Genomic DNA, 112,115 nt, shown 5'->3' with positions numbered 1-112,115 from the left:
GTTTGACGGTTCTTCCATTACCGGCTGGAAAGGCATCAATGATTCAGACATGATTCTGATGCCAGATCCAAACACTGCAGTACTTGATCCGTTTTTTGAAGAAACAACGTTAAACGTAACCTGCGATGTTATTGAACCCAGTACCATGCAGGGCTATGACCGTGACCCACGCTCTATCGCCAAGCGTGCTGAAGAATATTTAAAATCAACCGGTATCGCTGATACGGTGCTGTTTGGTCCTGAACCAGAATTTTTTATGTTCGACGATATTCGCTTTGAAACCACTATGGCCAGCTCATTCTTTAAAATTAACTCTACTGAAGCCGCCTGGAACTCCGGCACCGCTTATGAAGATGGCAATAAAGGCCACCGGCCAGGTGTAAAAGGCGGTTACTTCCCTTTACCGCCGGTAGACTCAGGTCATGACATCCGCAGTGCTATGTGTATGGTACTGGAAGAAATGGGACAAGTTGTTGAAGCCCACCACCACGAAGTCGCCACCGCCGGCCAGAATGAAATTGCCACCCGCTTTAACACCCTGACTAAAAAAGCTGACGAAGTGCAACAGCTGAAGTACGTTATTCATAACGTGGCACATCTGTACGGCAAAACCGCAACCTTTATGCCAAAACCACTGGTTGGCGACAATGGTTCAGGTATGCATTGTCACCAGTCACTGGCTAAAGATGGTGTGAATTTGTTTGCCGGTGATAAATATGCTGGTTTATCAGAACTGGCGTTGTACTATATTGGCGGCATTATTAAGCATGCTAAAGCAATTAATGCCTTTACCAATCCTTCTACTAACTCGTACAAGCGCTTAGTTCCCCACTTTGAAGCACCGGTAATGCTGGCATACTCAGCCCGAAACCGCTCAGCGTCAATACGTATTCCATTAGTGCCAAGTGCCAAAGCGCGCCGGATTGAATGCCGTTTTCCAGACCCGGCTGCGAATCCATACCTGGCATTCACTGCCCAGTTAATGGCGGGCTTAGATGGTATTCAGAATAAGATCCATCCTGGCGATGCCATGGATAAAGATTTATATGACTTACCTGCTGAAGAAGCCGCCAATATTCCACAGGTGTGTACCACGCTGGATGAGGCGATGGACGAGCTGGACAAAAACCGCGCTATCTTTACTAAAGGCGGCGTAATGTCCGATGCGATGATTGATGCCTATATTGCCATAAAACGTGCAGAATCACGTCGGGTAGCAGTAGCTGTGCATCCATTGGAGTTTGAACTGTATTACAGCGTTTAATTTACGCTTCCCTGAAAAAGGCCCACCTTGGTGGGCCTTTTTTTGTAGAATTCTTTTTTAAAGCGCGCTAAAGTGTAGCAATAATAATTAGAATGCAATATCAATGGATTTGACAAGCACATGAATAAGTTACTGTTGTTATTAACTTTACTGACAATCATGCTGCCATTACAGGCGCAGGAAAAGCGTATTTTTGTCACCAAAGATGCAAATGGCGTTTTAATATTTTCTGATAGCCCACAGCCTGGCGCACAAGAAGTTAACTTAACCAGTCGTCCCAATATTATGGAGTCGGTTGACCCTAGCCTGCCTGCCCGAAAACCGATTGAAGTGGAACCCTTTAAGATTGAAATTACTCAACCGGAAAATAATGGCACGGTACGCGATAATACCGGTTCAGTTTATGTATCTGGCCGGATCACCCCGATGTTTCAACGTGGACTGCAAGTCCGGCTGGTTGTCGATGGCACCCCGCTGAGCGAGCCACAGAATAAAGCCACCTTTATCCTGCGTGATATTGACCGCGGTGAACACAAACTACAAATGGAACTATTTGATCAAAGCGGCAAGCTTATTGCAACAAGTCCTGTCACAACCTTCTATCTACACAGAGCGTCGGTAATTAACCCCAATTAGGGCAGCCAAGGCTGTATTTCGGCTAAAAACCGATTACACTGCCAATCACCTGCACTAAATTGGTGCAACAGAGGTGGCAGTGTGACAACCCACAGTGAAAAATCTGATTTTATGGCCCTGGCCGAACAACTCACTACAGCGATAGTGTTGCTCGACCATGATTTGATGCTACGTTATTTTAATACTGCATGCTGTGCTGTCATGGGTTTGGGTGAGAAACGCCTTACGGCCCAATATTTTCCAGGTTTATTTCAGCATTTGGATATCAGGGCAGGCCATTTGACGGCTGCTCTTAATAGTAAACAAGGTTTTAGCGTCAGCGACGTGCAAGCAGTACTGCTTGATGGCCGCCATCTGCTGCTTGATATTTCGCTTACCGTCAGTGAGCAACCGGCCAACCACCTGTTACTTGAACTGCGTCAGGTTGATCAACAGCGGAAAATCAGTATGGAGAGTCTGCAGCAGCATCAGCATCTGGCCGCGCGGGAATTAATACGAGGCTTGGCCCATGAGATTAAAAATCCGTTAGGCGGGCTGCGCGGTGCGGCGCAATTGCTGGAAGAATCGCTTGATGAAGAACAAAAAGAGTATACCCAGCTCATTATTGCTCAGGCCGATCGGCTACGAAACCTGGTTGACCGCTTGCTTGGCCCATATCGTCCACCGCAAAAGCTGATTGCCAATCTGCATCAGGTAATAGAGCAGGTATTACAACTTGCCCAAATGGATAATCCGGACAAAGTGCGTTTTAGCCGCGACTATGATCCCAGTATTCCGGACTTTTGTTTTGACCCTGAATTGATAGAACAAGCATTACTGAACATCGTTCGCAATGCGCAACAAGTGTTATCTGCCAATGGCGCCATTTGTCTGCAGAGCCGGATTTTGCATCAGCACACGTTAAATGGAAAGCGCTATAAGCTGGTCGCGTTTATCAAAGTAATCGACAACGGCCCCGGCATACCCGCTGAAATTAAAGATACCTTGTTTTATCCGATGGTAAGCGGCAAAGCCGGTGGCACCGGATTAGGCTTATCTATTGCCCAAACCCTTATCCATCAGCATGGCGGCTGGATCGACTGTGATAGCTGGCCTGGCCAAACTGAATTCACCTTATATTTGCCTATATCAGACACGGAGGAATAACGCGATGAGTGATACCGTCTGGATTATTGACGACGACAACTCAATACGTTGGGTGTTAGAAAAGGCACTGGCTCGTGCAGACATACAGTGTGAAAGCTTTGCATCAGCCGACCTGATGTTGCAGCGTCTGGAATATGATCAACCCGCCGTGGTGGTATCCGATATCAGAATGCCCGGTACCGATGGTATGGCACTGCTCGCCAGACTGCAGGATCTTGCTCCTGAATTGCCGGTTATCATTATGACAGCCCATTCTGATCTGGATAGCGCCGTGAACGCCTTTAAGCGTGGCGCTTTTGAGTATTTACCGAAACCCTTTGATGTTAACGATGCAGTGGCATTGATTAGCAGAGCGCTGCAGCACAGTCATAGCAGGCTGGCAAAACAAAAACCCATGGCAGTCAGCATTACGCCAGAAATTATTGGCGAAGCACCCGCTATGCAGGAGGTGTTCCGGGCCATCGGTCGGTTGGCACGATCCAGCATCAGTGTGTTAATTAATGGTCAGTCGGGTACGGGTAAAGAACTGGTTGCCCGGGCATTGCATAAACACAGCCCACGGGCTGAACAGCCTTTTATCGCCTTAAATATGGCCGCCATACCAAAAGACTTAATTGAATCTGAACTGTTTGGCCATGAAAAGGGAGCATTTACCGGAGCCAATAACTTGCGCAAAGGCCGCTTTGAGCAAGCCGACGGCGGTACCTTATTTCTGGATGAAATTGGTGATATGCCGCTGGATGTGCAAACCCGGCTGCTGCGGGTACTGGCCGATGGTCAGTTTTACCGGGTAGGGGGTCATCAGGCAGTAAGTGTTGATGTCCGTATTATCGCGGCAACCCATCAGAACCTTGAGCAACTGGCCCAGGAGGGTAAGTTCCGGGAAGATCTATTTCATCGGCTTAACGTGATTAGAGTCCATTTGCCACCGCTGAAAGATCGCAAGCAAGACATCGCCAAGCTAGCTCAGCACTTTTTACAGCAAGCTGCTAAAGAGCTGAATGTTGAGGCAAAAACACTGACAAAAGAAGCAGAGGAATTTCTAAGTAAGCTCGACTGGCCTGGCAATGTGCGTCAGCTGGAGAACAGCTGCCGCTGGCTGACAGTAATGGCCAGCGGCAAGCATATTGTAGTGGCAGATTTACCGCCAGAACTGACCCAGCCGGCGAAATCCAGCCAGAAACTGACGGAGCAACCGACAGGTGACTGGCAAAGCCAACTGGCCAGCTGGGTAGAAGATAAGCTAGCTGCCGGCGAGCAAAATATTCTGGCCGAAGCCAGTCCGGCATTTGAACGGATAGTCCTGGAGCAGGCATTATCTTTTACCCGGGGTCACAAGCAGGAAGCGGCCCGCTGCCTGGGCTGGGGTCGCAATACCTTAACGCGCAAGCTTAAAGAGCTGGACATTGAATAGCCTCAATGTCCTTGCTGCATCTTCCGGTTCTGCTGCCAGTTTTGCTTGCGTTGTTGCTGCTTCTCGGCCAGTTGCTGCCGTTGTTCCGGTGTAAGTAATTGCTGGATTTGATGGCGCAATTTTAACTGCGCTACCCTGGTCGCGAGACGCTGCTGTTGGTGTTGTTGCAGTAACGCAGTCACCGCCACTTCATCAAAATAATCGGCTTGTAGTAGCTGACGCATTTCGTCACGTTCGCTGTTTTCGCGCTGTCTTTTCGGTTTATCGGTACGATGTTCTTTCATCAACTGCTTCAGTTGTTGCTGTTGCTCAGGGGTAAGCTCAATACTGGCCAGCATTTTCTGGTAAGAAAAACCAGTGCGTGCTGACTTGTAAGACTTGTCTGCCTGCTCAGGCTTGCTATGATGCCCTGCAGTAACAGGGCTGGTTGCCAGTAACAGACTGGTTGCTATAACGATTAACGTGGTTGCTTTCATTATTGATACTCCGTGTTTATGACCCTGACAGCATAGCGGCTTAAACGCAAAGTAATGCAAAGCCCAGGTAAAGGTTCGGTAAAGACGCTGGCAGTAGAAGCCGTACGGAATACACTGAACAAAAAGGAAAGGATATGGCCGCTATCTTAATGATTGATGATGATATTGAGTTGTGTCAGCTGGTTGCCGATTATCTGGCGCTGGATGGGTATCAGCTTGATATGGTGCACGATGGTGTCAGTGGTCTGAAGAAAGCACAATCTGGCAATTATCAACTGATATTACTGGACGTGATGCTCCCCTCTCTGGATGGTCTGAGCTTGTTAAAGGCACTGCGCAGCGATAACTATTGCCCGGTACTGATGCTAACTGCCCGCGGCGAAGACATTGACCGGATCATTGGCCTGGAATTGGGCGCAGATGACTACCTGGCTAAGCCTTTCAATCCGCGGGAACTGCAAGCCAGAGTAAAAGCCATCTTACGCAGAGTAGAACTTGCCCACCATGACAGTAATCCGATAAACCCGTTGCTTAACATTAATCAGGTGACACTTAATCCGCAAAATCGTCAGGTGTTCTGCCAGGAGCACAGCGTCAATCTGACAGCCACCGAATTTCAGTTGCTGGAAATGCTGATGCGTCAAGCCGGTCAGCTGGTTAATAAAGAAACCCTGAGCCAACAGGTATTAGGACGACGTCTGCAACTTTACGATCGTAGCCTGGACATGCATATTAGTAATATCCGAAAAAAACTCAGCCAGTTTGCCAATGATGAGAAAATTCAAACCCTGCGCGGCAGTGGTTATTTGTTCCTACGCGGGCACGTCTGAGCATGCTGCGCTGGCTAAACCCGATTAACTCTCTGGCCGGTCGTATTTTTGTCTGGTTTTGGTTGGTGCTGTTACTAACCGTAGTGTTAACCCTGCTCATTTCCCGCAGCCTGAGTGACCCTACCGACATTCGGCGCTTACCCTCATCACTCAACCGGCAACTGCAACACCAGCTGGCACCGCTTGCCCGAAGTATCGACCGGGCCAGCCTGATGCATCAGCTGGCTCAGGACAGACGCAGCCGTTGGTTGGTGGTTAATAGCGCTAATCAACAATTGCTTAATCCGGAGGCATTGCCGGCTCGTCTTGATCCCCATTGGTTAACGGAACTGTCTCAACTAAACCGGCCTCGTTTATTACGTCATCAAAATGTTTATATCGCTGGTCCTTTTGTTATCGAAATTGCAGGCCAGCAACTTGCTCTATATCAGCAAAGACAGCGGCCGCCTCAACCATGGTGGAGCTTGCGGGCGTTATCTGAGCCGCTGCTGGTATTATTGCTGCTGGCCGTATCTGCCACCGCCAGCTTTATTCTGGCGGTGTCTATCTCCAGACCACTTAGGGAGTTGCTTCAGCAAAACTTGGCTTTTGCTTCCGGAAAACTACAAAGCCGGGTCAGCCAGCTGGCAAAACGACGTGATGAACTGGGGCAACTTGGCCGCAGCTTTAATACAATGGCCGAGCGGATAAGTGATTTGCTGCAAAACCAGCAACGTTTATTACGTGACATATCACATGAATTACGTTCTCCCCTGACCCGGGCTCAACTCGCACTTGGGCTGGCTGAGCAGCAGCAGAACCTGCATCAGCTGCCAAGATTAAAACAGGAACTGGAACGGATTGATGCCATGCTGGATGAGCTGCTGACGTTTAGCAGACTTGATGCCGGCCAATACCAGCTGGATATCGGTTCTTGTGACTTAACAGCAATGTTGACCGAACTAATTGAGCTAAACCAGGTGGAGGCGGATAGCAAACTGCAACAGTTACAGCTAAATGCGCCTGACCACGTATGGCTGAATGCCGATGGCCGGTTGCTAAGCCGGGCATTGGAGAATGTATTACGTAACGCGATTAAATACGGTCCGCGGCATAGCGTTATTCACCTTGGAATTCACCTGCAGCCGCAGTCACAGCAAATTATCTTGCAGATTTGCGACGAAGGTCCGGGCCTGCCTGAATCTGAACTGGCCGCTATATTTCAACCATTTTACCGGGTGAGCAACAGCCGCACCCTGCAAACAGGTGGCACAGGGTTGGGACTGGCGATTGTTGCCAAAATTATTCATCAGCATAACGGTACCGTAAATGCCTTTAACCGCAGTCCGGGTTTATGTTTGCAGGTACAATTGCCGCTGCCGGCAACTACAGAGCACAATTAACTAATATGATCCCGCCAATAAAAGCCAGCATGGCAGAAAAAACATTAAGCCAATACTGGCAATCCGAGCTACAGCCTTTATGGCAGCGGTTTGTTCATGCCGATTTGATAAGCAGCGACCAGACCCGTCTGAGTTATAGTTATTATCTGGCAGATAATCGGTCGCAGGCCGTAGTTTTCAGCACCGGCCGCGTTGAAATGGCCGTAAAGTATATTGAATTAATGCACGAATTTATTGCTGCAGGATATAGCGTATTTATTCTTGATCATCGTGGCCAGGGACGATCGGCCCGGCTGCAGCCCGACCCTCATCTTGGATACGTCGCCGATTTTCAGGACTATGTCAGTGACTTTAACCAGTTTGTCACTGACATCGTTCAACCGACTGGGCATCGCCATCATGTGCTGCTGGCTCATTCAATGGGCGCCGCAATTGCATGCTGCTATTTACAACAATATCCACATCCGTTCCTCGCGACAATTTTTGGCTCACCTATGTTTGGTTTGCATGCCGGACATATCCCATCGCCCCTGGCAACACGGCTCGTTGCAGTTATTGGCTGGCTAAGAGCAAAGTTGAAACGGCAAGATGAGCGCTATTTCCCGGGACAAACTTCCTATCTGGCAAAGCCGTTTGCGGAAAATCTGTTAACTCACAGCAACACCAGATATCAATGGCTGCTCCAATTATACCAACAGGATCCCGATAGCCAGTTGGGTGGTGTTAGCTGGACCTGGCTTACTCAGGCAATCAGGGCAATGGCCAGCATACAAGCTAAGGCGCAGGAATTTATGTTGCCGGTATTACTGCTTCAGGCAGCTGAAGATCAGATTGTCAGTAATCAAGCGCAAAATAACTGGTTTGATCGTTTACCTGCCCCTCTTTACAAGCAGAAAATAATATTAACGGGCGCTCATCATGAGATCTGGATGGAGCAGGACACAATTCGTCAGCAAGCCGTTGCTGCCGTTAACCAGTTTCTCGGGGGCTTGCTGTAGCGAGTTTTGACCAAACCGTTGAACGCTAAACACCTCCGGCAAAATCATGTTGCCGCCAGGCTTCATAGCAAACAATCGCCACGGTGTTTGCCAAATTGAGACTACGTGCCCCAGCGTGCATTGGCACGCGGATCCTTTGCTCAGCGGGGATAGTGTCGCGCACAGCGTCTGATAATCCTGCGGTTTCTGAGCCAAAAAGTAACACATCATCGGGTAGAAAGCGTTGCTTGTGATATGGCTGGCTGCCCTTAGTCGTCAGTGCCAGGATCCGCTTATCTGTCATTGCTATCGCAAACGCCTGATAATCAGCGTAACGCGAAACATTGGCAAGATCATGATAATCGAGCCCGGCCCGTCGCAGCTTTTTCTCCTCGAAATCAAACCCCATTGGTTCGATAATGTGCAACCGACACCCCGTATTGGCTGCTAAACGGATAATATTTCCTGTATTAGGTGCAATTTTAGGTTCAAACAATGCAATATGAAACATAATCTCCGGCACCACTTTAACAAATGGGCCTAATTTACACGCTGTGCTGCTTTATTAAAAGGCGTTAATTAGTTGAGGCTGGCGAAAATATCATCATATAATTTGCTTAAAAGCACGTATGCCAGCTATATTTAGGTTGTATTCTAGAGATTACAAGGACGTATTTGCTATGCCACTGTCTGGTTGGCTGTGTTTTTTTGCCCTGTTGCCGGCTTTCTCGGTCCGGGCAAATATTGCTGACGGACTTTCAGCTACCCCTATTCCTCTTCTGTTGTTAAGTTTTATTAGCGGCATTATTATTGCTGGTGCTGCAGGTTTATGGCGGGTTCAGCATTTGCGATCACGGCAAAACGCGCAACAAAAAGTGATACGCCAATTGCTAAACGATACCCGTGCTTTTGTAGCCGTACTAGATCAAGACTGCCAGTTACTTGCCGCCAGTAGTGCGCTGGAAAATATCTCTGAACGACAAAACCTCTGTAACAGCATGTATTTTGATCCGGTCGCCAAAAAGAAAGCGTGGCAGGATATTCAGCAGGTATTGCAGCAACACCGCAGCTGGCAGGGAGAAGTATGGTGGCAGTTACGAAACGATTTACTTGCGGTAAGCCTGACCATTGCTCAAAGCAACAATACAGCGTGGCCAGCGGCCCGCTATCTGCTCGTGGCTCAAGACATCACGGAACGAAAAAGAGCAGATCAGCAACAGCTTAACAATCTGACCCGGGATCCCCTAACCGGTCTGCCTAACCGGATTATGCTGGAAGAGCAGCTCGCCACCAATATCGCCTGCTGCACTAACCAGCACCCCACAACGGCAATACTACTAATAAAGTTTAATCAGTTACTCGGTTCTGAGCCTACCGGTAGCGGACAAAGCAATGCCAGCTTGATAGCTGAAGCGGCGAAGGGTTTGCGCCAGGCAATTGCCCCCCAGTTTACCCTGGGCCGTTATAGTAGTGATAGCTTTGCCATTTTAGCTGCGCCGCACCTGTGCGCTTTGCCGGTTGAACTCCCACTTAACCAACTGGCTTACCAGATACTGATCCAAATCAACCAATTTAATTTTACCCGGAATCAGCATCAGGTATATGCCAGTATTGGTATCAGTCGGTTCCCAGAGGATGGCGCTGATGCAAGCGCACTTATGCACAGCGCAGAACGCGCAGTGCATATTGCTGCTAAAAGTGGCACCAGCCAGTTTTATTTTGCCGACAATCGCTTACAGCAGCATGCTGCCGAATACCTGACGCTGCAAACTGAACTTAGTAAAAGCCTGAATCAGGATGACTTTACCGTGTATTTCCAGCCTCAGCTAAGTATCAGCAGTAATCGGGTGGTTGGTTATGAGGCACTGCTTCGCTGGCATAATCCCAAAAGAGGGATCATGCAACCGCAAAGCTTTCTGGCCCTGGCGGAACAGAGTGGTATGATTGTCGCGTTAGACCGGTTGGTTTTTCGCCAATGTTGCCAGCAAGTAAAACACTGGCTGCAAACAAATCAGCTTCGTGGCCGAATCGCACTGAATATTTCCGTACAACACTTTGAACAGGTTAACTTTGTTGAATTTCTCAGTGAAGCTTTGTTGGAAAGTAAGCTACAGGCCAGCCATTTCACGTTGGAGCTCGACGAACGGATATTTCAACAACAGGTGGCAAACCTGCAGCAGCGACTGAAGGTATTGAGTGATACAGGCTTTCATATCGTGCTGGATAACTTTGGGGATGGTATTTCTTCGCTGACTTCTTTGCGTCAGTTGCCGCTGCAAGGTGTTAAAATTGCCCGCAGCCTGATCCATCAGATGGAACAGAAAGAACAACAACGGAATATTACCGCCAGTTTAATCCGGTTGGCTGGCTATCTGCAGCTAGAAGTGACCGCAAGTGGCATCGACAATGAAATGCAGGCCTATCTGTTGCACGTGATGGGCTGTGATAAATTACAAGGGAATTTGTTTAGTAAAGCAGTGCCGGCCAGTGAAATACCGGCATTGCTGGCAAAAGAAAGTAAACTAATAAAAAAAGCCGCTAGCTAACTTCGTCACGCTTTTCCCGGCCCAGCAAATCTACTGCCGCCAGCTTAACGTCTTTATTCTGGTATAACACCTGATAAATCTGCTCCGAAATAGGCATTTCAATACCGACTCTCTGTGCCAGATTAAAGACCTCTTTAGCGTTACGATAGCCTTCCACTACCTGACCTATTGCTGCCATCGCATCCTCTACCGTTTCCCCCTGGCCTAACAACAAACCAAAGCGGCGGTTTCGCGATTGATTGTCAGTGCAGGTAAGCACTAAGTCACCAAGCCCTGCCATTCCCATAAAGGTATCTTTCTTTGCACCCAGCGCACATCCTAACCGGCTCATTTCTGCCAATCCACGAGTAATAAGCGCTGTCCTGGCATTGGCGCCAAACCCAATTCCGTCTGCCATACCAGCACCAATAGCAATAACGTTTTTAACCGCACCACCAAGTTGGACGCCGATAAAATCAGGGTTAGTGTAAACCCGGAAACTTTTAGCACAGTGCAATAAGTCCGACAACCGGCTGATAAAATCCTGATCTACAGAAGACAAGGTAATCGCCGTTGGCATGCCAGCGGCCATTTCTTTTGCAAAGGTAGGTCCTGACAACACGGCTAGGGCAATCTGCTCGCCAAGAATTTCTCGTGCTACATCTTGTAATAGACGCCCTGTCTCGGGTTCCAGACCCTTCGTGGCCCAGGCCACTCTGGCATTCGCTGGAATTAAAGGCTTTATCTGTTTTAAGGTATCAGCAAACGCATGGCTGGGTACCACAACAAGGATATCGCGGCTACTTTGCACCACTGCCTGTAAATCGGCACTGACCGTCAGACTGTCAGGTAACGCAATACCCGGCAGATATTTCTGGTTGCAGCGTTGCAGTTGCATCTGCTCGATATCATTATGGTTGCGCCCCCATAACGTAATAGCATTACCGTTACGGGCCAGACAAATTGCGAGGGCGGTGCCATAAGAGCCCGCCCCTACCACCGCAATAGCTGCACTGTCCATCGAATTAAGCGTCAGCTTTAACGTCCTGGCCATCGGCTTGACGCTTTTGCAGGTATTGAGCAAACAACGCGTCAAAATTCACCGGTGCCAGGTTCAACTGCGGGAAGGTACCGCGATTAACCAGACTTGATACGGCTTCACGGGCATAAGGAAATAAAATATTGGGGCAAAATGCTGCTAACATATGTGCCAGCTGAGCTTCTTCTAACTCACCGATAGAAAAAATACCCGCTTGTTGCACTTCACACAGAAAAGCCGTTTCTTCACCCACCATGGTGGTTACGGTCAGGGACAAAATGACCTGATAAACACCATCTTCTACTTTCTCGCTACGGGTATCTAAATCAAGCTTAACTTCTGGTTTCCATTCTTTGCGGAAAATCGCCGGTGCGTTAGGCGCTTCAAATGAAATATCTTTCACAAAGATCCGCTGAATAGCAAATTGTAAACCCTGTGCCTGCTGCTCGTTTGCAACACCATTTGCCTGTTGTTCGGCCATGAATAATTCCTAGTTTAAGTTATGCGTTTAACAGTGGTTCGAGCTTGCCGGCTGCATGCAGCGCGAACATTTCATCGCATCCACCAATGTGAGTTGTACCGATAAAAATTTGTGGCACAGTTGAGCGGCCGCCGGCCTTTTCAATCATTTCGACGCGACGCTCGGGCTGCTCATCTATTTTTACTTCGTGATAAGCAACTTGTTTTTCATCAAGTAAAGACTTGGCGCGAACACAGTAAGGGCAATATGCCTTGGTGTAAATAATCACTTCTGCCATGTTTACCTCTTCAATTTAACAACCGGCAGACTGGCGCTGCTCCAGGCTCCCATTCCGCCCTGCAATACAGAGACGTTAGTAAAACCTTGTTTTGACAGCGCCGCAGCACTTTTTGGTGCAGTCATTCCTGCCTGACATACCACAATAATGGGAGCATCTTTTTGTTTTTCAAGCCCGGGAAGTTTTTGCTCACTTATTTGACTGGCTGTTATATTCCGGGCACCGGTGATATGACCTTTTTTAAATTCATCCTCGCCGCGAATATCCACCACTATCCCATCCTGGCGATTAACCAGCATTGTTAGTTCAGTAGGTGACACCTGCCGGATTGCGGAAAATCGTGCTTTTATCCAGCCGCCGACGATTATCAGAAAAATAACAACCCAGGCTAAACTCAGCAAAGGGTGATTCGTTACAAACTCAATAAACTGCGCCATAGCGTTATAATCTTACTCTGAACCAATTAAAGTGGCCCGAGTATAACGATTTTGTTCTAAGAAAGCAGCCCTTAAACGGTCAATCCGGACTGGAGAAAGTTAGAAAAAGCGGTAAGATACTAGCCTTGCTTAAATGTTCAGCTAAAACCAAACCGGAGTCAGTATGAATCACCCCAACACACCCCTGGTATTATTAATTCTTGATGGTTGGGGACACCGCGAACAAACAGATAATAATGCAATAGCTCAAGCCAACACGCCGGTGATGGATAAGTTGTGGCAAGACTATCCCCATAGCCTGATCTCCGGTTCAGGTATTGATGTTGGCCTGCCTGAAGGCCAGATGGGCAACTCAGAGGTGGGCCATGTTAATCTTGGTTCAGGCCGGGTGGTGTATCAGGATTTTACCAGGATCACCAAAGCGATTTCGGATGGCGATTTTTTCCAGAATCCGGTATTAGTTGATGCAGTTAATTCGGCAAAATCCAACAATAAAGCGCTTCACATCATGGGATTACTGTCAGAAGGCGGCGTACACAGCCATCAAGACCATATATTGGCAATGATTAAACTCGCTGAACAGCAAGGTGCAGGCCCAATATATCTGCATGCTTTTTTAGACGGTCGTGATACGCCGCCACGCAGTGCTAAAGCCTCATTAGAAAAAATTGAGCAACACTTTGCCAGCACAGGCAGTGGCCAGATTGCCTCTGTCATCGGCCGTTATTATGCAATGGACCGGGATAAACGCTGGGACAGAGTGCAACAAGCCTATGACTTACTGACTCAGGGTAAGGCTAAATATACAGCTACTAGTGCGGTCAACGCGCTAGAAGACGCGTATCAGCGGGAGGAGAACGATGAGTTTGTTCAGGCCAGTGCCATACTGACAAGTAATAACCAGCCAGTGCACATGGCTGACGGTGACGCCTTAATATTTATGAATTTCCGTGCGGACAGGGCCCGGCAATTCAGCCGTGCCTTTACCGATCCCGACTTCGATGGTTTTCAGCGGGAACAGCAGCCTGATCTCAGTAGTTTTGTCATGCTTACCGAATATGCTGCTGACATTAACGCTCCTTGCGCATATCCGCCAGAACCATTGAACAACGTACTAGGAGAGTGGCTGGCTAAACATAATAAAACTCAACTACGGATTTCTGAAACTGAAAAATATGCGCACGTGACATTTTTTTTCAGTGGCGGTCGCGAGCAGGAGTTTACTGGTGAAAGCAGGATATTGATACCGTCACCTTCGGTCGCGACCTACGATCTGCAACCTGAAATGAACTCAGCTGAACTTACTGATAAACTGGTTGGCGCCATTCATAGTGGCAAATTTGATGTCATTATCTGTAATTACCCCAATGGGGATATGGTTGGGCATACCGGAGTGATGGCCGCCGCCATTAAAGCAGTTGAAGCGGTAGACCATTGTATTGGCCGGGTGGTGGAGGCGCTGCAGCAGGTGGGCGGTGAATGCTTAATTACCGCAGACCACGGCAATGCTGAAATGATGCAAGACCCTGATTCAGGCCAGGCGCATACGGCTCATACCAGTGGCCCCGTTCCTCTGATTTATGTAGGCCGCCCTGCTACAACGGTCGAGGGGGGTATCTTAAGTGATATTGCCCCCACTATGCTGCAACTGCTGGGACTGCCACAACCTGCAGAGATGACCGGTAAAGTATTATTGAAACTCAAGCAACGCTAATCTGGCATCTGATGAATTTACATTTTTCTTCCCCCGCAAGCCAGCAGCCACTTCGGCTGCTGCTGTTGTGCTGTTTAGTATGCACTATGCCGGCAACAGGCCGTCAGCAAGCTGAACAGCAGCAAGAGCTTGAACAGGTTCAACAACAGATAAAGGCCACCGAGCGCCAGCTAAAACAACAGCAAAAACAACTTACTAAAGCGGAGCAACAACTACAACAGTCCGATCGGGCACTGGCTAAAGCATCAGACCAACTGCAGCAAACCGAGCGACAACTGGGCCGCCTTGAACAACGGGGTAGCGAGCTCAACACCCAGCAACAGCAACTTCAAATTGAACTGCAACAGCAACAAAAGCAACTGGCGGCACAATTAAAGAGCGCATACAGCTTAGGTCAGCATGACTACACCCGAATGCTTTTAAATCAGCAGGATGCAGGCAAACTAGAGCGGGCTCTGACTTATTATCAGTACTTCAACAGAGCCAGAGTAGAGCAGCTGGCAAAAATAAATAAAACCGTGCAGGAACTGGAACTGGTAAAAACGCAACTGGCTGAACAGCAACAGCAGTTAGTCATTGTCCGGAACGAACAGCAGCAGCAACAACAACAGTTAGTTGCCGTCAAAGCCGGACAGCAACAAGCGGTCAACCAACTGCAGCAGTTACTAAAAGAGCAAGGAAGCCAGCTAAGCTACCTGCGTCAGAACGAGACCAGCTTACAGAACACCATTGACCAGCTTCGGGCTTTGGCAGAGCGAAGTCTGGAGCTACTGGGATTAACGGCTAATAAAGGCAAGTTGCGCTGGCCACTTAACGGTGATTTATTACAAGGATTTGGTGAGAACCGACAAGGTGGTATGCGCTCCCGCGGTATTTTAATTCAGGGCCAGGAAGGTAAGACCGTCCAGGCAATAGCGGATGGCAGAGTCATTTACGCTGACTGGTTAAAAGGCTATGGCTGGGTTATTGTTCTGGATCATGGCGCAGGTTTTATGAGCCTTTATGGCCATAACCAGAATATTTTGAAGCAGCCTGGCGAACAAATTATCGCCGGCGAAGCAATTGCGTTGGTGGGTATGAGCGGTGGCCAGGCTACTGCAGGCCTCTATTTTGAGATAAGAGAGAAAGGCGATGCAGTTAACCCCTTGTCATGGCTAAGCAAAAACAAGGGTTAAAAAAGTCTTGCCGCCAGTGTAAGCATACGCCAATATATGGGGCAAAAGCAGGATGATCTGACCACTATTTTTCGGCGGCAGAATAGGCAAACAGGAATAATAACCGCGTGCGTATAACATTATTTGGGCTGGCACTGACTGCACTGTTCAGTGCAGAAGTAATGGCAGAAAAGCCGCGAATTGCCATTATCATTGACGACATCGGCTATCAGAAAGCCGACTTAAAGATGGTATCTTTACCCTACTCCCTGACATTATCGGTATTACCTCACACGCCTTATGGTCCTAAATCAGCACAACTTGCTTTTGCTCAGCAAAAAGATGTGATGCTGCATATGCCGATGGAAGCCAATAACAGCAAAAGACTGGGTCCTGGGGCACTCACCCACGATATGAACCGTCAGCAAGTGCGTGACGCTTTGCAACAGGCATTGGCAGATATCCCCTATGCCATTGGCGTAAATAATCATATGGGCAGTTTGTATACCGAACTGGATCAACCAATGGCCTGGACCATGGAATACCTGCGACAACGCCAGCTGTTTTTTGTGGACAGTCTTACCACGCCACAGAGTAAAGCGCGCTTGTATGCCCGCCAGTATGGCGTTGCCAGTTTAAGCCGTCATGTTTTTCTGGATAATGATCTGTCCGAGGCAGCGTTACAACGCCAGTTCCAGCAATTGTTGCAGATAGCACATCGCCATAAGGTCGCCATCGCCATTGGCCACCCCTACCCACAAACTTATGAATTTTTGAAGAAAAACCTGCCATTGCTTAATAAACATGGCATTGAGCTGGTTAGAATATCGGCACTGTTACCGCTGGAGCATGATGTCGTGGCTGCTGGTTTCACCGCACCTGCTATTTCTGCACCACAATAATGTCTTAAAGTATCCAAATAAAAAACCTGCCGCGGCAGGTTTTTTATTTCAGTACCGTTAGCATTACCAGGCTAACGTCTTACGTCTCAACTCAGCGCAGAGTGCAACTTCTTCATCGCATTTTTCTCAAGCTGGCGTACCCGCTCAGCCGACACCTGATAACGCTCAGCCAGCTCTTGCAAGGTGAGTTTGTTATTATCCAGCCAGCGAGCCCGCACAATATCCTGACTGCGGTCGTCTAACGTCCTCATCGCCGCCTGCAACCTGTCCGCTGCTGCAGTGTCCCATTGCTCGTCTTCAACCTGAATGGCTAAATCAGACGCTTTATCCTGTAAATAGTACACCGGTGCAGTAAAGGCAGAATCATCGTCTTCATCCGGCGCATCGTACGGCATATCGTAGTTACTCATCCGGGATTCCATTTCCCGAACTTCGTGTTCTGCCACACCGAGTGACTCCGCAACGTGTTTCACTTCATCCTGATTAAACCAGCCCAAATGTTTTTTTGCTTTGCGCAAATTGAAAAACAATTTCCGTTGCGCTTTAGTCGTAGCAATTTTAACGATGCGCCAGTTTTTCAGCACATACTCGTGTATTTCTGCTTTAATCCAGTGTACCGCAAAAGAGACCAGACGCACCCCTACTGTCGGATCAAAGCGCTTAACTGCCTTCATCAGGCCTATATTCCCTTCTTGCACCAAATCACTAATAGGTAAGCCATAACCTGAATAGCTACGGGCAATATGTACTACAAACCGCAGGTGCGACATAATCAATTGGCGGGCGGCCGTCAAATCACCATCTTGCTGCAGACGCTCAGCTAAATTGCGTTCCTGCTCTGCAGTTAACATCGGTATAGTGCTAACAGCGTGAGTATATGCCTCGAGACTGCCACTGGCTGCGACGGTAAGCGGCATAAATTCTGCTTTATCTGCTTTAGTTGTCATGTTTTGCCAATCCTGTTTCAATCGAATACAACGATATTAGCACTCTTTGCTCAAGAGTGCTAATTGTCGTTTGCAGGTTTTTGAGATCTGGTTATTCTAAAAATTATACTTTAATAATTAATTGTTATTAAGGACCGGTAGGTTCAATGGCACTGATATGCCGGCGCACTGATAGATAAGACCCCGCCAATCCCAGCAATACTGCAATCAGCAGTAAAGTAAGAAACTCAACGAAACTCATCGCTTTCAGGCTAAAATCACTTTGGTACAGCGCGGTCACATTGCTGATTGCACTCTGGAGCCACCACAACATCAGTTCTACTACCAGAAATGCAAGCAAGCCACCAAAAATACCAAACCAGACCCCCGTGTACAGAAAAGGTCGCTGAATAAAGGCATCAGTTGCTCCAACCAGCTTCATCACCTCAATTTCGTCTTTTTTATTCATGATAGACAAGCGGATAGTATTACCGACAATCAGCAGCACAGCGCTTAACAACAGCAAAGCAATAATGGCTACTGCTTGTTGCAACATGCTGACAATCGCATTTAACCGGGTAAGCCAGTCGATATCCAGCTTAGCAAATTCAACCACCCGTTCAGCACTCAATCGTTTGAGCAGTGTTTCTGCTGCCTGAGGGGCGGTGTTCTTAGGTAATACCCGGATAAGATCAGGCAAAGGATTGCTATCCAGATAATTCAGTGCGGCGCCAAAACCAGATATCTGCTGGAATTCAGCCATCGCTTGTTGTTTGCTAACGAAAATCACCTGCGCCACATCACGATCAGCTTGTAATATAGTAACCAGACTTTGCACCTGATTAGCGGGCGTTTGTTCACGAATATACAGGCTTATTTCTGCTGCCTGCGTGAAACTGCTGCTAATTTGCTGCATATTCTTCACCAGCAGGTGCAAGGTAGCAGGCAGCGTTAAGCTAACGCCCAGCACAGCAATGGTTAAAATGGACGCAGACGGTGTTCGCCATAATTCACCCAGACTCGCTACTGCCTGACGCGCATGATTAAGCCAGAACATGATAAAACGACGCAGTAACCCGATTTTCTTTGCTGCCGCCCCGGTTGCCCGTCCGGTAAACAGGATACTCATACTGGCTCCTGATATTGCAACAAGCCATCGTTGATCATTCGACCTTGTTTTAACGTCAGAGTCCGATATTTCATCCGCGCTACCAACCCCAGGTCATGCGTAGCCACTAACACCGAGACGCCCACCTGATTAAACGCCTCAAATACCCGCATGGTGTCTTTTGATAAATCCGGATCAAGGTTACCGGTTGGCTCATCTGCCAGAAGTAATGGCGGCTTATTCACCACCGCCCTGGCAATGCCAACCCGTTGTTGCTCACCACCTGATAAGGTTGCGGGTAAGCAGCGCACTTTATCCAGTAATCCCACTTTATCCAGTGCCGCATGAACCCGTTTTACCATCTCCTTGCCGGTGAATCCCTCTATCACCAGAGGTAAAGCGACATTATCAAAAACAGTATGATTCATTAACAGTCGGTGGTTCTGAAAAATAATCCCGACGTCACGTCTTACATATGGGATCTGGCTGCGTTTAATCCGGCTTAACTCAATATCGTTAATTAACACCCTGCCGGCACTAGGTCGCTCGATCAGGCTAATCAGCTTTAACAAAGTACTTTTGCCCGCACCAGAATGGCCGGTCAAAAAAGCCATTTCACCTTTTTCCAACCGAAAGCTGATTCTGTCCAGCGCCACGAAACCACCCGGATAGCTTTTACTGACCTGATCAAACTGCAACATGGTTAGTATTCCTTACTAAATAAGGCTTTGATAAAATCCTGGCTGTTGAACTGGCGTAAATCGTCGATAGCTTCACCTACCCCAATGTACCGGATGGGTACCGTAAACTGGTTAGCAATAGCAAAAATAACACCACCTTTGGCGGTGCCATCCAGTTTTGTCAGAGTGATCCCTGTCAATGGCACCGCTTCATTAAATAACTTTGCTTGACTCAACGCATTCTGACCAGTACCTGCATCGAGTGTCAGCATGACTTCATGCGGTGCGGCGCCATCAATTTTCTGCAGTACCCGGACAATTTTTTTCAGCTCGTCCATTAGATGGGCTTTGTTTTGCAAGCGACCCGCTGTGTCAGCAATTAAAATATCAACCTTGCGAGCTTTTGCTGCCTGATAAGCATCAAAAATTACTGAGGCGCTGTCAGCTCCTGTATGCTGTGCTATTACCGGAATCGAATTGCGTTCACCCCAGACTTGCAGTTGCTCTACCGCCGCCGCGCGGAAAGTATCACCGGCAGCCAAAATTACAGATTTACCTTGCTGGCGGAACTGCTGAGCCATTTTACCAATGGTTGTGGTTTTACCCACACCATTGACCCCCACCATTAAAATAACAAAGGGCCCCGCAGGATTACTTGCCACCAAAGGTTGTTCAACTTTGGTCAGTAGTGCTGCCATATCCAGTTGCAACTGATTAAACAGTAGGCCTGCATCTTTCAACGCTTTGCGGTTGGCATGCTGGGTAAGTTGCGCGATCAATTGTTGAGTAGTGTCCATGCCAACATCAGCCATCAGCAACTGGGTTTCCAGTTCTTCATACAACTCATCATCAATTTTCTTGCCACTGAACAATCCGGCAAGACCATCGCCAAGATTCTGACTGGTTTTAGCAAGGCCCTGCTTTAACCGGCTAAAAAAACCGGCTTTTTTTGCCGGTGATTCCGACACCGTTTCGTTTCTGGTAACAGGCGGCATCAAGCTATTCTCAGACGCGATGGGAGCATGTTTTTCTGTTGCCGCTTCAGCTGGCTGCGCCGGTGCTTTTGCAGCTTGTTCTGGCGCTGGCTCAGTAGTAATCTGCGCAGAAGAGCTCTCAGCATCCTGGGTAGGTTCAACAGGTTGCTGTGTGGGCTCTGTTTCAGATGGTGTTGTTTTTTTACCCAGGCCAAGCCAGGAGAAAAGATTTTTCTGTTTTGTCATAAGCTTTTGTGTCGAAGGCAGTATTCAGGATAAAATTACTGCTAATACTATCACCTTTAACTCGCAGGCAAAACGGAAACGATGAAACAAGCTAAAACCGCTAAAAGTAAAACCGGCCAGCCCGGTTTTGTCCGGATTATCAGCGGTCAGTGGCGGGGCCGCCGTTTGCCTGTCGCCGACGTTACCGGCCTGCGCCCCACCACCGACCGGGTGAAAGAAACACTATTTAACTGGTTAATGCACGATATCAGCGACAGCATTGTACTTGACTGCTTCAGCGGCTCTGGTGCGCTTGCGTTCGAAGCGTTGTCGCGCTATGCGGGTTTTGCCACCCTGGTCGAAAAAGATTCAGCTCAGGCCAAACGGCTGCAGACGCTACTAACCAGTTTAAATGCCAGCCAGGCTGAAGTGATAAACAACGATTGTTTACGTTATTTGTCACAGCCGGCAAGCCGCCAGTACCAGATAGTATTGGTTGACCCCCCTTTTCGCCAAAACCTGGCTATCCCTTGTTGTCAGCTGTTGGAGCAAGGTGGATGGCTAAGCGCCAATGCTTTGATTTATCTGGAAACTGAAAAAGAGTTACCGCTGACAGAAATTCCCGCCACCTGGCAACTCTTAAAAGAAAAAATTGCCGGGCAACTGGCTTACAGGTTGTGGACAACGTCGTCCTAGGTTAACTCCATCCCAAGATTGGTCAGGCCCTGCTGCTGTACCCAGGCTTTTAATTGCAGCATTTGTTCACGCTCTATCTGCTTCATCGGGCTGACCAACTCGATAAGTTCGGCCAGGCATTCCATTTCATAGGCCATCAGTGGATGGTCCCGGACATGCTTTTTTAGCTCATTCTCACTGGTGATATCTTCATCTTCAGCCTGATGCTCAATCAGGCGTGCCACGGTAGCCTGAGATATTTTGGCTACATTAATAAATTCGCCGCTATCTTGCTGGCTGATACCATTGAACATAGCGTCCAACGCGGTGGCACAATCTACTGCCGGATATACGCCAAACATTGGAAAATGATTAACTTCCGGGATCAATGGCTCAAGTTCTTCTGCCAGCCGGGGAAAATTAATTTTAGCTTTTTTTACCGTTAACCACTCCCAGCTTAAATCCAGCATATGTCTGAGCGCAGCAGCATCGCCAAACTCACTCACTTCGCTAAACAACTGATAATTCGGTAACATGCGTTCAAGCAAACAGGCTGCAATTGCAGCCTGTTGATAAAACCCCAGATCACGCATCAACTGGAAGTTATTTGCTTTTTGTTTCATACCACTCCTGAGCGGATTAAAGGCTGGCGTTAACCCGATACGGCCAGTTGTTTTTGAGCATACTCAAACTTAAGTTTGTATTCCATAATCTTTTGTTCCAGCTCGCTGGTATGCTGCTGGTTCATCTCGTCCTGCTCAGCAAGCTGTGAGCGGAGTTGCCGTATCATTTCACGGCTTTGGTCGGCTTCATACTGTTGCTTTTGCTCGGCCGCTTGCTGGCGGTTTACCGCATGGTCTAACTGACTTTCCAGTTTCTTACCTCGGCTTTGGCTTTGGGTTAACAGCTCGTTGATATTGACAAACTCAGCCTGTAAACGCGTCAACTCTGAGCCAAGCTCAGCGCTACTATCTGCCAGCTCGCTGCGATGTTGTTCAAACTCATTAATCTGATTTTGCAGTGCTTCGCTGTGGGCTTGTAGTTCAGCAAGCTGCGCTTTTAACTCATCATGCTGCTGTTGCTGCTCATCAAGTAGCTGGTTGCGTTCTGCCAGCTGTTGCTCCAAATCACGTACTTGCTGCTGACTTATTGCCAGCGCCTGTAATTTATCCTGCTGTGCCTGCGTTTGTTCTGCGGCGGTTTGTTGCAACGCCTGATAGCTTGCAGTCAGTTCGGTCAGTTGTTGCTCGTTATGCTGCGCCTCATGCTGCTGTTGCTGTAAACTGGTTTTCATTTGCTGTAAAGCCAGCTTGCTCTCATGAGCTTGAGCTCGGGCTTGTTCAAGTTCTGAATGTAATTGGGCAAGTTCTTCCGGATCGGCCGCGCTTTGCTGTGCAGTTTGTAGTGCTTGCTCAGCATGCCGGGTTTTGTGCTGCTCAAACTCCAGTTCTTTGGTCAATTCAGCCAACTGCTGTTCAAGACCGACTTCACGTTCACTTAGCGAGCTATTATGTTGCTGAGCTTTTTTCAGTTCGGCAGCCAACGTTGCTATTTGCCTGGCTGTTTCTGCTGATTTCTGCTGCAAATCAGCCAATTCCTGATTATCAGCGGTAGCAACTGGCGTCGCTAAATCGAGTTGTTGTTTCGTCTGCTGCCAGTCTTTAAACAGTTTCTGGTAAGCCTGTTCCTGTTCGATTAACCGTTGCTGCCACTGGCTTTGAGATTTTGCCAGGATCTGGGCGCTATAGCCTTGCAACAACTGCTGCTGTTCATTCATCAGCTGCTTGCCGAAGTCGGCCAGACTAGCGGCAAGCTGTTGCTGCGCTTGATTTTCCAATTCTGCTGCGAGCTGTTGCTCGTTGTTATTATTATTTTTTTTCACTGCATTCATGTTCTGGTCTCGAATTAAACAGCCGCCCCGGCTGTATACTATCAATGTTGTGCCGAGATCCCTGCCGCACGTTATCAAAGAGTGTAATATGAGTTGAGAATGATAGCTAACGCTATTGTATATTTTGTCCTCAACCCTTTTATCACACTTCGTATGCCTTAATAAATATCAGGATTGGCAAATTAACATCGGCACTGAAAAGTTTACTTACTTTAGCCCGCTAAAACCATACTAAACTCAACGCAACTTAATAACGAACAGCGTGTCTTAGATTGCAAGGTGTACTCAGAGGAACAAATGATGACAAAAAAAATTTCAAGCGTAATGCTTAACCGTAAATTTTTAACTGCTACTGTGCTGACACTTATATTAGCTGCTTGCAGTAGTAAACCTACCGTACGCTCTGACCAAGCCACGGATATTAATTTTAACCAGTATCAAACATTCTCCTTTGTCGAGGAGTTAGCAACCGACCGAGCTGGTTATACCACGCTGGTCACCCAGCATTTTAAAGATGCCATTCGCTCAGAACTGACTGCGCGTGGATTTCGCTACGTGGAGTCAGATCCGCAATTATTGGTTAATTTTAATTCTAATGTAGCAAATCGGTCAGAAACCCGCAGCGTTCCGACGACCAGTTACCATTATGGTTATTATCACTATCGTCGTGGTATTGTTTATGCTGGTTTCCCGGTTTACAGCAATGATGTTAATACAGTTCATTACAAGGTAGGCACGGTAAATATTGATTTGGTTGATGCCTCTGAACGGCGATTAGTGTGGGAAGGCATTGCTGAAGGGACGTTAAAACAAGAAGATTTGGAGCAACCGCGCGAAGCAGCCGCCCGCACTGTTGCTTTGATTTTTGAAAATCTCCCTACTCAGAAAAACTAACCTGCTGCAATTTCAGCAACTTGTTGCTTTAACGCGGCGCAATCGGCCGTTGTATCAAGTTGCTGAATCGATAACGTAAGCTCAGCTACTTTAAAACCAAATTTGTGCAATGTCGTGCGGTTTATCAGGTTTTTTTCATCAACCAGATGCAGCCAGTCTTTCACCGTAACATCCAGAGTATCGCCGTCATAGGGGATCCGCAGCACGTACTGCCAGTATAAACTATTGCCCGCCAGCTGGCCGGTCGCTTCACCTACTACGTCGCCGGCAGTGCCCGTTATTCTGCCGTCAGCACTTTGGGTTAACTGCCAATGCCTTTGCTCTACCCGGCCATCGCTAAAATAAAAAACTTCATATAAATCGCCCTGCTCCTGCTGCCATTCGCCACAAAGATCGGCAACAAAACGGACGCTTTGCTGGCCACGCCAATTATGCATTACCCCGTATGCACGGCCAGAGCCCAGAAAAAATTGGTCAAGTGCAAGCTCTGGTGTCAGTTGTTTGTAATCAGAAATAGACTGGCTGCACCCCGCAAGTGTTGCCAAGCTTGCTGTAAGTAAGGCTTTGCGCCAGAAAAGCTTTTGCATATTGTGCTCCTTGTATTATTCAACTTTAGCAGACATTACGCAGTTAGCTTTGCTTTAGCTCAGTATGGTGATTATCTTGCTAAGCTGAATTACTTATCCTGAAGACAAGTTTTTTTTGTTAGACAGGCGACCAGCAACCCCTTACAACGCACCACTGTGTCACGGGGAGTTTACTATGCCAGATCCAATGGTGTCTTATGATGAAAGAGACCCGACTATTAACGTTATTCATAACGAAGAGATTCTGGGCCAGTTTTACCAACATGGCTGGGTCGTCATGCCGGCGTTTTTACCTGGCAACTTAAATCAGTTATTACTGGATGAAGCACGTTTTGACGCCAATCTGACGCCAGCCGGTGTCGGCCGGGCAAATGATTACATTGTTAACCAGCAGATCCGCCGTGATAAAACACATTGGTTTGACGCCATAAGTGTCGGCCAGCAAGATTACCTGCGTTTAATGCAGCAATTACAGGTACAGCTAAACCGACAGTTTTTTCTGGGCTTATTTGATTTTGAATGTCATTTTTCCCGCTACCAGCACGGTGACTTTTATCAAAAACATGTTGACGCCTTCAGCGGCCGCTCTAATCGGGTGCTGACCACGGTAAGCTATTTAAATAATGTCGGGGTTGGCGGTGAGTTAGTATTGTACGGCCCTGATGACGCCATACTGACCCGTATTACGCCACAAGCGGGTACCCTGGTACTATTTGAAAGTGAACGGTTTGCTCATGAAGTACTACCCGCGATCGACGACCGTTATAGTATTGCGGGCTGGTTCCGCCATAATAATAGTATCAACGGTGTGGTTGACCCCAGCCGCTAAGCTGAAGCCGTTTAGCGGATAAGTGTCAGCGTTTGCCCGACCTCAATATTGCGCTCAGCAAACCAACCTCGTGGCATTTCCAGGGCGGCCAGGGCTGCTGACGGCGCGGATACCGGTGTCTCATCAAGTGGATGAAGTTGCTTTATCGCCATAATTCGCCATTGTGGGTCAATAAACGCCACATCCAGAGCTAAATCAGTATTGCGCATCCACAAGCTGATAAGCCTTGGTTCAGGATAAAGTAACAACATTCCTTTATCGGCACATTGCTGAAACATTAGCCCGCGCTCACGTAACGCAGGAGTATCAGCCAGCTGAACCTGACGTTGCATGCCAGCAATCAGAATGTTGGCTGTTGGAAAAGTCACCTGCGGGATCTGCTGGGGTTCGGCACAGGCATTCACAGCTAACATCGACAATAATAGAGCTAAAATGGGTTTCTTCATCTTAAATACCTGAAATAAGTTAGCAAGCAAATGCGCGATTAACTGCCTGTAATGTAGTAATGCAGGGCGATACCACTGAAAACCAGCAATCCAACATAATGATTATCCAAAAATGCCTGAAAGCATCCGGCACGGCTTTGTCTGGCTAACCGATACTGATATATAAACGCCAGGCTACAACATACCAGCGCCGCATAGTACACCATGCTAAGTTGCGCCAGTACACCAACATACCCCAGTAGCAGCAAGGTTAAAAGTTGCAGCAGCAAAATGGTTACCAGCACGTGCTTACCAAACAATATCGCGGTTGATTTTATCCCTGCTTTTAAATCGTCCGGTTTATCCACCATGGCATAGTAGGTATCGTAAGCCACAGTCCAACATAAATTCGCCAGATACAAATACCAGACCAGCGCTGGCAATTGCAACTGAATGGCCATAAACGCCATTGGCATGCCCCAGCTGAAAGCGGCTCCCAGCACGACTTGCGGAAAATGGGTGTAGCGTTTCATAAACGGATAAATAGCGGCCAGTATTACCGCCACCAGTGACAACAACATCGTCTGCCAGTTTAACCAAAATAATAAGCATGCACTTAACCCAACCAGCAACGTAAATAACTGCAAGGCCTCTGTAGCACTAACGCTACCCTTTGCCAGGGGGCGCATTGCCGTGCGCTCTACCTGGCCGTCAAAGTTACGATCGGCATAATCATTTATTACACAGCCAGCGGAGCGCATCAGTATTACCCCAACACTGAAAACCAACAACAGACCAATATCCGGTACTCCCCGGGCAGCAAGCCAGAGCGCCCACCAGGTGGGCCAGAGTAACAAATAGATCCCTATTGGTTTCTCCAGCCGCATTAATAGTCGATATTCTGGCCAACGCTGCCAGCTAAGTTGCCAGTTCATAACGCCAAAACACCATCGAGAAACACTTCAGCGACCAGTAGTGGCTGCCCCGCCAGGGTAAACACAGAACGTCGGGCCCAGTACTCACCTGAAGCAACAGCTGCCGTCAAAGGATGCGTTAACTTTACCCTCGCCACCTCTATTTCGCTGCGTCTGACATGTGGTTGCTGAAAAATGACTTCTCCCAGGGGCTTTTCACCCAGTTGAGCCAAAGGTTGCAGCGCAGCTAATGTCGGCAAAGGCAGCCAGCTTTGTGCATAGATACAAGGCAGCCGGTTACATGACATTAATACTTCCCGACATTGGGCAAGATTATTACCGGGCAACAACGGCTTGATAAAATCGGGTAACGTCTGCTCTTGCTGCTGCAGCACTTGCAGCTTAAAATCGCAGGCACGACTTTTTAACCGAGCAGTAAGAGAAGCTGGCTCTAGCAACCACTCTTTAAGCACCGCCGGTAACACGACAGTACTGGCCAATTGCCAGTCAGTAGCTAATGAAATAGCGGGGTTGGTCACTGAAATACTCAGATTGCAATAATATGGTCGAATGATAACAAGTTCGGCCAGCCTTTTCAGCTGAAAAAACTTAGGGCGGCAGCTAATTAAACTGGTAAAGCATTAAGTAAAACACTAAGGTTAACAAAGAATTCCCTGAGACAACCCAAGGTAGGGCAACATGAAATTTCTCGTTCTTGTACTTTCAGCTTTGCTCATAATGCAATCACCAGTGAGTGCCCGGCAGCAGGAAGCAGAGTTTGTTTATTATGGCTTTGATCCGGATATCGTTACCAATTACGTATCAGAAAGTCGCCGCAGCCTTGGTTATGTCAGAGTGACCGTTGAGTTAATGGTCACCGACAAACGTTTTCTGAACGCGATAGAGCACCATGAACCTCTTATTCTCGATACCATTATTGGCATTCTGAGCAAACAAACAGAAGACAAAGTGAAATCGTTGACCGGCAGAGAGGAGATCCGCACGACGATTTTGACCCGACTGCAGGAGGTACTGAAAAAAGAAACCGGTGACACGATCATCAAAGACTTACTCTTTACCAAATATCTTTATCAGTGAACTGGCATCGGTTATCTGAGCTCACCTTTTAGGAGTCACTCCCGGCGGTTTAATCAGCAACGCCAGAATTAAACCAGTCAGCATTCCTGCCAGATGTGCCCAGTTTGCCATGCTGATCCATAGCACATCAGCAAATCCGAGCAATAACCACACCACCATAAAAATTGCCAGGGCGTCACTGATCAGTGGCCGCGACATCGGATAACGTTTCTGACTCAACCAGCAAAAACCAAAAAGTGCATACACCACACCCGACAAGCCGCCGAAATTAGTGCCGACCAGAAAAAACTGGGCCGCGTTAGAAATCACGGCAGTTAGCACGGTAAAATTAAGTAACCGGATGCTGCCGAACTGGCGTTCCAGTGCTGCGGCCAGCAACAGCCACCACAGTAAATTAAACACCAGGTGAGTGGCTGTGAAATGTAATAATGCAGGGGTAAACCAACGCCAAAGCTGCGCCGGCGCTGTAAGTTGCAAACTGGCTGTTGCGCCCCGGAAGTCAAGCTGCAGCCAGGCGTAGACCAGCAAGCATAACCCTAAAATCAGCACGGTGACTGGGTTGCTAAGCGCTTTTTGCCAAGGCACGGAAAAGTTGCGCTGCCCGCTTTGGGTAACAGGCTGACTACGTTGCCATGCTGCCGCCTGATAACGCGGATGACCCGGCTCGGCAATAAACTCTTTTAGTAAATCCGTTACCTGCTCTTTGCAATCTTCGTCACAATACAACTGGATGGCGCCATTACCTACCGGCTCAGCGATCACGTGCAGCCCCTTACTCTGGCAATAGTCCGTAAACAATAAGGCTGCTGGCAGATTATTAATTTCAGCCAGTTTATGCATCATTACTGCGCTCAAAGGGCTGCGACTGCTGCCATTGACTAAAGCCTCCATCCATACTGTACACTTTTTCAAAACCCTGCTGAGCCAGATATTGAGCAGCGCCCTGACTGGAGTTGCCATGGTAGCAAACGACGATAACTGGCTGGTCAAATTCAACCTGTTGCATAAATTGGCTCAGACTACCGTTATTCAAATGGTAGGCCCCTGAAATATGGCCATTGGCGAAACTTTGCTCATCGCGAATATCAGCAATGATCACCTTCTGCTGTGACAACATGGCAGCGGTATCTGCAACGGATATATGGTGAAAATCGGTCATTTCTGCTCCCGGTCATAGTGGTATGAACATAGTGGTCTAAAAATAGTGGCGTTATAATAACGCACTGATCAGCAAATAGCAGCCAGTGTCTCAGAGGCAACCTCTGTGCTTTAAGCGTTTTGGCCGTTACTTAGCAAGAAAGGCTGGACATTCAATTAAACTATTGTTAACAATGTTGGCATTAATATATTGTGTCTGGGATCCATCATGAATTTACTTATTTTACTTGTCGTTCTTGCCGTCATTATTTTCTATGTCATCAGTATTTTTAATCAACTTGTTAAACTAAAAAATCGTTTTCAGAACGCTTTTGCTCAAATAGAAGTACAGTTAAAGCGTCGCTATGATTTAATCCCCAATTTAGTTGAAACAGCCAAAGCCTACATGTCTCATGAACGGGAAACCCTGGAAGCGGTGATAAGTGCGCGCAATGCAGCGATGGCCGGGCTGAAAGTAGCGGCCAATAATCCCGGCGACGCAGGGGCTATCAGCCAGCTTGCAGGGGCAGAGGGTGCGTTGCAAAGTGCAATGGGCCGACTGAATATGGTGATGGAAGCGTACCCGGATCTGAAGGCCAATCAAAATATGATGCAATTATCTGAAGAGCTTACCAGTACCGAAAACCGGGTTGCCTTTGCCCGCCAGGCGTTTAACGATGCGGTGACTGAATACAATACTTACAAACAAAGCTTTCCGCCGGTACTGGTTGCTGCCACATTCGGCCACGCTACCGATGCTACCCTGCTAGAGTTTGAAGATAGTAAGTTAATTCAGGCTGCACCAAAAGTCAGTTTCTGATAACGCATGGCCACTGACTTTTTCAGCCAACAAGATTTAGCAAGACGGAACACCCGGATCCTGATATCGCTATTTACCCTTGCAGTTGCGTTGCTACTACTGCTAACCAACGCCCTGGTATTAGTGGGCCTTGGTCTGGTTGACCTGCAACGGATCGACAACCCGGCAACGTTAGCGCAAAACCTGCCATGGTCTGCAGTATTGGTTACCAGCATCAGCGTTATTATCGCTGTCGGTATTGCGGTGCTGTTAAAATGGCAACAGCTTAAAGGCGGCGGTAAAGTAGTTGCAACCAGCCTTGGTGGCCAACGGATTGATACTGCCAGTAGTGACCCGCTGGAACGGCGTCTGTTAAATGTCGTTGAAGAAATGGCTATCGCCGCCAATGTGCCGGTACCACCGGTGTATTTATTACCCGAGAAAGGTATTAACGCGTTTGCTGCAGGTTACAGCCCGGCAGATGCCGTAATCGGGGTAACCCGTGGTTGCGTGGAGCAGCTAAATCGTGACGAGCTGCAAGGGGTGATAGCACACGAGTTCAGCCATATTTTAAATGGTGATATGCGGATGAATATCCGGATGATAGCCATTTTAAACGGTATTTTGTTTTTAGGGCATATAGGCTACTTTATGCTGCGCTCCGGCAGTACATCCAGCAGGCGGATTGGTCGAAGCAGCGGTAGCAGAAAAAATAAAAATGGTGGCGGCCTGCTGGCAATCGCGCTTGGCCTGGTGGTAATAGGTTATTTGGGCTCTTTTTTTGGCAACCTGATAAAAGCTGCCGTAAGCAGGCAACGCGAATATCTGGCCGATGCCTCAGCGGTTCAATTCAGCCGTAACCCCAGGGGAATTGCTGGCGCATTAAAGCGGATTGGTTCACACAGTGCAGGCACCCGTATTAGTAATCGTAATGCCGATGAAAATAGTCATTTATTTTTTGGCGAGGCGATCTCCCGCTGGGCCAGCATTTTTTCGACACATCCCCCTTTGGCTAAGCGGATAAAACGCTTAGAACCGCAATGGAATGGAAAATTTCCCAGTCCGATAAGCCAGGTTGATGCTGCTGCAGAGGTTGACACCTCCCGCCCTGACCACACGGCTGAGCCAGAAAAAGCTCAACCAGATAACCAAAAGATGATGCAGGCCGTTGCGGCTTTACCTTTATTATTAATCCAACATAGCCGCCAACCGCTGCAGGCTCAGGCTATTGTTTGCACTTTGCTGCTTCAGAACCCCGGTGTTGAAGCCGAACAAATCAAACTGATAAAAGAGCAAGGTTCACTGGAACTGCTGCAACATGTTGATCAGCTTATTGATGCGGTACAGCGCTTACGCCTGCCGTTGCAAGTGCAATTATTGCAGCGCACCATCCCGGCATTAAAACAGCTTAGCCACCAGCAGTTTGCTCAGTTTGAGCAACTTATCCAGGCCCTGATTGCTGCAGATCAGCAGTTATCATTGCCAGAGTGGATAGTGACTCAGTTTATTGAACATACGGTAGCCAGTCACTTTACCCCCAAACCGCAGATCAGAGGTTCCAGACAAACAGAGTTTACTGCCGTGCAAATCCCCGTTTTAACGCTGCTAGCTGCTGTGGCGGACGCTGCCGGCGACCCGGTGTCATGTCAGCAAGCCTGGTTGGCAGGATTAACAAGCCTGGGGCTTGCAGAAAATACCCCAAGACCTGTCAGCCAATTGACGACATTAACCACCCATCTTAATGACTTGCTGGGTGCTGCGCCGCTGCTAAAGCAGCAGATCTGGCGGGCTATCCTGGCTGCGGTAGCAGCAGATAAACTGGAAACGGATAATGAGCAGGCCTTGTTGGTCGCGCTTGCCTTATTACTGGAAATGCCCTGGCAGCCCGGTACAGCAACAGACTAAAGGTTGCCGTTTTTGCCTTTTCAGAAAAATCTGTTTTAGGGGTTTAGCCCAGCGACCAGCTAAGGTAAAATAGCTGGTTATTGTTTAAATCTGGAGGCCCTGTGTCCGATAATCTGTCAGATAATCGCTTATTTCTTTTATACGATGCCTCGTTCGACGATATGGATGCAGAAGGCTGCCCTGGCTTTGGCTTCGTACTGTTATTTAGTGAAGCGGATGTTACCCAGTTTACCGCTGGCGAAAACCCGGCTTGCCCGGCGGTTTCTATGCTATTTACCGATCATGCTGATGGTAGTATCAGTGGCGATTTGCTGGGCTGGGCTCACCTGGATGCTGAAATTTTTCAACACTATCCACTGGGGCAGTTTTTAACCCTGATGGAACAGGCAGCGCAGGTTGCGATAAATGCCTATCGGCAGGTTAACCAGGTTCCTGATAAGCTAGTAGCGCTGAGCCTGCCCGATGAAGATCTTATCCAATTTGATGTTCAGTTTAATGATTTACAGCTAAAAGATAAGCAAAGCGAACTTTTACTGGCCCAGCAGCTTATGGTGGGACGACCTTATCTGGATTCTTAGATAAACAGCTGAGTTCTCCCCGTTTTCACGGATTGCATTTTCACTTTATTCTTTTACTATATCGAATATCGGTAAACTAACAGGCCAGCAGACGGAGCCACCGCAATGACTACAGCCCTTGATATGGCCTTAATTGAGCGGGCGTTAAACGGTTTTACGATTCCGCCACGACCTGAAATTTTGCAGCATATTCAGCAGCAGCTTGCGAAAAGCGATCCTAGTATTAGCCGGATAGCCGCGTTAATTAATCTGGATGTGGGTATTGCCGGATTTACGTTAAAAGTGGTTAACTCTGCATTTTTTGGCTTACGTCAGAAAATAACCTCGATTGAACATGCCTGTAAATATCTAGGTCTGAGCCGGGTTGTCGCCTTGGTTCGTAGTATTTTACTGCGCTTTACCCTGGCTGAAGGCCGGCAAGATCCTTTTAATCAGCGGTTATGGAGCAGTGCCCTGCATACCGCTACTATTGCTATGGCGCTGGCGAAGCACTTTAACCTTAGCCAGGCAGCTCAGGACGATTGCTATAGTCTTGGCTTATTTCATAATGCCGGTATTGCCCTGATTAGTGGACAAGCGCCGCTTTACCCAAATTTGATGCAACAAGGACTGCAAGCAGGCCGGGGGCATAGCGAAATTGAAGAACAGCACTTTCAGACATGTCATGAAGTCCTGGGATTTCTTATTGCTCAGTCCTGGGGATTAACGCCAGAATTGTGCAATGTGATTGCCTACCATCATAGCCCGGCGATTATTCTGCAATCAGACAATGACTACGAACAGCAATTATTCGCCCTGCTAAAGCTGGCTGAGTTTTTCAGTGGCGAAAGTAGATTGTTGTATAGCATCAATGTTGATCCCGAGTGGCAAAATTACAGCGGTGCTATTCTGGACGTACTGGAGCTTGACAGCCTGAGCCTGCCAGATTTTGCTGAAATTTTGCACCATCAGGATATTCAAACCGTATACAGTCTCAACTAGCCCAATCTGAGCGCTACCTGTGGTGCATCGTAAGCTTTTTTTGCCAAGTAAAATTTGCCCCGGCTGCCAGCGTCCGTTTAGCTGGCGTAAAAAATGGCAGTATAACTGGCAACAGGTTATTTATTGCTCTGAACGCTGTCGTCGCAGCAAATCAGGCCCCATAGTTACTCCAGCGGTCCTGCCTACTGATAAAAAAAGCGGATAACCTCATATAACAGCGTTATCACCGAGCGTGACGTCTGTTACCTTTAGTAAGGGAGTTACCTGGTAACTCAACATTTCGTGTCACTTTTAGCAGGGCGGTCAGATGCACATTGTGATTTTACCCACCGCAAACTGTGTTGCAGAATATGGGGCAACACTTTTTATCGATCAGCTATCGGCTAAACCGGATTCAGTGCTGGGCTTAGCCACGGGTTCCACCCCCTTAGCACTATACCATTTGCTTATCGCTGCCAATCAGCAGCAGCAAGTGTCATTTGCTTGCGCAAAAACGTTCAATCTGGACGAGTATCTCGGGTTAAATAGTGAGCATCCACAAAGCTACCGCTACTTTATGCAGCAGCATTTATTTAATCATATTGATATTTTGCCAGAAAATACCGCCATACCCGATGGGGCGGCAGCAGATCCGGTAGCAGCATGCGCCCGCTACGAGCAGCAAATTATCGCAGCCGGAGGCATCGATTTGCAGCTTTTGGGCTTAGGCCGAAATGGCCATATTGGTTTTAATGAGCCATCCTCAGGTCTGCGTTCCCGTACCCGCATTAAAACTTTGACAGCTGCAACTATTGCCGATAATGCCCGTTTTTTTCAAACTGGCGACTACCAGCCGCATCTGTCCATCACCATGGGGATAGGAACTATCCTTGACGCCAGAAAAATTGTGCTACTGGCTACCGGCGTCACTAAAGCCAGCGCTGTTAAAGCGATGATAGAAGGTCCGCTGGCTGCTGCATGCCCGGCTTCAGCACTGCAATTACACCAGCAGGCAACAATAGTACTGGATGAAGCAGCAGCATCTGAATTAGCGGATATTGAATTTTATCGTCATATCGAGCGGGAAAATCAGGCGCTGCTTAAACGTTTAAAGCAGCAGTAATATCCAATATGTTTGGTTAAGGCTACAATAGCGCCTTCAATTCTTTCGCCAGCGCCGCTGTAGCTTTTAGTAGGACGGGTTTATGCAAATTGTGTTAGCGCCAATGGAAGGTGTGGTAGATCACCTGATGCGGGAAATGCTAACCCAAATTGGCGGCTATGATTTATGTGTCACCGAGTTTATCCGGGTGGTTGACCAATGTTTGCCAGCACGGGTGTTTCAGCGGATTTGCCCGGAGTTAGCGCAAGGCGGTAAAACGGTTTCCGGCACACCCGTGCGGGTACAGTTACTGGGGCAAGAACCCAACTGGCTGGCAGAAAATGCAGTAAGAGCGGTTGAGCTGGGCTCACCTGGTGTCGACCTTAATTTCGGCTGCCCGGCAAAAGCGGTCAATAAAAGCCGTGGTGGTGCCGTACTGCTAAAACAAACAGAGCAGTTATATCAAATCGTTAAAACAGTACGTGACGCCGTGCCCGCCAAATATCCGGTCAGCGCTAAAATTAGACTCGGTTATGATGATACCAGCCTGACGCTGGCAAACGCCGAGGCTATTTGCGCTGCAGGCGCCAGCAGTCTGGCTGTGCATGCCCGCACCAAAAGCGACGGCTACCGGCCACCGGCTTACTGGCCCTGGATTGCCAAAATAAAACAGCATGTTGCTATCCCACTGATAGCCAATGGCGAGATATGGTCTGCCGCTGATGCCGTACAGTGTCAGCAGCAGAGCAATTGCCAGGATATTATGCTCGGTCGGGGTGCCCTGGCCATGCCCAACCTGGCGCAAACCATTAAGCAACAGCAGCCTGTTATGCCCTGGCCGCAGGTATTGCAACTGCTAATGAATTATTCAGAGTTCGAAATTACCGGCGATAAAGGAAAATACTATGCCAACAGGGTTAAGCAGTGGTTTAGTTATTTAAAACTGCAGTACCCGCAGGCCGCGGGTTTATTTCAACAATTAAGATTACTCAGCAAAAGCGCTGATATTCTGAATTTGTTAAACTCAGCGCTTACCAAAGCAGAAGTTTAAGTTTAACAGGCAAACTCTTGTTGCCTGCTGTCTTTAACTAATCCGCTACGACCAATTCAATATAACTTTACCTGACTGGCCGGAACACATAATGTCAAAGCCTTCCTGAAAGCGCTCCATCGGCATTTCATGGGTTACCATTGGGGTTAAATCGAGGCCGGATTGAATTAAACTGGCCATTTTGTACCAGGTTTCAAACATCTCGCGTCCATAAATGCCTTTAATCATCAGGCCTTTAAAGATTACTTTATTCCAGTCTACTGCCATATCAGACGGCGGAATACCCAGCATAGCAATCTTGCCGCCATGGTTCATAGTATCGAGCATACTGCGAAACGCCGACGGCACACCAGACATCTCCAGTCCAACATCGAACCCTTCGGTCATGCCGAGTTCCTTCATAACCTCTTTTAAATTGTCCTTACTGACATCAACTGCCCGGCTAGCACCCATTTTCAGCGCTAAATCGAGCCGGTATTGATTCACATCAGTAATCACCACATGGCGTGCGCCTACGTGGCGCGCCACCGCGGCGGCCATAATCCCAATAGGGCCAGCTCCGGTTATCAGAACATCTTCACCTACCAAATCAAACGACAACGCGGTGTGAACGGCGTTACCGAACGGGTCGAAAATAGCCGCAATATTATCCGGAATATTATCCGCCAGTTTAAATGCGTTAAATGCCGGGATCACCAGATATTCAGCAAAAGAGCCAGGACGGTTAACACCAACACCAGTAGTATTACGACATAAATGTACCCTGCCCGCGCGACAATTACGGCAATGGCCACAGGTGATATGGCCTTCACCCGATACCCGGTCACCGATCTTAAAACCACGTACCTCTGAGCCCATCCCTTCAATCACGCCCACATACTCATGGCCAACGACCATGCCATGCGGAATGGTGTTCTGCGCCCATTCATCCCATTTATAGATGTGGACGTCGGTACCGCATATCGCGGTTTTCTTAATTTTAATTAATACGTCATTCGGGCCAACTTCTGGTTTAGCTACCTCAGTTTGCCAAATACCCGGTTCTGCTTTTAACTTTGCTAATGCTTTCATTTTACGCCCCGCCCTTATGCGATCACGCCCATGTCTTTACCAATCCGGATAAAGGCAGCAATTGCCTCGTCCAGTTGTGCTTTACTGTGTGCTGCTGAAATTTGAGTTCGGATCCGTGCCTGGCCTTTTGGCACCACCGGAAACGAGAATCCCACCACATAAATACCTTCTGCCAGCATGCGTTTTGCCATTTCTGCGGCTACTTTAGCATCCCCCAACATGACCGGAATAATGGCATGGTCTTTACCGGCCAGAGTAAAACCTGCGGCACTCATTTGTGCACGGAAATAATTTGCGTTATCCCACAATCTGGCACGCAGCGCATCACCCGACGCCAGCATTTCTAATACTTTAATCGACGCGGTAACAATTGAAGGCGCTAATGAGTTGGAAAATAAATAGGGTCGTGAGCGCTGACGCAACCAGGCGATCACTTCTTTTTTACCTGAGGTATAACCGCCAGATGCCCCGCCCAGAGCTTTGCCCAGCGTACCGGTAATAATATCAACCCGCTCTAAAACATCACAATACTCATGGGTGCCACGGCCATTTTTACCGACAAAACCTACCGCATGGCTGTCATCTACCATCACCATGGCGTTGTATTTATCGGCTAAGTCACATACCGCGTTCAAATTGGCAATAATGCCATCCATGGAAAACACGCCGTCGGTGGCAATCAGTTTAAAGCGGGCGCCGTCAGCATCGGCTTGCTTTAACTGGGCTTCCAGATCAGCCATATCATTATTGGCGTACCGATAGCGTTTTGCCTTACATAACCGCACGCCATCAATGATGGACGCATGATTCAGCGCATCGGAAATAACGGCATCTTCAGCACTTAAGATAGTCTCAAATAAACCGCCATTTGCATCAAAGCAAGACGAGTACAAAATGGTATCTTCTGTACCCAGAAACGCACTGATTTTGGCTTCCAGCGTCTTATGAATATCCTGGGTGCCACAGATAAAACGTACTGACGCCACGCCAAAACCGTGGCTGTCCAGCCCCTGTTTTGCCGCGTTAATTAAATCCGGATGATTGGCTAAGCCCAGGTAATTATTGGCACAGAAATTCAGCACTTGCGAACCGCCTACCGTGACATCTGCTTGCTGTTGCGAGGAAATAATCCGTTCAGCTTTAAATAATCCTTCAGCGGTGACGTCTTCAATCTGGTGTTGTAAGTGTTGCAGAAAAGCGCTGTTGCGCATGCGGCCTCCTGGTTGGCGATGGTCTGAGCGATGTAAAGATGCACATTGTAATGGTTAAGACGCTGCCATGCAGCGTTTAGTGGTTAAGTGTAGCAACTGGCAGCTGAGCAGCTGTAAATAAACAGATACAGTGTTGCCGGCTGCTAGATAGTGGTCTGCTCTGTTAGGGCTAACTGGGCATAGTGTTGCTGCAATTTGGTAATTCGTGGCAATGCCTGAGCGGTAGCATAAGGTTTAAATAACAATAGCACTTTTAGCACTCCCTGATACACGCTGGCCTGATTAATCGGTTTATCCGGTGCCTGCGTTTTCAGATAGCTGATCCAGAAGGTAACCAGCAGCTTAATGCTATGGGCAAAGTCGGCAATATCTTCATCTGCAATTTCAATTACTGCTTTAGTTTTCAGGGCTTTTAACACTGAGATAACCCGCTCCAGCACCCCTTGTTGCACCCTGGCATAATCTTGTTGCAATGCGCTGTCGCGCGCCAGAATATCAGGTAAATTGGCATAGAAAAAATGAAAGCGCCACATCAGTTCAAACACCACATCGAGGTACTCGGCCAGGGCATCCAGCGCTTCGGTTTGCGCCGAAGGCGGTTTTATCCGGGTATCCAGCAATTTGGCATACTCTTTAAAAATTTGCCGGACAATGTCTTCTTTATTACGAAAATGGTAATACAAATTACCCGGGCTGATCCCCAAATGGGCCGCAATATGGTTGGTGGTAACCTGACGCTCGCCCACATCGTTAAACAATGCGATACTGGCTTGCAGAATTTTATCTTTGGTTCTGAGCTTTTTTTCCATCTGAATAGCTAAGCTTCTTTATTGGTATAGTAGTTTGCTATAGTAACGCCAAACTGACTTAAAACTCTAGTCGCTTGCGCTTTTGTGGTGTCAGGTGGCGACAACATAAGCATCCTAATATGAAAGTAAAAGCCATCTACCCAGGTACCTTCGACCCCTTAACCAATGGCCACAGTGATCTCGTACTCCGTGCCGCCAGGCTGTTTGATTCAGTGGTGGTTGGCGTTGCCTCAAACCCCAGTAAGCAGCCCCTGTTTAGTCTGGATGAAAGGGTGCAGCTGGCTGAGCAGGCATTTGCCAATTGCTCTAACGTCAAGGTGATTGGCTTTTCCGGCTTATTGGCACAGTTTGCAAAAGAGCAGCATGCCCAGGTGTTACTGCGTGGGGTGCGGGCGGTGGCTGATTATGAATATGAGTTTCAGTTAGCCAGTATGAACCGGCAACTAAACCCGGAGCTGGACAGTTTATTTATGACCCCGTCAGAGAAGAATACTTTTATCTCATCGACGTTGGTAAAAGAAGTGTGCCGGCATGGCGGCGACATCAGTAGTTTTGTGCCCGTTCATGTAGAGCGGGCGTTAAAAGCGAAGTTCAGTAAAGCCTGAAACGGAGTTATCAACGCCAGCTGCGCAATTTATGGCCTTTTACCGCATAAAATAAAATAAGCGCGTAACAAGGCAGCATGACCAGATATGCCCCCTGTTGCCCAAGGCCCGTGCCACTCAACAAGCCCCAAAACAATGGTCCGAAAGCACCACCGGCAATACCCATAATTAACAAGGCCGACCCTATACTCGTCAGATGGCCAAGGCCTGATAACGCCAGGGGCCAAACTGCTGGCCAGACAATAGCGTTGGCCAGACCCAATAAAGCGATAAACATTAAGGTATCGGGTAAAGCAAAACCACCAAAAGGTACGAGCAGCGCATTAGCAATATAGTAAGTTTCAGTATTCCCAAACGCGACTGCCATGGTCAATATCAGGCCTAACACGGCTGAACTAGCCAGTGCCGTTTGCTGTGATAACAGCCGGGGTATCAGTAAAATACCCAGTACATACCCCAGCACCATACAGCCCATAGTATAGGACGTCATCACCGTATAGCGTTCAACGCCCAGCGATAACGCAAATAAGCCAATAGTGTCGCCAGCGATAACCTCAACCGCAACATATACAAAAAGCGCCATAACACCCAACATTAGTGAAGGTTTGGCTAACGCCGCCTTTAACATCGCAAAACCCGTGCCATGGGATGTTTCTTTGGTAAGTTCCGGTAATGGCGAGAACTTCACTGCCAATGCCAGTATGCCTAAAAATATTGCCAGTCCAAGATACGGCAGTACCAAACCGGAGGCCATAACATCGATCTGACTCTGGTTCAGCAACATATTGGGTGCACTGCTGGCGAAACTGCTGGCCATTAGGGTGGTGAAAACCACTGGCGCCGCTACCCCGGCCGTTTTATTTAAAATCCCCATAATGCTTATCCGCACTGCAGCAGTACTCTGGGGACCAATTTTCACAACGTAAGGATTTACCGCTGCTTGCAGTAACGTTTGCCCGGCACCAATCACAAGTTGCGCCAGCAAAAATAATGCAAAGGTTTGCGTCTGGGCTGCTGGAATGTAAAGCAAACCGGCCAGCATCATGATGGCCATGCCAAGTGCCATACCATTTTTATAACCTACCTTGCCGATAAGCCAGGCCGAAGGTAAAGCAGTAAAGGTCACGGCGATATAAAAGGAAAATAAAATTAACGACGCCTGCAATGGTGTCAAATCAAGCATCTGTTTCAGGTAGGGCATCAAAGACCCGTTTAACCAGGTTGCAAAGCCTAAAACAAAAAATAATATCGCCACTATGACCATTGGCATAACGCTACTGTGGCGTCTTGACTGCGCTGCTGTCATTTATATATTCCTTTACTGTTAATGCTATTGAGCTTGTCGTCGGCGCAGTCAGCTGTTATTCACTGGCAAAGCGCTACCAAACACCAGTTGCCCGGAAATCCAGCTTTGTTGTACCTGATAATGCCTATCCAGCAATACCATATCCGCCTGATGCCCTATAACTAAACGGCCACGGGCACCATCACATGCCAATGCCTGTGCCGGATACAACGACGCCATGCGTAATGCTTCGTCAGGCAACACTGCCAGGGCGTCAATCGCATAACGCACTGCGCTGGCCATATCGAGTACTGAACCGGCCAGCCGACCAGCGTCGTCGGTAAGTTTAGAGCCCTCGCGCCGCACCTTGCCGCTAAAAAAAGCAAACTCGGTGTCTGTAGTGCCCACTGGTGCCATGGCATCGGTAACCAGCAATAATTTTCCGGCCGGCTTGGCGGCCAGCGCCACTTTAGCGGCCAGCGGATGCATATGATGGCCATCAAAAATCACCCCACACCAGCTATTCCTATCGGCCAGGGCTACGCCCACCATGCCAGGTTCGCGGGAAGTTAGAGGTGACATGGCATTGTACAAATGGGTAAAACCAGTGGCACCGGCAGCCAAAGCTGCCTGCACCGTCGCTGCATCGGCATTAGAGTGCCCCAGACAGACAATCACTTTCAGCTCAACCAACTGTCGTATTTGGGCAGGACTGACATGTTCGGGCGCCACCGTTACCAGTTTAATACCGATATCATTACGGCCATATATTGCAAACTCTTCTGCGCTAAGTTCGCGGATAAACTTAGCAGGATGCACGCCTTTTTTCGGCTCGGCTAAATGTGGCCCTTCAAAGTGCACACCAATAATACCAGGCTCAGCCGTGGCAATTGCCTGAGCAATAGCATCAGCAGCCTGCTGCATTACGCTGATACTGTCAGTAATGATGGTTGGCAGAATGGCAGTGCTGCCAAAGCGACTATGAGCCTGCACTATGGTCCGTAAAGTAGCTACAGTTGGCGCGCTGTTAAATAACAAACCACCACCGCCATTTACCTGTAAATCAATAAAGCCCGGTACCAGGGTCGCGGTCAGCACAGGACCGGCAGCCGGTCTGATGTTAATAATCTTGCCCTGTTGCCAGTGCAGCTCGACATTGCTGTGCCAGTGCGTGCCATCAAACAGCGAGGAAACTGCCAGGCTACCGGTATTGCTGCTATGTTCAGTATTGAATTTCATCATGTTGTTCCGCTTGCAAAAACGGCACCAATACAGGTGCCGTTTTTTTAATTGCCGGGTGGCTATTAAGCTGGCTTTACCAGTTTTTGCACCAGCTTCTGCGTGTGTTGCAATGACATCAAATGTGCATAAATCGCCGTTAGGAAGCCTAACTTGCGTAGTTCAAGAAATACGTCATCACTAAGCTCATTCAGCTTTTTCTCATCAATCATGTGAATGCCGTTAATATTGCGCGGCTCACCTTCGACCGTGATGGTTAATACCTGCTCTTTAATCAGATCCAGGCTTTTTAACTTTTGGCTGAAACCGCGGGTCATCCGGCTAAAATCAACAAACTCACCCATTTGTTTCTTGCGGTCGGTCAGATAATCGGTTTCGCTGCCATCATCTTTAAATAATGGAAAACCTTCAGTTTCATTCACTCGCTCAGAGGATTCATCTACTGCTACGATTAACCGATCACTATCTTTTTCAGGCTGGACCAGCACCAGAGGGTAATTACGCGCTACACGTGGCATATAAAGTGCCTGCCATTTACCATCCTGAATCACCAGATTCTGATTTGAGGCCAGACCTAATAAAACCACTGGCTGAAAGCTGTCATTCTGTTCATCTTTAACAAATACCACCGGAAATTCAGCACCCGCCACCACAAACTCCTGGACAACGACAGGCAGCATGTGCTGATCAGCGATATGGCTTAATGCATTTACATTGCTGATTTTGGTTTTTGCATGTTGTTCTTTATTTAGCGCTACTACTTTATTCTGTTCCATAGATAACTCATTGTTATGGGATTTTTAAGATACCAATAGATTGCGATGTTTTTTTAATCTCAGCGGCCTGGCCTGCTGACACCGTCTTCCTTACTGGCGTACCGACGTTATCTTGCGTGAAGTTGGCCTGTGAATCAACTGCTGAATGTCGCTATTGCTGCTCAGCGGGTCATTGCCAACGTTGGAAAATAAAAAACCGCTGATATCAGCGGTTTTTTAATTTTGATTATCGCTAACCCGCACTAAACTCATAATAGGTCGGCGCGCCCGGGCCTACCGGAAAACCGGCAACAAACACCCACAAAATAAACAAAACGGTCCAGCCGATAAAAAACACCATCGAATACGGCAGCATGGTGGCAATTAATGTCCCCAGTCCCATATCTTTTTTGTAACGGGCCGCCACAGCCAGAATTAAACCGAAGTAACTCATCATAGGCGTAATCACATTGGTTACCGAATCGCCAATCCGGTAAGCTGCCTGGATCACTTCTGGCGAGTAACCAACGATCATCAACATGGGAACAAAGATGGGTGCGGTAATCGCCCATTGTGCCGATGCCGAGCCCAGCATCAGGTTGACAAAACCACACATGGCAATAAAAAATACAAACAACAGTGGCCCGGTTAGCCCCATCTCCTGCAGAGCAGTGGCCCCTTTTACCGCAAATATGGCCCCCATATTCGACCAGCCAAAAAAGGCCACAAACTGCGCGGCAAAAAACACCAGCACAATATACAAGCCCATCGAGCCAATGCTTTTTGACATCGCATTAATCACATCACGATCGGTATTCATGGTGCCAACAATTTTGCCGTATACAAAACCGGGTATAGCGAACGTAACAAAAATAAAGACCACAATCCCTTTCAAAAAAGGCGAATCCGGTACGCCACCCGTTTCAGGATTACGTAAAATACCCCATTCCGGCACTATGCTTAACGCTAATAAAACAGCTAGCAGTAAAAAAGCCAGGCCAGCACCTTTTAAACCTAATTTTTCCCGCGGAGTGAGTTTATCAAGCTGTTGCGCGCCCAAGTCAATCGACGCCTCGTTAGCATTGTATTTACCTAGTTTGGGTTCGACAATTTTTTCGGTGACAATGGCGCCTAACGTGGCAATAACAAAGGTACTGACAATCATAAAGTACCAATTTGCTTCCGGGCCAACAACATAGGACGGGTCAATCAGGTTGGCCGCTGACGTAGTAAAGCCAGCCAGCAACGGGTCTACCGTGCCAATAAACAAATTAGCACTGTAACCGCCGGAAACCCCGGCAAAAGCGGCGGCTAAACCGGCCAGCGGGTGGCGCCCCAGCGAGTGAAAGATTACCGCGGCCATCGGGATAAGTACTACGTAACCGAGCTCTGACGCTGTATTTGAAACAATACCGGCAAACACAACCGTAACCGTTACCATTCGTGGCGAGGCATTCATCACCAGGCCACGCATAGCGGCTGAGATAAGGCCAGAGTGCTCTGCAATGCTAACCCCCAGTAATGCCACCAAGACCACGCCAAGGGGCGGAAAACCGGTAAAATTCGTCACTAAATTGGCAATAATTCGTTGTAAGCCTTCAACACTGAACAAACTTACTACCCGGATAATGCCATCGGCTGAACGCCCTGCTGCGCCCTCAGGCCGCGGGTCTATAGCACTGAAATCAAAATAGGAGGCCACACCGCTGCCGACAACAACCAGTACAGCAAATAAGGCAAATAAGGTAACCGGATGGGGTAATAAATTCCCCAACCACTCTACCGTATCAAGAAAACGGGTAAACCAGCCACGCTTGGGTGCTGCCGGGGCAGGTGTTTTACCAGCGTTTGTCATAAATGAATTCCTCTTGGTCAAAGCACAGATAACATTGCTTATTATCTGGAAGTAGTTAATCGCTTTTTAGTTATTTTAAGGCTCCCAGCAGAAAAATAGCGCAAGAGCCTGATATATTCGGGCTTAATCAGGCCTGAGCGGCCCCTTAAGCTGACTTTTTATAGTATTTATCGGCCAAATCTATCACAGGAACGGCTGACCGCAAAGTCTGAACCTGTGATAGCAAAGGCTATACGGCCAATTCACAGCGGAAAACAATAAATAACGTGACTCATTTTTTGCTGTACCAACAATCTGCGGGGTAAGCCGGCAGTGTTCTGCTTTGGTTTCATCACACTCATCGCTTTCATAGCACTAAAGTACCGTTGTAAGTAGGGTAATGGCTGCCTAGCATAAGCTATTAATTAATTCAGGAGTAACCTTATGCGTGCAGTCATCACCGGTGGCACCGGCGGCATTGGATTTGCTATTGCCAGTCATTTTGGCAAAGCGGGTTATCAGGTAGTGTTAGCTGATTTAAACGAAACACTGTTGCAGCAAAAAACCGCTGAGCTGAATCAGCAGGGCATTAACGCAGACTACTGTGTACTCGATGTTACTGATCAACAGGCAATTGAACACTGTGCCAGCCGATTTCCGGCCGACGTTCTGATTAACAATGCCGGCATTCAGCATGTTGCAAGGCTGGAAGATTTTCCACCGGAAAAATGGGCACTGTTACTTAGTGTTATGTTAACCGGACCCGCCATGCTCACCCGGGCAATGTTACCCCATATGCGTAGTAATAATTTTGGCCGGGTCATTAATATTGGCTCCATTCACGCGGTGATAGCGTCACCGTTTAAGTCAGCTTATGTTGCTGCCAAACATGGCTTGTTGGGGTTTAGTAAAGTTGTTGCGCTGGAGAATGCCGACAAAAATGTGACGATTAATACCATTTGCCCGGCTTACGTTAAAACGCCGCTGGTCGAGCAACAAATTGCCGCCCAGGCGAAAGAACATAACCTGACCGAGCAACAGGTGATCGAGCAGATTATGCTGGCCCCGATGCCACAGAAAGCCTTTATCGACGTTAGCGAAATAGCCGAAATGGCCGCGTTTCTGTGTCAGGACGGTGCCCGCCACATGACCGCACAGACGCTAATCATCGATGGTGGCTGGACAGCCCGCTAGCACTGCGACGGGAACTGAGGCACAATCGGCTGATGAGTATTTAATGACGTCTCCTCAACAAATGATTGAAAATGGCAGCGGCATTGGCTTAGCCACCATTGCCGCCATTTCGCTGATCTACCTGCTGATTTTATTCAGTGTTGGCCGCTTTGGCAGACGCATTACAGCCCGGCATCCGCTGGCGCCATGGATATTCAGCTTTGCCCTGTCTATTTATTGTACCTCCTGGGCTTTTTATGGTGTCACAGCACAGGCCGCCGTCAATGGCTGGTGGATCCCCCCTACTTACATCGGCTCATTTATTCTGTTCTGGTTTGGGTTTAAACTCATTGCCCGCATTGCTATTGCCTGCCGGCGTTATCGTATCACCTCTGTAGCGGATTTTATTGCCACCCGCTTTGGCCATTCCCGCTCATTGGCAGTTCTGATCACTTTAATTCTGATAATGGCGGTTATTCCTTATATCGCCCTGCAGTTGCATGCCGTCTCAACCAGCATTAATACTCTGGTACAGGCAGAAGTGGGCCAGCACTGGTATACCGATACCGGCTTTTATGTCAGCCTGTGGATGGCGGTATTTGCGCTGCTGTTTGTCAGCAAAAGCGCCCGGGCGCACCAGCCCAACCCCGGGCTGATGACCGCTATTGCCTTTGAATCACTGATAAAGCTGCTGGCCCTGCTGGCCATTGGCTGTTTTGTGGTTTTTGGGATGTTTGACGGCTTTGCCAGTATCTTTAACAATGCGGCTGTCGACCCGGCGATCAGTAAGCTGCGCCAGCAGGCTTTGCCGATGCATGCTTACTGGTTGCATGCCTTGCTTGGCTTTTTTGCCACCTTATGCTTGCCGCGTCAGTTTCATGTCAGTTTTGTTGAAAACCAGAAGCTGAGCCACCTGCGCAGCGCCCGTTGGATTTTTCCGCTTTACTTGTTGCTGATGAGTATCTTTACGTTGCCGCTGGCACTGGCCGGCGTGATGTTGCTGGGCAGCGATGCCAATATTGACGTAGTAGTATTACAGTTGCCCTTGGCAGCAAATCGCACCGACATTGCCCTGCTTGCTTATCTGGGCGGGTTTTCTGCCGCCACCAGTATGGTAGTAGTCGCCACGGTCGTATTGGGAATTATGATCACCAACGAATTGCTGGCACCCTTTATTTATCGCAGCACTCAGCTGCAAAAGGAACAGCAGAACAGAGTTAAAGTTGCGACGCTGCGCCGCTCGGCCATGTTGACCGTAATGGCACTGGGCTTTATTTATTATCGGTTTATAGGTACCGAAACCGGGCTGGCCCAGCTTGGTTTAATGGCCTTTGCTCTGGTGGCGCAATTGGCACCAGCGCTTATTCTTGGCTTGCTGTCCCGCAAGGTCAACCGCCAGGGCGCGATTGCCGGTGTACTTAGCGGCGCTGTGGTGTGGGCCTACATTCTCTTATTTCCAGAAATCAGCAGAGCAGGCCTGATGAGCTCTACCTGGCTTAGCCAGGGACCTTTTAGCTTGTCATGGCTGGCACCACAACAATTATTTGGCTGGCAGGCAGACCCGCTGAGTTTAGGCGTGTTGCTCAGTTTGTCGGTGAATTGTCTGATGGTAATACTGGTCAGCCGGTTTAGTAGCACCCGGGTAAGTGAGTGGCTGGAAAGTGGCCGCTTTTTACGTACCCAGCTAAGTAGTGACAATCGCCGCAGTCTGAAATTGAGCATTCAGGATTGCTACCTACTGGTAAAACGTTTTGCCGGTGAAAAAGAAGCCCGACGTTTGTTACTGCGCCATTTAAAAGATCCCAACCCTGCGCAAAACCAGCTGGCTCCGCTTAACCTGGTTCAGGCTGCAGAGCGCAGCCTTGCTGCTGTCGTCGGCGGTGCATCAATGCGGCTGATTATGGATGCGGCGGGCAAACATGCGCAGCTACCGATGGAAACGGTAGAACGTTTTGTTGACGAAGCCAGTCAGGTGTTTCAGTTTAATCAGGCTCTGCTGCTGTCAACCATTGATAATATTAGCCAGGGCATCAGTGTCGTCGATGCTGACCTACGGATCATCGCCTGGAACCAGCGCTATATTGATATGTTCAACTACCCGACAGGCATGGTTGAAGTGGGCAAGCCAGTAGCAGAGGTCATTCGTTTTAACCTGCAGCGGGGCTTAATTGACAGCGAAAACATTGAAGCAGAGATAAGTAAACGACTGAGTTATTTACGTCAGGGAAGCAGCTATAAATTTCAGCGCGAGCAACAAGATGGCCGGGTATTTGAGATGCAGGGTGACCCGCTGCCAGGTGGTGGCTTTGTTACCACCTATACCGACATCAGCTCGTTTGTCGAGGTGCAAACACAACTGGAACAAAGTAATACCTTACTGGAACAACGGGTCAGTGAGCGCACTTTTGAATTGCAAACGCTAAATCAGCAGTTACAACTAACCCAGCAGCAACTGGAAGCCAGTACTGCGGCTAAAACCCGCTTCTTTGCTGCAGCCAGTCATGACCTGATGCAGCCTTTTAACGCTGCGGCCCTGTTCGCTGGCTTGCTTCGTCAGCAAAGTACCACCCCTGAACTACGCCAGCTCAGTGCCAACCTGACTAATTCACTTAATTCAGCAGAAGAGCTGCTGACCGCTATTCTGGATTTAACCAAGCTGGATTCGGGGGTAATTAAAGCCAACCTGCAACCGGTTGCGATAAGCCAGCTTCTGGAAGATATCGGTCGCGATGCGGCAGCGCTTGCTGCAGAAAAAGGGTTGCAGTTCAGCATTCATAGCAGCGCGTTATGGGTAACAACTGATCGTAAACTTGTGAAGCGGGTTTTGCAAAATCTATTGGCAAATGCCGTGCGGTACACCACAGAGGGAAAAATAATTCTGGGGGTAAAACGATCGGGCAAGCAGCTAAAAATCCACATTATTGATACCGGTGTCGGCATTGCAAAAACGGATCAGCAGCGCATATTTGAGGAGTTTCAACAAGGTAGCCAGCCAGATCAGAAAGGTCTGGGCTTGGGTCTGGCCATAGCGCATAGGATCAGTGCCATTTTAGGTCATACACTTAGTGTGCACTCCGTACCCGGCAAAGGCAGCTGCTTCAGTTTAACGTTGCCACGGGCAGCCACGCCACTCAGCTCGGCCCACTTACCGCCTGCAATCAGTGAAATTAGTGCCAGTTTTGCAGGTAAAAAAATCTTGTTGTTAGATAATGAAGCTCATTTACTCAGTGCGGTTAGTGCGCTGCTGCGCAGCTGGCAATGCCAGGTTACCGCGGTCAGCCAGCCTGGCGAAGCCTTAGCCGCTATTCGGCAGGGCCTAAAACCTGATTTATGTCTGTTTGATTATCATCTGGATAACGCCGCCACGGGTGTCGCTGTTGCTGAACAACTTGCCAGTCATTTTGCCCTGAATGCGCCAGTCATTATTCACTCAGCGGATCATGATCAGCACATACGGGAACAGGCATTAAATGGTGGTTTTTATTTTTTACTGAAACCGCTGAAGCCTGCAGCATTAAAACGCTTATTTCAGCGCTTACTAAGAAATTAACGACTAAATGCAAGCTAACCGGTATAGCTTTCAGGCAGGCGCAACTTTTCAAACATAATGCCCGCCAGAGTGCGATTATTAACGTTTAACTTGCGCAAAATTGCCGAGACATGCTGCTTAATAGTGGTTTCCTGCACATTCATCTCATAAGCAATTTGTTTATTCAGTAAGCCGTCAGCAATCATTTTTAACACTCTGAATTGCTGCGGAGTTAGCTGTTCCAGACGCTCGGCAAAATCATTGTCGATTAATGGCTTAGCATTTTTAACATCGTCCGCAAGGCCCGGCGGCAGCCAGCTGTCGCCGTTTAATACGGCGCTAACCGCATCCGACAGCAACTCCAGTGGTACCGACTTCGGAATATAAGCGGCAGCACCTAATGCCAGCGCTTGTTTAATAATGACCGGGTCTTCTTCAGCCGACACCATAATTACCGGCACGTCAGGATATTCAGTACGCAACGCACTTAGGCCGGTAAAACCGTCAGAGCCGGGCATTTTCAAATCGAGGAAGATAAAATGAGTATCGGGGTGCTGGCGCAACAACGGCCAGACTTGCTCCATGGTTTGGGCCTGTAATAACAGGGCATCGCTGCCTAAAATAGCCGAGGAGGCCTGGGCTAAGGCAACCCGGAATAAAGGATGATCATCGGCGATGATGGCTATCATAACATTTACTTCTGAGCACATGGGCTCACTATAATGAACCGGGGCTTGCGCCCCGGCAAGGTTTTTTAACTTACCAGAAACGATAAGCCACAGTTAAACTGACTTCACGCGGTGCACCGTAATAGCCGATTAAGGTATTGTCACCACCTAAACCCGGAATAAACTGACCAGGGTTAGCCGGATCTGGCGCGATAAACGCATAGTTACCAATTAAATATTGCTCATCGGTCAGGTTTTTACCATGCAATCCTACGCGCCACTGGCCGCTCTTACTCAACCAGGTCACACCCAGGTTCAACAAGCCATAGGCATCCTGCGACAACAAGTTGTCCAGCTCAACCAGGTCATAGTCACTGCGATACGCATAGTTACCGGTTAGAATAACATCACCGAAATCGGTCATCATATCGTAATTGAAACCGACGTTAGCGGTGGTTTCCGGGGTATTGGTAATAGTGAAGCGGTCAGAAATATCAACAGCGCCTTCTACTGGATCAAAAGTAAGTGCTTGTTCAAACTTCGCATCAATTAAACCAATATTGGCATAAATGTTCAGATTGCGGCTGGCTAGCCAGGTCACTTCCAGTTCTGCACCCGTCGCTTCTGATTTACCAACGTTACCCAAACGCTGATTTAACGCAGATGCATCATCCGGATCGGGAATAACTGAAATATACTGGCGGTCTTCGTGATCAAGCATAAACAAAGTGGCATTTACGCGCAGACTATCATTCCAGTCACTCTTCATACCAATTTCGTATGAGTTTACGGTTTCTGGATCAGCTGCAGGTTCGGCAACGGTTGCTCTTGGGTTAAAGGTGCCTGATTTAAAGCCCTGGCTGAAGCTGGCAAATAACATCATGTCCCGGCTGTGTTGGTATTCGATACCAATTTTCGGGGTCAGCTTGTTCCAGCTTTCTTTATCATCCAGCACAACTGGCGTGGTTAAACCATCAGGCCGAACGTAACCTGGTATCCAACCGGTTTCCGGATACACAGTGTCAAAAATCAGACCGTTGCGTACCGTCGCTTCCTTTTCATCTTTGGTATAGCGTAAACCCGCGGTGATTGACCACTTATCGGTTAAATCGTAGCTACCCTGAGCATAGGCGGCAGAACTGTCAGTGTTACTGCACCCCCCTACTTCCCGGGTTAAGCCTGGTGTACCGAAGGCACCTTGGCCGAGCACCTCCAGAATAGCATCGAACACGCCACAGGAGTCAGCAGTATAGTAATACAGGCCTGATACCATTTTAAAACCATCAGTCTGATAATTTAATTGCAGTTCCTGAGTAAAGTTTTCATCGTCATAAATGGCCGGTACGTCAAATATCCGCAACGAAGTGTTGTCAAAATCGATATTGGTTGGCGAATAACTTGTCCGCTGCGACGTAATAGACTTTAAGGTGAAATTATCGTTGATATCCCACGACGCAGTTAAGCTGATACCATCTGTTTCTACCTTGTTCTCAGTAGGCATACTGGTGTAAGAGTCGTAGACACTATCAGGTACCGGAGCATCAGTTAACAGACTGGGCAATAATCTGAAACCACCTTTGGCATTAGAGTCATCTTCCGTTTTGTCGTAATTCAACCTGAAAAACAAGTTGTCCACTGGGCGGTACTCTAAAGTCAGACGCAGTGCCTGTAAGTCCTTGTTGTAGTTTTCTCTGTCTTGATTTGGCAAATCTGAGATCAGAAATTCACCATAGCCATCGCGCTGCAAATTAGCATAGCCGACACCTAAATAAAGAGTATTGGCAATTAATGGGATCTGGCCGGTAACTTTGACATCACGCTGGTTGTAACTCCCCACAGTGCCACTTACTGAAAAATCCATGTCACCGGTCATTTCCCGGGTAACATATTTCAGTGCACCACCAATGGTATTTTTACCATATAAGGTACCTTGCGGGCCGCGCAGTACTTCAATCCGTTCAACGTTTAATATGTCCAGCACCGCACCCTGTGGCCGTGCTACATAAACGTCATCGATATATATACCAACGCCTGGTTCATAACCCCAAAGTGGATCTTCCTGGCCGACGCCACGAATAAACGCAGTCAAAGTTGAGTTAGTACCACGGCTGGCTTGTAACGTGGTATTGGGTGAAAACTGCTGAACTTCGACTATCGAGGCTAAACCACGCTGCGCAATATCGTCAGCGCCGATAGAGGTCACCGCTACCGGGACCTCCTGCAGACTTTCAACCGTGCGCCGTGCTGTTACTTCAATTCTTTCCAGTTTTAATTCTTTTTCGTCTGCGTCAACAGCTTGTTGCTGCGCGAAAACAGGTGCTGCCAGGCAGCTACTGATAGCAAGCGCGATTAGGCTGGGTTTCAGGGCCGGGCGGGTAAACTTGTGCTGTGCATTCTTATAGTTATTGGCCATCGTTGGCTCTCCTGCTGATTGATTGCAAAATGTGGTACTAACCAGTGTCCTTACTGTAGGCTTAAACGCAGAATTTTTAACCTGTACCTTAGTACTATGGTGGCCATCGCCAAGCTGTATCAGACTAGCTGAAAATGATAACAAGGATTTGCCGATGTTAAGTATCTTTGGCTTACTACTGGGTTTAGGGCTACTGATCGTATTTACCATGCGTGGCTTTAATTTATTTATTACCGCACCATTATGTGCGCTACTGGTCGCTGCCAGCAATGGTATTCCATTTTGGCAAGTAGCTGATAAGGTTGATTTTGTTCACGGCTATATGAATGGCTTTGCAGCTTTTGTTGCTGCCTGGTTTCTAATGTTTTTACTGGGCTCGTTGTTCGGCAAACTAATGGAGCATACCGGCGCAGCCGATGCTGTGGCGCTGGCGATTGTAAAACGACTGGGCCACACCCGCGCGGTACTGGCCATAGTGCTGGCCTGTGCCGTGCTAACCTATGGTGGCGTCAGTTTGTTTGTGGTGGCGTTTTCGGCTTACCCGATGGCGGTCAGCTTATTTAAAGGCGCTAATTTACCACGGCGCTTTATTCCTGCGGCCTTAGCGTTGGGCTCAGTTACCTTTACCATGACCTCTGCCGGTTCGCCGGAAATTCAAAATTGGATTCCGATAGCCTATCTGGGAACAACACCCTATGCCGGCTGGCAAGTCAGTATCGTGGTGGCTTTATTTATGGCGGTAGGCGGCTATTTCAGTCTGATGTGGATGATTAAAAAGGCCGTCAAAAATGGTGAACACTTTATCCAGCGCGCCAGCGATCCTACCTTAACTGACAAACCCTTACCTCACTGGTTAACTGGTCTTATTCCATTACTGGTAGTATTAGTCACCTCCTTTTTACTGCACGATGCGTTGCAACAAGCGGCATTGATTATTGCGCTGGCTGGGGGCGTAGTCAGTCTATATTTACTCAACTTCCGCTTTCTGGCTAACCCAGCCGCCGCCACCAACGAGGGTGTGCTGGGTGCCCTGCTGGCAATTGGCAACACTGCCGCCGTGGTCGGCTTTGGCAGTGTTGCTAAATTAACGCCCGCCTTTAGCAGCGTTGTTGATTATATGACTCACCTACCTGGCCCCGAATTAGTGGGCGCAGCCGTTGCCGTCAGTGCTATTGCCGGTTTAACGGGGTCCGCCTCCGGCGGCCAGGCTATTGCGTTGCCAGAAATTGCACCAACTTATTTAGACCGCGGAGTAGATGCAGAGCAGCTACACCGGGTAGTCGCCATTTCATCCGGTGCGCTCGACTCATTGCCGCATAACGGCTATGTGGTTACCACTATTCGTGCTATCTGTGGTGAAACCCATCAAAACGCCTACTGGCCAATGGCAGTAGTCAGCGTATTAATGCCGTTACTAGGCGTAGTGCTGGCAATTACCTTGTTTCAGTGGTTTTAAGGATGATTAAATGAAATTATTAAATACGTTATTACTACTGACTTTTCTACTGGCTGGTTATAACAGCCAGGCCATGCTGGTTGAAAAACAACTATTTGAAATCAAGAGCTTTAAAACCGAAAATGGCGCACTGATAAATCCGGTGAAAGTGGGCTGGGAAGCGTATGGCACGCTTAATACTGATAAATCAAATGTCATTTTGATTACCCATTTTTTTTCAGGTAGCTCGCATGCTGCTGGCAAATATTCTGAGGCTGACGCCGCTCCCGGCTACTGGGACGCCATTATCGGCCCCGGCAAAGCGATTGATACCAACAAATATTATGTGATTAGCGTGGATACGCTGGTTAATGCCAATGTGTTCGACCCAAATGTGATTACTACCGGGCCGGCTACCATTAACCCTGCCACCGGTAAGCCTTATGGGTTAAGTTTTCCGGTTGTTACTATAGGTGATTTTGTTGAGGTGCAAAAAGCCCTGCTTGATAGCCTGGGCGTTGATAAATTGCATGCGGTAGTGGGGGGGTCAATGGGCTCGTTTCAGGCTATTGAGTGGGCTACCCGTTACCCGGAGCGCGTAGAGCGCTTAATACCGGTTATCGGCACCGCTTATATTGACGCCTGGGCTGCTGTTAGATTAGAACGCTGGGCTTACCCCATTAAGCAAGACCCGGCATGGCGTGGTGGTGATTATTATCAGCATGGTCAGCCAGAACAAGGCTTAACCACCACCCTCGCCTATATTATTCAGGATGCGGTTTATCCTATTGGTTTTAATATGCGCTACCCAGCGCCTTATACCGATCAAGCTCCGCACCAGGATATTCTTGCCAGCTTCTCGGCCTGGGATCAGTTGATGGCTCACGCTAAAGTTCGTGCGAAAATGCAGGATGCGAATCATATTTTGTATCTTATCCGGGCGTCACAATTATACCGCGCCGGAATGGGCGACAACTGGCAACAGGCGCTAAGTCGGGTACAAGCTAACACCTTGTTTTTGCCCGCCAGTGGCGACCAGTTACTGCTACCCCATATGGCTAAAACCAGCGTCGAAGCGATGAAAGCGGCCGGTAAAACCGTGGAGTACGCAGAAATACCCGGCATATGGGGTCATTTAGATGGCGTCGTCGGCATTAGTGCAGTCGCTGATACTATCCGTAAGTTTCTCGAAACTGAGTAACATTTAACATCTTTACCGTTCCTGGATGGGATGCCGCTTAGATAGGGTGTCCCTTTTTATTTACTGGTATTATTTACTGACATAGATTTGATATTTTATTGATTTGTTCAGTGACCGCCGCCTTTCACTGTAAAAATATGTGACACTCTTGATAGCGAAATAGTTATTTTGAGGATGCTGCATAATGCTGAAGTTTTTTAAGCTGTTACTGCTTTTAGCAGTCACCAGCTTTGCTACCAATGCCGAGATCATTCGTTTAGCCAGCAGCAATTATGCTCCGCACTATGGGCAGCAGCTTATAGATCAGGGCGCAACTATCGAAATTATCCGCCAGGCGTTTGCTTTGCAAGGCATGCAACTGGAAGTCGAGTTTTTACCTTTTGCCAGAGCGTTGTATGAAAGTCAGCAGGGGCATTACACCGGTTTAATCGCAGCCTGGTACAGTGAACAACGCACTTCCCATTTCTTTTACTCACAGCCACTTTACGCCAATAGGATTGTGTTTTTTAAACGCAAAGCTGACACCATCCGCTATCGGAATTATCAGGAACTCAGTCGCCAGCACCGCAGGTTAGCAATAGTTCAGGGCTATGAGCAACCGGCTGGCTTGCTTGAAAGTGGCATTACAACCATTAGTGTCGCAACCGATGAGCAGGCTCTGGCTATGTTGGCGTTGCGACGGGTCGATTTAGTTCCGGTCGATTTGATGACAGCGCTGCACATACTGGAGCATAAATTACCGCACTATCAACAACAGCTCGACTGGTTAACACCAGAGCTGGAGCTTCGGCCGATGTATCTGGTCTTATCAAAGAAAGATCCCGCCAACTTGCAACGGATAGCGCGCTTTAATCTCGGATTACAGCAACTAAGGGCATCCGGCCAATACCAGGAAATTATTGAGACGCTGCTGCCATAAAATATTAATTGATAACCAGCCAGACTAAACTTTATCAGACTAGATACGTGGGAATAAAACAAGATGATCGAGGTCGAGCCGGATCCCGATGTGCTCACCGTTGGCGTGATTATGATGGCTTAGCGCTAAACAATATACCTGTTCACCGCCACTCAGTGCCAGGGTGTACAGAATGTGTGAGCCGCGAAAAGACTTTTCCAGCACCTTTGCAGTAATACCGCTGGCGTCATCATGCACTATGTCATCCGGGCGGATCAACACATCCACCTTATCACCACTATTGGCATTTTGCAGATAACGCTGGTTAAAAATACCCAGACAGGTTTGGACCCGCCTGGCATCGAGCATTTCACCAGGCAGCATCACTCCCCGGCCAACAAAGTCGGCGACAAAGCGGCTGGCGGGTTTGTGATAAAGCTCGTAAGGTGTCGCCCATTGCTGTAACTTGCCATGTTGCATTACCCCCACCATATCGGCCATGGTAAAAGCTTCAAACTGATCATGAGTAACCATTACTGCGGTAATTTTTAATTGTTGCAAAATCTGCCTTATATCCCGGGCCAGGGCTTCACGTAATTCTGCATCCAGACTGGAAAAGGGTTCATCCAGCAGCAACACCTTCGGCTCTGGCGCCAACGCTCTGGCAAGAGCGACTCGCTGCTGCTGTCCTCCGGATAACTGATGTGGATAACGGTTGGCCAAATCGGGTAAGCCTACCAGCTGGAGCAGCTTCTTCACTTTATCTTGCTTAAACTTACTGCTTTGCCCCTGTAAGCCAAAGCTAATATTATCAGCAACTGATAAGTGCGGAAACAAGGCAAAGTCCTGAAATACCATGCCAACACGACGCTGCTCAGTGGCTAACTGCGTCTGCTGATCACTAACCAGACGCTGTTGCAGGCTGATACTGCCACTGGCTGCCGGTTCGAAGCCGGCGATGGCCCGCAGCAAGGTGGTTTTACCACAGCCCGACGGTCCGACTAAACAACCAATCTGGCCCTCGGCCAGCGACAGGCTAACATCTTTTACCACCACATGCGGGCCATAGGCCACCGCCAGCTTATCCAGAACTAACATGCTTAAGATCCTCTACTGCTATCAAGCGTCCGTGACAACAATATAACCGGAATAATACTGACGCAAACAATGGCCAGCGCGGGTAAAGCGGCATCGGCCAATCGCTCGTCTGACGCCAGCTCATACGTTCGCACGGCCAGGGTATTAAAATTAAAGGGTCGTAAAATCAGGGTGGCTGGCAGCTCTTTTAATACATCAACAAATACCAGCATGAGTGCAGTTAACACACTGCCGCGCAGCAATGGCACATGGACCCGCCGTAGCACCTGCAGCGGGCTGGCTCCCAGAGAGCGTGCCGCATTGTCCATGCTGGGTTTAATCCGCTCAAGGCCCGCCTCAACACTATGCAGTGACACCGCCAGAAAGCGCACACTGTAAGCCAGCAATAACGCAAATAAGGTGCCAGAGAACAACAGACCCGTCCGAACCCCAAACCATTGCTCGGCCAGTAAATCAATATTCCGATCTGCCCAGGCCAGCGGAATCATTACACCAATGGCAATAACAGTGCCCGGTATTGCATAACCGAGCGCAGCCAGGCGTACCGGCAATCTGACCAGCGGATCACGCCGCAGCCGGCTGGCATAACCAAACAACAACGCCAGCATAACGGATAACACCGCTGCCAGTGCCGCCAGGCTGAAACTATTCCAGATTAGCCGGCCAAAATCTGCGGTTAACAGCGTTAACCAATTAGGTAACGCCCAGCTGGCAAGCTGAAAAGCAGGAATAACAAACCCTAAAAAAACCGGCAACGCACAAATTAATGCAACCAGCAATTGGCGACCAGGGGTTAATATCCGCAATGTGCTGATTTGCTGACGCTGGCCTTGAAAAAAATAGCGAATCTTACGCCTTGACCATTGCTCAAGCACTAGCAACACCAGGACAAAGCTGCTGAGTAACGCCGCAAGCTGAGCAGCACCTTCCTGGCTACCCATGCCGAACCAGGTACGGAAAATCCCTGTCGTAAACGTAGCGATACCGAAATACTGTACAGTACCGTAGTCGGCAAACGCCTCCATCATCGCCAACGCGACCCCGGTAAGCAGCGCTGGGCGGGCCAGTGGCAAAGCCACTTTCCAGAAGTGCTGACGTGGGCTGAAACCCAGGGTGCGGCTAGCCTCCAGCATGCTGTTTGATTGCTCTCTAAACGCACTACGGGCTAACATATAGACATAGGGATACAGCACCAGCGATAACATCAGAATGGCACCGCTAAGTGAACGAATTTCCGGGAACCAGTAATCGCCATAAGCCCAGCCAAAATATTCTCGCAGGCCACTTTGTAATGGTCCGGCAAAATCAAGCATGCCGGTATAGGTATAGGCAATAATATAGGCTGGCATCGCCAGCGGTAGTAATAACAACCACTGCAGCACGCGCCGGCCAACAAACTGGTACTGACTAACCAGCCAGGCGGTACTGGTACCAATGGCTAATGTACCCAGGCCGGTGCCCACTGCCAGCGATAATGAGTTAACAATGTAGTCTGCCAGCACGGTCTGGCGCAAATGCCTCCAAACCCCAATATCAGGAGTGAGCACACTGCCAAAAACGACCAAAACCGGCATTGCTAACAGCAATGCCGGTACTAATACTGACCAACGCCAGATATCCACTTTGAATGGCAGCATACTTCCCCGTTGCTGATCCTGACTGACGGTTAACGCCAGCCAGCGCGGTCCATTACCCGAATGGCTTCGGCATTTAGCTCACCTAACTTATCCAGATTTAGCTCGTCCGCGTTGAATTGGCCAAAGCTTTGCAGCAATTCGCTGGCTTGCACGCCCTTCACCACCGGGTATTCATGGTTTTGCTGGGCATACCACTGCTGGGCCTGCTCCGTTACCATATACTCCAGTAACCGCACCGCATTGGCTTTATTAGGCGCATGGGCAGCAACGCCGGCACCAGAAATATTAACGTGTGCACCAGTGCCAGCCTGATCAGGCCAGAAAACTTTTACTTTTTCCGCTGTCGCGCGTTGCTCTGAGTCAGCCAGCATGCCACCTAAATAATAGGTATTGGCGATAGCAATATCACAAACGCCGCTGGCGGCTGCACTAATTTGGTCCCGATCACCACCACGTGGCGGCCGGGCAAAGTTTGCTACCAAACCTTCTACCCATTGCTCTGCGGCTGCCGCACCTTCATGGGCAATCAAACCCGCCACCATAGACTGGTTATAAATATTATCTGATGAACGAATACAAATGCGGCCACGCCATTTGGGGCTGGCCAAATCTGCATAGGTTGATAACTCTTCAGGATTCACTTTTCCCGGCACATACATAATAGGCCGGGCACGCATGGTTAAACCGTACCATTGGCCAGCAGGGTCACGCAGTTCCTCAGGGATAGCAGTGTTCAGCGTGTCAGACTCGATGCTTTGTAATACGCCCTGAGTTTTTGCGCGATATAAACGGCCAACATCGGTGCTGATTAATACGTCTGCCGGGCTGTTTCGTCCTTCACTGGCCAAGCGGCTAATTAATTCATCCGGTTTACCGGTGATCAGATTGACTTTGATGCCAGTGTCTTTAGTAAAGTCATCCAGTAACGGTTTAATTAACTCTTCCTGACGGGCCGAATAAATATTTACTTCGCTGGCAATTGCCGAGGCGGCGCTGAATAAGGCGCTGGCAAGTGCAGAAACAATCAAAAATGTCGGTTTACTACGCATAGGGAACAACTCCAGCTTCAGGTTAACGTTCTGAGCTGTCATATAACCATAAACGCGAATTATTCTCAATAAGTTTGCGATCTAAATTTTAAAAAATTACTCGGCCGATACACCGAACTGCTGCAGGCTGTGCGCCAGGCTGGCCGCTGATAATTCGCCCATATGCGAATGGAGCAACTGGCCATCGGCACCAAAATACAAGGTTACCGGTAAACCATGTGCACCCAACTGGCTGGCAAATTGTCCTTGCCTGTCCAGCAATAAGTGGTTAAATGTTAGGCCAGCCTGGTTTAAATATTGTTGCACGGTTTGTGGATGCTCGCGCTGATTAAGCAATACAAAACGTACCTCAGAATACAGTTGCTCAGCCTGTTGTAGTACCGGCATTTCCCGCCGGCAAGGCGGGCACCAGCTGGCCCATAAATTGACCACGGTCAGCTGGCCACGCCCCAGATCTGCTAAATTAACACTATCGCCGTTTAACTGCTGCAATGTTAGCTCAGGCAATACAGCTTGCTGACGCCCGACATAAATAACCGAACTGAAAGCTCCGAATAGCATGGTCACTGTCAATACCCCGGCCAGCAAAGCCTGACGCTGCTGGCGGCGGTGCCATAATAGCCAGAGTAAAATGGTTACTGCACCTACTAGCGTAGCTGCGACATCAAAACCCCTATCCCGGATATCCAGCATCTGCCATACCGTGTCGTAACTGTCGGCAAATCGGGCCACAAAAGCCAATCGTCCAAGCAAAAAACTGCCAAGAAAAATAGTTAACAATGGATCAGTAACCGATACTTTATATTTTCTGCCCACCAACGCCGCCACCAGCAGCCCCAGCAATACACTGATTAATAACAGTAATGGTGGCAATGGTAACGCCAGTGGGCCAAGATTTACTGAAGTTAGCACCAGATTCTTATTCCAGTTGATTCATACGTTGGTTATGCTTTGAGAAATCCGGGATTTCACGCTGATAATCCTGCTGGTACAAGCTGGAGTGAATAATAAAATCGGCAGTGGCACGATTGCAGGCTACCGGAATATTCCAGACCACGGCTAAGCGGATCAGCGCTTTAACATCAGGGTCATGCGGCTGGGAAGACAACGGGTCCCAGAAAAATATCAGCCAGTCTATTTTTTGCTCCGCAATTAACGCGCCGATTTGTTGATCGCCACCAATCGGGCCACTCGCCATGCACTGTACCGGTTGCTCAAGTGCATCGCTTATCAGTTTACCAGTGGTACCCGTGGCAATTAAGTTTTTGTCGGCAAAAAATGCTTTATGCTGACCAATCCACTCTAACAAAGTAGCCTTTTTACCATCGTGCGCCACCAGGGCAATATTTTTCATGGTGTGTCCTGCATTTAGAATTTTACTGACCATACACTCAAAAAAAAGCCCCGACAAGCGGGGCAAAACAACCAAGGTCCACGTATAACATCGTTATTGGTCTGGCGTTAACTGAAGCACTGCTTTCGGGTTAACCACCATCAACCACATCATTCTTTCTGAGCGCTTAATTACGCTTCAACAATTCGTTTCATCGCGGTCATATAACCACGTAATTTTTTACCGACCACTTCTACCGGGTGCTGACGAATAGCATCATTTACTGCAATCAGCTGCAGGTTATCGACGCCGGTCTGGCTCTGATTTAAGCCTTTACCAATATATTCGGTGCTTAAACTATTTACCTTGTCACGCAACAGCGGCACCGCCGCATGGGCGAACAGGTAGTTGCCGTACTCTGCTGTGTCGGAAATTACCACATTCATTTCATATAACCGCTTACGGGCGATGGTATTGGCAATTAAGGGTGTTTCATGCAGCGACTCATAATAAGCCGACTCAGCAATAATACCGGCGTCAACCATGGTTTCAAACGCCAGCTCTACCCCGGCTTTTACCATGGCAACTAACAAGATTGCGCGGTCAAAATATTCCTGCTCGGCAATTTTTTCATCTGATACCGGCGCTTGTTCAAAGCCGCTGTCACGGGTCTGCTCACGCCAGGTCAGCAGGTTTTTGTCATCATTAGCCCAATCGTCCATCATGGTGCGGGAGAACTCACCACTGATGATATCGTCCATATGCTTTTCAAATAATGGCCGCAGGGTTTGTTTTAACTCTTCCGCTAAATCATAAGCTTTTATCTTGGCCGGATTACTCAGCCGGTCCATCATATTGGTAATACCACCATGCTTCAGGGCTTCAGTTACTGTTTCCCAGCCATACTGAATTAACTTAGCGGCATAACCGGCTTCTGTCCCGTCTGCTACCAGTTTATCAAACGCCAGAATGGCACCGGTTTGCAACATTCCACAAAGAATGGTTTGCTCGCCCATTAAATCTGATTTAACTTCGGCAATAAAAGAGGATTGCAACACCCCTGCCCGGTCGCCGCCCGTCGCCGATGCATAAGCTTTCGCTACCGCTAAACCCTGGCCTTTAGGATCATTTTCCGGATGCACCGCAATCAGGGTTGGCACCCCAAAGCCGCGTTTATACTCTTCCCGTACCTCAGTACCCGGGCACTTTGGTGCTACCATCACTACCGTGATATCCGGCCGGATTTGCTTACCTTCTTCAACAATATTAAAACCATGCGAGTAAGCTAAGGTCGCGCCTTGTTTCATCAGCGGCATTACCGCATCAACTACGCTGCTGTGTTGCTTATCCGGCGTCAGGTTTAATACTAAATCAGCCTGCGGAATCAATTGCTGATAAGTACCAACGGTAAAACCATTGCTGCTGGCTTTAACAAAAGAAGCGCGCTTTTCGCTTATCGCTTCGTCGCGTAGGGCATAGCTGATGTTTAAGCCAGAGTCGCGCATATTCAGGCCCTGGTTTAAGCCCTGAGCGCCGCAACCGACGATTACAATATTCCAGTCATTAATAAAGCTGCAGCCATCGCTGAACTCACTTTTATCCATAAAGCGACACTGGCCCAGCTGCTGTAACTGCTGGCGCAAACTTAAGGTATTAAAATAATTACTCATACAATTTCTCAGAATTCAGTTTAGCGGATAAGCCAGGCTTACCTTACACAGCTCTGCAACCACATGTTAGCGGGGCGCCATGACAAACAGATTACGTCGATGGGCCGGCAGACTGCGTTAATGAACTCATAATAGCCACAGCAATCTATTGCGTGAAGTGATATATTTACAACTCAGTATTTCACTTTATGCAATTAAGGTAAGCCATGGATATTCGCAGTGCCCAGTTATTCCTGCACTTAGCCTCCAGTTTAAACTTTGCTAAAACCAGCGAGCAGATGTTTGTCAGCCCCTCTACCCTGACCCGGGTGATCCAGCGACTGGAAGAAGAGCTGGGGACCTTGTTGTTTAATCGTGATAAACGATCAGTGCTACTGACAAAAGAAGGTGTCAGAGTGCAACAGTTTGTCCGGCTCTGGCTGGATGAATGGCACCAACTACAACTTGATTTACAACTGGCCAGTGCTGAACTGACCGGCGAAATTCGCTTGTTCTGTACGGTAACGGCCAGCTACAGTCACCTGCCGGCTATTCTGGATAAATTCCGGCTGCAATGCCCCAAGGCTGAAATTAAATTAACGACCGGCGATGCGGCCATGGCATTTGAAAAAATTAAAGCAGGAGACGTCGATATTGCCCTGGCGGCATATCCGGCTCACTTACCCGCTAATATGATTTTTCAGCGCATTGCCCAGCTGCCGGTCTGGCTGATTGCGCCGGTGATCCCCTGCAAAGTAAATGATTTACTTTCTGCGGCCCCAATTAACTGGAATGATATACCGCTGGTGCAATCAGACCATGGCCCGGCCCGCTCCCGTTCCGACAAATGGCTGGCTGACTGTAACATCAGGCCTGAGGTTGCGGTAAAAGTAGATGGCCACGAGGCGATGGTTTCTATGGTAGCGCTGGGTAGCGGTGTCGCTGTGGTGCCTGAGCCGGTTATTAACCATAGCCCGGTACGTGACAGGGTACGAATTCTGGATATCAGCTACCCGTTTCAGCCGTTTGAGCTGGGTGTATGTATGCTGGGCAAAAAATTAGAGCAACCTTTGTTGCAGGCATTCTGGCAACTGGCAGCTGCAAAAAAATAAAGCTGCCAGTGGCAGCTTTATTTGCAGAACTGAGTTACTTAACAACCTTCAGATGGCTGCCTTTTTTCGGCTTAGGTGGCTCTGGCGTGTCATCATCATCAAAGGGCTCAGCAAATAACTCTGCATCGTCCTCTTCCTCTTCAAGGGTGAACACTGTACCGGCACCATTTTCTTTTGCATAAATGGCCAACACCGCTTTTACCGGAATATGCAACGCAAATGGCTGACCGCCGAAGCGGGCACTAAAGGTAATTGCATCATTACCAAGTTGCATATTTCCAACGGCTGAAGGCAACACGTTAAGCACGATCTGACCGTTCTGCACAAACTGCTGTGGTACTTTTACCTGCGGATAGCTGGCATCTACCACCAAATACGGCGTACAGTCGTTATCAACTATCCATTCGTAAAACGCCCGCACTAAATACGGGCGGTTTGGTGACATTGCCGCCATTATAAACGCATCCCGCGCCGTATTTCCCGCTCGGCTTCAGTTAATGATGCCTGAAATGCATCACGTTCAAAAACACGTGCCATATAATTTTTCAGCTCCTTGCTACCCGGCCCCTGGAATTCGATACCCAGAGTGGGTAAACGCCACATTAACGCTGCCATATAACAATCAACCAGACCGAATTCTTCACTCATAAAAAACGGGGTTTCGTTGAACAGTGGTGCCAGTGACAACAGGCCTTCTTTTAGTTCCTGACGGGCATTGTCAGCGTCGTCAGCATTGGTTAGCACTTTTTCTGCCAGACTGTACCAATCGTTTTTAATCCGATACATCATTAACCGGGCCTGACCACGCGCTACCGGATAAACCGGCATTAGCGGTGGATGCGGGAAACGCTCATCCAGGTATTCCATAATGATGTCGGCCTGATACAGAGCCAGTTCACGGTCAAGTAATGTCGGTAAGCTGCCATAAGGGTTCACTTCGTACAGATCTTCTGGCAGGTTGTCCTGAGCTACCTGAAGGATATCAACAGTTACGCCTTTCTCGGCCAGTACAATACGCACCTGGTGGCTGTACATATCATCAATGGCTGTGAATAAAGTCATCACAGGGCGTTTATTGGCAATGATCGCCATTTATTCCTCCGGTAAAATAAAAAACGGCAAAGGGGCGCTAAGGCCCCTGGTATCTCAATACTAGTTAAATCAACTAATTAGTGAACATCTTTCCAGTATTCTTTCTTCAGTAAATAAGCCAGCACAAGGAAAATCAACAAAAAGATCATCACTTTGTAACCCAAAGCATGCGCTTCCAGTTTGGTTGGCTCGCCTACGTATTCCAGGTAGTTTACCAGATCTGCAACGGCACGATCATATTCTTCTTCGCTTAACTCGCCACTGCCATCGGTTTTAATGCCGACGTAAACCTGTTTAGGTTCACCATCAACTAACCGGGTTTCATAAGTTTTGCTTGGCAGGCCTTGCAATTCCTGCAGCACATGCGGCATACCAACCAACGGAAACACTTCATTGTTTACGCCAAATGGCCGGCTATCATCCGCATAGAAAGCGCGCAGATAAGTATAAAGCCAATCAGGACCTCGTACCCGGGCAACGTTGGTTAAATCAGGCGGGGTGGCACCAAACCACTTTTCACCGTCTTTTGCCGACATGTTGTTGGTAATATGATCGCCGACTTTTTCACCGGTAAACATCAGGTGCTCCATACCCAGCTCCTCCGGAATATCCAGATCGGCAAAGGTACGAGAATAACGCTGATATTGCATCTGATGACAGCCCAGACAATAATTCTGGAACAAGCGGGCACCATTTTGCAGTGATGCCTTATCGGTTAGATCGATCGGCGCTTTATCCAATTGTACTGTTGGGCCCGCTGCGATGGCCAGTGAAGAAGCTAATAATGCAACAGCAGACAATAACGTTTTCATCATTAGGTAACCCTCACTGGTAACGGCTTGGTGTTTTCATTCTTACTGTAGAAAAACAACAGCACAAAGAATCCAAAATATGTAAACGAGAATATCTGAGCCATTAGGGTATAGACACCTTCTGCCGGCAATACACCCAACACACCCAATGCCACAAAGCTGATACAGAAATTAATCAGGTTAACTTTGTGCAAACCACTACGATAGCGTACTGAACGCACCTTGCCTCGGTCCAGCCACGGCAACAACGCCAGAGCTACAATGGCAGCGAACATAGCCACAGCACCCATGAACGGATGCGGTATCGCCCGTAAAATGGCGTAGAATGGTGTGAAGTACCATACTGGCGCGATATGATCAGGGGTTTTCAACGGGTTTGCCGGTTCGAAGTTTGGTGGCTCAAGGAAATAGCCGCCGCCCTCGGGCAGAAAGAAAATTACCCAGGCAAAAATTAACAGAAAACCTGCCACACCGACTAAATCTTTTACCGTGTAATAAGGATGGAATGGGATCGCATCCACAATGATTTTTTTACCACCGCGGGTAAAATACTGATGGAAAGTAAACTTTTTATCCGCTTCAGTTTGTTCAACCGACCCGTCATTATCTTTCTTAATGTCGATACCGTCCGGGTTATTAGAACCCACTTCATGCAACGCCATGATATGCAGGAACACCAGAATTACCAGTACCAATGGCAAGGCAATAACATGCAAGGCGAAGAAGCGGTTCAGGGTTGCACCGGATATAACATAGTCACCCCGGATCCACAGCGTTAAGTCTTCACCAATAAACGGTATCGTACCAAATATTCCGATGATAACCTGAGCGCCCCAGAACGACATTTGGCCCCAAGGCAGCAAGTAGCCCATAAAGGCTTCAGCCATCAGCACCAGGAAGATCAACATGCCAAAAATCCACAGTAGTTCACGTGGTTTCTGATAAGAGCCGTACATCATGCCGCGCAGCATATGTAAATAGACTACGACAAAAAAGGCCGAGGCACCGGTAGAGTGCATGTAACGTAACAACCAGCCATAATCAACATCACGCATGATGTATTCAACCGATGCAAACGCACCTTCTGCTGAGGGTTCATAATTCATCGTTAACCAGATACCGGTAACAATCTGGTTAACCAGCACCAGCATGGCCAGTGAGCCAAAAAAATACCAGAAGTTAAAATTCTTTGGTGCCGGATACTGCATCACATGCAGGTTCATCTTATCCATAAAGGGTAAGCGGTACTCAATCCAGCTCATCAGGTTTTTAAACATCAGACAGCCCCCTCATCTTCACCAACCACAATGGTGTTATCATCGATAAACATATGTGGCGGTACCACTAAATTGGTTGGAGCAGGCACGCCCTGAAATACCCGGCCCGCCATATCAAACTTGGAACCGTGACATGGGCAAAAGAAGCCAGCCCGGATGCCTTCAACCTGAGCCGCAAAATCATTTGGCAAATAAGAAGGTGAACAACCCAGGTGAGTACAAATTCCGACAGCGACAAAAATTTCTGGTCTGATTGAACGATGTCGATTCTGGGCATAAGCAGGCTGTTGCGGAACATCGGATGATGGGTCACGCAGTTTGCTTTCGGTTTGCTCTAACTGCCCGAGTGTTTCCTCGGTGCGTTTTACTATCCAAACCGGCTTTCCCCGCCACTCTACCCGGATTAACTGCCCTGGTTCGAGTTTGCTTATGTCTGCAGTTACTGCAGCACCGGCTTGCTTAGCCCGCTCACTCGGATTCCAGGATGCAATAAAGGGCACAGCCACTCCAACAGCACCCACGCCTCCCACTACTGAGGTAGCAATGGTAAGGAAGCGGCGGCGACCATGATCTACAGGCGCATTGCTCATCCACTCATCTCCACGTTAACGCTTAACATAAAAAAATTTAAGCGGCTGAATTCCAGCAATTATTATAAGTTTAAAAAATAACGCCGATCATAATGAAAAGCCCTGCTTTACACAAGGTTTAAGGTGGGATGAATAGCTAATATATCAGCAGTTATGAGGCATAAACAGCAACAAAGCGTTACAGTTCAGGGCTTACAGCCATGGTATATTTGAAATTGATTAAAATAAAAAACCCGGCACAATAAGCCGGGTTTTTGGTACCAGAAGCGAATTAACGCTTTGAGTACTGTGGACGTTTACGTGCTTTACGCAGACCGACCTTCTTACGTTCAACTTTACGAGCATCACGCGTAACGAAGCCAGCTTTACGCAGCGCCGGACGCAGTGACTCGTCAAATTCCATCAGTGCACGGGTGATACCGTGACGGATAGCACCGGCCTGACCGCTGATACCACCACCTTTGACAGTGATGTACAGGTCGAACTTTTCAACCATATCAACCAGTTCTAACGGCTGCTTTACTACCATACAGGCAGTTTCACGGCCGAAGTACTCGGTCAGAGCGCGCTGGTTGATAACAATGTTACCTGATCCAGCTTTTAAGAAGACGCGGGCCGTTGAGCTTTTACGACGACCAGTTCCGTAATATTGATTCTGTGCCATGTTATGCTCCGATTAAATATCTAAAATTTGCGGTTGCTGAGCAGTGTGTTGATGCTCTGCGCCAGCGTAAACTTTTAACTTACGGAACATAGCGCGGCCTAATGGGCCTTTGGGCAACATACCTTTGATGGCAGTTTCCAGAACCATTTCAGGTTTTTTCGCGATCAGCTTCTCGAAGCTGATTTCCTTGATACCGCCTGGGAAACCAGTATGCGAGTAATACATTTTGTTTTTCGCTTTGTTACCAGTAACAGTTACTTTCTCAGCGTTGATAACGATGATGTAATCACCGGTGTCAACATGAGGAGTATACTCTGGCTTATGCTTGCCACGTAAACGAGCAGCGATTTCTGTTGCGATACGACCCAGTGTTTTACCGTTTGCATCAACAACGTACCAGTCGCGTTCTACGCTTTCTGGCTTTGCAGTAAAAGTTTTCATCTAAACCTATTCCAAATAAACTTAAGTTACACCTAACATTGCGCAGGGCTGTTGCTAACAATGTCGTAATCGCACCCCTTCGAGTACAAAAACTACCGGGCTAACGGCAGTATGAGGCTGTAACGTAGGCCGGGCGCGGATTATATATTAAACAATTACAAAGATCAGCCCTGTTGATGAAAAAATATCATAATTGTTGTAGTTCGTTGTAAGTAGCCGGGCTAGTCAGGGTAAATGAGCTGACGCCAGATAGTCCCGGGACTGCATTTCCTGCAACCGGCTAATGCAGCGCTTAAACTCAAATTCAAGTAAACCCTCAGTGTAAAGCTGCTCCAGCGCAACTTCTGCCGACATTATCAGCTTTACCTGGCGCTCATAAAACTCGTCTACCAGGGCAATAAAACGCCGGCTGACATCTTCATTCTGGCGCCCCATTGGTTTCACCCCAGACAACAATACGGTGTGATAACATCTGCTTAACTCCATATAATCGTATTGGCTACGGGCGCTCTCGCATAAGGTGTTAAAAGAGAACCAGACAATACCATCCGCCTCTGCCAGCGCGCTTAACTTTCGATTGGCAACGTCAATCTGGCATGCGGCCTGACGAGGCTCTACCGACAATGCCAAAAAATATTGCTGTAGATTCTGTTCAGCCTCTTTATCTAATGGATGGTGATAAATTTCAGCTTGTTCCAAAGTCCGCAGCCGGTAATCAATACCGCTATCTACATTAAATATTTGGCAATGTTGTTTAATTAAACCAATAGCAGGCAAAAAACGCGCCCGTTGCAAACCATTGCGATATAAACCATCCGGTTCAATGTTGGAGGTTGCGACCAGAGTGATGCCGCGCGCAAACAGGCCCTGCATCAAGGTGCCTAAAATCATGGCATCAGTAATGTCTGAGACAAAAAACTCGTCAAAACAAATAATGTCAGTTTGCTTGCTGAAATTATCAGCAACCTGCTCCAGCGGATTTTTTACCCCCTTTAGCAATTTTAGATCTTCGTGGACCCGGTGCATAAAGCGATGAAAATGAATTCTCATTTTTCGTTTGGTCGGCAAACATTCATAAAATGTATCGACCAGATAAGTTTTGCCCCGGCCAACCCCACCCCAGAAATACAAGCCCGTAAGTGGCTTTTTCTGCGGGGTACCCGTTCTTAATTTTTGCCACCATGACTGTGATTGCGGCAGCTTCTGGACAAAGTCATCGTAAAGCCGTTGTAACTGCTTAACCGCATATTCCTGTGCCGTATCATGATGAAAATCAGGCCGGGTTAAGTCTTGCTGATATTTTTCTGCTGGTGTCATGGGCAATTGCTGCAAACTTAGTTGGTTTAGCTGGAAAAACAGGCGATAATAATAACATGCCTTACCACTCAAGCTAAGAAGTTAAGGTACACTGGTGACAGAATTTACTATTTAGGAGTTGATATGGATCTCACGTTCGCCCTGGCGGGTCTGGCAGTTGGTTTAATAGTGGGTGCGATTCTGGCCAGATTATACAGTTTAAAGCAATTTAACAGTCATAAACTGCAACAGGAGCTTGATGCCAGTCGCCAGCAACTGAATCAGTACCGTCAGGATGTCTCACAACATCTGGACGTTACTAATCAACTTATGACTCAGTTACAGGACAATTATTCACGCATTGCCCGCCACGTACAACAGTCTAAGATGCAGCTGGTTGAACAACCACCAGTCAGTAAAAATTCTGAGTTAAATTACTTGTCTACCGATGCCGCCGACCATATTAAACAAACTTTACATCAGATTGATGAAAAACGTCGGGTTTATTCAGCTGTTGACGAGCAACCCCGCGACTATTCTGGCGAAGCCAGCGGTTTGATTAAAGAGCGCAAAGTGAGTAAGCCCGAGTAATACTTCGTTACATAACGCAATAAACAAACGCTGAACTTTTTCTATGCCACAACGTTCTTAGTCGCATGTATGTGAAGGAGACTGTTACGCAATGAAAATGAAATTGTCTGTGCTACACGCTGCCGTATTGGCAGCAACTTTAGCCGTACCTGCCAGCTCGGTGCAGGCGGCCTTACCGTTTTTTAATTCAGATAAACAAGAGATGCCTTCTCTGGCACCTATGCTGGATAAAGCTACCCCGGCGGTAGTGCATATCTCAGTCGAAGGCAGCCGCGAAGTACGCCAGCGGATCCCAGATGCGTTCCGGGAATTTTTCGGGCAGCGAGGTCAGGGTAATCAACCCCAGGAGCGGCCATTCAGTGGTTTGGGCTCGGGCGTCATTATTGATGCAGAAAAAGGGTACATCGTTACTAACAATCATGTAGTGCAAGACGCTGATAAAATTCAAATAAAGTTAAAAGATGGTCGTAGTTTTACGGCCAAAAAGCTGGGCGCAGATCCACAAAGTGATATTGCGCTTTTGCAAATTGAAGCCAAAAACCTGGTACAAGTTCCGTTAGCCGACTCAGACAAGCTTCGTGTCGGTGATTACGCGATAGCTATTGGTAACCCTTTTGGGCTGGAGCAAACCGTCACGTCCGGTATTGTCAGTTCACTGGGGCGTAGTGGCTTAAATATGGATGGCTTCGAAGACTTTATTCAGACTGATGCCGCCATCAACAGAGGGAACTCCGGCGGTGCTTTGGTTAACCTGCGTGGCGAACTGATTGGTATTAATACGGCAATTCTGGGTCCCAATGGTGGCAATGTCGGTATTGGTTTCTCTATCCCTTCCAATATGATGAAAAACCTGGTTGACCAGATTATTGAGTTTGGCCAGATCCGCCGGGGCAGTTTGGGAGTGCGGGGAAATGATGTCAATTCTGAACTGACAGAGGCGCTGAACTTAGACGTTAGTAAAGGTGCTTTTGTCAACGAAGTACTGCCTGATACCGCAGCAGCGAAAGCTGGACTGAAAGCTGGCGATGTTATCATCAGCATGAATGGTAACCGGATCCAAAGCTTTAATGAGTTACGAGCCAAAATTGCTACTCTGGGTGCAAATCGTAAAGCTGAGTTGGGTATTTTGCGTGATGGCAAAGAGCGCAGCGTTACCGTAACCCTGCAGGAACTGGCAAGCGGTCAGCTTGCCGCCAATCAACTACATCCGATGTTACAGGGGGCAATTCTTAATAATGGTGAGCGGGGCGTAGAAATTACCGAACTGGCCAATGGCTCGGTGGCAGAGCAGATAGGCCTGCGTCAGGGCGATATCATTACCGGCGTTAACAGACAGCGGGTACGCAATCTGGCCGATTTACGCCAGATACTTGAGGGCCGCCAGGGTGTTGCCGCGTTGTATATTCGCCGTGGAAATGACGAGCTTTATATCTTACTGCGATAAGGCAAATTGGCTTAAGCAGTAGCTAAGTGGCTACTGCTTAAGCATAATTAGTGCTATGCTAGCTGTACATTCTTTTTGCTACCAGACAGCTGTGCGAAATATCTTTTTATTTATCCTCAAAAGTGTTGTTTATGGCCTGGCTCTGGCGCTGGTTATTCTGTTATTTTTTCCTCAGTTCACCGGAATTAGTCTGCCAAGCTGGCAAAGTCATAATGAACAAACTGAACCCGCCCCGGTATCCTATGCCAGCGCTGTAAGAAAAGCAGCACCGGCTGTTGTCAATGTTTATACCCGCAGCAGAGTTATCGATCCGCGGGGATTTCAACCGCGTTCAATTGAACGTCAGGAGCTGGGCTCCGGGGTTATCATGAGCGCCAAAGGTTATATTCTAACAAATCACCATGTGGTTTCCGGTGCCGATCATATTGAAGTGGCATTACAGGATGGTCGCTGGCTCGAGGCGGTGTTAATTGGTCAGGATGTTATCTCGGATCTGGCGGTTTTATATGTTCAGGCAGATAATTTGCCAGTAATACCTCAGGATATTGAACTCGACTCACAGGTTGGCGATGTCGTGCTGGCGATTGGTAACCCGCTTAACCTCGGTCAGACGATTACTCAGGGAATTATCAGTGCCAATGGTAACACAGGCCTTAGTTCCCGTGGGTATATCGACTTTATGCGAATGGACGCAGCGATAAACAAAGGGAATTCTGGTGGCGCGCTGGTTAATACTAATGGCACTTTAGTTGGTATTAATGCGGCTGCTTTTCAACTACAAAATCAGGAGATCCAAGGCATATTTTTTGCTGTGCCTTATCAACTTGCACAAAATATTATGCATAAGCTGATTAAACATGGCCGGGTTACCCGCAGCCATCTAGGGGTATCTGGTGATCCTGTCGTCAATGCCGCCGGTGACAAATTAGTTTCTACCGGCCAGAAAATGTACGGCCTGGCACTCACCGCGATAAGTCCTGGCGGACCGGCTGATGAAGCAGATTTACAAATTGGCGATGTTATTCTGAAAATTGCCGGCGAGCAATTTTCAGACACTCGCCAGGCATTGAATCTGATCGCTGAAACAGCGCCGAATACTGAATTAGTGCTGACCATTAATCGCAACGGTCAGATCCTGGAAATACCGACAGTAGTGCGGGAACTACGCCGCGGTTAAGCGGCTACTATCTCGGATTAGTTATTAACGCCAGACTAAGCTACGTCAATCCGCTCAATTTTTGCACCCAAACCCTGCAGTTTATCCTCAATTCGTTCGTAACCACGATCGATATGATAAATGCGTTCTACCAGAGTCTCGCCCTCAGCAACCAGACCGGCTATCACCAAACTCGCAGATGCCCGTAAATCGGTTGCCATTACCTGAGCTGCCATCAGTTTTGGGCTATGCTGGCACACCGCCGTATTGCCTTCCAGCCGGATTTTAGCACCCATTCGTTGCAGTTCAGGTACATGCATAAAGCGGTTTTCGAAGATGGTTTCTGTAACCACGCCTACCCCTTCTGCAACCACATTAAGCACGGTAAACTGAGCTTGCATATCCGTAGGAAAACCAGGATGAGGCACTGTTTTTACGTCAACAGAGGTTAGCTTTCGGCCCGTCATATTAAGACGGATCCAGTTGTGACCGGTAGTAATTTCGGCTCCTGCTTCTCGCAGCTTTTCCAAAACTACTTCTAACTCTTTCGCATCAGCGCTGACACAAGTAACATCGCCACCGGTAACCGCAGCCGCCACCAGAAAAGTACCGGTTTCAATTCGATCAGGCAGTACCCGGTGCTCGCCACCTTGTAACGCGCTAACCCCTTCAATGCGAATAGTATCGGTACCGGCACCAGTGATTTTTGCCCCCATAGTAATCAGATATGCGGCTAAATCAACCACTTCAGGCTCGCGTGCTGCGTTCTCAATCGTGGTCGTACCATCAGCAAGCACCGCTGCCATCAACAGATTTTCAGTGCCGGTAACGCTGACCATCTCCATAATAATATGCGCGCCTTTCAACCTGCTGGCGCGAGCCTTGATATAGCCATTTTCAACCTGGATTTCAGCCCCCATCTTACGCAGGCCATCAATATGCAGATTCACCGGGCGGGCACCGATGGCACAGCCTCCGGGTAAAGATACTTCAGCCTGGCCAAAGCGACTCAACAAGGGGCCTAGCGCTAATATAGAGGCCCGCATAGTTTTCACTAACTCGTACGGCGCATACTGATTATTAATCTGGCCGGCATCAACAGTCACACTGTTAGTGTTGACGGTCAGTTTCGCCCCGAACAGCTGCAGCAATTGATAAGTGGTTTCAATGTCTTTCAGTTTTGGCACATTGGTTATCGTGCTTGGCTTTTCAGACAGGATACTGGCGAATAAAATGGGTAACGCGGCATTCTTTGCACCTGAGATAATTACCTCACCTTGCAAAGGACCACTGGCAGTAACACGGAATTGTTGCATATTATGTCTTACACAGGTGGGTTTAAAAGTTTTTCTCTGCGCCATTGTTCCGGCGTAAAGGCCTTAATGCTAACAGCATGAATACTGCCGTCTGCAATTGCACTCATCAGGGGAGCGTAAATCATTTGCTGCTGCTTAACCCGGCTGACATCCGCAAAACAATTGCCTACTGCCGTTACCGCATAATGCGACCCTTCGGCGCGAACATATACTTCGGCCAGCTGCAATTGCTCTTTTAACAGCTGTTCAATTTGTTTAATCTCCACACGACACCTTAATCTGTTATCGGTAACAAGGACGTTACTGCACTAACCTTTGCTAAAGCAAGCAGTTGCGCGGGAACTTTGACAAATTCAACCTCTAGCTTCTGCTTACGTGCTTTGCCGAGCTGCTGAATTAGCCATGCCAATCCCGCTGAGTCTACATTGCTTAGGGCGGAAAAATCAAAGATTACCTTGCCGCTGAGGGTATTTAACAATTTAAAAGGTGAATATAACATTAATGTGTCACGATTCAGCTCACCACCAAACCGTAAAATATTATCATTGCTGTCAATAGTCAGTGACACGGCGTTACTCCGGCACTTTAATCGGTTCTTTGGCTTTTTCCAGCAACAGTTCAGTGACCCGGGCAACACCTTGCTGCCGGATCAGGTTGCTCAGTTCAGCCCGCTTGCTGTCTAGCAATGATATACCCTCAGCTACCATGTCATAAACCAACCAGTGTTCAGAACCACGATTACGACGTAATTTAAAATCGATGGTGATATCCGGTTTACCAGGGTCAATGACCCGGGTTTTAATCGTCATGATACTTTGATTTTCAGGCGGACGTGCCGGCTGAATAATGACTTTCTGATCCCGGTAGTAGGTTAATGCACCGGCGTAAGAGGCAACCATATAATCTTCAAATGCCACCACAAACGCATCAAACTCCTCCCGTGGCAATTCCCGCAAATTTACGGTGCGGCCAATTACTGTTAAGGCAGCATACCGACCATCAATATAAGGCACCAGTTCTTCATTAACGATAACCCGTAAATGCTCTTTGTCCTTAGCAATCAGCTCTTGGTCTTTGGCTATGCGCTGGAACGTTTTGTCAGCAACCACCTCCATCATTTCAAAAGGGTCCGTGTATTGCTCTACTTGTTGCGTTGCTGATCTTGCTACCGGCTCGTTACTGTATGCCGTAAACGGAGTCGCTGTTAACATAACCAGTAATAATGCGCTGCCCGATAAATATTTCACAATTAATTTCCCCGGTTAAATAAGAACTGGCCGATAAGCTCTTCCAGCACAATAGCTGAACGCGTATCCTGAATAGAATCACCATCTGCCAGAATTTGGACGGTTTCATCGATAAAGCCCGGCTGTAAACCAAGGTACTGCTCGCCTAACAAACCCGATGTTAAGATGGCAACCGAACTGGTTTCAGGAAAATTACTGTATTGCTCGTTAATCTCCATTTTAACCACCGGAGTATAGTAAACGGTGTCCAATTCAATAGAGGCCACCCGGCCCACTACCACACCACCCACTTTAATCGGAGAGCGAACCTTTAAACCTCCGATATTCTCGAATTTAGCATACAGCACATAACTCTCGCCTGAACCGGTCACCCCGGCATTAGCCACTTTCAATGCCAGCATAAGAAATGCAGCCACAGCTACAACAATAAAAGCGCCAACTAAAATTTCAATTTTCCGTGTGGTCATTTTATCCACCAAACATTAATGCAGTTAATATAAAGTCAAAGCCCAGAACCGTTAGTGAAGCTGTCACTACGGTCTGAGTTGTCGCCCGGCTAATTCCCTCTGATGTGGGCACTGCATCAAAGCCTTTATGTAATGCTATCCAGACAACGATAATAGCAAAAACAAAACTTTTGATGACGCCATTCAGTACATCCTGATATAAATCAACATTAGCTTGCATCGTTGACCAGTAGCTTCCGCCATCTACGCCCAGCCAGTCCACCCCGATCAAATGACCGCCGAGGATACCTACCGCGTTAAATACCAGTGCCAACAGTGGCATGCTGATAACGCCGGCCCAGAAACGTGGCGCTATAATTCGCCGTAACGGGTCAACTGCCATCATTTCCATGCCAGACAATTGTTCTGTTGCTTTCATCAGACCAATTTCTGCCGTTAATGCACTGCCGGCACGGCCAGCAAATAGTAACGCGGTCACTACCGGACCAAGTTCCCGTAACAAGCTTAATGCCACCAGAGGCCCAAGCATCCCTTCAGCACCAAACTTTACCAGCACCGTGTAGCCCTGCAGGGCAAGTACCATGCCGATAAACAAGCCTGATACCACAATGATCAACAGCGATAACACACCAATGACATATAGCTGCCTGATGAGCAGCGGAAAACCTTTTCGAAAGTCGGGTTTGCCAACCAGAGCGCCGAATAACATTAAACCTGAGCGGCCAAAGCCCGCTATGTTGTTAATGGTGTCTCGTCCAAGCGTTTGTAGTTTGTCTGTTATCACCTGGCAGACTCCATCAATTCATCTTCGTAGGCTTGCGCCCGGTAATGAAAGGGAACTGCGCCGTCCGCCTCCCCCTTCAAAAACTGCTGTACCAGTTCTGATTTATCCTGACGAAGCTGCTCGGGAGTGCCATGGCCAATTACTTTCTTTTCTGCAACCACATAAACGTAATCGGCAATACTCATTACTTCCGTAACATCATGCGAAACCACGATTGACGTCAAACCCAGCGCGTTATTCAATTCTTTAATCAGCCGGACAATCACGCCCATTGAAATAGGATCCTGGCCGGCAAAAGGTTCATCATACATGATTAATTCCGGATCAAGCGCGATGGCCCTTGCCAGCGCCGCCCGTCTCGCCATACCACCTGACAACTCTGCGGGCTTCAGATCGCGGGCACCGCGTAAGCCAACAGACTCAAGTTTCATTAATACGATAAGCCGGATTAACGATTCGGGCAGTCTGGTGTGTTCACGGATTGGAAACGCTACGTTGTCAAATACTGACATTTCGGTAAATAAGGCACCGCTCTGAAACAGCATGCTCATTTTTTTACGCGCCTGATATAAATCAGCTCGTGACAACGCCGGAATATCCTGGCCATCAAACAAAATATGGCCGCTGTCAGGCTTTAACTGGCCGCCAATAAGTTTAAGCAGCGTCGTTTTACCAATGCCGCTCGGCCCCATAATGGCCGTAACTTTACCACGACGAACCTGCATACTCATATCATCGTATATCAGGTGCTGACCGCGGGAAAAGCTTAAGTGCTGGATATCAACCATAATATCGGACAAATTGGACTCCAACTGAAAACAACCGCGAAAGCAGTTTTACCGGCCTGGTACTAAATTTGCCAATATACATACAAGCATGTATGTTTGCAATCGAATACCAGAAATCCCTTAGGTTGTAGTATTGTAAAGGTATTGCAGTTCAATGTCGTTACAAAAAATCGTAACAAAGTGTGCGAAAAAATCGAAGAGAGCTGAAGTGACAGGTTTTTTTTGCAATTACCGACAATAACACGGAAAATACAGTTAACTTAACCAATAAATTACAGGACTGCTGCGTGTCTCCTTTACTCGTCGCTATTTTTTTTGTCATTGTCGGCCTTGTGTTATTGATATGGAGTGCTGATCGCTTTGTGTATGGTGCTTCGTCAATAGCCCGCAATAGTGGTATTTCTCCTATGGTTATTGGCCTTACCATTGTAGCTATGGGTTCTTCGGCCCCTGAAATGCTGGTGTCGGCAACCGCTGCCTGGCAAGGCAAGCTGGACACGTCAGTAGGCAATGCTGTTGGTTCTAATATCACCAATATTTTACTGGTTATTGGCGCTGCAGCACTGCTAAAACCCATTGCGGTATCTTCACTGACCTTACGCCGTGAATTCCCGTTGTTATTAGTTTGTACCCTGTTCGGTTACTATCTGCTGTCGGACCACCTGCTAACCCGGATTGAGGGGATCGTATTACTGGTAGCATTTTTTAGTTTTCTGGCATTATTAGTGTACTGGGGTAAACATGCTACCCCTGATGATCCGCTGATTGCAGAGATTAATGCCGATGTCCCTACCGTTCATATTTCCACTGTTAAAGCCATTGTATGGGCAGCAGCAGGTCTGATACTTTTGCTAGCCAGCTCGCAACTGCTGGTACATGGTGCTGTGACTATCGCCCGCTATGCCGGCCTGAGTGATTTGGTGATTGGTTTAACAATCATCGCTATTGGCACCAGCCTGCCTGAATTAGCAGCCAGTATTATTGGTATTTTAAAAGGTGAGGATGATTTAGCACTGGGTAATATTATTGGCTCTAATATCTTTAATATTCTGGCTGTTTTGGGATTAGGCGCTGTTATAGGGCCAGATATGATTGATCCTAATGCCGGTGGGCGGGACAGTTATGTGATGATCGGTGCCACGGTATTGATGTTGCTGATGTCAGTACGCCTGACTCGGATGCAACGGATTAACCGGATAGAGGGTGCTATACTGCTGGCAGCATTCGTTGGTTATCAATATCTGTTATTCTCACAAACGGCATAATCGTTTTCTTATTTATGGCAATTACTATGATCAGCACGTTTTGTAACCGGGCACTGGAAGTACTGCAGATTGAAGCAGAAGCCGTACGTCAGCTTGCGCAATATATCAACGCCGATTTTGAACAAGCCTGCCAGCTATTATTTCACAGTAAGGGCAAAGTTATTGTGATGGGTATGGGCAAATCCGGCCACATCGCCAATAAGATATCGGCCACCTTAGCCTCAACCGGTACACCGGCGTTTTTTGTACATCCTGCTGAAGCCAGCCATGGTGACTTAGGCATGCTGACCGCAGGTGATATTGTGCTGGCTATTTCCAACTCGGGTGAAACTGCAGAAATTTTAACCATACTGCCCGTAATTAAACGATTGGGTATTACCCTAATCAGCATGTCAGGTAACCCGGCCTCTACTTTGGCAAAATTATCAGATGTTCATTTGTGTGTAAGGGTAGAACAGGAAGCCTGTCCGCTTGGATTGGCACCGACGGCAAGCACTACGGCAACGTTGGCGATGGGAGATGCCCTGGCTGTTGCCCTGCTGGATGCCCGGGGCTTTTCTGCCGACGACTTTGCCCTGTCCCATCCTGGTGGCAGTCTTGGCCGTAAATTATTGCTCAGGCTGAGCGATGTAATGCATAAAGACAGCCAAGTGCCGATAGTGAGGCGACACGCTACCATCAAAGAAGCATTACTGGAAATCTCAGAAAAGGGTCTCGGTATGACAGCGGTCGTTAATGATGATCAGAGTCTGGCCGGTATTTTTACTGATGGCGACTTACGACGGATCCTAGACCTTAAACTGGATATCCACAGCACCGCAATTGAACAGGTAATGACCACGCCCTGCACTACCGCCAATGCTGACATGCTTGCTGGCGAAGCGTTGAAGATTATGCAACAGAAAAAAATTAACGGCTTGCTGATCATTGACCAGAACCGCACTCCGGTGGGTGCCATGAATATGCACGATTTGCTGCGAGCAGGAGTACTGTAGCATGTCGCTTTTTGCCACCCTTTATCAGCCTGTCAGTGACGAGATTCTGCGCCGTGCCGCCGCCATTAAATTATTGATTTGTGATGTGGACGGCGTATTTTCTGATGGCCGGATTTATCTTGGCAATAACGGTGAAGAATTGAAAGCTTTTCATACCCGGGATGGCTTTGGGATAAAAGCGTTGCGCCACGCTGGTATTGAGGTAGCCATCATTACCGGCCGTACATCAGCCATTGTTGAACAACGAATGCGTTCACTAACAGTCCCTTATATTTATCAGGGCCAGGAAAATAAACTGGCCGCCTTTGCCAGTTTACAGCAGCAACTGGCGCTAAGCACAGAGCAGATTGGCTACATCGGCGACGATTTATCAGACTGGCAGGTGATGCAACACTGTGGCTTATCAGTGGCAGTTAAAGATGCCCATCCCTATCTGCGACTGCACGCTGATTACCTGACATCATTGCCTGGTGGTTTCGGCGCAGTACGTGAGCTGGCCGATTTACTGTTGATAAGCCAGCATAAGTTTCAACAGTTCGATGGCAGCAGCTCATGAAAAAAACGCTGTTTATGTTGGTGTTTATACTGGTGCTGACAGCAACTTACATCAGGTTTAACCAAACTGAGCAACTTAATCTAAATGATGCAGACCGTGAACTGTTGCCTGATTATATTGCCGAACAGGTCACCCGAACCCTTTATGACGGCCAGGGTTATGTGGCAGATCACATTAAGGCTGAACGCTTAGAGTTTTTTGAACGTTTAGGTTTCACCCAGTTCGAAAAGCCTGAATATACTCTGTTTGATGCTGAGCATCAGCCAGCATGGAAAGTCACCAGCCAGTTTGGAATATGGTTGCCAGACGATAAAATTATTCTGGAGCAGCAGGTTCGAATTGTTAATGTCAGTGGCAGCGAGCTGATCGATCGCATTGATACTGATAATCTCGAACTGCTTTTGCCAAGTAAAATGTTGCAAACCTCGGCGCCGGTGAAGATTATTGGTAAAGGTTTTTATATTAATGGTATAGGCTTACAGGCAGATTTAGCTCAGCAAAATCTGCGGATTGTTAAGCATTTGGAGACGGTATACGCCAATGAACAGAATTAATCTCTTTTTCCTCACTGCACTGCTTAGTGCAAACTGCTTTGCCGTTGACGCAGATTACAGCCAACCAATTGCTATTACTTCTGACAATAACGAAACATCAATCAAAGACTATGTATCCGTTTATACCCAAAATGTCGAAGTGCGCCAGGGCAGCTTGCATATTAAAGCTGACCGGTTAGAAATTAATGCCAGTGCAGGAAAAGGCAATGAAGTATTTATTACCACAGGTACACCAGTGCAATACAGCCAGCTATTGGAAGGTGAAATACCGGTAACTGCCACCGCAGCTGAGATCCGGTATGACCTTGCCAGCCGCACACTGACGTTAAGCGGTAACGCCCAGCTAAGCCAGAGTGGCAGCGAGGTGCAAGCCGCCGTCATTCGATACAATATTGAAACGCAACAAATCAGCGCCGAAAGTGGTGAGCAGAAAAAACGGGTAACAACGATTTTCACTCCTCAAACCAAGGAAAATCCATGAAGTTAGTGGCAGCGCATCTGGCTAAAAGTTATAAAGGCAGACAGGTGGTCAAAGATGTCAGCCTTGAAGTCAGTGCTGGTCAGATTGTCGGCTTGCTTGGACCAAACGGCGCCGGCAAAACCACTACCTTTTATATGATTGTGGGCCTGGTCCCGTCGGACAAAGGTAAAATTATTCTAAATAATCAGGATATTACGTTCGATCCTATTCATGCCAGGGCAAGAGCTGGTATTGGTTATTTACCTCAGGAAAGTTCTATTTTCCGAAAGTTGACAGTTTATGACAATTTATTAGCGATATTACAAACCCGTAATGATCTCAGCAACGCTAAGCGCGAAGAGCTGGCAGATGACTTACTGGAAGAGTTTCATATCGGCCATATTAAAAACAGTCTGGGGATGAGCTTGTCCGGAGGCGAACGACGCCGGGTGGAAATTGCCAGAGCACTTGCTGCAAATCCGGCGTTTATTCTGCTGGATGAACCCTTTGCCGGTGTCGATCCGATTTCAGTGCTGGACATCAAAAAAATTATTCAGCATCTGGGGCAACGAGGCATCGGAGTATTAATTACCGACCACAATGTCAGGGAAACCCTTGATGTTTGTGAAATGGCCTATATCGTCAGTCATGGTGAACTGATTGCCGCCGGCCCCCCACAGGAAGTATTAGTGAATCAGCAGGTTCGTGATGTATACCTGGGCGAGCAATTCAGGCTATAGTTAAGAAAAATAACAAACGCCTGCTTCAGGAGAGAAATAGACGTAAATGAAACCCTCTTTGCAACTTCGGCTAGGTCAGCAACTTACAATGACACCGCAATTGCAGCAAGCTATCCGCTTACTGCAATTATCAACCATTGAGCTGCAGCAGGAAATACAGGAAGCTCTGGATGCAAATCCGTTGCTGGAAAGTGAAGATGAGTTTGAGAGCTTTTCTGCAGATCCGGATAGTAGTGATGTTAATGATAACGATACTCGCTCGGCATCAGAGGAAAGTAACGACACTGCCCAGGAAAATCTGACAGAAATTGCCGAACGTGACAGCAGTGAATCAATTGCCGAACAAGGTCTGCAAGACGATCTGCCGCTGGATAATAACTGGGATGATTTGATTAGTGCCGCGCCAGTCAGTGCAGGGTCGCCCCCTGATGAAGATATGGTTTTTCAGGGTGAAACCAGTGAAACCCTGCAAGATTACCTGCGCTGGCAAATGCAGTTAACGCCATTCTCAGAAACTGATTTAGCCATCGCCGAAATTATTATTGAAGGCATCGATGAAACCGGATTGCTGACCATAGATGTGGCCGAAATTCTGGAGTCATTGGGTCTGCCTGATGTCGAAGAAGATGAAGTCGAAGCCGTGATTAAGCGGATCCAATTGTTTGACCCTGTTGGGGTCGGTGCCCGCACTATTGCCGAATGTCTGCTGGTGCAACTGCGTCAATTTGACCCCAACACGCCGTTTTTACCGCAAGCACAACATGTCATTAAAGAACATACTGATTATTTAGCGAACCGCGACTTTCGTTCTTTGATGCGGGTGACTAGACTGAAAGAAGATGAGCTAAAAGAAGTGATGCGGCTCATTCTCAGTTTAAACCCCCGACCAGGGGCAGACGTGATTCGGCAGGAACAACAATACGTGATTCCTGACGTCTCGGTAATGAAAGTGAAGGGCCGCTGGCAAGTGGAATTAAACCCGGATGCAATGCCAAAAGTCAGGATAAATCAGCAATATGCGGCGTTGTCGCGTACCGCTAAAAATACTGCTGACACTCAGTTCATCAGGTCTCACCTACAGGAGGCAAAGTGGTTTCTGAAAAGCCTTGAAAGCCGTAATGACACCTTATTAAAGGTTGCAAACTGTATTGTGCAGCAGCAACAAGCCTTTTTTGAGCACGGCGAAGAAGCGATGAAACCCATGGTATTAAATGACGTGGCCGAGATGGTAGGTATGCACGAGTCGACGATATCCCGAGTTACGACCCAGAAATTTATGCATACTCCCCGGGGAATATTTGAACTTAAATTCTTTTTTTCCAGTCATGTTAGTACAGAAAGTGGTGGTGAATGCTCCTCCACAGCGATTCGGGCATTTATTAAAAAGCTGGTGGCGGCTGAAAACCCAGCCAAGCCACTAAGTGACAGCAAGATGGCAGATATATTGTCAGATCAAGGCATTAATGTAGCGCGGCGAACCATTGCCAAGTATCGTGAGGCCCTGTTTATTCCGCCATCGAATCAACGCAAGACCTTGGTTTAGGTCAGCAAAACAGAAGGAAAACGTCTATGCAAATCAACTTAACGGGTCGTCATGTAGAAATTACCACTGCATTAAAAGAATACGTAGACAATAAATTCGCCAAGCTGGAACGTCACTTTGACCATATTAACAATGTACATGTCATCCTAAACGTGGAAAAATTGAAACAAATAGCGGAAGCCAAACTGCATTTGACCGGCGGTGAAGTTTTTGCTGCCTCGGAAGATGAAAATATGTACGCGGCCATCGACCAGTTAATTGATAAACTCGATAGGCAAGTTATTAAACATAAAGAAAAAATAGCCCGACACTAAACTCATATGATCAACTTAAGCGCTATGCTAGCCGAGAACTGCACCAAGAGTGCAGTTCTTTTTAACAGCAAAAAACGAGTTCTCGAATATATTGCAGAGTTAGCGCATCAGCGCTTACCTGACATAAGCGAGTACACTATTCTTGAAGCATTAATGACCCGGGAAAAGCTCGGCTCTACCGGTATCGGCGGAGGTATTGCTATTCCGCATGGCAAGCTTAAAACGGTTACCCAGCCTATTTTGGTATTTGTGGTAACCAAAGATACCATTGCCTTTGATGCCATTGATAATCAGGCGGTAGATATCTTTTGCGCTATTTTGATTCCTGAAGAACAGTGTCAGGCGCATTTAACTACCCTCGCCGGTATTGCCCGCTTGCTAAGTCAGAAAGAACTCACCCGCAAAATCCGCCATGCAGAATCGGACGAGCAGTTATATCAGTTGATCATCGACGCCAGTGAGGTGATGGGTACATCATGAAACTATTGGTCGTCAGCGGTCGTTCGGGCTCAGGCAAATCAGTGGCGTTAAGGGTATTGGAAGATCTTGGCTACTACTGCGTCGATAATATTCCGGTAAACCTGTTACCGACCCTTGCTACTACGGTAATGGGCCAGTATGAGCGGGTGGCAGTTAGCATTGATGTGCGCAATTTACCCCAAGACCCTGACGAACTTGCAGATATCTTATCGTACCTGCCCCGAAAACTTGATCTGACAATATTGTATCTTGATGCTGATCACGCCAGCTTAATAAAACGTTTCAGTGAAACCCGTCGATTGCATCCGCTGTCGCATCAGGCAATGTCTCTGGACGAAGCAATTTCTCGTGAACAGCAGCTGTTAGACCCTATTTCCAGCCGAGCAGATTTATATATTGATACCACCGAACTGAATGTTCATCAGCTTGCAGAACAATTGCGAGAACGGATCCTGGGCCAAAAAACCGGCCGTCTGGTCATGTTGTTTGAATCATTCGGCTTTAAATATGGCATCCCTAAAGATGCTGATTTTGTTTTTGATGCTCGTTTTTTACCCAATCCCCATTGGGAGCCTGAGTTAAAGCCATTAACCGGCCTCGATCAACCGGTTAAAAATTATCTGGCATCTCAGGCGGTGGTTGCTAAATATACCTGGCACATCAATAGTTTTATCAGCAGTTGGCTACCGCATCTGGAACGCAACAACCGCAGTTATCTAACCATTGCAATAGGGTGTACCGGTGGTCAGCACCGTTCCGTTTACATCGCAGAGAGTCTGGCTGAGAGCTATCGCAGCCAACGGGAAGACGTGCAAATCCGGCACAGAGAGCTGGTTCGTCACCATGGCCACTAAGCTTAGCCGCAACGTCACTATCGTAAATCAACTGGGTTTACATGCCAGGGCAGCGACTAAACTTGCACAGCTGTGCCAGCAGTTTCAGGCTCATATTGAATTAGTTTATCAAGATAAAACCGCTGATGCCTGCAGTGTATTAGCCTTACTTATGCTGGCCAGTAGTAAAGGCAAAACCTTGCAGGTAACCGCGGAGGGCACTGATGCTGAAGCGGCATTGAGCGCCGTAGTTTCACTTATAGAACAAGGCTTTGGCGAGTAAAACCTCTTTAAGGCTTGTCATCTCCTGCCAGGGCTTTCTTCGTATCCGGGCTACCTTCCTGTTGCCCCTTTTTTAACTCGCGCTCACCGCCTGTGCGTTCGATTGCTCTTAACTGATGATGCAATGCGGTTTTGATCAACATATGGGCACTTATCGGTGCGGTTATCAGCAGGAAAATAGTAATCAGCAATTCATGTACACTGACGCTTTGCAGCAAACTAAAATAGAAAATTGAGCCCAGTAAAATACCACCCATGCCAAGGGTCGTGGCTTTAGTCGGACCGTGTAACCGCATAAAAAAGTCAGGCATCCGGCTTAAACCTATCGAGCCAATTAACACAAAACATCCACCTAACAACAAGAAAAAAGCAACGGCCCATTCCATCCAGTTTTGCATAATGTCGCTCCTATTCGATAATATCGCCGCGCAGCAGAAATTTACATACTGCTACTGTGCTGACAAAGCCTAACATGGCGATAAGCAAGGCAGCTTCAAAATATAGCGGCGAGCCCATTAACAGGCCATATAGGATAATCAATGCGATACTGTTTATAAACATGGTATCGAGCGCCAGAATACGGTCTGGGATACTCGGGCCTATCAGCAAACGCCAGAGATTGAGCAATAACGCCAGGCTAATCATGCCAAACACCAGAAATATAACCTGTTCTAACATTGAAATATCTCCTTTAGCGGTGCTTCATAACGGCTCTTAATCGTCGCGATTAAATCCGCTTCGTCCTCTAAATTTAACACATGAATTAATAACCAGCGCTGCGTAATCTCAGCGTCACCAGGCTGAGTATCATGGCACGGATACACGTCGGCGCTAACGGTCCCCGGCGTCATGGAAACGGTGCTTGCCAGAATGGTAATAGGCAAATCGTGCTGCAAATCCAGTGGCACTCTCACAAATGCCGGATTTAGCCGGCTTTGCGGACCCAGGATCAGGATGGCGACCTGGGCATTGGCTGTGACGATGTCGCCAAATACCAGCAAAATATAACGCAATGCCAGTAATGGCCGCTCAATCAACGGCTGAGGATCACGAAATTTACCACTAATCCAGGGAATAATCAGCGCCAGGATGGTACCAAAAAACAAATGAATTAATTCAACACTCTGGTTTAATAATAGCCACACCAGCAGTAGCAAAAGACTGCGATAAGGTGTGGGTAACCAGCTATAACGAGGCGTAACTCTCATGGTGTACCTCCGAATGTCGCTGTATCACCCAGTATAATAGCGATACTACGCTGAATATCTCTTAACTGCTCGGCCGCCGCAAACGTTAGCTCAGTAAGCGGACCTGCAAATACCACCATCAACGGTGCGGCCAGTAGCAACCAGACCAATGCAAACGTCTGTAAAGGTAATACCCGCTCCGGTCCGGCTTCATTGCCACTGACCCGCCAGAACAAAATACTGCCAGCGCGGGATAAGCCGATTAACACCATCAGACTACTGAGTAAGATCACTGACCAGAGAAATATCTGTTGCAACGGCGAGCTTGCTGCTTGCAAGATCATCAGTTTACCAACAAAGCCTGACAGCGGCGGTAAGCCAGCTACCGCAATAGCGGCAATAATAAACATTGTCCCCAGCAATACAGGCTGGGCCATGCGCCGTCCCGGCACTAACCTGTCACCTGCTTTACCTCGCTGGGCGCCAATCACGTCAGCCAGCAAAAATAACGCGCCGCACACCAGGGTTGAGTGGACGGTATAAAATAAAATCGCTGAAGTGGCTGCGATGCTTTGCAGCGACACCAGAGTAACCAAAGTACCAACCGATATAATCACCAGATTAGCCACCAGTTTTCTGAAATCCTGGCTGGCTAATACGCCAATCGCGCCTAGCATTATAGTGGCCAGACCCAATGGCCATAGCCAATCGGAAGCCATACCGGCCAGCGGCCCGGCCTGCTCACCAAAGATAGTGGTATACACCCGCAGTAAAGCGTAAGTGCCTATTTTGGTCATTACCGCAAAAAGTGCGGCGACCGGCGGCGACGCAGCAGAATAGGTTGCCGGTAACCAGAACTGTAAGGGCAAAATCGCCGCTTTTAATGCAAACACGATTAACAATAACAAACCACCAGACTTCACCAGCATCACGTTCTCAGGTGGTAGTTTTGCGACCTGTACTGCCATATCGGCGATATTTAGGGTACCAAGAGTGCCATACAAAATACCCAGCGAGAACAGAAATACCGCCGAGCCTGTCAGGTTCAACACTACATAGTGAACGGCAGCTTTGGTTTTATTTTTACCGCCGGCATGCACCAGCAGACCATAGGAAGCGATAAGCAACACTTCAAAAAATACGAACAGGTTAAACAAGTCGCCGGTTAAAAAGGCACCATTAATCCCCATCAGCTGAAACTGAAATAAAGGGTGGAAAAAAGAGCCCCTCTCATCTTCGCCGGCACTACCATAACAAATAGCACCCAACGCCAGCACCGCGGTTAAACACACCATACTGACACTGAAAATATCAGCGACCAGGATAATACCAAACGGAGGCTGCCAGGCACCTAAGGCATAAAACGATACCCCAGTGTTTTGGGTCTGGACTAACAGACACACGGTTAGGATCAGCAGGATAACTGTAGAAATCATACTGACCCAGCGCCGACGCATTGGCGAATAATGAATTGGGGGCAGCATAATCAGCAGTGCGGTAAAGACCGGCAACAGAATTGGCGCAATGATCAGATGCGACATTAACGGCTCTCCTTGCGGCTACTTTCATTGCCCGGCAATTTGCCATCAACATGATCGTTACCTAAATCGGCCCGGGCCCGTATTGCCAGGATCACCAGATAAGCGGTCATCGCAAAGCCAATTACAATAGCGGTGAGTACCAGGGCTTGCGGCAAGGGGTCCGCATAGTTGTCTGTTGTGCCTAACACAGCTGCGCCCTGCAAGGTTAACCGGCCTGATGAAAACAGAAATAAGTTAACGGCATAGGCCAGCATGGTCAGGCCGACAACCACTGGGAAGGTGCGGCCACGCAGTAACAAAAATACGCCACAGGCAGTCAGGAAGCCAATACAACCTGCAAGTAAGCTTTCCATTAAATGGTCTCCGTATGAACAGGACGATGACTGGTGGTCATCTTACCCAGACTGGCCAGAATTAGCAGGGTGGAGCCCACCACCGTCACATATACTCCGGCATCAAACGCAATAGCACTCGCCAGTTCAATTTTACCCAGCAATGGAATATCAAAATAATCGAACCATGACGTCAAAAATGGTTTATTGAACAGCCAGCTCGCTGCACCGGTGAAGAGGGCGATCATCAGTCCTACCGCGACCACCCGCTGATACTCAATATTCATTCTGCTTTTTACCCATTCCACACCATGCGCGATATATTGCAGAATTAACGCCACCGCGGTAATCAGACCGGCAATAAAGCCCCCCCCGGGTAAGTTATGGCCCCGGAAGAAAATAAATACTGACACCATTAACGCCAGAGGTAATAAACTCTGGGATACTGTAGCCAGTAATACCGGATGACGCTCCAGAGCCCATGGTCTGCCTTCGCCATCGCTGCTGGGCTTAAATACCGGGATCCGGGTCAGCAACTTAAAAATACCCAGCGAAGCGATACCCAACACAGCTATCTCACCAAAGGTATCAAAACCCCGGAAATCGACCAGAATAACGTTAACCACGTTAGTTCCGCCACCGCCGGTTTTGGCATTGGTCAGGAAATAATCAGAAATCGTATTAAAGGGTCGGGTCATAATGGCGTAACTGATACTGCCTATAACCACCCCTACCATACTGGCCAGACTGATGTCCCGGATCACCCGGGTCGGGCTGGATTGTTTCGGTGTTTTATGGGGTAAGAAAAATAAAGCCAGCATTAACAGAATAATGGTAACCACTTCCACTGATAGCTGGGTCAGTGCCAAATCGGGAGCTGAAAAGCGGGTAAAGGCAATTGATACCATTAACCCCACCACAGAAATCATCAGTAACGCCACTACCCTTTGTCGGTGAAATACCACAGTCGCAAAGGCAGTAATTAGCAACATTGCCGCGCCGGTTGCATTTACGGCATCGACCGGTAGTTCAGGGCGGCCACCAAACAGGGTGTCCAGCTCCAGCAGCGGCAGCCCTGCCAACACCACAACAGCGATTAATAAAAACACCAGATAACGCTGCAATGAACCATTGTCCAGCCAGCCATATATTTGCTGGCAACGTTTTGCCAGCGTTTTCATCGCCAGCTCAAAAGTATTGATGGCATCTAAGCCTGGCAGCGTATTCTGAAAATCAAATAAGTGTTTACGGTTAATGTATATCAGCGCACCGCCCGCCAGCGCTACTACACTCATCAGCAAGGCAACATTAAAACCATGCCAGATAGCCAGACTGTACTCGGGGACGGGCCCGCCCAGCACTGCAGAGGATGCGGCATGAAGCAAATCACCGACAATGTACCCCGGTGCTATGCCAACCAGAATACAAAGCACCACTAATACTTCAACCGGCATTCGCATATAACGGGGCGGCTCATGAGGGGTTTTGGTTAAGCCTTTTGGCTTACCGTTAAAAAACACATCATGGATAAAGCGGGTTGAATACGCCACCGAAAACACACCCGCTACGGTCGCCAGTACCGGAATAATCCACGACAACGAACCCAGCAGGTGCTGTTGCAGAGTTTCGACAAAAAACATTTCTTTGGATAAAAACCCGTTGAGCAAGGGTACTCCTGCCATTGCCGCCGCCGCGACCATGGCGAGCGTAGCGGTTATCGGCATAAAGTGCCACAGGCCGTTTAATTTGCGCATATCACGCGAGCCTGACTCATGGTCAATAATGCCGGCAGCCATAAACAGCGACGCTTTAAACGTCGCATGATTAATAATATGAAATACCCCGGCAACAGCGGCTAAGTCGGTACCCATGCCGAACAACAAGGTAATTAATCCTAAATGGCTGATAGTGGAATAGGCCAGCAAGCCTTTTAAGTCATGTTTAAATAGTGCCAGATAGGCACCGACCAGCAACGTGGTTAAACCGGTAATACTAACCAGTAAAAACCATAATTCCGTACCGGCCATTGCCGGGTAAAACCGCGCCAGCAAAAAAATACCGGCTTTGACCATAGTAGCTGAGTGTAAGTAAGCACTTACCGGGGTTGGCGCGGCCATCGCATTGGGTAACCAGAAATGGAACGGAAATTGTGCTGATTTGGTAAAGCAACCCAGCAAAAACAACACTAAAACCAACGGATACCAGCCATGTTGCTGAATAACAGCACCACTGGCCAGAATAACATCCAAATCGTAACTGCCGGTAATTTGGCCAAGCAACAATAAGGCAGCCAGTAAACACAAGCCCCCGGCCCCGGTTACCGTCAGAGCCATTCGGGCGCCGCGCCGCGCTTCAGATTTATGCCACCAATAACTGATCAACAGGAAAGAGCTGATACTGGTCAGTTCCCAGAACAACCAGAGCTGCAATACGTTATTAGATAATACAATGCCCATCATTGCGGTCATGAACAGCATCAGATAAGCGTAGAAACGCGGCATAGAATCTTGTTCAGACAGATAATAGCGCGCATACAAGATGATCAGTAAGCCAATACCCAGAATTAACAGACTGAACAGAAATGCCAGCCCATCCAGCCGGAGGCTGACATCCAGCCCCAGCAGTGGTATCCAGCCCAGAGTGTAGCGTAAACTTTCGCCAGCAAAAATGGCACTGCCGTGGTAGAACAGCAGCATTAATGCTATCGCTGGAGGAATGGCCGTCGCCGTGGCACAGGCACTTCGCCGCCAGCTGGCCGTTAATACCGGCACCAGCGTACCCAGCAGGGGAAGTAAAAGTATCCATAACAATGTCATAGCGTCGTTGCTTCCTTTACAAAATGGCGAAATTTCAAACTAATCTACAGAATTGTGCTCTGCAGGCCACAGGGGCTGTCTGACGTTATTCTGAACAGAGCCGCAATAACACAGAATCACTTTAGGGGTAGCAGCCTGCGACGAATCAAAACGTAATTGGATTTAACCAATATTTATACCGATAAGTAGCCGGAATGTCTATTAAAGTCGGTGTAGCCGCCTGAGAAAATCCAGCTGAGTTTTTTTTTAAAATTATGCTTTTTTAATTCAAAAAAGCCCATGAATAAGGTATTACTAGTATCTTAACCATTGATCAGGATAAAGCTATGTCACTCATGTCGGTACAACAGGTTGCTGAGTTCCTTGGGATCCCGGATATTCGGGTAGAACGGTTAGCCAGAGAAAATCTGCTGGTAGCCACTGAACAAGACGACAGTGGCAAGCCATTATTTAACGAGGACGATGTAAAGCGCTATAAAGTATTGGCCGAACGCTTAGGAGGTTTGTAGCGCCAGTTGCTCAGCAAGCTGCTGCTGCCAATATTGAGCCTGCTGCTGGCCCGAAGTCAGTTTTTGTTGCAGGCTCAGATACCATAACCAGCAAAATCCGCTAAAAATGATTTTTGCCAGCGCCAGTTTGGCCGAAAATTCAGTTTCTGTTCCAGCGCCATGAGCACGTTGTTTCCGGTATGCCGAGAGCAACTGTTGCTCTGATTCAGCAGACAACTGAAAATTCAGCGAGACGGCGGCTAAATCCAGACAGCTATCAGCCGACTGTGCGTACTCAAAATCCAGCAACCATAATTTCTGATCTGTCCACAACATATTGCCGCCATGCAAATCCAGATGACACAGCACAGTATCAATTGGCAAGGTCTGATAATATTCTGCTGTTGCCAGTAATCGGGCAAATAATCGCGCGTCGGCGCTGACAAATGCCTGTCCGGTCTGCTTTGCTAACTGCTGCAGATAGTTTACCGGGTGCAACACTGCAGTTCGGGCACCAAGCTGATGCAGTTTTACCAGGGTGCATGCCAGTATCGGAATCGTTCGCTCGGTAACCGCAAAGCAAGCACCGCCCTGAATAAACTCGCTGATCAACACCTGTAAATGGTTATTCAAGCAAAGTGGCGCCGGGGCAATACCGGCCACTGCAGCCGCATGCTGACAACGCAGCTCTTGCTGGCGGCAAACTCCGCTGCTGCTTGGCGGGTAACGTCGCACGGCGTACACGCCTCGGCTGGTTTCTACCCGGTAATTAAGATTTAGCTCGCCATTAGAAAGCGGGGTAACGGCAAGTGCCGGATGTGCTGCAAAAAATTCCAGATGCCGGCATAATGCGGTTATCTGGCCGACGTCGCCAGTTGCGGTTGCTGCTGATAATTCGCCCGCCATATAAAATATCCCGCTAATGCAATAATGGTATACAGCATAAACAACAGGGTCAGAAAATACAGATGTTTTTGTGCATAAACGTAAATGGATACCGCATCAATCACCACCCAGTATAGCCAGTTCGAGACTAGTTTACGTGCGACCAGCCAGGTTGCCATGACACTGAACACGGTGGTTTGAGCATCAAGATAAGCAAAATCAGCGCGGGTGAAGTTTGCCATCACATAGCCCAGCAGCACACCAGCAAGCGCCGTTATCAGAATTAACTGCATGTGCCGGCGCCAGGGCCATTCTGATACCGTATTCTGTCCTTTGTGCTGCTGTTTCAGCTGTTGCCAGCGCCACCAGCCATACAGGGCCATTGCCGCATAATACAATTGCAACAAGGCGTCTGATAATAAAGCAGAATCCCACATAATGTGGGTAAATAAAATGGTGCTTAATAATGCCGCCGGCCAGCACCAGAGACTCTGACGTAAGGCCAGTATCACGTAGGCCAGTGCCAGTAAGGTTGCCAGCAGCTCCAGGCTATGCATCAACTGCCATTGATCCAATGCATTACTAAGCCAGTGCATCATGGCTGCAGATCACCATGAATAAATTTACAAACAAATACCACCTTACCGTACTGGGCGAAAGACGCCTTGATACAGTCTTGCAGGGCCTGCATCACCTGATCATAATCGCCAAACAGCTGGGTGCTCATGGTATTGGTGATTACCCTTATATCCGGGTATTGATTAAGCTGCTCGATAAAACCTTTAATGGGCCCGATATAGTCCTCTGCCAAAGGGTATTTACTGATTTCTACAGATAATTTCATCACAACTCCGGTTATGTCGTCGTAAAGTTAAAATTGATAGCTGGCACTAAGCCCTACCCGGCGTGGTTCAGCAAACTGCTCGTACACATGGGGCTCATAGCCATCACGTGGGTCGTTGCCAAAATAAAACCCCCGAATGCCGACATCCTGATCTAGCGCATTGCGGCTCCACACTGTCAGTTGCCACTGCTGTAGCTGGTAACTTAACCGCAGGTTTAACAACTCGTAGCGGCTGGAACGGGCATTGTGACCATCAGAATAATAATAACTGTCTTTACCCTGTAGTCCGACATTAAACGTAACGGTATCACTCAGATACCAGTCAGCAGCCACACTGTAACTAAATCGTGGTGCCTGCGCCTGCTCCCGGCCACTGAAATCGTCGCCATCAATAGTCACGTAATTACCCAATTTGGTTTTCAACCAGCTGGCGTTTATCATCAGTGCCAGTTGCGGATGCAGTTGCAGCCGGTTTTCAATTTCAATACCGTAATTACGGCCACTGCCGGCGTTATCAATAAAACCGGCAAATTGTGGACCGCTGTCCGGGTTCAGCCAGCCTTTAACCTGCATATCCTCGCGCCACATATAAAATGCAGCAACCCGGGTTACCAGGCTTTGATCCAATGCCGTGCCTTTTACCCCGAATTCGGCGTTATACAGGGTTTCCGGCACAAAGCTGGCTTTAGTCAGCAACTCGCTCAGGCTGTCATCGGCGGCTTTGGCCAGCGCATCACCATTTACGCCACCCGCTTTATAACCACGTGATGCCAGCAGATAAATCAGCGCCTGCGGGCTTGCCTGATAGTTCAGGCTCAGCTTGGCGCCCCACATGGTGTCATTGTTAGTGATGTAATTAGCACTGCTGTCAGCATATTCATCTTCATAGCGCTCCAGCCGCAGACCCGATACCAGGCTCAGCCGCTCACTTAGCGGTGTATTAAGTTCAGAGTATAACGCCAGATTACTGCGACTAAGCTCGCTGGCAAAGGTGTCGGCTTGCCATAAATCCCAGTTCCAGAACTGCCGGGTTAAAGCAAACTCTTTACTGGCCGCATACACACCGAGCACCCAGTCACTTTCGCCAAGCCGACCGGCATCGGTAGAAACCAGCCGGTAATCCAGGGTTAATTGTTCGCGATCGCGTAAATAACGATCGGAGGTTGAATATTCATCCGGGTGCAGCCCGACATAGCTCCAGTCTTCATCAAAGCCATAGTCCATATCAGCGTCTAACCAGCTAAGCTGGCCATGTAATCTGGCAAAAGTTAAGCCGCTGTAATCAGCCTGCAGGGCCAGCGCCGTACTGCGCAGCTCGTCCTGACCGGGCTCGTCCGACAGGGTTGTCCGGTCGCGGTCCAGCGAAAACGCATCGTAACCGTTATCCTGATCAACAACATGGCTGACCAGTTGCAGTTTAAGATCGGCAGTTGCCTGAAAAGCCAGCTTAAAACGACCGGTAAACTCGTTAATATCGTTGGTATCATCGCGGTTAAGAAAGCGGTTTTCAATAAAGCCATCCGACTGTTGCTGCTCCAGCGACAGGCTATAACCCCATTTTGAGTTCAGCGCATCACTGAACTGACCAGCCAGCTGATAGCTGTCGTAGTTAGCGATGGTCAGGCTGGCTTTACCTTCGGCAGTCTCTGTAGGGCCCTGGGTGGTCAGGTTCAGCATACCGGCCAGCGCATTGGCACCAAAGCGGGTCGCTTCCGGGCCGCGGAACACCTCAAACTGGGCAATATCGCTGATACCACTAATGCCAAGACCTGAATAATCTATACCATCAATCAGAATACCAACAGAGGGGTTAATGGTATCAACAAATTCACTGCGCTCGCCAATACCACGCACCTGAATAAACCGCCCGCGGGAGGCGCCAGCACTGAAGTTAACATTAGCGAACTGATTAAGTAGCTGGTCAAGATGCTGCACCGACTGGCGCTGCAAATCCTGTTCAGTCACAACCGTGATGCTGCCGGCCAGCTGGCCGACGTGTTGCTGGCGTAAATCGCCTTGCACGGTAATGCGCTCAATAGCAGTAACAGCGGAGGAATTATCGGCATAAACACAGCCAGAAGCAGCTAACGCCGCAAATACTGCTGAAGTAACTAAAGTCGGAGAAAAACGCATTATCGTATGACGCTCCATTTATCAGAAAAACAGAGATCACACCAGCTTGAGGAGTTAGCACCATCCCTCCGCCGGCATAATCCGGATCAGGTTCTAAGGGTTTGCCCGAAAGCATCTCAGCATTTGCGCTATTGCGCAGTTGCACCCCTTGGTTGCGGGACAAGTGTAAAGCTTTTCTAATGATGGAGCAAGCTGTCGGGCCGGTGTCACCTCACTTTTGTAAAACTATAGCTATACTCAATGCCCGCCTGTGTAGTGAGTCAGGGCAAACGTTAAGGGTGCTATTAACAATCCAGCCAGGAGCATAACAATGAGCAGAGATACCAGTATGGCGCACCTGCATCCGGTTTTCCGGCATAAAGTTGAGCTGTTATTGCAAGAGCTGTTAAAAGCTCAATTACCCTTCAGGATATTCGAGGGTTTTCGCTCACCACAGCGTCAACGTCAGCTTTACAGCCAAGGTCGTAGCGCGCCTGGCGCCAGAGTAACCAATGCCGATGCCTGGAGTTCAATGCATCAGTTCGGCGTGGCGGCCGACTTTGTGTTGTATATCGATGGCAGATGGAGTTGGGACGACAGCGGCGAACGTAAAAAATGGTGGCAGCAGTTGCATAAGCTGGCTGATAAACAGGAGCTGAAGCCATTAAGCTGGGAACTGCCCCACTTGCAGATGCGAGGTATTGAACTCGCCCAGCTGCAACGTGGTGACTATCCGGCCAACGGCGATAGCGACTGGGCAGAAAACATGCAACAGGCAATAAGTAACTGGCAAGGCCTGCCTGCTGCCCCGCCACTACCCTCTGGCTTGCCTGTCAGACCACCGCTACCAGCAGAAGCCCCCACTGGTAACGCTGCCAGTATTAATTTGGCTAATTTATCAGCCAGTAAAGCGCAGGTTATCGCACGGGACGGCCTGCGGTTAAGGGCCGGACCCGGTACCAGCTTTGATATTAAAACAACCTTAGTCAACGGCCAGCAGGTATTTGTATTGGGCCAAAGCGGTGACTGGAGCCAGGTAGATCTGCAGGGTGATGGCTTGGTGGATGGCTACAGCCACAGTGGTTTTCTGCAGCCACTGACCGGCTGAGCAGCCCCATCTGTTCCGTTACTACAACCCGAGATACCAGGTGGCAATAGAGAAATACAATACGACCCCGGACACGTCGGCAATGGAGGTGATTAACGGCCCGCTGGCGGTGGCCGGGTCAAGCTTTAGCCGGCTGAGTAAAAAAGGTAACGACAAGCCGACCAGGCTGCCGACCATGACTACCAGCATCATGGTGGCGGCCACGACGATGGCAATATCATAGCCACCGCGCCACCAGCCTAACCACACCACGGCAAATGACATTGTCAGCCCCAATAACCCGGCTACCAGGCATTCTTTTAATAGCAATGAACCCCAGTCCCGGAGTTTTACATCACCGGTAGCCAGTGCCCGTACCATTAAGGTGCCCGACTGCGCCCCGGCGTTACCGCTACTGGCAATTAACAACGGCAGAAAGAATAATAACGCCAGATAGCTGGCAATGGTGTCTTCAAAATACGCAATACCGGCACCAGAGAAAATGTTGCCAAATACCAGGATCACCAGCCAGAACACCCTTTTGCGATACAGCAGACCAATACTGGCATCTTTTACGTTGCCCTCCAGCTTGCCGATGGTGGCGGTTTTATGAAAATCCTCAGTGGCTTCTTCTGCGGCAACGTCCATTGCATCATCGTAGGTTACAATGCCCACCATCTGCTGTTCGACATTAAGAATAGGCAGGGCGAGTAAGTCATACTTAGCTACCATTGCCGCAACCTGCTCTTGCTCCATTTCCACAGTGGCATAAATTGGATCGTGGTTCATCAGCTCATCGACCAACATAGTGGCCGGGGCAAGAATAAGCTCACGCAGCGATACAACGCCAATAAGCTTGCGCTGCTCGTCTACCACATAGGCTGAGTAAATCGTTTCTTTATCAGGTGCTTCGCGACGCAGCACATCCAGCGCTTCCCGTACGGTAATATCAGATGCCAGTATCGCGTAATCCGAGGTCATAATAGCGCCTGCGCTACCCTCCTGATGACTGGAAAGACGCAGTAAATCTTCGCGCTCGGCCTGTGCCAGTGCCGGCAATAACATTTCCCGCTGTTCTGCGGTCAACTGGTTAAATAAATCAGCCCGCTCATCAGACGACATCTGGCGGATTATGGGCGCGAGTTTGCGCCGGCTTACCCGAATGGCTAACGCTACCTGCACTTCTGCCGGTAAATAACCAAATACCTCTGCTTGCTGAGAACGGCGCAAAGCAACCAACAGTAGCCATAAATGATCGAGTGAAAACTCCGTGATGGCTGCAGCGTAGTCGGCCGGGTGCACATCCTCCAGCTGGTCTTGCAATAGCTGAACCGTATCGTTCTCTAACGCGAAGCGCAGTCGGTTTATCAGTACCGGTAGTTCCATAGCAACCTCGTAGTGCTGGCCGGGCAGCAGTGTGCCTGGCAAATTGCAGGGTTAACTTATTAAGCGTAATTTCATAAAGCCTCTGCCACACTAGCAGCTAATGCCTGACAAAAACCGCTGACCAAAAACCGCTTAGAGAGTATGCTGTAACACACCTGGCTGCTATTAGCAGTTCAGCTAAAATAACATATTGCTTCTTAAGCAGAAATTATCCATTATTTTAGTTTTTGCCACCAGAGATAACAATCAGGCTGTAACTGTAACTCAGAGATAAATTACGATTGCTTTGCTACTAGACCATCGCCACTGAGAATGACCGGACCGGATATGCAACCACAACATCACAACGACACCCCGACAGGTAACCCCTGGTGGCAGCCCATCGCGTTAAACAGCGGCCAGAGCTGGCACTATGTATTTGGGCCATTAACTCTTTATTTGCAGCGCTTACCGGTGGAATGGTTGCTTGGCTTTACCCGTGTAGCGGAGCAAGACGTGCACAGTCAGATGCAAAGCAGCAGCATCAGACAATTACCTGATCTGGATAATTTACAACGCTTTGTGTTCCGGCAAAGCCCGGCCCAGTTTTGCCTTAGCCCTAAGTTACTTGACCGGCCAATGGTGGTTAAAACCCGTACTCAACTTAGTATACCTCCTGCCCAGCAGGCGGTATTTTATATCAGCTCGCCGGTGGTAATTGAAGTAAATCTGCAGCAACCGGCCTGTAGTCTGATTGATATTGCCAGTCAGCGCCTGTCTGACACCTGGTTTGGACCATCCACCTTACATGGCGAGTTATGCTACGCCGATAAAACCCAGGCCCGGCATGACAGAGCGGATCTGCCGGTCAGACCCCACCGGGCAGTTACCGCCGTGACTATAGAGAATAATGCCAATAGCATGCTGGTGATCGATAAACTGAGTATCCCGCTGCCCTATCTGGCATTGTATGGTTTGAATGATGGCTCGTTATGGACCGACCCTATCACTCTGCAACACGACGGCAACCATGCCCTGACCCGGTTTAAAATAAGTAAGCAACTGCCTGCAGGCGTAACGGCGGCAGCAAGAATTGCCGGGCCCCGCCAGAATATTGAGAAGCAGGGCTTAATCAGGGCGTTTACCGGTATGTTTAATGATTAACAGGAACTGACATAATGGAGCAAATTTCGGCCTATTTAAGGTCAGAGCAAATGGTCAATATGTTGCAAGCCGCTATTTTACTGGCCGCAGGCTTACTGTTGGCCAGTTTGGCCGGACGCGCGGTACAAAAGCTGGTGACCCGAAACTTTTCGCAGCATCATGCGGTATTATTTAAGCGACTGGTTTACTGGTTGGTATTAGCATTATTTGTGGCCTCTGCATTGCGTCAGCTCGGGTTTTCACTTGGTGTGCTGATTGGCGCTGCGGGCGTGTTATCGGTGGCGATTGGCTTTGCCTCGCAAACGTCAGCGTCAAACCTGATTAGTGGCTTGTTTTTAATTGGTGAAAAACCGTTTCAGCTAGGTGATGTCATTAAAGTAGGTACCACCACCGGCGAAGTACTGTCGATAGACTTACTGTCAGTAAAACTGCGTACTTTCGATAATCTGTTTGTACGCATTCCAAATGAAAGCCTGATCAAAACGGAAATGACCAATCTGACCCGCTTTCCTATTCGACGCTTTGATTTAATGATAGGGGTGGCGTACAAAGAGAATATCAGCAACGTTCGGCAAATATTACAGCAAGTAGCAGACGAAAATCCGCTTAGTCTGGACGAGCCGGCACCCCTTTTTATTTTTAACGGCTTTGCTGACTCATCGCTTAGTATTCAATTCAGCGTCTGGACCAAGCGGGAGAATTTTCGGGATTTACGCAACAGTATTCAGGAAGAAGTTAAAAATGCCTTTGATAAAGCGGGCATCGAAATTCCATTCCCGCAACGTACCGTAGTTTTTGGCCAGGGGTCGGCACCAGTAACCATTAACGCATCAGCCAAGCCTGAATCATTTACAGAGCAAGAGGACTAAGCCTGATGACAGGTCGCCGTTTATCAGTGATTGTTGTGTTACTTGCCTGCTTTACGCTGCGCCAAGCCTATGCGGCAGCTGATACCGACTGTACTCGTTTGTTTGATGAAGCTGATTTGCAGCACACTAATCTGACCATTAGTAGCATCCGCTTTGAGCAGCAAAATGTTTTTGATCTGAACGAGCCAGGTACCTTCTGGTTACACCGCTTTGCCAATTACAGCCACGTTATATCTAAACAGATCACTATCGACAATGATCTGCTATTTACTCCAGAAAGTCCGTTAGTTCTGGCCGAGCTGGCAGAAACAGAGCGGATATTGCGCTCACGCCGGTACATTCGGGATGCGGAAGTTGCCGTCAGCCGCTATTGCCCTGAAACCAATACGGTAGAAGTGTTAGTGAAAACCTGGGACAACTGGTCGTTATTACCTAAAATCGATTTTTCCAGCGAAGGTGGCGCTACAGAATACTCAATAGGTGTAGCGGAAGATAACCTGCTGGGAACCGGCAACCAGTTGCAGCTCGACTATGCCAAAGATGCTGAGCGTACCGGCTATCTGTTCAGCTTTGCCAGCCCGAATATTCTGGGTAGCCGTTGGCAGGCACTTACCCGCTATGCCAATAACTCTGATGGTGAAAGTTATCAGTTTAATATTCAACGACCATTTTACCGGTTAAGTTCACCCTGGGCAGTGAGTGTCGATGTCAGTAAAGACAAACAACAAATAAACGATTATGTACTGGGTGAAAAGGTTAATCAGTACGACCGGACTCAGCATGGTTTCAGCAGTTTTTTTGGCTGGCGTCTGGCAGGCGACAGTAAGCAAATTCATCGGTTTAACAGCGGAATAACATTAGAGGATGTCAGCTTTGCCGCCAATGCTGACACGCTGTTTACTTTGCCTGACGAACGTAATTTATCCCGGGTGTGGGTTGAGTACCAGTTGCTGGAAGATCAGTATCGTAAATTGTATAACATCAACCAATTTAACCGGGTAGAAGATATTAACTTAGGCTGGCAGGCCTATTTGCGGCTGGGTCAGCTTCAAAAAGGCCTGGGTGCTGACGCTAGTGGCTGGCAGGTTGATGCGGCTATAGAAAAAGCCTGGGCGTTGCAAAGTGACATATGGTTACTGGCCAGTTTTCGCTACCATGGCCTGAAAATGGCCGACCTGAACCAGCAACTAATCAGTACTCATTGGCAAATGGTATATCAGCTAACCCGGCAGAGCAGCCTGGTTGGTATTCTGGATCTACAACGTGGTAAAGATTTATTTGCCGATGAAGCACTCTATCTGGGTGGTGACACCGGTCTGCGGGCTTTTCCGTTGTTTTACCAGCGCGGTGATAACCGAATGGTGGCCACGACGGAGTACCGCTATTACACCGATTGGAATATTCTGCAAATCTTTGATGTCGGCTTCGCTGGCTTTGCCGATGCCGGTCGTAGCTGGGGTGCCGACCAACGTGGCGAAAACGACATAGACGACAGTATTCTTTATGGCGTAGGTGTAGGCATCCGCTTATTGTCTACCCACTCCAGCCGCGGCACTATGGTACATATCGATTTAACCCGCCCGGTAACTGATAATCCCGAGCTGGGCAACTGGCAGTGGCGAATTACCGCTAAGCGGCGCTTTTAACTTTGCTTACGCCTGACACAAACGGCAAAATACTGTAGTACGCTGGCCCAGCTTGATCTCGCTCAGCGGCTGCTGACATTGCACACAAGGCTGGCCACCGCGACCATAAACCAGCAACTGTTGTTTAAAATAGCCAGGCTTACCATCAGCCTGGCTGAAGTCTTTTAACGTAGTGCCGCCCTGCACAATTGCTGCAGCCAGGGTTTCTTTTACCACAGTGCTCAGCAACGCCAGTTTATCAGCTGCCACCGTTTTAGCTGGCGTTGTGGGTGAAATACCGGCTTTAAACAAGGCCTCGTTGGCGTAAATGTTGCCCACCCCCACTACCACCTTATTGTCCATCAGCACCAGCTTGATCGCGGCTGAGCGTTTGCTACAAGTCTCAATCAGCGTCTGAGCGTTAAAATCACGGGTAAGTGGCTCGGGGCCTAACGCAGCCAGTAGCGGATGCGGCTGGTTTTTTGCCTGCCACAATACCGCACCAAAACGACGGGTATCGTTTAAACGCAGTATTTTGTTATTAGATAGCAGTAAATCCAGATGGTCATGTTTCGCCGCCGGGGTATTGGTCGAGACTACTTTTAAATGACCCGACATCCCTAAATGCAAAATAATCTCTCCCGCTGGCAAACCGATTAGCAAATACTTGGCCCGGCGGCTCACCGCTAATATCGGTTGGTTGCTCAGCGCAATCACTTCATCCGGGATCCACCAACGCAGCTGACGCTGCCGGGCGACTACGCTCAGCAATTGCTGACCTTCAAGATGCGGGCTAATGCCTAAGCGGGATACTTCAACCTCGGGTAATTCTGGCACAATGTTTACTCCTGAAAAGCGTGCTGCAACCGAACCTTACTTTAACAAAAATAGCTGCTTAGCCTGGCTGGCGCTCAGCAGATAAAACTGGGTTTGTCCGGCCTGTTGCAGCAGATACTGGCTGTTGCCTGACTCTGCATCCGGATACAGTAACCAGATAACAGGACTAGTCTCGCCAACCAGTTGCACGCTGGCTTGTGCCACCGGTACCCGGCTTTGCATTGGCACGGTATCCACCGGTATCAGCTGGCTGTGCTGCCAGGCCAGCGCTAATTGCCCGGCATCAACCTGGATATTACTCTGCGGTTGCAGTTGCCACTGTGGGCCGGCTTTTACCAGGCGCTGATTGGCAAAGCCTACCATTAACAGTTGGGCGTCGGCCGGAATTAAGCGATGCTCTGCTGACGATTTTTGTTGCAGGCGCTGGGGAATGCCATACAGCACAAACATCAGAATAAGTACGGCAAATATCAGCACGTTATTCCAGTTCCGACGAGAAAGTTTCAACATAGTTTTCGTATCTGCACAAGGCAGCACCAGTCTGCAAAGGGGCAGCGGCATAGTAACTTAGGCGGGGTGTAAAAAGCAAAAACCCGGCGAGAGCCGGGTTTTCAGGTCGATTACTTGATTTTCGCTTCTTTGAAAATCACGTGCTTGCGCACTTTAGGATCGAACTTTTTGATTTCCATTTTTTCTGGCATGGTACGTTTGTTCTTCGTTGTAGTGTAGAAGAAACCAGTACCGGCAGAAGAAACTAAACGGATTTTATCGCGCATGAGTTAATTCCTTAAACCTTGTGACCGTTGGCACGAACGTCTACTAAAACGGCGTCAATACCTTTCTTGTCAATAATACGCATACCACGGGTGGTTGTACGTAAAGTAACAAAACGGTTTTCGCTTTCAACCCAGAAACGGTGAGTTTGCAGGTTAGGCAGGAAACGGCGCTTTGTCGCGTTGTTGGCGTGCGAACGACGGTTACCTACCATCGGACCTTTGCCAGTTACTTGGCATACTCTAGACATGTCTATATTTCTCCAAAATTACGTCAGCTCGAGCTATCATTCACCCTTCTGGCCTTGAAGGTTGCCCCGAAAATGGATGAGGGCGCACTTTATACACGAAAGCCCCATTAAACTCAAGAGAATTTAAATGGCGCTTCAGGCAGATCCATTGGCGATCCGCCTTTATCGTTTAAATTTTGTTAAAGCCAGCCGCGTTCTGCAAAAGAGACAACTTCTGCATCGCCCACCACAAAATGGTCCAGTATTTTAATATCTACTAAAGCCATAGCCTGGGTCAGACGCTCCGTTATTGCCCTGTCGGCGCGGCTTGGCTCTGCCACCCCGGAAGGATGATTATGAGCCAATATAACGGCGGCGGCATTATGCGCTAAAGCGCGCTGAACTACAATACGCGGATATACCGGCGATGCGTCGATAGTGCCCATAAATAGCGGCTCGCTGGCAATCAAACGATGCTGATTATCAAGATAAAGTAGTAAGAACACTTCACGTTGTTCATGGCCAATGGTATGCGATAAAAATTTTTTCACCAGGGCCGGCTCAGTAAACACGGTTTCCCGTTGTAATTGTTGCTGCATATAACGTTTACTTAGCTCCAGCACCGCCTGTAACTGAACGAACTTTGCCTCACCCAGGCCCTTTGCCTGACAAAATTCATGCTGACTGGCACCCATTAAGCGCCGCAGCGAGCCAAAATGGTTCAGCAACTGACGGGCCAGCGTGACCGCGTCACAGCCGCTTACCCCGGTTCGCAGAAAAATAGCCAGTAGTTCAGCATCTGATAACGCCTTAGGCCCCAGTTGCAACAGTTTTTCCCGCGGTCGCTCGGTTACTGGCCAGTCCGTAATTGCCATCTGAATCCTCCCTGAATTGATGCTGATTTTTCCGTTCCGTGTTATCTTATGCCGATGATTTTCGGACCAGCTTTAGGTATTTATGCAGCAGACACTGACAGCCAAACGGATATTACTGGGCATTAGTGGCGGTATCGCCGCTTACAAAAGTGCCGATTTAGTCCGCCGCTTAAAAGAGCGGGGTGCCGAGGTCAGAGTGATCCTGACCGACGCAGCCCAGCAATTTATTACCCCGCTTACCTTGCAGGCGGTATCCGGCAACCCGGTCAGCACCAGTATGCTCGACCCGGCAGCAGAAGCAGCGATGGGCCATATTGAGCTGGCCAAATGGGCTGACCTAATCGTGGTTGCGCCGGCCTCTGCCGATGTTATCGCCCGTTTGGCGCATGGCATGGCCAACGATTTACTCACTACCTGCGTGTTGGCCTCTGCCGCGCCTGTCGCGGTAGCGCCTGCCATGAATCAGCAGATGTATAACAATATAGCCACCCAACAAAACTTAGCAACACTAAAAAAACATAATTTTCACATTTATGGCCCGGGTGCCGGTGAGCAGGCCTGTGGCGATGTCGGCTATGGCCGGATGCTGGAACCGTTAGAGCTGGTGGCATTAGTTGAACAAAGTATTGAACAGAGCACTATTAAACAAAGCGTTATACAGACCCATGAGCAAAGCCAGGTACCAGCCGGCTCATTAGCCGGCCTGCGCTTTACTATTACTGCCGGCCCTACCCGCGAAGCGCTGGATCCGGTGCGGTACTTATCTAACCACAGCTCCGGCAAAATGGGCTTTGCTTTAGCCGCTGCTGCCGCTACGATGGGCGCTGAAGTCACCCTTATTAGTGGCCCGGTGCAACTGGCTACCCCAGCCGGGGTTAAGCGGATAGATGTGATAAGCGCACAGCAGATGCATGATGCAGCATTAAAAGCAGCGGTAAAAAGCGATATTTTTATCGGCTGCGCGGCCGTGGCTGACTACCGGGCAGCTGATGTCGCAAGCAATAAGCTTAAAAAAGGTGCCAGCAACGAGCTGCAGCTCACCCTGATTAAAAACCCGGATATTATTGCTGCGGTAGCTGGCCTGCATGAACTACGCCCTTTTACCGTCGGCTTTGCTGCTGAGACGCAGGATGTCCTGAACTATGCCCGGCAAAAGCTGCTGAAGAAAAAGCTCGATATGATTTGCGCCAATGATGTCTCGCAACCTGATGCCGGCTTTAACAGCGATCAAAATGCGGTAACACTGCTGTGGCAAGATGGCGAACAGACACTGGCCCTGCAAAGCAAAACCGCGCTGGCTGCAAGCCTGATAACCTTAATTTCACAACATTATTCTCCGAAAAGTACAACGAGTGAAGTAACCAAATGAATAAAGCAATTGAGCTGAAGATCCTTGACCCGCGTATTGGTAACGAATTTCCACTGCCGGCCTATGCCACACCGGGTTCAGCCGGCCTTGATTTACGCGCCTGTCTGGATCAGACCTTAACGCTGGAGCCAGGCCAGACGGTATTAATTCCAACCGGTATTTCGATTTTTATCGGTGATGCTAATTTATGCGCCACTATTTTGCCGCGTTCTGGCCTGGGCCATAAACACGGTATTGTACTGGGTAATCTGGTTGGGTTAATTGACTCTGATTATCAGGGGCCATTAATGGTGTCTATGTGGAACCGTGGAGCGCAAACCTTCAGCATTGAGCCAGGTGACCGGATTGCCCAGCTGGTGTTTATGCCGGTGGTGCAGGCAGAATTTAAGCTCGTTGATAGCTTTGATGCGTCTGAGCGCGGCGAAGGTGGCTTTGGACACTCAGGGAAGAGCTAGTCGCTAGTGACAATAGGACTTGGTGATAAAACCTCCGGGCAACACACTTGTTCACCGCCTTAAAGGATCACATCCCTGTGCCCTTTCAGGCTCCGCGGCATCCATGCCGCTGTTCCACAAGTATGTTGCCTTACGGTTTTTTAAAGTTTGGGTTAGTCGTCCTTAAAGGCGGCGAAAGGCGCATACTGGCTGGACGAGCCTTGCACCAACACCCTACATACTGGCTGAACAAGCAGTAGATAATATATTGGTTTTTATTTTCAGGAACAACTATGTCAACACCGCGTCGCGGCAACAGAAAAGAAGATATTTTGCAGGCGTTAGCCGCCATGTTGCAAAGCAACAACGGCCAGCGCATTACTACGGCTGCTTTAGCCGAAAAGGTTGGCGTATCCGAGGCGGCGTTGTATCGGCATTTTCCCAGCAAAGCCCGAATGTTTGAGGGCTTAATTGAATTTATTGAAGACACCCTGTTATCCAGAATAAACAGCATTTCAGATGAACACAAAGACACCCAAAGCCGCATTGAACTCATGCTGCAGCTTATTCTGGTATTTGCCGAGCGTAACCCGGGCTTTTGCCGCATCCTTACCGGCGATGCCTTACAAGGTGAGCAGGAGCGTTTGCTGGAGCGGGTTGCTGCGCTGTTTGAAAAACTGGAAACGCAATTTAAACAAACCCTGCGCGAGCGCAAATTGCGCGAAGGTAAAGGTTTCAGCATTGACGAAGGCGAGCTGGCAAACTTACTACTGGCCTTGGTAGAGGGTAAAATAAGCCAATTTGTTCGTTCAGGCTTTAAACGCCTGCCAACCAACGCCTGGCAAAACCAGTGGGCGCTACTGCAGCAGGCTTTATTTAACTGAGAACTTAAAGGAAGCGCAGGGGCAAGGGTACTTTCAAAACGGCAGCAGACTCTGCAACGCATCAGGTAACACTTACTGCACCGGCTTCAAGGATCACATCCCTGTGCCCCTTCAGCCTGCGCGGCATCCATGCCGCTGTTCCGTAAGCATTACCTGATACCTTGCGTTACGGTGAGCCGTCGAAAGCATTTCCTGACTCTGCGCTCTGTCGCTAACTAAGCTGTTAAGCTGTTAAGCTATCTTAACCCCATACTGCGCCCGGTAAGCTTTTACCGCCTCCAAATGCTCTGCCATTTCTGGCTTATCGGCTAAATAGCTGATGAGATCCGGCAGGCTGATAATAGCCACAACCTTAGTGTTAAAATCGCGCTCCACTTCCTGAATGGCCGACAGCTCACCCTGACCGCGTTCCTGCCGGTCCAGCGCCACCAGCACGCCACTCAGCTCAGCGCCCTGCGCCTGAATAAGCTGCATCGACTCACGAATGGCGGTACCGGCGGTAATCACATCATCCACCAGCATAATCCGGCCCTTAAGCGGTGCGCCGACTAAATTACCGCCCTCACCATGGGTCTTCGCCTCTTTGCGATTAAAGCAATACGGCACATCCCGGTTGTGATGATCCGCCAGGGCTACTGCTGTGGTAGTGGCTATTGGTATACCTTTATAAGCCGGACCAAACAGCACATCAAATTCAATTGCCGCATCCTGCAACGCTGCGGCATAAAACCGGCCCAGTTTGGCCAGATCGCTGCCGGTATTAAACAAACCGGCATTAAAGAAATACGGGCTGGTGCGGCCCGATTTCAGCGTAAACTGGCCAAACTTTAATACCTGACGGTTCAGGGCAAATTCAATAAAATCACGTTGAAACTGCTTCATGTTCTTGCTGCCCTCTGCTTACGCCAGTACCCGCTTTTGCTCTTCAATAATCTCCCGGATGGCATGGCGACCCAAATCCATCATTTGCTGCATTTCATCAAAGCTGAAGGGTTCGGTTTCGGCCGTGCCCTGCACTTCAATAATTTTGCCGGTTTCAGTCATGACGATATTCATATCGGTTTCGGCATTAGAATCTTCAGCGTAATCTAAATCGGCTACCGGCGTGCCTTTGTAAACGCCGACTGAAACTGCAGCAACCATATATTTTAACGGGTTAGTTTTAATGGTGCCTTTGGCGCGCATAAAATTAAGGGCATCGACCAGCGCCACACAGGCACCAGTAATCGACGCCGTGCGCGTGCCGCCGTCAGCCTGGATCACGTCACAGTCGATGGTAATGGTATTTTCACCCAGCAGCTTTAAATTGACTGCAGTGCGCAGTGCCCGGCCAATTAAGCGCTGAATTTCCATGGTGCGGCCACCTTGTTTACCGCGCGCCGCTTCGCGGTCATTACGGGTATGGGTCGCTCGTGGCAGCATGCCGTACTCGGCCGTTACCCAACCTTTGCCCTGGCCTTTCATAAAGCGCGGCACACCCTCTACCACACTGGCGGTACAAATTACCTTGGTATTGCCAAACTCAACCAATACTGAGCCTTCAGCATGAGCGGTAAATTGACGGGTAAAAGTAAGGGGACGGATCTGACTGGCGGTTCTGCCACTTGGACGCATAGCTGCACTCCTGAAATTAATAATGTTCGTCATTATACGCTATGAATTTCTAAATGCACGTAGGCGGCCAGGCTGTGAATCCCAATGAGCTTAGTGTTACTTAGTGATTGGGGGAACGGGCGCAGACAACACCCGTGCATTTTGAAAGGCGACGCGTATTAGGGCGAGCAATTCGCCAAATTCCGTTGGCCTGCGGTATACTCTGGTTTTATTTGCCGCCAGAGAGTTTTTTATGATCCACAGCATGACCGCCTTCGCCCGTCACGAAACCAAAGCCAGCTGGGGCACCGCCCAGTGGGAAATCCGCTCAGTTAATCAGCGCTATCTGGAAAGCTATTTCCGGCTGCCCGAGCAATTCCGAGGCCTGGAAAGCCTGCTGCGTGACAAACTGCGCAACAGTCTGCAACGTGGCAAAATTGAAGTGAATCTGCGTTATCATGCCAATCAGGCCGCTGGCGAGCTAACCCTGAACGAAGAATTTGCTGAACAATTGCTGCAAAAAGCCCAGCAACTGCTGCAAAAAGCGCCGCAGGCACAACTGAATATTGCTGACATTCTGCGCTGGCCTGGCGTTATGGAAACCCCCACTGACGATTTAGACGCCATGCAAGGCGAACTGCTGGCCGGCTTTGACGCCGCCCTGCAAGACTTCCTGGCCGGCCGTGGCCGTGAAGGTGACGCGATAGAACAGATGATCCAGCAGCGCTTAACCGCTATTGGCGAGCAAGTGGCTTTTGTCCGCACACATTTACCACAAGCCATGCAATGGCAGCGCGACCGGATTGTAAACCGTTTAAACGACATTAAAGCCGATATTGAACAAGGCCGTTTAGAGCAGGAAATGGCGTTTTTAGCATCGAAATCTGACGTCGCCGAAGAGCTGGACCGGCTCGATGCCCATATTAAAGAAACCCGCCACTCCCTGAAAAAAGGCGGCGCCTGCGGCCGACGCTTAGATTTTATGATGCAGGAATTTAACCGCGAAGCGAATACCCTGTCATCCAAAGCCATCAGCACCGAGATCACCAATGCCGCAGTAGAGCTTAAGGTGTTAATTGAACAGATGAGAGAACAAATCCAAAATATTGAATAGCATCCACTGAAGTCCATATTGATATTTTAGATAATTAAATTCAATAACTTAAGAAAAACCATAGTCTACCAGCATCCACCTTCACCCACCGAAAGCCAAGTATAACTGGTGGGTAAAGTGGTGGGCATGTTAAAATATCTCAGATGCCTAGTGGTGAGTAAAATCATCTTTGGCTAACATGCTGATCTGAGAGGGATTATGGGCAGTTTAACCGTAAAGAAAGTAGAGTCCCTAATAAAGGGAATTCCAGGTAAGTATGCTGATGGTGGTGGCTTATATCTGGCCGTACCAAAATCAGGCCTGCCCTTTTGGTTTCTTCGTTACAGCATTAATGGCAAACGCCGGGAAATGACGTTGGCCAAGTGTGCCAATCTCTCACTTGCTGAAGCACGTGCCGAAGCGGTAATGCAAAAAAAACAATTGGTGGTGGAAAAGGTCGATCCACTGTTTTTAAAACAGCGCGCCAAGCAGCACAAAATGCAAACGGTAGACGACTTATTTGTCGACTGGCATAAAGGTAATGTTAAACGGTTAAAACACCACAACATCCCCGAACGGGTTTACCGCAAAGATATTGCGCCGCATATTGGCGCCGCAGCGCCCAACAAAGTGGTTGCCAGAGATATTCAGTACATCATCGAAAGCATCACTGCGTCAGGCCGCCCTACTACCGCCAATGACGCCCTGCTCTATTTAAAACAACTGTTTAACCACGGCATCAAGTTAGATGTAGTCGGTGCCAACCCGGCCAGTGCCTTTAATGTAAGCGATGCCGGTGGTGTAGAGCTAAGCAAAGATCGGGCACTAACCCTGGAAGAGCTTACCCAAGTATTTAAAGTATTTCGGGAAAATAAGGATAGTTTTGCCAGAGAGAATTATCTGGCTTGTGCGCTGCTGGTAACGCTGGGTGTGCGCAAAGGTGAGTTAACAGAGGCAAGTTGGCAGGAGTTTGATTTAGAAGCCGGAATATGGGAGTTACCAAAGGAACGCAGCAAATCTGGCGTGGGTATTACTATTCCCCTGCCCGAGCTGTGCATCAGCTGGCTTAATGACTTGCAAACACATGCAGCAGGTTCACCTTATGTATTCCCCAACCGGCGTAGCAGTAAAAACCCCTATATGGGCGCAGATACCCTTAATCGCGCCATAACTAAGCTATTTGGCCACGAAGCCGGCAAAAAGAAACAGCCACCGAACAAAATGGGCGATATAAAGCACTTTTCAGTACACGACCTACGCCGTACCTGCCGCACTATGCTGGCACAACTAGGTGTGCCAGGCCATGTGGCCGAGCGCTGTTTAAATCACAAGCTGAAGGGCGTTGAAGGGATTTATAACAAGCATGATTATTTGGATGAGCGAAGAGAGGCGCTGATTGCTATATCCAATAAGCTTGAATCGATAATTGAAGCCTAAGACGGATTGGGCTTAATTTCATCAGACATTTTTCATGATAGAGCTTGAGCAGGGCTGACAGCCTATTATGTGCCAGAAGCGGTTATTCCTAACCTTCATCGAATTTTAAGCACTGTACAAATATCCTGACCCATCTCGATGCCGCCAACGCTTGCTAGACGGATCAATCCGTACTTTCAGCTTACGCAAATACCAGTTGTACCTATAAGTTGTTGTAAGTTTTAAAGAAGCGATGTAGTGTTCTGTACATTAAATTTACAAAGACAGGTCACACCATGTTTAAATACTGGTCGATCCGCCGAATAAGCGTTAGCTTTCTTTCACTTTCAACTATCACATATATTAAAAGGATTATTTATGACAATATTCGAAGCAGGTGTTCAATATAAAGATCTTGATGGCTCTGTCCATGCAGATCGAGATGACAATCAAAATGCAACTGACTATCTACGAAAGCACCACAACATCCCTGACGATAGCTTTGTACTTGGTATTCAAGTTTATTCGTCAGTACATAATGTTAGGGGAAACACTCTTACAGTTAGGTTCTTACATTTAAATGTTGGTGGGTATGACAATATCCAAGAAAAAATGAAAGCTGAAGGTGATGCTCTGGAACTAAACGAAATTGAAATAGAGATGCCTTATAATGAGTTTTTTGGTTTATTTAAACGCTTTAGTTTAACTTTGTCATCTAATGGCTTGCTTGAAGGCAAGTCTTATACAGCAGTATAAAAGCTAATAAGGCTATCAAATCTGACGCATTACGGCTGTCGCGGTTTTTGCTAAAAACAAAAAGCCAGCAAAAACAGCGCCAACCTAAGCGCCATTTATTGCGGCGTTAAATGGCCGAGTTACCCATGATCAGTAGA

At 48.3% G+C, this 112,115-nt stretch carries 120 protein-coding genes and 1 riboswitch (1 of these 121 running past the window's edge); of the genes, 54 read left to right on the top strand and 66 right to left on the bottom strand.

Going from position 1 to position 112,115, the window contains the following annotated elements:
* The 4 genes from glnA to glnG form a co-directional block, all read left to right on the top strand.
* Positions 1-1,264 carry the 3' portion of a glutamate--ammonia ligase gene (gene glnA / locus B2Q61_RS07100; protein ID WP_290619272.1) on the top strand. It extends 146 nt beyond the left edge of the window, so 1,264 of the gene's 1,410 nt are visible here — the last part of the coding sequence; its start codon lies off the left edge, out of view; the stop codon is at positions 1,262-1,264.
* Between the two features lie 120 nt (positions 1,265-1,384).
* Entirely contained in the window at positions 1,385-1,900 is a 516-nt protein-coding gene (locus B2Q61_RS07095; RefSeq protein WP_290619274.1) for a DUF4124 domain-containing protein, read from the top strand.
* An 81-nt stretch (positions 1,901-1,981) separates the two neighbouring features.
* Positions 1,982-3,046 carry a nitrogen regulation protein NR(II) gene (gene glnL / locus B2Q61_RS07090; RefSeq protein ID WP_290619276.1) on the top strand — a complete coding sequence of 355 codons (1,065 nt, stop codon included), beginning with the start codon at positions 1,982-1,984 and terminating at the stop codon, positions 3,044-3,046.
* A 4-nt stretch (positions 3,047-3,050) separates the two neighbouring features.
* Positions 3,051-4,460, top strand: a complete 1,410-nt coding sequence (gene glnG, locus B2Q61_RS07085; protein WP_290619278.1) for a nitrogen regulation protein NR(I) — start codon at positions 3,051-3,053, stop codon at positions 4,458-4,460.
* 2 nt (positions 4,461-4,462) lie between these two features.
* Here the strand turns inward: glnG and B2Q61_RS07080 are convergent, their stop codons facing one another.
* Complete coding sequence (locus B2Q61_RS07080; protein WP_290619280.1) at positions 4,463-4,936, bottom strand: Spy/CpxP family protein refolding chaperone; 474 nt, start codon at positions 4,934-4,936, stop codon at positions 4,463-4,465.
* A gap of 134 nt (positions 4,937-5,070) precedes the next feature.
* Between B2Q61_RS07080 and B2Q61_RS07075 the strand changes: the two genes are divergently transcribed.
* Genes B2Q61_RS07075 through B2Q61_RS07065 form a run of 3 tightly spaced genes read left to right on the top strand, consistent with a single transcriptional unit; the run spans position 5,071 to position 8,146 of the window.
* Positions 5,071-5,766 (top strand): response regulator transcription factor, encoded by a 696-nt coding sequence (locus B2Q61_RS07075; RefSeq protein ID WP_290619282.1) that lies wholly within the window; start codon positions 5,071-5,073, stop codon positions 5,764-5,766.
* 2 nt (positions 5,767-5,768) lie between these two features.
* Positions 5,769-7,148 (top strand): ATP-binding protein, encoded by a 1,380-nt coding sequence (locus B2Q61_RS07070; protein WP_290619284.1) that lies wholly within the window; start codon positions 5,769-5,771, stop codon positions 7,146-7,148.
* Positions 7,100-8,146 carry an alpha/beta fold hydrolase gene (locus B2Q61_RS07065; protein WP_290619286.1) on the top strand — a complete coding sequence of 349 codons (1,047 nt, stop codon included), beginning with the start codon at positions 7,100-7,102 and terminating at the stop codon, positions 8,144-8,146. The genes B2Q61_RS07070 and B2Q61_RS07065 overlap by 49 nt, the downstream gene beginning before the upstream one ends.
* Before the next feature lie 25 nt (positions 8,147-8,171).
* Here B2Q61_RS07065 and B2Q61_RS07060 read toward each other — a convergent pair whose 3' ends face one another.
* Complete coding sequence (locus B2Q61_RS07060; RefSeq protein ID WP_290619288.1) at positions 8,172-8,636, bottom strand: tRNA (cytidine(34)-2'-O)-methyltransferase; 465 nt, start codon at positions 8,634-8,636, stop codon at positions 8,172-8,174.
* 169 nt (positions 8,637-8,805) lie between these two features.
* Here B2Q61_RS07060 and B2Q61_RS07055 point away from each other — a divergent pair, with 169 nt between their 5' ends.
* The gene (locus B2Q61_RS07055; RefSeq protein ID WP_290619290.1) at positions 8,806-10,671 is read left to right on the top strand and encodes a putative bifunctional diguanylate cyclase/phosphodiesterase; all 1,866 of its coding nucleotides are present in this window, start codon (positions 8,806-8,808) and stop codon (positions 10,669-10,671) included.
* On the opposite strand, the gene gpsA is transcribed toward B2Q61_RS07055, so the two are convergent.
* Genes gpsA through B2Q61_RS07035 form a run of 4 tightly spaced genes read right to left on the bottom strand, consistent with a single transcriptional unit; the run spans position 10,664 to position 12,884 of the window.
* Positions 10,664-11,671, bottom strand: coding sequence for an NAD(P)H-dependent glycerol-3-phosphate dehydrogenase (gene gpsA, locus B2Q61_RS07050; RefSeq protein WP_290619498.1), 1,008 nt, complete (start codon positions 11,669-11,671; stop codon positions 10,664-10,666). The genes B2Q61_RS07055 and gpsA overlap by 8 nt on opposite strands.
* Positions 11,672-11,675: 4 nt before the next feature.
* Positions 11,676-12,170, bottom strand: coding sequence for a protein-export chaperone SecB (gene secB, locus B2Q61_RS07045; RefSeq protein WP_290619292.1), 495 nt, complete (start codon positions 12,168-12,170; stop codon positions 11,676-11,678).
* A 19-nt stretch (positions 12,171-12,189) separates the two neighbouring features.
* Entirely contained in the window at positions 12,190-12,447 is a 258-nt protein-coding gene (grxC, locus tag B2Q61_RS07040) for a glutaredoxin 3 (RefSeq protein WP_290619294.1), read from the bottom strand.
* Between the two features lie 2 nt (positions 12,448-12,449).
* On the bottom strand, positions 12,450-12,884 hold the full coding sequence (locus B2Q61_RS07035; protein ID WP_290619296.1) for a rhodanese-like domain-containing protein: 435 nt from the start codon (positions 12,882-12,884) through the stop codon (positions 12,450-12,452).
* Between the two features lie 163 nt (positions 12,885-13,047).
* Between B2Q61_RS07035 and gpmM the strand changes: the two genes are divergently transcribed.
* From gpmM to B2Q61_RS07020, 3 genes are all read left to right on the top strand, one after another.
* Positions 13,048-14,598 carry a 2,3-bisphosphoglycerate-independent phosphoglycerate mutase gene (gene gpmM, locus B2Q61_RS07030; RefSeq protein ID WP_290619298.1) on the top strand — a complete coding sequence of 517 codons (1,551 nt, stop codon included), beginning with the start codon at positions 13,048-13,050 and terminating at the stop codon, positions 14,596-14,598.
* Between the two features lie 86 nt (positions 14,599-14,684).
* The gene (locus tag B2Q61_RS07025; RefSeq protein ID WP_290619300.1) at positions 14,685-15,773 is read left to right on the top strand and encodes a murein hydrolase activator EnvC family protein; all 1,089 of its coding nucleotides are present in this window, start codon (positions 14,685-14,687) and stop codon (positions 15,771-15,773) included.
* Between the two features lie 107 nt (positions 15,774-15,880).
* Positions 15,881-16,654: a divergent polysaccharide deacetylase family protein gene (locus B2Q61_RS07020; RefSeq protein WP_290619302.1), complete on the top strand. Its 774-nt coding sequence runs from the start codon at positions 15,881-15,883 to the stop codon at positions 16,652-16,654.
* A gap of 86 nt (positions 16,655-16,740) precedes the next feature.
* Here B2Q61_RS07020 and rpoH read toward each other — a convergent pair whose 3' ends face one another.
* From rpoH to ftsY, 4 genes are all read right to left on the bottom strand, one after another.
* Entirely contained in the window at positions 16,741-17,601 is an 861-nt protein-coding gene (rpoH, locus tag B2Q61_RS07015; protein ID WP_290619304.1) for an RNA polymerase sigma factor RpoH, read from the bottom strand.
* Between the two features lie 127 nt (positions 17,602-17,728).
* Positions 17,729-18,709, bottom strand: coding sequence for a permease-like cell division protein FtsX (gene ftsX / locus B2Q61_RS07010; protein ID WP_290619306.1), 981 nt, complete (start codon positions 18,707-18,709; stop codon positions 17,729-17,731).
* Positions 18,706-19,389, bottom strand: a complete 684-nt coding sequence (ftsE, locus tag B2Q61_RS07005) for a cell division ATP-binding protein FtsE (RefSeq protein ID WP_290611863.1) — start codon at positions 19,387-19,389, stop codon at positions 18,706-18,708. Before ftsE ends, ftsX begins: the two co-directional genes overlap by 4 nt.
* A 2-nt stretch (positions 19,390-19,391) precedes the next feature.
* Positions 19,392-20,588, bottom strand: coding sequence for a signal recognition particle-docking protein FtsY (gene ftsY, locus B2Q61_RS07000; protein WP_290619308.1), 1,197 nt, complete (start codon positions 20,586-20,588; stop codon positions 19,392-19,394).
* Positions 20,589-20,669: 81 nt separating this feature from the next.
* Between ftsY and rsmD the strand changes: the two genes are divergently transcribed.
* A complete protein-coding gene (rsmD, locus tag B2Q61_RS06995; RefSeq protein WP_290619310.1) occupies positions 20,670-21,263 on the top strand; it encodes a 16S rRNA (guanine(966)-N(2))-methyltransferase RsmD in 594 nt (197 codons plus the stop codon).
* Here the strand turns inward: rsmD and B2Q61_RS06990 are convergent.
* Both B2Q61_RS06990 and B2Q61_RS06985 read right to left on the bottom strand, forming a co-directional pair.
* On the bottom strand, positions 21,260-21,865 hold the full coding sequence (locus tag B2Q61_RS06990) for a YjaG family protein (RefSeq protein ID WP_290619312.1): 606 nt from the start codon (positions 21,863-21,865) through the stop codon (positions 21,260-21,262). The two genes, rsmD and B2Q61_RS06990, sit on opposite strands and share 4 nt — an antisense overlap.
* Positions 21,866-21,894: 29 nt before the next feature.
* A complete protein-coding gene (locus B2Q61_RS06985; RefSeq protein ID WP_290619314.1) occupies positions 21,895-23,133 on the bottom strand; it encodes a hypothetical protein in 1,239 nt (412 codons plus the stop codon).
* A gap of 297 nt (positions 23,134-23,430) precedes the next feature.
* On the opposite strand from B2Q61_RS06985, the gene B2Q61_RS06980 reads away from it, so the two are divergent.
* Positions 23,431-24,027: a DUF4136 domain-containing protein gene (locus tag B2Q61_RS06980; protein WP_290621858.1), complete on the top strand. Its 597-nt coding sequence runs from the start codon at positions 23,431-23,433 to the stop codon at positions 24,025-24,027.
* On the opposite strand, the gene B2Q61_RS06975 is transcribed toward B2Q61_RS06980, so the two are convergent.
* Entirely contained in the window at positions 24,024-24,614 is a 591-nt protein-coding gene (locus B2Q61_RS06975) for a DUF3833 domain-containing protein (RefSeq protein ID WP_290619318.1), read from the bottom strand. The two genes, B2Q61_RS06980 and B2Q61_RS06975, sit on opposite strands and share 4 nt — an antisense overlap.
* 175 nt (positions 24,615-24,789) lie before the next feature.
* On the opposite strand from B2Q61_RS06975, the gene B2Q61_RS06970 reads away from it, so the two are divergent.
* Positions 24,790-25,443: a 2OG-Fe(II) oxygenase gene (locus tag B2Q61_RS06970; RefSeq protein WP_290619320.1), complete on the top strand. Its 654-nt coding sequence runs from the start codon at positions 24,790-24,792 to the stop codon at positions 25,441-25,443.
* 11 nt (positions 25,444-25,454) lie between these two features.
* Here B2Q61_RS06970 and B2Q61_RS06965 read toward each other — a convergent pair whose 3' ends face one another.
* The 3 genes from B2Q61_RS06965 to B2Q61_RS06955 are packed head-to-tail and all read right to left on the bottom strand — an operon-like array spanning position 25,455 to position 27,321.
* Positions 25,455-25,889 (bottom strand): DUF192 domain-containing protein, encoded by a 435-nt coding sequence (locus B2Q61_RS06965; RefSeq protein WP_290619322.1) that lies wholly within the window; start codon positions 25,887-25,889, stop codon positions 25,455-25,457.
* 38 nt (positions 25,890-25,927) lie between these two features.
* A complete protein-coding gene (gene ubiA / locus B2Q61_RS06960; RefSeq protein ID WP_290619324.1) occupies positions 25,928-26,803 on the bottom strand; it encodes a 4-hydroxybenzoate octaprenyltransferase in 876 nt (291 codons plus the stop codon).
* On the bottom strand, positions 26,800-27,321 hold the full coding sequence (locus tag B2Q61_RS06955) for a chorismate--pyruvate lyase family protein (protein ID WP_290619326.1): 522 nt from the start codon (positions 27,319-27,321) through the stop codon (positions 26,800-26,802). The genes ubiA and B2Q61_RS06955 overlap by 4 nt, the downstream gene beginning before the upstream one ends.
* Before the next feature lie 199 nt (positions 27,322-27,520).
* On the opposite strand from B2Q61_RS06955, the gene B2Q61_RS06950 reads away from it, so the two are divergent.
* On the top strand, positions 27,521-27,880 hold the full coding sequence (locus B2Q61_RS06950) for a flagellar basal body-associated protein FliL (RefSeq protein WP_290619328.1): 360 nt from the start codon (positions 27,521-27,523) through the stop codon (positions 27,878-27,880).
* A gap of 21 nt (positions 27,881-27,901) precedes the next feature.
* Here B2Q61_RS06950 and glpG read toward each other — a convergent pair whose 3' ends face one another.
* Both glpG and glpE read right to left on the bottom strand, forming a co-directional pair.
* Positions 27,902-28,723 carry a rhomboid family intramembrane serine protease GlpG gene (gene glpG, locus B2Q61_RS06945; protein ID WP_290619330.1) on the bottom strand — a complete coding sequence of 274 codons (822 nt, stop codon included), beginning with the start codon at positions 28,721-28,723 and terminating at the stop codon, positions 27,902-27,904.
* Complete coding sequence (gene glpE, locus B2Q61_RS06940) at positions 28,713-29,039, bottom strand: thiosulfate sulfurtransferase GlpE (protein ID WP_290619332.1); 327 nt, start codon at positions 29,037-29,039, stop codon at positions 28,713-28,715. Before glpE ends, glpG begins: the two co-directional genes overlap by 11 nt.
* A gap of 207 nt (positions 29,040-29,246) precedes the next feature.
* Here glpE and B2Q61_RS06935 point away from each other — a divergent pair, with 207 nt between their 5' ends.
* The 7 genes from B2Q61_RS06935 to dusC all read left to right on the top strand — a co-directional run bounded on the left by B2Q61_RS06935 (position 29,247) and on the right by dusC (position 35,412).
* Positions 29,247-29,837, top strand: a complete 591-nt coding sequence (locus tag B2Q61_RS06935; RefSeq protein ID WP_290619334.1) for a LemA family protein — start codon at positions 29,247-29,249, stop codon at positions 29,835-29,837.
* A gap of 6 nt (positions 29,838-29,843) precedes the next feature.
* Positions 29,844-31,721 carry a M48 family metallopeptidase gene (locus B2Q61_RS06930; RefSeq protein ID WP_290619336.1) on the top strand — a complete coding sequence of 626 codons (1,878 nt, stop codon included), beginning with the start codon at positions 29,844-29,846 and terminating at the stop codon, positions 31,719-31,721.
* A 101-nt stretch (positions 31,722-31,822) separates the two neighbouring features.
* Positions 31,823-32,299, top strand: a complete 477-nt coding sequence (locus tag B2Q61_RS06925) for a hypothetical protein (protein ID WP_290619338.1) — start codon at positions 31,823-31,825, stop codon at positions 32,297-32,299.
* Positions 32,300-32,404: 105 nt separating this feature from the next.
* Entirely contained in the window at positions 32,405-33,280 is an 876-nt protein-coding gene (locus B2Q61_RS06920) for an HDOD domain-containing protein (RefSeq protein WP_290619340.1), read from the top strand.
* A 19-nt stretch (positions 33,281-33,299) separates the two neighbouring features.
* Complete coding sequence (locus B2Q61_RS06915) at positions 33,300-33,485, top strand: DUF2256 domain-containing protein (RefSeq protein WP_349678738.1); 186 nt, start codon at positions 33,300-33,302, stop codon at positions 33,483-33,485.
* Between the two features lie 102 nt (positions 33,486-33,587).
* Complete coding sequence (gene nagB / locus B2Q61_RS06910) at positions 33,588-34,382, top strand: glucosamine-6-phosphate deaminase (RefSeq protein ID WP_290619342.1); 795 nt, start codon at positions 33,588-33,590, stop codon at positions 34,380-34,382.
* 82 nt (positions 34,383-34,464) lie between these two features.
* Entirely contained in the window at positions 34,465-35,412 is a 948-nt protein-coding gene (dusC, locus tag B2Q61_RS06905) for a tRNA dihydrouridine(16) synthase DusC (RefSeq protein ID WP_290619344.1), read from the top strand.
* A 45-nt stretch (positions 35,413-35,457) separates the two neighbouring features.
* Here the strand turns inward: dusC and tdh are convergent, their stop codons facing one another.
* From tdh to B2Q61_RS06890, 3 genes are all read right to left on the bottom strand, one after another.
* Positions 35,458-36,483: an L-threonine 3-dehydrogenase gene (gene tdh, locus B2Q61_RS06900; RefSeq protein ID WP_290619346.1), complete on the bottom strand. Its 1,026-nt coding sequence runs from the start codon at positions 36,481-36,483 to the stop codon at positions 35,458-35,460.
* 14 nt (positions 36,484-36,497) lie between these two features.
* Entirely contained in the window at positions 36,498-37,694 is a 1,197-nt protein-coding gene (locus B2Q61_RS06895; RefSeq protein WP_290619348.1) for a glycine C-acetyltransferase, read from the bottom strand.
* Positions 37,695-37,837: 143 nt separating this feature from the next.
* Positions 37,838-38,503 carry a TetR/AcrR family transcriptional regulator gene (locus tag B2Q61_RS06890; RefSeq protein WP_290619350.1) on the bottom strand — a complete coding sequence of 222 codons (666 nt, stop codon included), beginning with the start codon at positions 38,501-38,503 and terminating at the stop codon, positions 37,838-37,840.
* A 119-nt stretch (positions 38,504-38,622) separates the two neighbouring features.
* On the opposite strand from B2Q61_RS06890, the gene coaD reads away from it, so the two are divergent.
* The gene (gene coaD, locus B2Q61_RS06885; RefSeq protein ID WP_290619352.1) at positions 38,623-39,108 is read left to right on the top strand and encodes a pantetheine-phosphate adenylyltransferase; all 486 of its coding nucleotides are present in this window, start codon (positions 38,623-38,625) and stop codon (positions 39,106-39,108) included.
* A 10-nt stretch (positions 39,109-39,118) separates the two neighbouring features.
* On the opposite strand, the gene nagP is transcribed toward coaD, so the two are convergent.
* The 4 genes from nagP to B2Q61_RS06865 form a co-directional block, all read right to left on the bottom strand.
* Entirely contained in the window at positions 39,119-40,414 is a 1,296-nt protein-coding gene (gene nagP, locus B2Q61_RS06880) for an N-acetylglucosamine MFS transporter NagP (RefSeq protein WP_290619354.1), read from the bottom strand.
* A gap of 48 nt (positions 40,415-40,462) precedes the next feature.
* Positions 40,463-41,635 (bottom strand): N-acetylglucosamine-6-phosphate deacetylase, encoded by a 1,173-nt coding sequence (gene nagA / locus B2Q61_RS06875; protein ID WP_290619356.1) that lies wholly within the window; start codon positions 41,633-41,635, stop codon positions 40,463-40,465.
* Between the two features lie 62 nt (positions 41,636-41,697).
* Complete coding sequence (locus B2Q61_RS06870; protein WP_290619358.1) at positions 41,698-42,408, bottom strand: SapC family protein; 711 nt, start codon at positions 42,406-42,408, stop codon at positions 41,698-41,700.
* 232 nt (positions 42,409-42,640) lie between these two features.
* Complete coding sequence (locus tag B2Q61_RS06865) at positions 42,641-44,242, bottom strand: AbgT family transporter (protein WP_290619360.1); 1,602 nt, start codon at positions 44,240-44,242, stop codon at positions 42,641-42,643.
* A gap of 423 nt (positions 44,243-44,665) precedes the next feature.
* On the opposite strand from B2Q61_RS06865, the gene B2Q61_RS06860 reads away from it, so the two are divergent.
* The gene (locus B2Q61_RS06860) at positions 44,666-45,415 is read left to right on the top strand and encodes a 3-hydroxybutyrate dehydrogenase (protein WP_290619362.1); all 750 of its coding nucleotides are present in this window, start codon (positions 44,666-44,668) and stop codon (positions 45,413-45,415) included.
* Between the two features lie 43 nt (positions 45,416-45,458).
* Positions 45,459-48,944: a PAS domain-containing hybrid sensor histidine kinase/response regulator gene (locus tag B2Q61_RS06855; protein ID WP_290619364.1), complete on the top strand. Its 3,486-nt coding sequence runs from the start codon at positions 45,459-45,461 to the stop codon at positions 48,942-48,944.
* Positions 48,945-48,958: 14 nt separating this feature from the next.
* On the opposite strand, the gene B2Q61_RS06850 is transcribed toward B2Q61_RS06855, so the two are convergent.
* Together B2Q61_RS06850 and B2Q61_RS06845 are read right to left on the bottom strand one after the other, a co-directional pair.
* Entirely contained in the window at positions 48,959-49,612 is a 654-nt protein-coding gene (locus B2Q61_RS06850; RefSeq protein ID WP_290619366.1) for a response regulator transcription factor, read from the bottom strand.
* 70 nt (positions 49,613-49,682) lie between these two features.
* Positions 49,683-52,004, bottom strand: coding sequence for a TonB-dependent receptor (locus tag B2Q61_RS06845; RefSeq protein ID WP_290619368.1), 2,322 nt, complete (start codon positions 52,002-52,004; stop codon positions 49,683-49,685).
* Between the two features lie 154 nt (positions 52,005-52,158).
* On the opposite strand from B2Q61_RS06845, the gene B2Q61_RS06840 reads away from it, so the two are divergent.
* From B2Q61_RS06840 to B2Q61_RS06830, 3 genes are all read left to right on the top strand, one after another.
* Entirely contained in the window at positions 52,159-53,460 is a 1,302-nt protein-coding gene (locus B2Q61_RS06840; RefSeq protein ID WP_290619370.1) for a GntP family permease, read from the top strand.
* A gap of 10 nt (positions 53,461-53,470) precedes the next feature.
* Entirely contained in the window at positions 53,471-54,640 is a 1,170-nt protein-coding gene (locus B2Q61_RS06835; RefSeq protein ID WP_290619372.1) for an E22 family MetX-like putative esterase, read from the top strand.
* A gap of 184 nt (positions 54,641-54,824) precedes the next feature.
* Entirely contained in the window at positions 54,825-55,559 is a 735-nt protein-coding gene (locus B2Q61_RS06830; protein WP_290619374.1) for a substrate-binding periplasmic protein, read from the top strand.
* A gap of 39 nt (positions 55,560-55,598) precedes the next feature.
* Here the strand turns inward: B2Q61_RS06830 and B2Q61_RS06825 are convergent, their stop codons facing one another.
* From B2Q61_RS06825 to ilvC, 6 genes are all read right to left on the bottom strand, one after another.
* Positions 55,599-56,636 carry an ABC transporter ATP-binding protein gene (locus tag B2Q61_RS06825; protein WP_290619376.1) on the bottom strand — a complete coding sequence of 346 codons (1,038 nt, stop codon included), beginning with the start codon at positions 56,634-56,636 and terminating at the stop codon, positions 55,599-55,601.
* 2 nt (positions 56,637-56,638) lie between these two features.
* Positions 56,639-58,273 (bottom strand): ABC transporter permease, encoded by a 1,635-nt coding sequence (locus B2Q61_RS06820; RefSeq protein ID WP_290619378.1) that lies wholly within the window; start codon positions 58,271-58,273, stop codon positions 56,639-56,641.
* 29 nt (positions 58,274-58,302) lie between these two features.
* Positions 58,303-59,322, bottom strand: coding sequence for a Fe(3+) ABC transporter substrate-binding protein (locus B2Q61_RS06815; RefSeq protein ID WP_290619380.1), 1,020 nt, complete (start codon positions 59,320-59,322; stop codon positions 58,303-58,305).
* 96 nt (positions 59,323-59,418) lie between these two features.
* Positions 59,419-60,234, bottom strand: a complete 816-nt coding sequence (locus B2Q61_RS06810) for a TlpA family protein disulfide reductase (protein ID WP_290619382.1) — start codon at positions 60,232-60,234, stop codon at positions 59,419-59,421.
* Positions 60,235-60,241: 7 nt separating this feature from the next.
* Positions 60,242-60,676, bottom strand: coding sequence for a methylglyoxal synthase (locus B2Q61_RS06805; protein ID WP_290619384.1), 435 nt, complete (start codon positions 60,674-60,676; stop codon positions 60,242-60,244).
* 170 nt (positions 60,677-60,846) lie between these two features.
* Entirely contained in the window at positions 60,847-62,325 is a 1,479-nt protein-coding gene (gene ilvC / locus B2Q61_RS06800) for a ketol-acid reductoisomerase (RefSeq protein WP_290619386.1), read from the bottom strand.
* A gap of 206 nt (positions 62,326-62,531) precedes the next feature.
* On the opposite strand from ilvC, the gene ilvY reads away from it, so the two are divergent.
* The gene (ilvY, locus tag B2Q61_RS06795; RefSeq protein ID WP_290619387.1) at positions 62,532-63,416 is read left to right on the top strand and encodes an HTH-type transcriptional activator IlvY; all 885 of its coding nucleotides are present in this window, start codon (positions 62,532-62,534) and stop codon (positions 63,414-63,416) included.
* A gap of 34 nt (positions 63,417-63,450) precedes the next feature.
* Here ilvY and B2Q61_RS06790 read toward each other — a convergent pair whose 3' ends face one another.
* From B2Q61_RS06790 to zapE, 8 genes are all read right to left on the bottom strand, one after another.
* Positions 63,451-63,861 (bottom strand): ClpXP protease specificity-enhancing factor, encoded by a 411-nt coding sequence (locus tag B2Q61_RS06790; RefSeq protein WP_290619389.1) that lies wholly within the window; start codon positions 63,859-63,861, stop codon positions 63,451-63,453.
* A gap of 8 nt (positions 63,862-63,869) precedes the next feature.
* Positions 63,870-64,508 carry a stringent starvation protein SspA gene (gene sspA / locus B2Q61_RS06785; RefSeq protein WP_290619391.1) on the bottom strand — a complete coding sequence of 213 codons (639 nt, stop codon included), beginning with the start codon at positions 64,506-64,508 and terminating at the stop codon, positions 63,870-63,872.
* Positions 64,509-64,585: 77 nt separating this feature from the next.
* Positions 64,586-65,320 (bottom strand): cytochrome c1, encoded by a 735-nt coding sequence (locus B2Q61_RS06780; protein ID WP_414631470.1) that lies wholly within the window; start codon positions 65,318-65,320, stop codon positions 64,586-64,588.
* A 2-nt stretch (positions 65,321-65,322) separates the two neighbouring features.
* Complete coding sequence (locus B2Q61_RS06775) at positions 65,323-66,597, bottom strand: cytochrome b (protein ID WP_414631467.1); 1,275 nt, start codon at positions 66,595-66,597, stop codon at positions 65,323-65,325.
* Positions 66,597-67,187 (bottom strand): ubiquinol-cytochrome c reductase iron-sulfur subunit, encoded by a 591-nt coding sequence (gene petA, locus B2Q61_RS06770; RefSeq protein WP_290619394.1) that lies wholly within the window; start codon positions 67,185-67,187, stop codon positions 66,597-66,599. Before petA ends, B2Q61_RS06775 begins: the two co-directional genes overlap by 1 nt.
* A 271-nt stretch (positions 67,188-67,458) precedes the next feature.
* Complete coding sequence (gene rpsI / locus B2Q61_RS06765) at positions 67,459-67,851, bottom strand: 30S ribosomal protein S9 (protein WP_019675270.1); 393 nt, start codon at positions 67,849-67,851, stop codon at positions 67,459-67,461.
* A 12-nt stretch (positions 67,852-67,863) separates the two neighbouring features.
* The gene (gene rplM / locus B2Q61_RS06760) at positions 67,864-68,292 is read right to left on the bottom strand and encodes a 50S ribosomal protein L13 (RefSeq protein ID WP_019675269.1); all 429 of its coding nucleotides are present in this window, start codon (positions 68,290-68,292) and stop codon (positions 67,864-67,866) included.
* 225 nt (positions 68,293-68,517) lie between these two features.
* Complete coding sequence (zapE, locus tag B2Q61_RS06755) at positions 68,518-69,609, bottom strand: cell division protein ZapE (protein WP_290619397.1); 1,092 nt, start codon at positions 69,607-69,609, stop codon at positions 68,518-68,520.
* Positions 69,610-69,732: 123 nt separating this feature from the next.
* Here zapE and B2Q61_RS06750 point away from each other — a divergent pair, with 123 nt between their 5' ends.
* The 3 genes from B2Q61_RS06750 (at position 69,733) to B2Q61_RS06740 (ending at position 72,800) form a co-directional block, all read left to right on the top strand.
* Positions 69,733-70,179 carry a YhcB family protein gene (locus B2Q61_RS06750; protein WP_290619399.1) on the top strand — a complete coding sequence of 149 codons (447 nt, stop codon included), beginning with the start codon at positions 69,733-69,735 and terminating at the stop codon, positions 70,177-70,179.
* 91 nt (positions 70,180-70,270) lie between these two features.
* Positions 70,271-71,623, top strand: coding sequence for a Do family serine endopeptidase (locus tag B2Q61_RS06745; protein ID WP_290619401.1), 1,353 nt, complete (start codon positions 70,271-70,273; stop codon positions 71,621-71,623).
* A 91-nt stretch (positions 71,624-71,714) separates the two neighbouring features.
* Positions 71,715-72,800: a trypsin-like peptidase domain-containing protein gene (locus B2Q61_RS06740; RefSeq protein WP_290619403.1), complete on the top strand. Its 1,086-nt coding sequence runs from the start codon at positions 71,715-71,717 to the stop codon at positions 72,798-72,800.
* A gap of 35 nt (positions 72,801-72,835) precedes the next feature.
* On the opposite strand, the gene murA is transcribed toward B2Q61_RS06740, so the two are convergent.
* The 7 genes from murA to mlaF are packed head-to-tail and all read right to left on the bottom strand — an operon-like array spanning position 72,836 to position 77,381.
* A complete protein-coding gene (gene murA, locus B2Q61_RS06735; RefSeq protein ID WP_290619405.1) occupies positions 72,836-74,095 on the bottom strand; it encodes a UDP-N-acetylglucosamine 1-carboxyvinyltransferase in 1,260 nt (419 codons plus the stop codon).
* Between the two features lie 8 nt (positions 74,096-74,103).
* On the bottom strand, positions 74,104-74,361 hold the full coding sequence (locus B2Q61_RS06730) for a BolA family protein (protein ID WP_290619407.1): 258 nt from the start codon (positions 74,359-74,361) through the stop codon (positions 74,104-74,106).
* 8 nt (positions 74,362-74,369) lie between these two features.
* Complete coding sequence (locus B2Q61_RS06725) at positions 74,370-74,663, bottom strand: STAS domain-containing protein (RefSeq protein WP_290619408.1); 294 nt, start codon at positions 74,661-74,663, stop codon at positions 74,370-74,372.
* Positions 74,664-74,667: 4 nt separating this feature from the next.
* Positions 74,668-75,342 (bottom strand): MlaC/ttg2D family ABC transporter substrate-binding protein, encoded by a 675-nt coding sequence (locus B2Q61_RS06720; protein WP_290619410.1) that lies wholly within the window; start codon positions 75,340-75,342, stop codon positions 74,668-74,670.
* Positions 75,343-75,344: 2 nt separating this feature from the next.
* Positions 75,345-75,809: an outer membrane lipid asymmetry maintenance protein MlaD gene (gene mlaD, locus B2Q61_RS06715; protein ID WP_290619412.1), complete on the bottom strand. Its 465-nt coding sequence runs from the start codon at positions 75,807-75,809 to the stop codon at positions 75,345-75,347.
* A 1-nt stretch (position 75,810) separates the two neighbouring features.
* Entirely contained in the window at positions 75,811-76,593 is a 783-nt protein-coding gene (mlaE, locus tag B2Q61_RS06710) for a lipid asymmetry maintenance ABC transporter permease subunit MlaE (protein WP_290619414.1), read from the bottom strand.
* Complete coding sequence (gene mlaF, locus B2Q61_RS06705) at positions 76,590-77,381, bottom strand: phospholipid ABC transporter ATP-binding protein MlaF (protein ID WP_290619504.1); 792 nt, start codon at positions 77,379-77,381, stop codon at positions 76,590-76,592. Before mlaF ends, mlaE begins: the two co-directional genes overlap by 4 nt.
* Before the next feature lie 287 nt (positions 77,382-77,668).
* On the opposite strand from mlaF, the gene B2Q61_RS06700 reads away from it, so the two are divergent.
* Genes B2Q61_RS06700 through B2Q61_RS06650 form a run of 11 tightly spaced genes read left to right on the top strand, consistent with a single transcriptional unit; the run spans position 77,669 to position 85,404 of the window.
* Positions 77,669-78,646: a calcium/sodium antiporter gene (locus B2Q61_RS06700; RefSeq protein WP_290619416.1), complete on the top strand. Its 978-nt coding sequence runs from the start codon at positions 77,669-77,671 to the stop codon at positions 78,644-78,646.
* Between the two features lie 26 nt (positions 78,647-78,672).
* Positions 78,673-79,641 carry a KpsF/GutQ family sugar-phosphate isomerase gene (locus B2Q61_RS06695; RefSeq protein ID WP_290619417.1) on the top strand — a complete coding sequence of 323 codons (969 nt, stop codon included), beginning with the start codon at positions 78,673-78,675 and terminating at the stop codon, positions 79,639-79,641.
* 1 nt (position 79,642) lies between these two features.
* On the top strand, positions 79,643-80,197 hold the full coding sequence (gene kdsC, locus B2Q61_RS06690; RefSeq protein WP_290619419.1) for a 3-deoxy-manno-octulosonate-8-phosphatase KdsC: 555 nt from the start codon (positions 79,643-79,645) through the stop codon (positions 80,195-80,197).
* Positions 80,194-80,751 carry an LPS export ABC transporter periplasmic protein LptC gene (gene lptC / locus B2Q61_RS06685; protein ID WP_290619422.1) on the top strand — a complete coding sequence of 186 codons (558 nt, stop codon included), beginning with the start codon at positions 80,194-80,196 and terminating at the stop codon, positions 80,749-80,751. Before kdsC ends, lptC begins: the two co-directional genes overlap by 4 nt.
* On the top strand, positions 80,738-81,232 hold the full coding sequence (lptA, locus tag B2Q61_RS06680) for a lipopolysaccharide transport periplasmic protein LptA (RefSeq protein WP_290619424.1): 495 nt from the start codon (positions 80,738-80,740) through the stop codon (positions 81,230-81,232). Before lptC ends, lptA begins: the two co-directional genes overlap by 14 nt.
* Positions 81,229-81,951 (top strand): LPS export ABC transporter ATP-binding protein, encoded by a 723-nt coding sequence (gene lptB, locus B2Q61_RS06675; protein ID WP_290619426.1) that lies wholly within the window; start codon positions 81,229-81,231, stop codon positions 81,949-81,951. Before lptA ends, lptB begins: the two co-directional genes overlap by 4 nt.
* A 46-nt stretch (positions 81,952-81,997) precedes the next feature.
* Positions 81,998-83,494, top strand: a complete 1,497-nt coding sequence (locus B2Q61_RS06670; protein ID WP_290619429.1) for an RNA polymerase factor sigma-54 — start codon at positions 81,998-82,000, stop codon at positions 83,492-83,494.
* A gap of 26 nt (positions 83,495-83,520) precedes the next feature.
* Positions 83,521-83,808 (top strand): ribosome hibernation promoting factor, encoded by a 288-nt coding sequence (gene hpf / locus B2Q61_RS06665; protein ID WP_290619431.1) that lies wholly within the window; start codon positions 83,521-83,523, stop codon positions 83,806-83,808.
* A 6-nt stretch (positions 83,809-83,814) separates the two neighbouring features.
* The gene (gene ptsN / locus B2Q61_RS06660) at positions 83,815-84,288 is read left to right on the top strand and encodes a PTS IIA-like nitrogen regulatory protein PtsN (RefSeq protein WP_290619433.1); all 474 of its coding nucleotides are present in this window, start codon (positions 83,815-83,817) and stop codon (positions 84,286-84,288) included.
* Positions 84,285-85,142 carry an RNase adapter RapZ gene (rapZ, locus tag B2Q61_RS06655; RefSeq protein ID WP_290619435.1) on the top strand — a complete coding sequence of 286 codons (858 nt, stop codon included), beginning with the start codon at positions 84,285-84,287 and terminating at the stop codon, positions 85,140-85,142. The genes ptsN and rapZ overlap by 4 nt, the downstream gene beginning before the upstream one ends.
* Entirely contained in the window at positions 85,132-85,404 is a 273-nt protein-coding gene (locus B2Q61_RS06650; protein WP_290619436.1) for an HPr family phosphocarrier protein, read from the top strand. The genes rapZ and B2Q61_RS06650 overlap by 11 nt, the downstream gene beginning before the upstream one ends.
* 7 nt (positions 85,405-85,411) lie before the next feature.
* Here the strand turns inward: B2Q61_RS06650 and B2Q61_RS06645 are convergent, their stop codons facing one another.
* From B2Q61_RS06645 to B2Q61_RS06620, 6 genes are read right to left on the bottom strand one after another with little or no spacing between them, the layout of a single operon-like run.
* Entirely contained in the window at positions 85,412-85,801 is a 390-nt protein-coding gene (locus tag B2Q61_RS06645; RefSeq protein WP_290619438.1) for a Na+/H+ antiporter subunit G, read from the bottom strand.
* 10 nt (positions 85,802-85,811) lie between these two features.
* Positions 85,812-86,081 (bottom strand): K+/H+ antiporter subunit F, encoded by a 270-nt coding sequence (locus B2Q61_RS06640; RefSeq protein ID WP_290619440.1) that lies wholly within the window; start codon positions 86,079-86,081, stop codon positions 85,812-85,814.
* A complete protein-coding gene (locus B2Q61_RS06635; RefSeq protein ID WP_290619442.1) occupies positions 86,075-86,611 on the bottom strand; it encodes a Na+/H+ antiporter subunit E in 537 nt (178 codons plus the stop codon). The genes B2Q61_RS06640 and B2Q61_RS06635 overlap by 7 nt, the downstream gene beginning before the upstream one ends.
* Positions 86,608-88,131, bottom strand: coding sequence for a monovalent cation/H+ antiporter subunit D (locus B2Q61_RS06630; RefSeq protein ID WP_290619444.1), 1,524 nt, complete (start codon positions 88,129-88,131; stop codon positions 86,608-86,610). The genes B2Q61_RS06635 and B2Q61_RS06630 overlap by 4 nt, the downstream gene beginning before the upstream one ends.
* Entirely contained in the window at positions 88,131-88,484 is a 354-nt protein-coding gene (locus B2Q61_RS06625) for a Na+/H+ antiporter subunit C (protein WP_290619446.1), read from the bottom strand. Before B2Q61_RS06625 ends, B2Q61_RS06630 begins: the two co-directional genes overlap by 1 nt.
* The gene (locus tag B2Q61_RS06620) at positions 88,484-91,279 is read right to left on the bottom strand and encodes a monovalent cation/H+ antiporter subunit A (RefSeq protein WP_290619448.1); all 2,796 of its coding nucleotides are present in this window, start codon (positions 91,277-91,279) and stop codon (positions 88,484-88,486) included. The genes B2Q61_RS06625 and B2Q61_RS06620 overlap by 1 nt, the downstream gene beginning before the upstream one ends.
* A gap of 326 nt (positions 91,280-91,605) precedes the next feature.
* Here B2Q61_RS06620 and B2Q61_RS06615 point away from each other — a divergent pair, with 326 nt between their 5' ends.
* On the top strand, positions 91,606-91,788 hold the full coding sequence (locus tag B2Q61_RS06615) for a helix-turn-helix domain-containing protein (protein WP_290611752.1): 183 nt from the start codon (positions 91,606-91,608) through the stop codon (positions 91,786-91,788).
* On the opposite strand, the gene B2Q61_RS06610 is transcribed toward B2Q61_RS06615, so the two are convergent.
* The 4 genes from B2Q61_RS06610 to B2Q61_RS06595 are packed head-to-tail and all read right to left on the bottom strand — an operon-like array spanning position 91,774 to position 95,629.
* A complete protein-coding gene (locus tag B2Q61_RS06610) occupies positions 91,774-92,673 on the bottom strand; it encodes a phosphotransferase family protein (RefSeq protein WP_290619450.1) in 900 nt (299 codons plus the stop codon). The two genes, B2Q61_RS06615 and B2Q61_RS06610, sit on opposite strands and share 15 nt — an antisense overlap.
* Positions 92,622-93,251, bottom strand: coding sequence for a nicotinamide riboside transporter PnuC (gene pnuC, locus B2Q61_RS06605; RefSeq protein ID WP_290619452.1), 630 nt, complete (start codon positions 93,249-93,251; stop codon positions 92,622-92,624). The genes B2Q61_RS06610 and pnuC overlap by 52 nt, the downstream gene beginning before the upstream one ends.
* Positions 93,248-93,496 carry a YkoF family thiamine/hydroxymethylpyrimidine-binding protein gene (locus B2Q61_RS06600; RefSeq protein WP_217670173.1) on the bottom strand — a complete coding sequence of 83 codons (249 nt, stop codon included), beginning with the start codon at positions 93,494-93,496 and terminating at the stop codon, positions 93,248-93,250. Before B2Q61_RS06600 ends, pnuC begins: the two co-directional genes overlap by 4 nt.
* A gap of 27 nt (positions 93,497-93,523) precedes the next feature.
* Positions 93,524-95,629, bottom strand: a complete 2,106-nt coding sequence (locus B2Q61_RS06595; RefSeq protein ID WP_290619454.1) for a TonB-dependent receptor — start codon at positions 95,627-95,629, stop codon at positions 93,524-93,526.
* A gap of 46 nt (positions 95,630-95,675) precedes the next feature.
* Positions 95,676-95,788: riboswitch (TPP riboswitch) on the bottom strand.
* A 151-nt stretch (positions 95,789-95,939) separates the two neighbouring features.
* Here B2Q61_RS06595 and B2Q61_RS06590 point away from each other — a divergent pair.
* Positions 95,940-96,716 (top strand): M15 family metallopeptidase, encoded by a 777-nt coding sequence (locus B2Q61_RS06590; RefSeq protein ID WP_290619456.1) that lies wholly within the window; start codon positions 95,940-95,942, stop codon positions 96,714-96,716.
* 21 nt (positions 96,717-96,737) lie between these two features.
* Here B2Q61_RS06590 and mgtE read toward each other — a convergent pair whose 3' ends face one another.
* A complete protein-coding gene (gene mgtE / locus B2Q61_RS06585) occupies positions 96,738-98,081 on the bottom strand; it encodes a magnesium transporter (RefSeq protein WP_290619458.1) in 1,344 nt (447 codons plus the stop codon).
* Positions 98,082-98,408: 327 nt separating this feature from the next.
* On the opposite strand from mgtE, the gene B2Q61_RS06580 reads away from it, so the two are divergent.
* Genes B2Q61_RS06580 through B2Q61_RS06570 form a run of 3 tightly spaced genes read left to right on the top strand, consistent with a single transcriptional unit; the run spans position 98,409 to position 101,739 of the window.
* A complete protein-coding gene (locus B2Q61_RS06580; protein WP_290619460.1) occupies positions 98,409-99,224 on the top strand; it encodes a DUF432 domain-containing protein in 816 nt (271 codons plus the stop codon).
* 14 nt (positions 99,225-99,238) lie between these two features.
* Positions 99,239-100,093, top strand: coding sequence for a mechanosensitive ion channel family protein (locus B2Q61_RS06575; RefSeq protein WP_290619462.1), 855 nt, complete (start codon positions 99,239-99,241; stop codon positions 100,091-100,093).
* Between the two features lie 5 nt (positions 100,094-100,098).
* Positions 100,099-101,739 carry a BamA/TamA family outer membrane protein gene (locus tag B2Q61_RS06570; protein WP_290619464.1) on the top strand — a complete coding sequence of 547 codons (1,641 nt, stop codon included), beginning with the start codon at positions 100,099-100,101 and terminating at the stop codon, positions 101,737-101,739.
* Between the two features lie 6 nt (positions 101,740-101,745).
* Here B2Q61_RS06570 and mutM read toward each other — a convergent pair whose 3' ends face one another.
* From mutM to radC, 5 genes are all read right to left on the bottom strand, one after another.
* Entirely contained in the window at positions 101,746-102,555 is an 810-nt protein-coding gene (mutM, locus tag B2Q61_RS06565; protein ID WP_290619466.1) for a bifunctional DNA-formamidopyrimidine glycosylase/DNA-(apurinic or apyrimidinic site) lyase, read from the bottom strand.
* Positions 102,556-102,591: 36 nt separating this feature from the next.
* Positions 102,592-103,065 (bottom strand): hypothetical protein, encoded by a 474-nt coding sequence (locus tag B2Q61_RS06560; protein ID WP_290619468.1) that lies wholly within the window; start codon positions 103,063-103,065, stop codon positions 102,592-102,594.
* A gap of 110 nt (positions 103,066-103,175) precedes the next feature.
* Positions 103,176-103,331 carry a 50S ribosomal protein L33 gene (gene rpmG, locus B2Q61_RS06555; RefSeq protein WP_008219722.1) on the bottom strand — a complete coding sequence of 52 codons (156 nt, stop codon included), beginning with the start codon at positions 103,329-103,331 and terminating at the stop codon, positions 103,176-103,178.
* Between the two features lie 11 nt (positions 103,332-103,342).
* Positions 103,343-103,579, bottom strand: coding sequence for a 50S ribosomal protein L28 (rpmB, locus tag B2Q61_RS06550; protein WP_026349251.1), 237 nt, complete (start codon positions 103,577-103,579; stop codon positions 103,343-103,345).
* A gap of 179 nt (positions 103,580-103,758) precedes the next feature.
* On the bottom strand, positions 103,759-104,433 hold the full coding sequence (gene radC / locus B2Q61_RS06545) for a RadC family protein (protein WP_290619470.1): 675 nt from the start codon (positions 104,431-104,433) through the stop codon (positions 103,759-103,761).
* A gap of 82 nt (positions 104,434-104,515) precedes the next feature.
* On the opposite strand from radC, the gene coaBC reads away from it, so the two are divergent.
* From coaBC to slmA, 3 genes are all read left to right on the top strand, one after another.
* On the top strand, positions 104,516-105,802 hold the full coding sequence (coaBC, locus tag B2Q61_RS06540) for a bifunctional phosphopantothenoylcysteine decarboxylase/phosphopantothenate--cysteine ligase CoaBC (protein ID WP_290619472.1): 1,287 nt from the start codon (positions 104,516-104,518) through the stop codon (positions 105,800-105,802).
* Positions 105,799-106,257 carry a dUTP diphosphatase gene (dut, locus tag B2Q61_RS06535; RefSeq protein WP_290619474.1) on the top strand — a complete coding sequence of 153 codons (459 nt, stop codon included), beginning with the start codon at positions 105,799-105,801 and terminating at the stop codon, positions 106,255-106,257. Before coaBC ends, dut begins: the two co-directional genes overlap by 4 nt.
* A 272-nt stretch (positions 106,258-106,529) precedes the next feature.
* Entirely contained in the window at positions 106,530-107,120 is a 591-nt protein-coding gene (gene slmA / locus B2Q61_RS06530) for a nucleoid occlusion factor SlmA (protein WP_290619476.1), read from the top strand.
* A gap of 231 nt (positions 107,121-107,351) precedes the next feature.
* Here the strand turns inward: slmA and pyrE are convergent, their stop codons facing one another.
* Both pyrE and rph read right to left on the bottom strand, forming a co-directional pair.
* Entirely contained in the window at positions 107,352-108,002 is a 651-nt protein-coding gene (gene pyrE / locus B2Q61_RS06525; protein ID WP_290619478.1) for an orotate phosphoribosyltransferase, read from the bottom strand.
* A gap of 18 nt (positions 108,003-108,020) precedes the next feature.
* On the bottom strand, positions 108,021-108,734 hold the full coding sequence (rph, locus tag B2Q61_RS06520) for a ribonuclease PH (protein WP_290619480.1): 714 nt from the start codon (positions 108,732-108,734) through the stop codon (positions 108,021-108,023).
* Between the two features lie 232 nt (positions 108,735-108,966).
* On the opposite strand from rph, the gene B2Q61_RS06515 reads away from it, so the two are divergent.
* From B2Q61_RS06515 to B2Q61_RS06505, 3 genes are all read left to right on the top strand, one after another.
* The gene (locus tag B2Q61_RS06515) at positions 108,967-109,827 is read left to right on the top strand and encodes a YicC/YloC family endoribonuclease (RefSeq protein ID WP_290619482.1); all 861 of its coding nucleotides are present in this window, start codon (positions 108,967-108,969) and stop codon (positions 109,825-109,827) included.
* Between the two features lie 198 nt (positions 109,828-110,025).
* Positions 110,026-111,243: a tyrosine-type recombinase/integrase gene (locus tag B2Q61_RS06510; protein WP_290619484.1), complete on the top strand. Its 1,218-nt coding sequence runs from the start codon at positions 110,026-110,028 to the stop codon at positions 111,241-111,243.
* 357 nt (positions 111,244-111,600) lie between these two features.
* Entirely contained in the window at positions 111,601-111,978 is a 378-nt protein-coding gene (locus tag B2Q61_RS06505) for a hypothetical protein (protein WP_290619486.1), read from the top strand.
* Positions 111,979-112,115 lie beyond the last annotated feature (137 nt).

The organism is Arsukibacterium sp. UBA5043 (genome assembly GCA_002415085.1).
GTDB lineage: Bacteria > Pseudomonadota > Gammaproteobacteria > Enterobacterales > Alteromonadaceae > Alishewanella.
The sequence above is the reverse complement of the archived record's forward strand: the minus strand, read 5'-3'. Positions and strand labels throughout refer to the sequence as shown.

Bases quoted from the DNA above. Each gene is read 5' to 3' on its own strand.
- B2Q61_RS07095 (WP_290619274.1), top strand. From the start codon at position 1,385: ATGAATAAGTTACTGTTGTTATTAACTTTACTGACAATCATGCTGCCA.
- glnG (WP_290619278.1), top strand. From the start codon at position 3,051: ATGAGTGATACCGTCTGGATTATTGACGACGACAACTCAATACGTTGG.
- B2Q61_RS07080 (WP_290619280.1), bottom strand. From the start codon at position 4,936: ATGAAAGCAACCACGTTAATCGTTATAGCAACCAGTCTGTTACTGGCA.
- B2Q61_RS07075 (WP_290619282.1), top strand. From the start codon at position 5,071: ATGGCCGCTATCTTAATGATTGATGATGATATTGAGTTGTGTCAGCTG.
- B2Q61_RS07070 (WP_290619284.1), top strand. From the start codon at position 5,769: ATGCTGCGCTGGCTAAACCCGATTAACTCTCTGGCCGGTCGTATTTTT.
- B2Q61_RS07065 (WP_290619286.1), top strand. From the start codon at position 7,100: ATGTTTGCAGGTACAATTGCCGCTGCCGGCAACTACAGAGCACAATTA.
- B2Q61_RS07060 (WP_290619288.1), bottom strand. From the start codon at position 8,636: ATGTTTCATATTGCATTGTTTGAACCTAAAATTGCACCTAATACAGGA.
- B2Q61_RS07055 (WP_290619290.1), top strand. From the start codon at position 8,806: ATGCCACTGTCTGGTTGGCTGTGTTTTTTTGCCCTGTTGCCGGCTTTC.
- gpsA (WP_290619498.1), bottom strand. From the start codon at position 11,671: ATGGACAGTGCAGCTATTGCGGTGGTAGGGGCGGGCTCTTATGGCACC.
- secB (WP_290619292.1), bottom strand. From the start codon at position 12,170: ATGGCCGAACAACAGGCAAATGGTGTTGCAAACGAGCAGCAGGCACAG.
- grxC (WP_290619294.1), bottom strand. From the start codon at position 12,447: ATGGCAGAAGTGATTATTTACACCAAGGCATATTGCCCTTACTGTGTT.
- B2Q61_RS07035 (WP_290619296.1), bottom strand. From the start codon at position 12,884: ATGGCGCAGTTTATTGAGTTTGTAACGAATCACCCTTTGCTGAGTTTA.
- gpmM (WP_290619298.1), top strand. From the start codon at position 13,048: ATGAATCACCCCAACACACCCCTGGTATTATTAATTCTTGATGGTTGG.
- B2Q61_RS07025 (WP_290619300.1), top strand. From the start codon at position 14,685: ATGCCGGCAACAGGCCGTCAGCAAGCTGAACAGCAGCAAGAGCTTGAA.
- rpoH (WP_290619304.1), bottom strand. From the start codon at position 17,601: ATGACAACTAAAGCAGATAAAGCAGAATTTATGCCGCTTACCGTCGCA.
- ftsX (WP_290619306.1), bottom strand. From the start codon at position 18,709: ATGAGTATCCTGTTTACCGGACGGGCAACCGGGGCGGCAGCAAAGAAA.
- ftsE (WP_290611863.1), bottom strand. From the start codon at position 19,389: ATGTTGCAGTTTGATCAGGTCAGTAAAAGCTATCCGGGTGGTTTCGTG.
- ftsY (WP_290619308.1), bottom strand. From the start codon at position 20,588: ATGACAAAACAGAAAAATCTTTTCTCCTGGCTTGGCCTGGGTAAAAAA.
- rsmD (WP_290619310.1), top strand. From the start codon at position 20,670: ATGAAACAAGCTAAAACCGCTAAAAGTAAAACCGGCCAGCCCGGTTTT.
- B2Q61_RS06990 (WP_290619312.1), bottom strand. From the start codon at position 21,865: ATGAAACAAAAAGCAAATAACTTCCAGTTGATGCGTGATCTGGGGTTT.
- B2Q61_RS06985 (WP_290619314.1), bottom strand. From the start codon at position 23,133: ATGAATGCAGTGAAAAAAAATAATAATAACAACGAGCAACAGCTCGCA.
- B2Q61_RS06980 (WP_290621858.1), top strand. From the start codon at position 23,431: ATGATGACAAAAAAAATTTCAAGCGTAATGCTTAACCGTAAATTTTTA.
- B2Q61_RS06975 (WP_290619318.1), bottom strand. From the start codon at position 24,614: ATGCAAAAGCTTTTCTGGCGCAAAGCCTTACTTACAGCAAGCTTGGCA.
- B2Q61_RS06970 (WP_290619320.1), top strand. From the start codon at position 24,790: ATGCCAGATCCAATGGTGTCTTATGATGAAAGAGACCCGACTATTAAC.
- B2Q61_RS06965 (WP_290619322.1), bottom strand. From the start codon at position 25,889: ATGAAGAAACCCATTTTAGCTCTATTATTGTCGATGTTAGCTGTGAAT.
- ubiA (WP_290619324.1), bottom strand. From the start codon at position 26,803: ATGAACTGGCAACTTAGCTGGCAGCGTTGGCCAGAATATCGACTATTA.
- B2Q61_RS06950 (WP_290619328.1), top strand. From the start codon at position 27,521: ATGCAATCACCAGTGAGTGCCCGGCAGCAGGAAGCAGAGTTTGTTTAT.
- glpG (WP_290619330.1), bottom strand. From the start codon at position 28,723: ATGATGCATAAACTGGCTGAAATTAATAATCTGCCAGCAGCCTTATTG.
- glpE (WP_290619332.1), bottom strand. From the start codon at position 29,039: ATGACCGATTTTCACCATATATCCGTTGCAGATACCGCTGCCATGTTG.
- B2Q61_RS06935 (WP_290619334.1), top strand. From the start codon at position 29,247: ATGAATTTACTTATTTTACTTGTCGTTCTTGCCGTCATTATTTTCTAT.
- B2Q61_RS06930 (WP_290619336.1), top strand. From the start codon at position 29,844: ATGGCCACTGACTTTTTCAGCCAACAAGATTTAGCAAGACGGAACACC.
- B2Q61_RS06920 (WP_290619340.1), top strand. From the start codon at position 32,405: ATGACTACAGCCCTTGATATGGCCTTAATTGAGCGGGCGTTAAACGGT.
- nagB (WP_290619342.1), top strand. From the start codon at position 33,588: ATGCACATTGTGATTTTACCCACCGCAAACTGTGTTGCAGAATATGGG.
- dusC (WP_290619344.1), top strand. From the start codon at position 34,465: ATGCAAATTGTGTTAGCGCCAATGGAAGGTGTGGTAGATCACCTGATG.
- tdh (WP_290619346.1), bottom strand. From the start codon at position 36,483: ATGAAAGCATTAGCAAAGTTAAAAGCAGAACCGGGTATTTGGCAAACT.
- B2Q61_RS06895 (WP_290619348.1), bottom strand. From the start codon at position 37,694: ATGCGCAACAGCGCTTTTCTGCAACACTTACAACACCAGATTGAAGAC.
- B2Q61_RS06890 (WP_290619350.1), bottom strand. From the start codon at position 38,503: ATGGAAAAAAAGCTCAGAACCAAAGATAAAATTCTGCAAGCCAGTATC.
- coaD (WP_290619352.1), top strand. From the start codon at position 38,623: ATGAAAGTAAAAGCCATCTACCCAGGTACCTTCGACCCCTTAACCAAT.
- nagP (WP_290619354.1), bottom strand. From the start codon at position 40,414: ATGACAGCAGCGCAGTCAAGACGCCACAGTAGCGTTATGCCAATGGTC.
- nagA (WP_290619356.1), bottom strand. From the start codon at position 41,635: ATGATGAAATTCAATACTGAACATAGCAGCAATACCGGTAGCCTGGCA.
- B2Q61_RS06870 (WP_290619358.1), bottom strand. From the start codon at position 42,408: ATGGAACAGAATAAAGTAGTAGCGCTAAATAAAGAACAACATGCAAAA.
- B2Q61_RS06865 (WP_290619360.1), bottom strand. From the start codon at position 44,242: ATGACAAACGCTGGTAAAACACCTGCCCCGGCAGCACCCAAGCGTGGC.
- B2Q61_RS06860 (WP_290619362.1), top strand. From the start codon at position 44,666: ATGCGTGCAGTCATCACCGGTGGCACCGGCGGCATTGGATTTGCTATT.
- B2Q61_RS06855 (WP_290619364.1), top strand. From the start codon at position 45,459: ATGACGTCTCCTCAACAAATGATTGAAAATGGCAGCGGCATTGGCTTA.
- B2Q61_RS06850 (WP_290619366.1), bottom strand. From the start codon at position 49,612: ATGATAGCCATCATCGCCGATGATCATCCTTTATTCCGGGTTGCCTTA.
- B2Q61_RS06845 (WP_290619368.1), bottom strand. From the start codon at position 52,004: ATGGCCAATAACTATAAGAATGCACAGCACAAGTTTACCCGCCCGGCC.
- B2Q61_RS06840 (WP_290619370.1), top strand. From the start codon at position 52,159: ATGTTAAGTATCTTTGGCTTACTACTGGGTTTAGGGCTACTGATCGTA.
- B2Q61_RS06835 (WP_290619372.1), top strand. From the start codon at position 53,471: ATGAAATTATTAAATACGTTATTACTACTGACTTTTCTACTGGCTGGT.
- B2Q61_RS06830 (WP_290619374.1), top strand. From the start codon at position 54,825: ATGCTGAAGTTTTTTAAGCTGTTACTGCTTTTAGCAGTCACCAGCTTT.
- B2Q61_RS06825 (WP_290619376.1), bottom strand. From the start codon at position 56,636: ATGTTAGTTCTGGATAAGCTGGCGGTGGCCTATGGCCCGCATGTGGTG.
- B2Q61_RS06820 (WP_290619378.1), bottom strand. From the start codon at position 58,273: ATGCTGCCATTCAAAGTGGATATCTGGCGTTGGTCAGTATTAGTACCG.
- B2Q61_RS06815 (WP_290619380.1), bottom strand. From the start codon at position 59,322: ATGCGTAGTAAACCGACATTTTTGATTGTTTCTGCACTTGCCAGCGCC.
- B2Q61_RS06805 (WP_290619384.1), bottom strand. From the start codon at position 60,676: ATGAAAAATATTGCCCTGGTGGCGCACGATGGTAAAAAGGCTACTTTG.
- ilvC (WP_290619386.1), bottom strand. From the start codon at position 62,325: ATGAGTAATTATTTTAATACCTTAAGTTTGCGCCAGCAGTTACAGCAG.
- ilvY (WP_290619387.1), top strand. From the start codon at position 62,532: ATGGATATTCGCAGTGCCCAGTTATTCCTGCACTTAGCCTCCAGTTTA.
- B2Q61_RS06790 (WP_290619389.1), bottom strand. From the start codon at position 63,861: ATGTCACCAAACCGCCCGTATTTAGTGCGGGCGTTTTACGAATGGATA.
- sspA (WP_290619391.1), bottom strand. From the start codon at position 64,508: ATGGCGATCATTGCCAATAAACGCCCTGTGATGACTTTATTCACAGCC.
- B2Q61_RS06780 (WP_414631470.1), bottom strand. From the start codon at position 65,320: ATGAAAACGTTATTGTCTGCTGTTGCATTATTAGCTTCTTCACTGGCC.
- B2Q61_RS06775 (WP_414631467.1), bottom strand. From the start codon at position 66,597: ATGTTTAAAAACCTGATGAGCTGGATTGAGTACCGCTTACCCTTTATG.
- petA (WP_290619394.1), bottom strand. From the start codon at position 67,187: ATGAGCAATGCGCCTGTAGATCATGGTCGCCGCCGCTTCCTTACCATT.
- rpsI (WP_019675270.1), bottom strand. From the start codon at position 67,851: ATGGCACAGAATCAATATTACGGAACTGGTCGTCGTAAAAGCTCAACG.
- rplM (WP_019675269.1), bottom strand. From the start codon at position 68,292: ATGAAAACTTTTACTGCAAAGCCAGAAAGCGTAGAACGCGACTGGTAC.
- zapE (WP_290619397.1), bottom strand. From the start codon at position 69,609: ATGACACCAGCAGAAAAATATCAGCAAGACTTAACCCGGCCTGATTTT.
- B2Q61_RS06750 (WP_290619399.1), top strand. From the start codon at position 69,733: ATGGATCTCACGTTCGCCCTGGCGGGTCTGGCAGTTGGTTTAATAGTG.
- B2Q61_RS06745 (WP_290619401.1), top strand. From the start codon at position 70,271: ATGAAAATGAAATTGTCTGTGCTACACGCTGCCGTATTGGCAGCAACT.
- murA (WP_290619405.1), bottom strand. From the start codon at position 74,095: ATGCAACAATTCCGTGTTACTGCCAGTGGTCCTTTGCAAGGTGAGGTA.
- mlaD (WP_290619412.1), bottom strand. From the start codon at position 75,809: ATGACCACACGGAAAATTGAAATTTTAGTTGGCGCTTTTATTGTTGTA.
- mlaF (WP_290619504.1), bottom strand. From the start codon at position 77,381: ATGGTTGATATCCAGCACTTAAGCTTTTCCCGCGGTCAGCACCTGATA.
- B2Q61_RS06695 (WP_290619417.1), top strand. From the start codon at position 78,673: ATGATCAGCACGTTTTGTAACCGGGCACTGGAAGTACTGCAGATTGAA.
- kdsC (WP_290619419.1), top strand. From the start codon at position 79,643: ATGTCGCTTTTTGCCACCCTTTATCAGCCTGTCAGTGACGAGATTCTG.
- lptC (WP_290619422.1), top strand. From the start codon at position 80,194: ATGAAAAAAACGCTGTTTATGTTGGTGTTTATACTGGTGCTGACAGCA.
- lptA (WP_290619424.1), top strand. From the start codon at position 80,738: ATGAACAGAATTAATCTCTTTTTCCTCACTGCACTGCTTAGTGCAAAC.
- lptB (WP_290619426.1), top strand. From the start codon at position 81,229: ATGAAGTTAGTGGCAGCGCATCTGGCTAAAAGTTATAAAGGCAGACAG.
- B2Q61_RS06670 (WP_290619429.1), top strand. From the start codon at position 81,998: ATGAAACCCTCTTTGCAACTTCGGCTAGGTCAGCAACTTACAATGACA.
- hpf (WP_290619431.1), top strand. From the start codon at position 83,521: ATGCAAATCAACTTAACGGGTCGTCATGTAGAAATTACCACTGCATTA.
- ptsN (WP_290619433.1), top strand. From the start codon at position 83,815: ATGATCAACTTAAGCGCTATGCTAGCCGAGAACTGCACCAAGAGTGCA.
- rapZ (WP_290619435.1), top strand. From the start codon at position 84,285: ATGAAACTATTGGTCGTCAGCGGTCGTTCGGGCTCAGGCAAATCAGTG.
- B2Q61_RS06650 (WP_290619436.1), top strand. From the start codon at position 85,132: ATGGCCACTAAGCTTAGCCGCAACGTCACTATCGTAAATCAACTGGGT.
- B2Q61_RS06645 (WP_290619438.1), bottom strand. From the start codon at position 85,801: ATGCAAAACTGGATGGAATGGGCCGTTGCTTTTTTCTTGTTGTTAGGT.
- B2Q61_RS06640 (WP_290619440.1), bottom strand. From the start codon at position 86,081: ATGTTAGAACAGGTTATATTTCTGGTGTTTGGCATGATTAGCCTGGCG.
- B2Q61_RS06635 (WP_290619442.1), bottom strand. From the start codon at position 86,611: ATGAGAGTTACGCCTCGTTATAGCTGGTTACCCACACCTTATCGCAGT.
- B2Q61_RS06630 (WP_290619444.1), bottom strand. From the start codon at position 88,131: ATGTCGCATCTGATCATTGCGCCAATTCTGTTGCCGGTCTTTACCGCA.
- B2Q61_RS06625 (WP_290619446.1), bottom strand. From the start codon at position 88,484: ATGGAAAGCTTACTTGCAGGTTGTATTGGCTTCCTGACTGCCTGTGGC.
- B2Q61_RS06620 (WP_290619448.1), bottom strand. From the start codon at position 91,279: ATGACATTGTTATGGATACTTTTACTTCCCCTGCTGGGTACGCTGGTG.
- B2Q61_RS06615 (WP_290611752.1), top strand. From the start codon at position 91,606: ATGTCACTCATGTCGGTACAACAGGTTGCTGAGTTCCTTGGGATCCCG.
- B2Q61_RS06610 (WP_290619450.1), bottom strand. From the start codon at position 92,673: ATGGCGGGCGAATTATCAGCAGCAACCGCAACTGGCGACGTCGGCCAG.
- pnuC (WP_290619452.1), bottom strand. From the start codon at position 93,251: ATGATGCACTGGCTTAGTAATGCATTGGATCAATGGCAGTTGATGCAT.
- B2Q61_RS06600 (WP_217670173.1), bottom strand. From the start codon at position 93,496: ATGAAATTATCTGTAGAAATCAGTAAATACCCTTTGGCAGAGGACTAT.
- B2Q61_RS06595 (WP_290619454.1), bottom strand. From the start codon at position 95,629: ATGCGTTTTTCTCCGACTTTAGTTACTTCAGCAGTATTTGCGGCGTTA.
- B2Q61_RS06590 (WP_290619456.1), top strand. From the start codon at position 95,940: ATGAGCAGAGATACCAGTATGGCGCACCTGCATCCGGTTTTCCGGCAT.
- mgtE (WP_290619458.1), bottom strand. From the start codon at position 98,081: ATGGAACTACCGGTACTGATAAACCGACTGCGCTTCGCGTTAGAGAAC.
- B2Q61_RS06580 (WP_290619460.1), top strand. From the start codon at position 98,409: ATGCAACCACAACATCACAACGACACCCCGACAGGTAACCCCTGGTGG.
- B2Q61_RS06575 (WP_290619462.1), top strand. From the start codon at position 99,239: ATGGAGCAAATTTCGGCCTATTTAAGGTCAGAGCAAATGGTCAATATG.
- B2Q61_RS06570 (WP_290619464.1), top strand. From the start codon at position 100,099: ATGACAGGTCGCCGTTTATCAGTGATTGTTGTGTTACTTGCCTGCTTT.
- B2Q61_RS06560 (WP_290619468.1), bottom strand. From the start codon at position 103,065: ATGTTGAAACTTTCTCGTCGGAACTGGAATAACGTGCTGATATTTGCC.
- rpmG (WP_008219722.1), bottom strand. From the start codon at position 103,331: ATGCGCGATAAAATCCGTTTAGTTTCTTCTGCCGGTACTGGTTTCTTC.
- rpmB (WP_026349251.1), bottom strand. From the start codon at position 103,579: ATGTCTAGAGTATGCCAAGTAACTGGCAAAGGTCCGATGGTAGGTAAC.
- radC (WP_290619470.1), bottom strand. From the start codon at position 104,433: ATGGCAATTACGGACTGGCCAGTAACCGAGCGACCGCGGGAAAAACTG.
- coaBC (WP_290619472.1), top strand. From the start codon at position 104,516: ATGCAGCAGACACTGACAGCCAAACGGATATTACTGGGCATTAGTGGC.
- dut (WP_290619474.1), top strand. From the start codon at position 105,799: ATGAATAAAGCAATTGAGCTGAAGATCCTTGACCCGCGTATTGGTAAC.
- slmA (WP_290619476.1), top strand. From the start codon at position 106,530: ATGTCAACACCGCGTCGCGGCAACAGAAAAGAAGATATTTTGCAGGCG.
- pyrE (WP_290619478.1), bottom strand. From the start codon at position 108,002: ATGAAGCAGTTTCAACGTGATTTTATTGAATTTGCCCTGAACCGTCAG.
- rph (WP_290619480.1), bottom strand. From the start codon at position 108,734: ATGCGTCCAAGTGGCAGAACCGCCAGTCAGATCCGTCCCCTTACTTTT.
- B2Q61_RS06515 (WP_290619482.1), top strand. From the start codon at position 108,967: ATGATCCACAGCATGACCGCCTTCGCCCGTCACGAAACCAAAGCCAGC.
- B2Q61_RS06510 (WP_290619484.1), top strand. From the start codon at position 110,026: ATGGGCAGTTTAACCGTAAAGAAAGTAGAGTCCCTAATAAAGGGAATT.
- B2Q61_RS06505 (WP_290619486.1), top strand. From the start codon at position 111,601: ATGACAATATTCGAAGCAGGTGTTCAATATAAAGATCTTGATGGCTCT.